Source organism: Faecalispora anaeroviscerum, from assembly GCF_947568225.1.
GTDB lineage: Bacteria > Bacillota > Clostridia > Oscillospirales > Acutalibacteraceae > Faecalispora > Faecalispora anaeroviscerum.
Genome location: NZ_CANOOQ010000001.1, coordinates 171,809 through 287,151, shown reverse-complemented (window position 1 = coordinate 287,151; position 115,343 = coordinate 171,809). Strand labels below are relative to the sequence as shown.

Here is a 115,343-nt window from a genome sequence, read left to right as displayed (position 1 = left end):
TCAACCATAAATTACAAGACCCCTGCAGAAATTATTTCGTCACCTTAGGCGAAAGCAGGCCCTGACGGTACGCGTTGAGCAGCATGGTCAGATCGTAAATCTGGTTGCTGATATCGTTTCCGTTATCGGTATCCATAACCATCATACGGGCAAAATGAGTTTCAAAAACATCAGAGCGGGACTGAATGTCCTTGTTCTCCTCCAGCGCGCTGCGCACCCCGCCGAACGGCTGGTGCGACTTAATGCGCATTCCATGCGAATTGTAGATCAGGGTGTATCCGGCAATCCCCGTGGCATGGTGGTATGCCTCACAGAAGCCGCCGTCGATTACAATCAGCTTTCCGCCCGCTTTGATTGGGCTTTCCCCATCGCCCGCGCGCACCGGCACATGGCCGTTGATGATATGGCAGAACGGCGTGTTCAGGCCGAATTCCCTCAGCAGCATTTCGCAGACTTCCTCTTGATTGTACCATTTATAATACGGATTCTTACTCTCCACCCAAGAGCTTTTGTCATCGATAAACATGCGCTCAAACGTCGTCATCTTCTCACGCCCGAACAGTGGGGAATCCTTGCCGCTCCACAAATACCACATATAATCCAGGCAGAACGGCTTATCTGCCGCAGTGGGGGGAGCAAAATAGGCCCTGCGCACAATTTTGTCCGAAAGATCCATCAGTTCTTTGCCCTTCACCGTTCGCCCGCCCACATTCACACTGGTCAGTTTACCGTCAGCCGTCATAGGGATGCATCCATGGAACAGCAGGTTCTGGTTAAAGCATTGATACATGCTGCCCTTTGCGTACAAAAATCGCATATGGCGGTGCAGTCGTTCACTTTCCTTGAAATCCTCCATCAGCCCATGCAGAATGCTCTTCTCTTCTTCCGTCAGCTCGTAAGGAGTTTCGCGGCTAACAGTCGGGAACACCGTTGTATTGAGCGTGTAGGTCTTCCCTTCAATTTCAATGGTTCCCTTTTCATAATTAATCTGATGCAGCAGCATCCGGTGCTCCATTTGGAATTCTGGGTGACGGCGGATCAGCTGGCCCTCGAGCTTAAACAAGATAATCGAAATCGCCTTGCGGATGGCATGGTTTAAATCCTCGCATTCCGGGTACTGCTCTTTCGCAAACATGGCAAGCTCGCGCATACTGATCCCGTAGCCGCTCTCCAGTGTGGCAAGATTCCCGCCGGCAACGGTGTTGCGCACTACCGCTGCAGCGCACGCCTCACTGCCGGAGGCCGCGCCCATCCACAGAATGTCGTGGTTGCCCCACTCCACATCCACTGCGTGATGCTTCATCAAAAGATCCATAATACGGTCCGCGCCGGGGCCACGGTCGAAAATATCGCCCACAATATGCAGGTGATCCACCGCAAGGCGCTTGATCAGCGAGCAGAGCGCCGTTATAAACTCATCCGCATTGTTGATGCCGATGATCGTATCGATGATCTTTGCGTGGTACACCTGCTGGTTGCTGTCTTCGCCAGACTGCGCATGCAGAAGCTCGTCGATGATGTAGCTGAACTCGGGAGGCAAGGCCTTTCTGACCTTCGACCGCGTATATTTAGACGCCGTAACGCGGCAGACGCTGATGAGCTGATGCAGCGTTTTCTGGTACCAAGCGTCCAGATTAGATTCCGACTGCTTAATGTAGCGAAGCTTTTGCTCCGGGTAATAAATCAGGGTGCAGATTTCGGAGCGTTCCTGATCGGACAGCGTCTTCCCAAATACCAGATCTACCTTTTCGCGGATAACGCCGGAGCAGTTATTCACAATGTGGTAAAAGGCATCGTACTCACCGTGCAAATCGCTCATAAAATGCTCTGTACCCTTGGGCAGATTTAAAATGGCCTGAAGGTTGATAATTTCCGTGCAGACCGCCTGAATGGTCGGATAGTTATCCGCCAATAGCCTTAGATATTTCAGTTCATGGTTTGACAGGTGATATTCTGTGCTGCGCATGACTTACATCCCCCTTTTCATCAGATAAAATCATACAGACCCTTCATAAAAACAGTGAATCATGCTTGGTGTCTTGCCCTCGCCTCTAGCGAAAGAGACACCCATTCTTTCACTTTTTAGTCACAGGCTAGTATTAGTCCTACCGGACAGTGATCGCTGCCCTGCACCTCTGAATAAATCAGGCTGTCGCTCAGCTTTTCGCGCAGCCGTTCGGAAATCAAAAAATAATCAATGCGCCAGCCCGCGTTGTTCTGGCGTGCCTTGAACATATAAGACCACCACGTGTAGGCGCCGGTTTGATCCGGGTATAGCTCACGGAAGCTGTCCAGAAATCCGCTGGCCAGAAGCTCGGTCAGCTTGCCGCGCTCCTCGTAAGAAAAGCCTGCATTGCCCATGTTGCTCTTGGCGTTCTTCAGGTCAATCTCCTGATGCGCCACATTCAGATCGCCGCAGATGATGACCGGCTTTTTCTCGTCCAGCGCCGTTACGTACTCACGGAACGCATTTTCCCATTCCATCCGATAAGACAAACGCACAAGCTCGCGCTGGGAGTTGGGGGTGTACACATTCACAAGGTAGAACGACTCAAACTCCAGCGTAACGGCCCGGCCTTCCCCGGTATGCTCCGGATTCCGAATATCATAACAAACGGAAAGCGGCTCTTTTCGGGTGAACACCGCCGTTCCGGAATACCCCTTTTTTTCAGCGGAATTCCAGTATTGCCGGTAACCTGGCAAATCCAGCTCCACCTGCCCCTCCTGCATTTTTGTTTCCTGCAGGCAGAAAATATCTGCGTCCGCCTCCCGGAAGAAATCGAGAAAGCCCTTATTCAGGCAGGCCCGAATTCCGTTAACATTCCAAGACACCAATTTCATGCTGTTTCTCCTTTTTGCTGTCCGGCAGACCCGTCCGCCGGGAAATAGAACCAATTTTGTTGTAAAAACCTGTATTGCCTTGCTGAAATCGATTTTTCAGTTTATAATATAGGAAAAGGTTATGATCTCTTTCCCCGCCTTTGGCGGTAGAAAAAATCGCCACCTTCACGTAAAGTCACATTTCAAGTGATTCACGACCATAAGCATTAAAATAATGGAGGAATTTTAAATGAATCCTGTTGTAACGATCGAAACCGCCGAGGGCGTTATTAAAGTAGAACTGTACCCTGAGGTTGCACCGAATACCGTGCGCAATTTTCTGTCTTTGGTAAAGAAGGGGTTTTATGACGGTACTATCTTTCACCGCGTGATTCCCGGATTTATGATTCAGGGCGGCGACCCGGAGGGCACCGGCATGGGCGACCCCGGTTACCATATTCGCGGAGAATTTGCCAAGAATGGCTTTCAGAATGATTTAAAGCACACCAAGGGCGTGATTTCCATGGCCCGTGCCTCTCATCCTGACAGCGTCGGTTCCCAGTTTTTCCTCATGGCTGGCGATGCTCCGTACCTGGATGGAAACTATACCGCTTTTGGCAAGGTCATTGAAGGGTTGGAGGAAGTAGACCGCATTGTTTGGGCGGCTCGCGATGCTAAAGACCGCCCGAGAGAAGATCAGGTTATGAAAAAGGTAACCGCTGAAACCTTTGGCGTGGAGTACGAAGAGCCCGAGATTCTTCCGCTCTGATTTTCCTTTTATTTGTTAATGGGCGTCTCCAGCCGGGAATCCAGCGGGGACGCTTTGTATTCTTCAAAGAACATTGATGAAAACAACCATATTTACTCTTAAATAGTATAACATTTTTCATAAAAAGTAAAGGATCGATAAAAAAGCAACGCTCTTTTTTATTGATCTTTTTCTATAGCTTTTTCTAAAAAAATTGAATTCTAAAAATAGAAGGAGAGAAAGAACCCAGTTGTTCTTTCTCTCCTTCTGCATGGAAAATGAGCAAAAATCGTATCTTAAACTCTTATTGAAACAGTGAAAGCAGGATGCCTGCCGCAACGGCCGAACCGATGACTCCGGCTACATTCGGGCCCATGGCGTGCATGAGCAAATAGTTGCCGGGGTTCGCCTTCTGCCCCTCCACCTGAGAGACTCTGGCGGCCATGGGAACTGCCGAAACGCCGGCAGAACCAATGAGCGGATTGATTTTTCCACCTGACAAAAAGCACATCAGCTTGCCGAGCAAAAGGCCGCCGATGGTGCTGAAGCAGAAAGCCATCAGTCCAAGAAAAATGATTTTCAAAGTAGAAGGACTGAGGAACTGTTCCGCCGTTGCGGTGGCCCCAACCGTTACCCCGAGGAAAATCGTAACGACATTGATCAGCCCGTTCTGGGCGGTATTCGAAAGACGCTCTGTAACGCCGGATTCTTTAAACAGATTGCCCAGCATCAGCATACCGATCAGCGGTGCAACAGAGGGCAGCAGCAAAATGCAAAGGATCGTTACCATAATGGGGAAGCATACCTTCTCCAGCTTCGAAACATTGCGCAGCTGGGTCATTTTGATCTCGCGCTCTTTTTTTGTCGTCAGCGCACGCATAATCGGGGGCTGAATCAGCGGGATCAGCGCCATATACGAATACGCCGCAATCGCGATGGACGGCAGAAGATCTGGCGCAAGCTTCGAGGTGAGATAAATGGCCGTGGGGCCGTCAGCACCACCAATAATTCCAATCGATGCTGCTTCCTGCGGAGTAAAGCCCAGAGCAATCGCCACAACAAAAGCGATCACAATGCCGAACTGTGCACCCGCGCCCAAAAACAGGCTGCTTGGCCGGGCGATCAACGGGCCGAAATCCGTCATCGTGCCAATCCCTAAAAAGATTAATGACGGGTAGATTCCAAGCTTCACACCTTGATATAAGTAGTAGAGCAATCCGCCAGCATGTCCATCTACCGGGGTGTCCATCAGTCCGGTAATGGGCAGATTGATGAGCAGCATCCCGAATGCAATGGGCAGAAGGAGCAACGGCTCAAATTTTCTAACGATCGCGAAATAAATTAATACTAACGCCAGCACAATCATGACAACGCTTTGCCAGGTAAGGGCCGCAAAGCCGGAACTCTGAACCAAAGTCTGAATTGCTTCAATAAACAATGTCCTTCCCCCTATCTTTGATCTGATTTTTCTGTATGTTTGTTTTCAAATTTGCGGATTCCAACGGTAAAAATGCGAATTAAAAAGTACAGTACCGCCAGAATTGCAAAGACAAGAGACATACAGAAAACACCAACCAATACCGCTTCCGACACAGTCATTTCAATCCTCCCTTTCTCTTAACGCCATACCCGGCGGGTCAGATTGCCAAAAGGAGACGGTATGCTCTGCAAGAAGCAAAGGAAAAAAGACGACAAAAAAGGCGGAGAGCTTCTCACAGAAGCTTCCCACCCTTAAAGCTAAAATCTTGAAAACAGAAATTCATAAACGAATGCCTGTCCAACCGGTATTTTGTATTTCAATTTGTACTTATTATACTCACGTTTCGAGCGGAAGTCAAGCATACCACCCTAATCAATTTTCCGGCACACTACAAAGAGAGCGTAAAGCCCACACCGACTTCCTTGACAGGAATTTTCTGATGGATCTCCGCGCGAACGGCAAACGATGTGCAGTGGCAGGGATACAGGCGGCGGATTCCCGATTCCTCGAAATACCGGATGGTAGCCTCTACCCTTTCACTCACCTTGAACAAGTGAAAACCGCCAATCACGCCCGTCACCGTTTCGGAATTGCACACCTTCTTCGCCTGCTCTATAATATTGCAGATTCCGCTGTGCGAGCAGCCGGTAATGACAAAAACGCCGTCATCCCCGCAGTAGGCCAGAGCAGTATCATCCATCACATAATCGTCACAGAAGTCTTCGTCTGCTTTTTGTTCGCCTAAAGCCACACGGGGCTCAAAATCGCAAACCGTTGGAATTTCGCCGAGAAAGAAGAGGCGCTCGCTAAGCCGCAGCGGCTCCTTGGTCAGATGCAGCCGGCCAATTCCCTCAATTTCCTGTTCGGAAAAACACGCGCCGATGCTTTCTGTTCCAAACCGTTTTGCTTTCCAGGCATCCGGGTGCGAAATAATCTCTACATTTGATAAATCATATTCATCTTTTAAATACTGCAATCCACCCGTGTGGTCGTTATGGCCATGGGAAAAGACAATCTTCGTCAGCCCGCTCAGATCGATCCCCATTTTGCGGGCATTTTCCCCGGCAATGTCGGAATAGCCGGTATCGAGTAAAATTTTCTCGCCGCCGTCCTCAATATAATAGCAAGCGCCTGGCTCTCCCAGGTAATACTGATTAATATAGGTGTTATTGTCGACCAAAACCGTCAGTTTCAATGACACGCCTCCTTTGTGAATCATCTTCATCAGGCTGTCTAATGACCAGCGCCTGATAGAACAAAAGGCACCTTACTAAGAGGTAAGATGCCTTTCCTTCGCAGCAGCAGAAAACACCCCGCCGGCTGGGCAACAGCCCTAAGCGGACTTTTCTTGCTGCAATTCGAAACAAAATAAGGAAACAGAGGCTGAATTACAGTTCTGTTTTCCACAGGCCGTGCAAATTGCAGTATTCATAAACCGCAACCGGCTTTTCATCGTCTTGCAATGTAAAGACGGCTTTCGGAGCCTCTCCGGGCTGAAGAGCCGTACGGTGGCCGCCCGTGGTGGTCAGCAGATAAATCCACTGAATAAAATGCTCCGGCAGCATGGGATGCTCTACGCTGCCAACAACGACGTGAACGGTATTCCCTTCCACGGTGACAACGGGAACGTGCTTCTCGGTAGCAGCATCAGTAGTATTCGCAACCAGCTCGGTCATCTTCTCCCCACAACACATCATAGGTGCGCCGGAACTCACGATCATTCCAACCAAATTGCCGCAATGCTTACAGATAAAGAATTTTTGTTCCTTGTTCATTTTTCTGCTCCTTTCCATTTGTCCTAAAATCGAAACGGCGATTGCCGTTACTTTAATTATATCGTAATATTATGGTAAAATCTACACTTATTCGCAAAATTCCTTAAAAAATCGCGAATTATTCTTAATTATTTTAGAGCTGCGGTTTTTACCTGCTTTGCAACCAGAAGCAAACGCCCGTCCTCTTTGGAATACTCACAGGTAGACAGCAGCAGCAGTCGATCCCCGAACGACGTGCCTACGCCGGTTTTATACAGCTCGCTCTTTTCGCACGCAGTGACAAATTTCTGAAATTCCGTTTCATTGGAAGGAAAGGCAGCCTTTGTATAATCGAAGGCATTGGGGTCATCCAGCAGCGCGGTAGTTTTGACAACCATTACAATTTGATAAACCCCATACTGCTCCAGCGTATCAAAGAAAATCATTGGATGCTCTTTGTAATAGGACTGCTTTTCGTAATCCACAAGCACCCCAAACATTCCTTTGTTTTTGGTGTGATGCCCATAAATCAGCACGTTGCCGCCCGACAAATCGCTGCGGGAATCCGCATACGGAACTCCATAAGGGCTGTATTTGCGCTGAAAATCGTGATTGAGGTAATAGTCCGGGGTTTTGGGAGTCTGCATTACCGGATAATTGATCGAGGTTCCCTCAATCTGAATCCATCCGGCGAAATCTGAATTTTGTTTGGCAAGCTCACCATATCGTTCCGCGGGCGTTTTGGGAAGAACCGCCGGGAAGGAGGACTCCCCGGCGGTCGATAAGCCATCAGCAGATATGGTTACGCGCAAATCTTCAAATTCTTTGTCAGCCGTGCTCTGGCGCTGATCATCCAGAAGCAGCACGGCTCCGGAAATCAAAGCCAGAGCGCCGAACAGGATGCATCCGACTACGGCCAGACGATGCTTTACCGTCTGCTTATTTGTGGGCATGGCGTCCCTGTTTTTTAGAAACCAGCAGGGAAATAACGGAATACCCGAGGCCTGCCAGAGAGAGGCCCAGCATCAGCGACCATAACGGAGATGCACCGGTATAGCCGGTTTTCGGCCCGAAGGTTTCTTTGCCTCCCTTCGGAACATCATCATCGGGAATCACCTCCGTCGGGGGCGTTGGTTCCGTTCCTCCGCCCAAAGGCACCTCTTCAGGCGGAATGAATTCTTCAAGCAGCTTGTTTTTGAAGCTGACCTTCGTGCCCACTCCGGAAAGACGCACTGTCTGCGCCTTCGGAAGCTCGTATCGATCCGTCACTCCTTCTACCGCAACTTCATGAATCGTATACGTTCCTTTTGGCAGCTCACCGGTCATGATACGTCCATCCGCGTCCGTCACAAAACGTTCGGTATAAGTCTTGCCGTCTGTAATCTCAAAGGTAAAGCCGGAGAGCACTCCGTCCTCGGAGGACTTCTCAATGACAATGTAGCCGGAAGTACTGCCTCCCCCGGGATTGCCGCCACCGCCGGGATTGCCGCCACCGCCGGTGGGTTTCTTGGTATTGGCAATGGTGATTGCATTATTATTAACGTCTTTATCTACGGTAACATTTGTACCTGCGGGCACTGTTACGGTATACACGGTACCCTGATTCAGCAAATAACCGGGGGGAGGCGTAATCTCCACAATTTTATATGTGCCGGAAGCAGCCGTAAAGTGAAATGCCCCGGTCGTATTATCGCTGACATAGGTCTGTAACGCCTCGGCACTGGTATACACTGTTTCGCTCTCCGGGAACAGACCGATTACCGCACCGGGCAAAGCCCCGCCCGAGGTATTTGTCTTCTTGCCCTGAATCGTACCGGACTGCTGACTGTTCGTAAACGGCAGCATATAAGATGAGGTGCTGGCATCCACAGCTGTTGTACCCGCCGGATAGTCACCTGCAACGGTATCTTTCAGGAAAACAAAATACCGCGGCCTGCTGTCTGGCATATAACCGCTGGGGGCAGCTGACTCAACCACCTTATACAGAACATCCCTTTTCAGGAACAGGAAGTTCGCATAACCGGTCGAAGAAACAGTGGTTTTTGATTTCTGCGAAATGGAAGTATCCTGTATCCACATGGTGCCGCTTTTCTTCAAAGCGCTAAGAACAAAATCAGCACCGCCAAGTGCCGTGTGGCTATTGGCATCGGTTTTCTGCACTTGCAGCAAGGGGATTTTTGCCGCTGTCGCGTAGCTGGCCGCAAAGAAATCCTTAGCGCCGTTCGCGTTTGTATTCCCTGAATCGGTTTCGTCACCGCCTTTCCATTTCAAGGATACAGAGTTGATCATGTTATTCGCCGAAACGTCATCGATCACTCTCGTATCAAACGTAATGATAAGAGGCTTTTTTGCATACGCGGCGGGAATGTCAAACGCAAAGCCGCCGTCTGTAACGGTAAGGCCATCGGTAATTTTTGTACTGTTCAGCGGGGTAATGTCCTTCCCATCTGAGGTTACCATTCCTTCCACAATCGCAACCGATTCCGGAATCATCTGGAACCAGGTCTTGAGCTGGTCTTCCAGGCGCGCTCCGGTCATATCCACCTGGTCACGATTCAGCTTGATCGTCCAGTGTGCGTAAGAGATGGTTCCGTAACTCGGGTAATCCTTCAGCTCAAAATAATCGCCGCTCTTTGTAACAGAAGGGATGTTAACGTTATGCGTTGCGTCATCACTGGCGTTAATCGCTGCGTTTTTTACCCCTGTTGGATCAACAAGCTCACCGGCCAGCGCAACATTATTCTGAAAGGAATACTGCTTGAGCTTCTTGGCGATCTCTTCACGGTATTCCTCTTTTACGGTTGTGGTAAAGACCAGCTCATACTTGTCGTTAAACGCCTTGCTGAACTCAAACTGCACGATCTGGCGCCCATCCTTGTCTACGCCATCATCCTTCAACGTAATGACCTGATGGTCATCCATTGTTACGGAACCATCCGCCGCCGTATTTAGGTCGGCTTTTGTTTCCGACGTTCCGCTTAAGGGTGTCCGTGTCACTTTCAGCAGCTTACCGAAATCCGTGTGCAGAGGCACGGTATCCGTCAAAACCGCTCCGTCTTTTATATTGGCTTTATTCTGATTGATTGTAACCCGCCAATACAGCTGATGGGTATCTAAATCGTAGTAATTGCCCCCATTACTATTTTTATCAATATTGTCTTTGACAAGAATGGTGTTCGCAACATCCAAGGAGGCGTCATCCGTCTGTTTTTCTTCTTTACCGAAGATTTCACCCTTAATTTCAGCCGAATTCGATAATGTACCGGCTTTCGAAGCATTTTTGCTTAAAATCTCCGGGTCAACCACAGTAGTTTTCAGTTCCAGCTGATAAACAACATTTTCCGGTACATCACCCAGTGATATTTCCAGTGTTGTTTCATGCGTGGTGGGATTTTGGGTTAGTGTGTAATGCGGACTCCCTGTGTCTTTCCCCATAGCAGCCCAGCCGCTGGGGGTTTCTTTATTGGAAGAATCTCTGGTAATCGTTTGATAACGCAGACTCTTAAACTGCTGAAGAGAATCTTTCAGGACATCGGTAACAATCGCGCTTTTAATCTCTCGGCCGCTGTAGTTTACATTGAAGTTCCAAATCATTTCACGGGTAGACGGAGTATATTTACCGGCCTCTTTGGTTAAAAGGGCGTAGTTCATATTAACATCTTTGCTCACGTTGAACGAAAATGAAGGTAAGCTGCCTCCACCGCCGGAACCACCGGAGCCGCCGCCAGGATTATACTCCGCATCGCCGGGTCCCCAAAACATAGTAACGGCATTTTTCAATGCCTTCGTTGTATACGTCCCGCTCGAAGTCGCGATTGCCTTCGTCTGATACGTAACTGTCAGCGGCTTATTCAGGTCACTTGCCGCAAGCGGGATGACCAAAACAGCTTCGCTGCCATTGATATAATAAACCGCATTTGCACCTGAAGAAGTCAGTGTGTCGAGCCAGTTTTTCTTCTCATCAGCGGTTTTAGCGGAGCCTGACAAGTCAGCATAAGTATATGGTGACGAAGTAGTTGCCTGGGCTGCGCTTCTGGGAGCAGTTTCCTCATTAACCGTAAACTCCACCTGATCAGAAGCATTCAGAGCGTACATATGGGTATCTGTGATTCCTTGAATGGAATCAATCAGGTACACAGTACCGCTTGTTCCGGTAAAGTAGGTATTCGCGGTGATCTTCCAGTCCCAGAAGGGGCTGTTCAGGCCAACGCGCTTCCCGTCCTTTGCCATAAAGCTGCCCTCGAGTGTAGAGGTTACTTCATTGCTGACAACTTTGGGGTCTGTGGCATCCTTTTCATATAGGGAAGCCTTATTTTTAAAGGTAAGATTCGGATTTCCTGTCTGAATCTTCATGTACTTCTGGTAATTGTCTGATGTCATCATGGTGGTAACTGAAAGTGCAATTTCGGTTACATCTGGTGAATCCGGAATGGTATAAGTAAGCTTACCACTTGTATCAACAAAATACTTTCCCGCCTCAGCCTGATCTGCAGACTCAACATCGCCTGTAATTGAACTGGGTGTGCTGCTTGCTACCGCTACCTTTGTTACCGTGAGTCCTTCAGGAATCGGGTCGACAACACTCATGCTGTTCAGTGTTTTGCCAGCCGGTGCTTTTGCGGTAATGGTATAGGTCAAAAAGCTTTTTGAATCCGCTTGGGTAATGTCTGACGCTGTCTTTTCTATTGTATAGGGCTTATCGTCCCCGCCGCCCGGAGTACTGCCCCCGGAAAAGGAAACCGAAACATTAACAATCCCATCCTTCAGCTCCAGATTCGGCGTAACATCTTTTCCTTCGTCATTTTTTATGGACATCTTTGCCGACCCACCCGCGGTTACACCTTTGCCCGCGGTTTCTCCGGTGCGGTTATAAACAAATTTATCAAGACTACCACTCAGCGTGAACACTCCTGTGCCGTCGTCCTTCGTAATGGTGTATTCGCCGATTTTAACGTTTGCTTTTGTTTTCAGGTCATTTTTTGCATTTAAATAGGTGTCAGGGAACGAGAGAGAAGAATCTCCCAGCTTGAAGGAAAACTCAAAGTTGAGACCAGGCAGGTCCTTATAAAGCTGACTGGACGAATCAGCAAGCTCCGTGTCTAAGTTGCCAGTAGGATTTGCCGATGACCAATCCTCAATTGTATCAATAATACTTTTCAGCGCTGGGGGTATGTCTGCGGGATCGCCGGCCATCAAATCGGGGATGGAAACCATTTCCATATCAAAAGCCAGCGACAGCTCGTTCTTACCCGACGTTGCGGTTACTCCAAACGAATTGAACATGTCTTTGGGCGTACAGGCCCCCGTTACATCCAACAGATTCACTGTTGCTGTACCTGCGCCTGCATCCGCATTTGCCACAAACGGCAGAGCCTGCAGAGAAACCAAAAGACACATGATGACCGCAGCAGCTTTTTTCCCCATCCATTTTTTCATGTTATAACCTCCTCAAATATGCTCCGCCTGAACTAAAAGACAGGATAAATACAATATAAAAAATACCTTCTCAGCATTCTTTCATCCATTTTACTGAATCAAAAATGAAAATACAATAATAATTTACATTTTCGCTTTTATGCCAACTTGTATGGTCACAAATTGGAAATTATAGGTATTTTATTTCACGAATTGTCTAATTTACATTCCACTTTGTTAGCTTTTTCAAATAATTTTGCGGTGTATTCCTCTGATTTCCCTACTGGCAGCGATAACAGATGTGATTGCTCCGCGTGCCCTCCTTCGGTTTGTGGCATCCTAATATTTCATAAATTTTCTTGCATTCTGGCCGGGATGGAAATACACTATAAGGAACAACAAAGCTTCTGTTTTTCCACAGCTTCCAGAAATTCGTTTGAAAGAAAGCAGCCTGCACCTGTCTCGCGGGTTTACAGAGAAGGAATGAAAGATACCATGTCTCATAAAAACCAAATCAAAACCGTTCTTCTGCATTTATTTATTGTGCTTGTTCTTCTGCTATCAGCGGCAGGAATCGGATACCTGCTGCGCGATTTTGGACTGCCCGAAGCCAATATCGTGATTGTTTTCTTTTTAGCTGTTCTATTGACCTCACTCCTGATTTCAAGCTATGTCGTGGCCATTTTCACCTCAGTGCTTGCAGCATTTCTGTTTAATTTTTTGTTTACCGAACCTTATTTCAGCTTTTCGTTGAACGCACCCAGCTATATTACCACCCTATTCTTCATGAGTATTGCGGCTTTGCTGACCAGCATGGTAACGTTCCATGCCAAGCAGAACGAAAGAAACGCGAAGGAACGGGAGCTGGAATCTCGCGCTCTTTACGCTCTGACCAACCTGCTGACAGATGCAAAAACCTTTCCCGAAATTGCTGAGCTGGCAGCGGATACCATCAGCAAATCGGTATGCGCAGGTGCAGCCTGTTTGTGTTTTGATGAAAACGGTGAACCGGAAGATTTTTATGTTCAATGCATGCCGGGCCATCCAATACGACGCCGCACAGAGGACGTACCGCGCATACTGCAAAGTCTTTCTGACCTAGACGCCGGCTACGTGGCTGGACCCGTATTTTACGACTGGCCGATTTATGCAAAGGACTCGATTTTGGGGCTGATCCGACTGCCGAGGGAGAAAGCGCAGCGCCTGTCTCCGGCGCAGATTCGGATTCTTCGCTCCATGATCGAAAGCACCGCCCTCGCGATGGATCGCTTTTTGTCTTCTCAGCAGCGAATCCGCCTGCATGAAGAAACCGTACAGGAGCGCTACCGGGTCAACCTGCTGCGGGCGATCTCTCATGATCTGCGCACCCCTTTGGCGGGAATGATGGGAACGTCGGAAATGCTGCTGGGGATGACCGACAGCGCTGACCCCCGCCGCCCTCTGATGGAAGGCATCTATAAGGACGCCGGCTGGCTGCATTCTCTGGTGGAGAACATTCTCAGCCTAACCCGCCTGCAGGACGGCATGCTCGCCATCAGCAAGCAAATGGAGGCCGCCGAAGAAATTCTGGGCGGAGCCGCCCGTTATGTGATGCGTCACCACCCTGGATACGATATTGAGGTTCACGCGCCGGATGAGCTGTTTCTTGTTCCGATGGATGCGAAGCTGATCAGCCAGGTGCTGATCAACCTGCTGGAAAATGCGGTAAAGCATACCGACTCACCCGGTGAAATTTGCGTTTCCGTCGAAGAAGACAAGGAAAATCAAAAAGCGGTTTTCTCGGTACGTGACCGCGGCAGCGGAATCGGGAATTCGGATCTTCCCCATATTTTCGAGCTGTTCTATACATCCCACGCAAAGGAATCGGATTCCCGCAAGGGAGTCGGCCTTGGCCTGGCCATTTGTGACACGATCGTAAAGGCCCACGGCGGAAGCATCTGGGCGCACAACCGTACTGACGGCTCCGGTGCGGAATTTGTGTTCAACCTACCGTTGGAGGTGAAAGACCATGAGTGAAGCCACTCATAAAATTCTGGTTGTAGAGGACGACAGACAAATTCAAAGCTTCATCAGCTATGCGCTCGAGCAGGATGGTTTTTCTTACCTGAGTGCAAACACCGGACACGGCGCCATGAGCCTATTGATTTCGGAACCGATCGAGCTTTTGCTGCTCGATCTGGGTCTGCCGGACTGCGACGGCATGGAAATCATCAAAAAGGTGCGCGAATGGTCGGACATGCCCATCATAGTCGTCTCCGCCCGGGATCAGGACAGAGAAAAGGCTGCGGCGCTCGATGCCGGCGCGGACGATTACCTGACAAAACCGTTTTCCGCTACTGAGCTTTTGGCGCGTATCCGTGTTGCTATCCGGCATCTGCGCAGGCAGAACGCTGAAAAGCCCCAGGCAGTCTATCAGGTGGGAGAGCTGAAAATTGATATGGAGCGACGCCTGACCTACCTTAGCGGAGAAGAGCTTCACCTGACCCCCATGGAATACAGTCTGCTGGCTTTGCTGTTCAAAAACTGCGGCAAGGTGCTGACAACCAGATACATTATTCGTGAGGTATGGGGAGTCGGTTACGGCAACGACACCCAAGCCCTGCGCGCGCTGATGGCTGCGCTGCGCCGCAAAGTGGAAACAAACCCGGCAAAGCCGCGCTACATCGTAACCGAAATTGGGGTAGGATACCGGCTGGTGGATGAATAGTCCCCTATTTTCAAAAGTGTAAAAGTTTTACTGGAAAAACATTATTTTTACATGAAAAAAGCCTGATGCGGAAGAATATCCGTATCAGGCTCTTTTTGCTGCTTCAATCGGTCTGCACCTGAAGCCAACAAACGAACAAATTCCAATTCTCACAGCATTCTCACACCATTGTCTGCCTTTTCACACCCATCTCACAGACTCTTCGCTAGAATAAGAACGGAAATCAAGAAAGGCTGACAGGTAAGGTGTTACAGTATGAAATCTGCGGCTACTATTCAAGAAGAGAAATTGACCGAGCTTTGCAGAGTCGCGAGGCTGCTGATTCACGAACAAAAATACGAAGAATGTGAACGATTGATTTCAAACGCCATGGGGACTTTTCCCCATGCACCGCATCCCCACAACCTCATGGGGATTCTTCTGGAGCAGGAAAGCAACACCTTGGGAGCGATGCGGCATTTTCGGTGCGCGTGGGCGCTCGATCCAACCTATCTGCCGGCCCGATACAATTTAAACCGGCTTGGCAGCCTGACTCCCGACGGTGAATGCGCCTATGAAGAATCAGACTGCGGCGCAACGCCTCATCTCGCGTTTTGTACCCGGCGGGATCCAAATGGAATTATACATGTTATGGAACGGAGAGCAGAACGATGAAAGAATTAAAATCGCAAACCACTACTCAACAGCCGGCTGCACCGCCGGTCAATGATTTACCCCGTAAAATCCGTCAGTTGCCCGTCTCGGAAGTATACGGAGCGCTGGATACCTCGGCACAGGGCATTTCTGCCGCAGAGGCGCAGACGCGCCTGAAGAAGTACGGCAAAAATACGATTCAGGAAAAAAAGGGACAGCCTCTGATCTGGAAGTTCCTCTCCAACTTTACCCACCTGATGGCTATTCTGCTTTGGATCGCCGGTATTGTCGCACTCATCGCAGGAATGCCGGAGCTTGCTATCGCGGTCTGGATGGTCAACGTCATTAATGGCGTGTTCAGCTTCTGGCAGGAGTTCCGCGCCGGAAAAGCGACTGAGGCCCTCAAAAAGCTGCTGCCAGATTACGTCCGCGTGCTGCGCGGCGGCGAGGAGCTTCGCCTTTTGGCTGAGGATCTCGTTCCCGGCGACATCATGCTGCTGTCGGAAGGCGACATGATCTCAGCAGACGCACGCCTTGTGGAAGACAACGACTTGCGCGTGAACCAGTCTACCCTGACCGGAGAATCGAACCCCGTGCATAAGGGACGCGACCAGGTGCTTCGAACCGACATTTCCACTGTGGAGTCGCCTAACCTTGTTTTTGCCGGAACAACGGTTTCCTCCGGTACCGGCAAGGCCATTGTCTGCTCCACCGGAATGGACACTGAATTCGGCCGCATCGCCGGGCTGACCCAGAGCCTGAAGGATGAGTCCAGTCCTCTGCAAAAGGAAATGGGCAATCTAACGAAAAAAGTTTCGGCTATTGCTGTTTCGATCGGCGTCGTATTCTTTATTCTGGCAATCTTTCTTGCAAAATCCGAACCCGTAGCGGCATTTATCTTTGCTCTGGGCATGATTGTGGCGTTTATCCCGGAGGGGCTTCTCCCCACCGTTACGCTGTCACTCGCTATGGGCGTGCAGCGCATGGCAAAGCGCAACGCGCTGATTAAGCGCCTGTCTGCTGTGGAAACGCTCGGCTGCACCACGGTAATTTGCACCGATAAAACCGGCACCCTGACCCAGAACGAAATGACCGTCAGCAACATCTGGTTCGACGGTCGAAACCTGGAAGTAACCGGAGTAGGCTACAATGCCGAGGGCGGGCAGATTCTGGAAGAGAACGGACAGCCCACCGACAAGGACAATGCCGACCTGTGCCAGCTGCTGACCGGTGCGGGGCTGTGCTGCGACGCCAGACTGCTGCCCCCCAATGAAGAAAACAATCACTTTACTGTTCTAGGCGATCCCACCGAAGCCGCGCTGTTGGTTGTGGCGCAGAAAAACGGATTGGATTTGGATCAACTCAGCACAGTGATTCCCCGTTTGCGTGAGCTGCCCTTCGATTCGAGCCGAAAGCGCATGAGCACCATTCACCAGCCCAGAGGCGTCAACCGCCTGGCCTATGTGAAGGGCGCGCCGAAAGAGGTTCTCGACCTGTGTACCCGTCAGCGCAGAAACGGTCTGGTTTCCGGAATGAGCGACGAGGAACGCCAACAGATTATGACAATCAATGACGAATACGCCAAAAAAGGCCTGCGCGTACTGGCAGTTGCCTGCCGCGAGCTGACCGGAGAAATCGCTCTGCCGACCAGCCTGAGCGAATACACCCCCGAGCTGATTGAGCAGGATTTAACCTTCCTAGGCCTGATCGCCATGGTCGACCCACCCCGCCCGGAGGTTGCCGCCGCCGTGAAAAAGTGCCACAAGGCCGGCATTCGCATCATTATGATCACCGGCGACTACGGCCTGACCGCGGAGAGCATCGCCCGCCGCATCGGGATTGTTTCCGGCAGTCATCCCCGCATCATCACAGGCCTGGAGCTGGAAACCATGAGCCAGCAGGACCTGGAGAAAGCGCTGAAAGATGAAGTGATCTTCGCGCGCGTCGCCCCGGAGCAGAAGCTTCAGGTAGTAAGCGCACTGCAGGATATGAAGCAGATTGTTGCCGTAACAGGCGACGGAGTCAACGACTCCCCCGCACTGAAAAAGGCAGACATCGGCGTTGCGATGGGCCGTTCTGGAACGGACGTGGCCAAGGAAGCCGCCGACATGATTCTGACCGACGACAACTTTGCCTCCATCGTCAACGCCATTGAGGAAGGCCGCGCGGTATACAGCAACATCCGCAGGTTTGTGCTTTATATTTTCACCAGTAATATGTCTTGTGCCGTGCCGATGGTTCTGTACCTGTTCTCCGGCGGACTGATTCCGCTGCCCCTGACAATTATGCAGGTGCTGGCGATCGACCTTGGCACCGACATGGTGCCCGCTATGGGCCTTGGCTGTGAAGCTCCGGAGGAGGGCGTGATGGATGCGCCCCCGCGTTCCAGAAAAGATGTTTTGCTCAATCGCCCCTTGATTTTCAGGGCTTTTCTGTGGTACGGTATGCTTGAAGCAGCGTTCGGTATTGCTGCATACTTCTTCCTGAACTTCCTGATGGGCTGGCCCGCAGTTCCCCTGGCTTGCGATGGTATCGCATACCGGATGACCACTTCCATTACCTTTGCCGCCATCGTGCTGTCACAGATGGGCGCGGTATTCGCCTGCCGCACAGACCGTACGTCTATCTTCAAGATCGGTTTGTTCAGCAATCGCCTGATTCTGGTCGGTATCGCAGTAGAATTTACGCTCCTTGCGTGCCTTGTCTTCCTGCCGCTCCCCTTCCTGCACAACCTGTTCAACACAGCTCCTCTGCCGCTGAATCACCTGGGGATGCTGCTGTTCATCCCATTCGCTATGCTGCTGCTGGATGAAGCGCGCAAATGGTTCCTGCGCCGGTCGGACCGCAGAAGGAAGAAAAATAACGACCAACCCCATACTAATAATCCCAATGACGCAAAAAGGGAGGCTATCTGATGAAAATCATTATTGTAGGGTGCGGGCGCAACGGCTCCGGCCTTGCGCAGGCCATGAGTAAAGCCGGTCACGCCGTTACCGTTATTGACTCTGACCCCGCAGCGTTTCTCCAGCTCGGTAAAAACTTTCAAGGAAAAACGGTAGAAGGCATCGGCTTTGACAAGGACGTTCTGCATCAGGCGCAAATTGAACGCACCGATGCGCTGGCGGCTTTTACCTCCAGCGATGAATCGAACGCCGTAATTGCCCGCATCGCCAAAGAGATTTACCATGTTCCGAAAGTGGTCGCACGCCTGTACGACCGCGAAAAGGCAGAAATTTACAAGCGCCTTGGGGTACAGACCCTCTCCACCACCACGTGGGGCATTAAGCGCGCTTCGGATTTGCTGTCGTATTCCACGCTGAATCAGGTTTACAGCTTTGGTAGCGGCGAGGCGGAGCTGGTACGCGTAGAGCTGCCGTCCCTTTTAGTCGGGCACCGGGTGAACGAGCTGACGGTGGTAGGCGATATTCACGTTGTTGCGATTGAGCGCGACAACAAGACCCTGCTGCCAACCACCGGAACGGTATTTCAAAAGGGCGACGTTGTCTACATCGCAGAAATCTCCGCTTCCGGCGGTCAGCTGCGCAGACTGCTCGGCAAAACGATGTGAGGGGGATGAAATCATGAAGGTTATTATTGTCGGCGGCGGCCAGGTAGGCTGCTACCTTGCATCGCTTCTGATTGAACGCGGGCACAAGATCACCATTATTGAAGCAAAGGACAACCGGATTGAGGTTCTTCGAAAAGCTCTGCCGCACGATGCCATTCTGCAGGGAAACGGTGCAGAGCCTAAGGTGTTAGAGGACGCAGGCATCCGCCAGGCGGATGTTGTGGCCGCCGTGACCGGCTCAGATGAAAACAATCTGGTAATCGGCACACTGGCCCGCCTGGAATACGGCGTGCGCAGGGTGATCGGCCGTGTCAACAATCCGAAAAACGCATGGCTCTTCACTCCCATGATGGGCATTGACGCCGCTCTGAATCAGGCCGATCTGATGGCCCGCCTCGTAGCGGAAGAAATGTCGATGGGTGACATGATGACGCTGCTCAAGCTCCACGGCGGCAAGTATTCGCTGGTTGAGCGCATGGTCGAGCCAAACTCCCCCGTACAGGGCAAGCTGCTGCGCGATATTCAGCTGCCCACCGAATGCGTGCTTGTTGCCATTATCCGTAATTCCGATCTGTTGATTCCCCGCGGCGAAACCATGCTGCAGGGCGGCGACAAGGTCGTATCCATTGTCGATATGGATCAGCTGCAGAATATGGAAAAGATTTTGGGCGCAGGAATGTAATCCGTCCAAGCCATAAAACGAGGTTATCCCCCGCCAAAGGCGGGGGATAACCTCGTTTATATCTTACTTTAATAGGGCAGCTTCTTCCTTTTGTTTTGCCACCAGCTCGTTCATCAGAGACAAAATATTTTTGGAAGACTGTGATTTATCGAAGCTCTGGCAGGACTGCCGCATCTTTTCAAGCCTTTCACGGTTGCGCAGCAGCTCGGAAATTGTGGCCGCACAATCGTCTCCCTTGCGAATACGCACCGCCATATCGTGGCTCATCAGGAAATTTGCGTTATCCTCCTCCTGGCCGGGAATCGCGTCGAACACGGCCAGCGGCACATTGCAAGCCAATGCCTCGGATACTGTCAGTCCGCCGGGCTTTGTAATAATCAGGTCGGACGCATGCATATACTTTTCCACTTCATTTGTAAAAAAGACCAAGCGAGTGTGCTTGCAGCCCCTCTGTGGGCTCAGGCGGCACTCTTCGATTTTGTCCTCAAACGCCTGGAAGAGTTTTTCGTTCCGGCCGGTAATGACGATGATCTGAAATGGGAGATCCAGGCACACAATGTCCTCATAAATCTGGAGAATGTTTGAAACACCGAAGCTGCCTGCCATAATTAAAATGGTAAGCAGATCTCGCTTCATTCCAAGCTCTTCAAGTAAGGCAGCCTTATCGGTCTTGTCAAAAAACACATTGTACACCGGGATGCCGAACGGGTACACAATTTCTCGCCGAACACCCATGGCCTCCATTTCCGGCACCATGTCTTCGCTCGACACCACATAAGCGTCCACATTATCCGAAATCCAGGCCTTATGAGGGCCGTAGTCTGTCATAATACAGATCAGCGGCACCTTGACCTGCCCTTTTTCTTTGAGATGGGAAACCATCTCTGTTACAAAAGGGTGTGTGGCGATGATCACATCGGGCTGGTATTCCTCGAACAGGGGCAGCAGCCGCTGACCAAACAGACTGTTAAATTTGGGCACCATCTGGGCCAGAGGATTTTCTTCGTTTGACTTTTGGTACAGCAGACCAAACATTTTCGGGGTCTTGGTGGCCAAAAAATGGTATCCCTCGCAAATTGTTTTATCTAAGATCGGGTGAATTGTTTTTAACGCATCAACCACTTTTACTTCTACATCTGAAGTGTTCTCTAAAAGGTACGACTCAATTGCATGGGATGCCCGTAAATGGCCGCCTCCAGTCGCCGCAGATAGAATAAGAATTTTCACCTGAAGGTTCCTCCTGTCAGAGCGGAACAGCTCCGTTCTGCGTATTTTCAAAATACAGTACCGGCCCAGAGTGCAGAAATGAAAAAATCCGCATTTCTTGCTACAAGGCCGCGTATTTATACAATATAGTATTTCCCACTAAGTTTCAAGCCTTGAACTGTAAATATTTTACGGAAAATAAGGGCTTTCGAAACTTATGTAAAAGATGTAACTTTACATTTATTTGAAAAGGCGATAAAATAGACTCGCGAAAAGCCTTATCATTCTTATTTTTCTGCGTTCTCAGCCTTTTTCCAGGAATCGCGCAGAACAAATTTAGTTTCAGGAAGGAAGGATCACAACATGAATCAACTGACTTATCCCCATCAGGAAGAATCCCTGACGGATTTGTATTCTTCTTCCCCGAAACACAGCAAAAACGGCTCAGGCCGGTGGAAAAAGATTGCGGCCGCCGCAGTCGGTGTCCTGGTTTTGGGCGCGGCTGTGTTTGCGGGTGTCTCTTACTACCAGCAGCAGGAGCAGAGCAAAAATGAGGCCAATCTTTTACAGGCCGATACCTACTACGCCGGAACGGTGGTAGAAGGAATTGATCTGGGCGGAAAAACAAAGGAAGAAGCCAAGCAGCTTCTGGAAAAAGCCCAGCCCGGTCTTCTGCCGAAAATCGATATTCAGCTAACTCACGGCGAAAAAAGCTGGGCCATTTCCGCTGAAGATCTGGGGTACAGCTTCAACACACAGGAGGTTTTGGACGAAGCCTATGCCTATGCCCGCACCGGAAGCGACGAGGAACGCCTGAAGCTGATCGATGAGCTGAAAACGACCCCGAAAACATACAAACTGGCGGCAACACATGACGATACCGTATTAAAGCAGAAGTTAACTGAAATTGGGCAGGCTGTTAATGTTTCGCCAGTCAATGCCACCGTGGCCTCTTTCGATTCCGCCACGGCTACATTTCAATATAAAGATGGAAAAGACGGCCTTGCTGTGGACAACGACTCGCTGCTTTCTCAGGTGAACGCCATGATCAACAGCAGTGGTACGGGAACGATTGAGATTCCTGTTAAAACGGTTCCATTTGATGTGACTCAGGCACTCCTGAAAAGCCATATGCAGAAGCTTGGCACCTACACAACCACCTCTACCAATACCGCGGACGGCAACCACAACATGAAGGTCGCCTCGGCAGCCATTAACGGTAAGGTAATCGAACCCGGCGCTGTGTTCTCATTCAATAACGCTACGGGCGACTCCAACCTGCCGGAAAACGGCTACCGCAAGGCCGTGGCGATTTCCGGAGGAAAAAAAGTGCTGGAGTACGGCGGCGGCGTATGCCAGGTATCCTCCACATTATATGGTGCGGCCATCCGCTCCAATATGGAGATCACCAGCCGTGCCAATCATATGTGGCAGTCCTCTTATGTTCCACTGGGTCTCGACGCGACTGTCAGCTATCCATATCTGGATTTTCAATTTAAAAATCCTACCGAATATCCCGTATACATTGTAGCCGGCATGTCCGGCACGAAGGTGACAGTAACGCTTTACGGTTACCAGTCCCCCGATTATGATAACATTGAGGTCGTATCGCAGAAGACCAGTACCGTGGCTCAGCCGCAGGATCAGCTTGTGGTGGATTCCACACTGAAAAAAGGCCAGAAGGTTCTTGACCGCAAGGGCAACGCCGGGACTCGCGCGTCGGCACAACGAATTTTTTACCTGAACGGCAAGGTCGTAAAGACCGAAGCCCTGCCGAGCAGCTATTACCGCGCGATTGCGAACATTTATAAGGTAGGCCCCGGGACGGAAGGAACCACTTCCTCCACACCGGCCTCTTCCACGCCTACCTCCTCGAAGCCGGTGTCGAGCACGCCGTCCTCCTCTGCGCCGACGTCAAGCGCATCGCCTTCTTCGGCTCCTTCCTCCTCACAGGCTTCCTCTTCTTCCCACTCGTCATTTCAGCAGAACACGGAATTTTCCAGTTCATCCGGACAAACGGAATCAAGCCGATAATGACCCGCAAGGGGCAACTCCCGCGCCCGGCATGTATCAATTTCACCGAAAAGCGGGATACTAGTTTCGAATGAAAGGAGAAATGAGCTTTGCCGAATCAAACAACACTCAAAGACCCCAAAATCAGCGTGATAATTCCCGTCTACAATGTGGAGCCTTTCGTCGGCAAGTGTCTTTCCACTCTGGTACACCAAACGTTTCAGGATTTTGAAATCATCGCCGTCAATGATGGCTCAAAAGACGGTTCCCTTGCCATTCTTCGCGAATTCGAGCGGAATTATATCAATATGCTCGTGATCGATCAGCCCAATGCCGGCATGTCCATGGCGCGCAACCGCGGAATGGAGGAGGCCCGGGGCGAATACCTCTGTTTTGTGGACAGCGACGACTATGTGTCCCCTTATTTTCTGGAGGAGCTGTACCGCACGGCCACCGAAAACGGAGCCGACATTGCCTGCTGCTACTATTATTACCACTTTGTCCGCTCAGATGTATTGTACAAGTACCCGTTCCGTTGCCACGGCGTTTTCAGCCGTGATGTAGCCATGAACAAGCTGTTGCACGACACCCAGATTCAGAGCCTGGTATGGAATAAAATCTATAAAAGAAGCCTGTTTACCGATTACGGCATCACCTTCCCCACCATGGCGTTTGAGGATTTGGCCACCGCAAACCGCCTGTTCTCTCACGCAAACAAGGTTGCAGTAATTGACAAGGCATTGTATTATTATAATCAACAGAGCACCAGCACGCTGGCTACGATTAATGCGGACAAGATCAACGACTTCATCCGCGCCACGGCCATGGTGCGCGCCACCCTGGAACATGTGGGTGTTTATTCCGATTATGAAAAAGCTTACCGCGCTCTTTGCCGTAAAACAGGCTTTTGCTGTCTTTATTATGTGCTGAAAATGCACCTGAGGGAACGAAAGGGCGCTAACTGTCTGAGCAATCTGAACAGGGTGCGCCGGGGCATCCATTACTGCGGCAGCAAACAGTTCGCATTTGAAAATCTGCGCCGCCACATGCCGGATGTTACTGTCTGTCCCCCTTCACTCAAAGAAAATTATTCCACCCGCTAACGAGGGCGCGCCAAATGCGCGCCCTTCCGCTGTATACACGGTAACAAACCGTATCTGCCCGAAGCCATTCTTTCACTGCCTGGCTCGGGGCCGCCAACCATTACACTACGATCAGAAAAATGAAAGCAACAGGGCCGGCAACGCAAACCGGCCGCTGATGTATTCCAAATGGAGGAGCATTTCTATGAAGGACGGATTTTTCAGAATTGCCGCCGCTACCCCGGTGATTCGGGTAGCGGACTGCCAGCACAACGGATCCGCCGTGATTGACCTGATGCGTCAGGCAGAACAACAACAGGTGGGTGCGGTGGTGTTCCCCGAGCTGTGCCTGACCGGTTACACCTGCGGCGACTTATTTCGCGACAGCACCCTGATTGGCGGCGCGGAGGCCGCTTTATCGCGCATCCTGAACGAAACGCGCAACATGCGCATTATCGCAGTGATCGGCGTTCCTGTTGCGCTGAACGCCGAGCTGTACAACACTGCCGCCGTGATTCATCAGGGCCGGATTCTGGGACTGGCCGCCAAACGCAGCATTCCGAATTATTCAGAATTCTACGAAGCGCGCCATTTTTCTCCTGCTCCCGCCACCCACGAAATTACCTTCTGCGGACAAAACGTTTTCATCGGTGGCGATCTGATCTTCCGCTGCCTTTCCGTTCCGGATCTAGTTCTGGGTGTGGAAATCTGTGAGGATTTGTGGATGCCGGAGCCGCCCTCGGCCAATCTGGCTTCCTGCGGGGCAACGATCCTGCTGAATCCCTCCGCCAGCGACGAAGTGATCGGCAAGGCTTCGTACCGCCGCGCGCTGGTCACCGGGCAATCGGCACGGCTGCTTTCCGCCTATGCCTATGCGGATGCGGGAGAAGGGGAATCCTCCACCGACATGGTATTTTCCGGACATAACCTCATTGCCGAAAACGGCACCATTCTGGCGGAAGCACCGCTGTTTACCACCGGCCTGACCAGCGCGGACATCGACCTGCAGCGACTGATACAGGAACGCCGCCGCATGTCCACCTGGCAAAGTGGATGCTGCTGCACAACAATCCCGTTTGATCTTACGCCAATTCCACTGGAGCTTCAGCGCTCTTTCCCCCGCCTGCCGTTTGTACCGTCCAATTCCTCCGATCTGTATGACCGCTGCGAGCTGATTTTGACGATGCAGGCCGAGGGCCTCAAGACCCGCCTGCGCCATACCGGGGGCAGTTCTGCCGTAATCGGTCTTTCCGGTGGATTGGATTCCACTCTAGCGCTGCTGGTAACGGTACGTGCCTTTGACTCTATGCACCTTCCTCGTACTGGAATTACAGCGGTTTCGATGCCGGGCTTCGGCACCACCAGCCGCACCAAAAACAACGCTTCGGGCCTCGCGGCGAGCTTGGGGGTTCATTTCCGCGAAATCTCCATCGCCGCTGCGGTCGATCAGCATTTTAAAGACATCGGTCATGATCCTCAGCTTCACGACGTGACCTACGAAAACTCGCAGGCGCGCGAGCGCACCCAGGTTTTGATGGATATTGCCAACCAAACTGCGGGCATCGTCATCGGCACAGGCGATCTTTCAGAGCTTGCGCTTGGCTGGGCGACCTACAACGGCGACCACATGTCGATGTACGGGGTGAACGCATCCATCCCCAAAACGCTGGTGCGCCACTTGGTGCGCCACGCAGCGGAGAACAGCCAGCCCGAGGTGCGAGAGCTGCTGCTCGATATTTTAGATACCCCTGTCAGCCCTGAGCTATTGCCGCCGGTCAACGGCGAAATTTCTCAGAAAACGGAAGATTTGGTCGGCCCGTATGAGCTGCACGACTTCTTCCTGTTCTATATGCTGCGCTTTGGCTTCCGCCCGAAGAAAATCTACCGCATGGCGCGTTTGGCCTTTGCCGGCACCTACGACGGGGAAACCATTCAAAAGTGGCTGCTGATCTTCTACCGCCGCTTCTTTGCCCAGCAGTTCAAGCGCTCCTGCCTGCCGGACGGCCCCAAGGTGGGTACTGTAACGCTGTCGCCCCGCGGCGACTTCCGCATGCCGAGCGACGCAAGCGCTCATTTGTGGCTGGAAGAAATCGCGGCCTTGTCCTAAAAATGCGCCTCTGAATACACCTGTAAAAACAAAATTAGCTCTCCTCCGCCTATGGCGGGGGAGAACTTCTACTTTATAAAGATACTCGTGAATGAAAAAAAGTGTCTCTTAATGCACCTGTGAAAACATAATTAGCTCTCCTCCGCCTACGGCGGGGGGAGAACTTCTACTTTATAAAGATACTCGTGAATGAAAAAAAGCGTCTCTGAATACACCTGTAAAAACAAAATTAGCTCTCCTCCGCCTATGGCGGGGGGAGAACTTCTACTATATTAAATAATACGCGCGAATGAAAAAAAGCGTCTCTGAATACACCTGTTAGTACAGGTTGTAGGAGGAGGCGCTTTTTTTGAAAATGACTGCGGTGATTCAGCAGCTAAATGATGTTCTGCATCCCCTGCTGTGGGGATGGCCCGTTCTGGCTGCTATTCTTCTGGCGGGAGCTAATTTCACCTTCCGTTTGGGCTTTTTTCAATTTACTTACTGTAAATTATGGATTGAAAATACTTTTGGTAAACTTTTTAGTCCTCGTTCCCGCAGCCGCGAAGGAATTTCTCCCTTTCAGGCGGTTTCCACTGCGCTGGCTGGTTCTATCGGCACCGGCAACATTGTGGGCGTTGCCACCGCTATTACACTGGGCGGCGCGGGTGCGATCTTCTGGATGTGGATTTCCGCCCTTTTAGGAATGATGACGATTTTCTCCGAAAACGTACTGGGGATGAAATACCGGATTAAAAATTCAGACGGCACCTGGCTGGGCGGCGCGATGTATTACCTGGAGCGCGGTATTCACAGCAAAGCTTTGGCGGTACTGTTTTCCGTCGGTTGTGTTCTGGCCTCGTTCGGTATGGGGAACATGGCGCAATCGAATTCCATCGCGGGCGCACTGCAAGACAGCTTCGGTATTGCTCTGCCTGTTACTGGGCTAGTACTGGCTGCTCTTCTGGTGGTAATGACCTTCGGAGGCATTCGCCGCATTGCCCGTGTGACGGAAAATCTCGTCCCCTTTATGGCGATCGGCTATCTGCTTGCAGCCGGAATCGTACTGTACTGCCACCGCCAGGCACTGCCGGAGGTGTTTCGGCAGATTATTGAGGAAGCCTTTGGCCTGCGTCAGGCCGCGGGCGGAATTGGCGGCGCGGCCATGATCAACGCGATGAAAACCGGCGTTTCACGCGGGGTGTTCACCAATGAGGCCGGCCTTGGCAGCTCGGTCATGGCGCATTCGGGGAGTACATTAAAGGAGCCTGTTGAGCAGGGAATGTGGGGGATTTTCCAGGTGTTTCTGGACACGATTATCATGTGTACGGTGACGGCGCTCGTCATTTTATGCAGCGGTACGCTTTCAAGCGGGAAGGACGGGGTTGCCCTTTCGGCAGCGGCCTTTTCCTCGGTATTTGGGGCATATGGCGGCGCGCTGATTTCTGTGTGCATCTCGCTGTTTGCGTTTGCGACTCTTTTGGGGTGGTCTTATTACGGTGAATGCGGGGTACGCTACCTTGCGGGCAACCGGATTGTACCGGCTTACCGGATTCTGTTTGCCCTTTCGGCCATTGCGGGCTGTACGCTCGACCTGCATCTCGTTTGGGGAATCAGCGACATCTTCAACAGCCTGATGGCGTTCCCAAACCTGATCGCTCTGTTCCTGCTCAGCGGCGAAGTGATTGACGAAACCGCCAATTACCTTGCCAAGTGCCGCCAGAGAAAAAAAGCGGAGGGAAAGCGCCGCTTTTCCACGCGAATCCGCCACGGTTATCTCTCGCGCGTAAAAAAATACGAGAGCAATAAATTTTAGCTATAGCTTTAAATAGATAAACCCTATATGCTTTATATGATTTTTTCGTTGACAAACAATGGTACGCTCTCTATAATGATTGTAATCCCCCAAGAAAAGGAGCTGATTCTAGGATACGGGCCGGCGAAAACCGCAGAAAACCAGGAGGCAAATTAAGCAAGGGAAAGAACAAGCTGATCCTGAATATGGTTCCATTCTACAAGTACGACGGGAGCAGTAAGCCATATTTGCGGTGATACGATTTTACGGCGATTTGTTCGATTCCTTTTTCACAAAACCCGGTTCATTTGCGCGATTCTTACCATTTACTATCTGCGCATTTTGGTATATACTAAAAGGGTTATTGTAGAAAAGGAGGGAATTTTGTGGCATCTCAAACGTTGATTGAGATTCAGAATTTGGAAAAGACATTCCAAACAAAAAACGGCACTGTTCACGCCTTAAAAGATATTAATCTGCAAATTCAGCAAGGGGATATTTTTGGAATTATCGGCATGAGCGGCGCCGGAAAAAGCACTTTGGTACGCTGCATGAACCTGTTGGAGCGCCCGACGGCGGGGCACGTTTTGTTCGACGGCAAGGACATTGCAAAGCTGAATGATCTGGAACTGCGCACGGTACGCCGTTCGATGGGAATGATCTTTCAGCAGTTCAACCTGCTGATGCAGCGCACCGCAGAGAGCAATATCTGTTTCCCGCTGGAAATTGCCGGAGCGGACACAAAAACCGCGAAGGCACGAGCCAAAGAGCTGCTGGAGCTTGTCGGCCTTTCTGACCGCGCAAAATCGTACCCGTCGCAGCTTTCAGGCGGGCAGAAGCAGCGCGTCGCGATTGCCCGGGCCCTGGCTCCAAACCCGAAGGTGCTGTTGTGTGACGAAGCCACCAGCGCACTCGACCCCACCACAACCGCTTCGATTCTGTCTTTGCTGAAGGACATCAATCGGAGGTTGGGCATTACCATTATCATCATTACCCACGAAATGAGCGTCATCGAACAAATCTGCAACCGGGTGGCCATCATTGACCAGAGTCATATTGCCGAGGTTGGCAGCGTGGAGGAAATCTTCTTCCGCCCCAAAACCGCCGCAGCCCAGAAGCTCGTTTACCCTGACGGCCGCAAGAGCGAACCATTCTCAACGCAGGATGCGGGTGCTACCTGTTACCGGATCGTATTCGACGGCCACTCTTCGTTTGAGCCCGTGATTGCGGACATGGTTCTGGAATTCAAAATTCCCGTGAATATCATCTATGCGGATACCAAAAATATAGATGGCAAGGCATTCGGCCAGATTGTCATTCAGGTTCCTCAGCAGGAAGCCCTGCGGGAAAACATGCTACGCTATTTGCAGCGGCGCGGGCTGACAGTAGAGGAGGTGAACGGCTATGTGGGATAACGCCACGATGCAAATGCTGCTGGTAGGCATTGGAGAATCCTTATACATGACGGTGTTTTCCGCTTTGTTTGGCTATGTGATCGGCCTGCCGCTCGGCATTCTGCTGGTCATCAGCGCAAAGGACGGAATTCGCCCCAACGCTCCGCTTTATAAGGTACTGGACGTGATTGTCAATATTACGCGGTCCATCCCCTTCCTGATTCTGATGGTTATGGTGATTCCTCTGACCCGGTTGATCGTCGGTACCTCACTCGGCTCTACCGCGGCCATTGTTCCGCTGACACTGTCGGCCGCGCCGTTTATTGCGCGCATGGTCGAGTCCTCTTTAATGGAGGTCGACAAGGGTGTGATCGAAGCCGCTCACTCGATGGGCGCATCTGACAAGCAGATCGTTTTTAAGGTACTGCTGCCGGAGGCTGTTCCTGCTCTGATCAACGGGGCAACCATTGCAATCGCCACGATTCTGGGGTATTCTGCAACGGCCGGCTTTGTTGGCGGCGGCGGCCTCGGCGCGATTGCGGTGAACTACGGTTACTATCGCTATCAAACCGGTATCATGCTCGTCACGGTAATTCTTCTGGTGGTTGTGGTGCAGATTTTTCAGGAAATCGGTATGCGCTCTGCCGGGCGGAGTGACAAGCGTAAGTCTTAAATAAATCGGTACGAAAATTATTTGGAGGTATATTGAAAATGAAAAAAATTCTTTCTGTTTTGTTGGTTGCAGCCCTTTCTGTTTCTGCTCTGGCAGGCTGCTCCAACGGTTCTTCTGCCAGCAGTGCGGCTGCTGCTTCTGAGTCCACTTCTTCCACCGCGGCATTGCAGACCATTAAGATTGGTGCATCCCCCACGCCCCACGCAGATATTCTGAAGAAGGCTAACGAACTGCTCAAGGCCAAGGGTTACCAGCTCGATATTCAGGAATTCAACGACTACGTGCAGCCCAACTTGGCACTGGAGAACAAAGAGCTGGACGCCAACTACTTCCAGCACATCACCTACCTGAATGACTTCAATAAGGAAAAAGGCACTCACCTTGTTTCCGCAGGAGATATTCACTATGAGCCCTTCGGCATTTATGCCGGCAAAACCAAGTCTTTGGATGCACTGAAGGATGGCGCCACCGTTGCTGTGCCGAACGATACCACCAATGAAGCCCGCGCACTCCTGCTTCTGCAGGATCAGGGTCTGATTAAGCTCAAGGACGGTGCAGGAATCACTGCTACTAAAAATGATATTACCGAGAACAAAAAGAACCTGAAAATTCAGGAAATCGAAGCAGCGCAGACTGCCCGCTCTCTGCCCGATGTTGACTTTGCCGTCATCAACGGCAACTATGCCATCGCCGGCGGCCTGAAGGTTTCTGACGCGCTTGCCTCCGAATCCAACACCTCTCTGGCCGCTACCGCTTACGTAAATGTGATTGCGGTACGCGAGGGTGAAGAGAACAATGAGGGCATTAAAGCTCTGGTAGCCGTTCTGAGAAGCGATGACATTAAGAAATATATCAATGACACCTACGCAGGCGCTGTTGTTCCTGCCAAATAAACATCGCTTAATAAACAGTTTTAACCCAGCGGCGTTGCCATAAAGAACAGGAAAACGCCATACGAATTCAATGTTTTTTGGCAACAGCAAATACCACTTCACAAAAAAGAATGGCAAATTGGAACAGGGACACTATTTGAAATAGTGTCCCTGTTTTTGTCGGCAAAGAGGTAATTTCTCATCTTCTATTAAGTTATGAGCAAATTCGTCGATAATAAGTATAAGAATGAGAAATAAATGAGACAGGGTGGAGGGCTTCGATGCCTACTTTTGGAGTGAATCGACTATCAAAAATTAGCATAAACGATTCGCAAGCTTCATTAAAAACAGGACTTCCGGATTGGAACAACATTCCTCACAGGGGAATGGAACGACCAACAGAAGCAGAATTTGATGCGACCATCGACGACTTAGCCAAATCATTAGCCGAAGCGCGTTATCAAAAAGAGGACAGTAAATACAATCGTTTCTGGTCGATTGCAGAAAAAACAAGGGCACAATACATTTCTGCTGTGTCACCTGACCGAAAATCGTTAGCCAAAGATGCCCAGCAGTTGGTCAACAAGTCCTCTTCCGCATCTAATCCGTCTACGGACGAGCACAGAACAATTATTGACTACCTGAACCAGCAGGACGGACTGATACAGCCAACAAAGGAAGGCTGTTACAGCGTAACACTAAACTCCGGCACCATGGTCGTAACCGGCTCAGATTTGCAGCCTGATACGTTTGATTTAAAATGCAGTGCTTTGGGGCAAACCGTTATGAGTTACAGCCCGAACGGGTGGACCTGGACCGCGACACCACAAGAGCAAATCATGAGCAGCAGCTTTCTTAATCGCTTGAATTCGGCAGAAGATATGTATTACAGCCAATTTTCAGCCTTCGATAAAAACTCAAGCTTTGAAAGCACCGGCTGCATGCTAGATATGAAAGCATAATCACCAACGGAGGTACTGTATTTTAGTACCCCCGTTTTTAATTGCTTTATCCAAAAAGACGATAGATACCGAGCAAAAGGTACCGGACACTACATCGTTTCGGCTCACCCCTGCCTTGGGTGAGAGATGAATTGAACGGCTTTTTGATCAGGGCAGGTTAATACGAATAAAAAAAGAAAAAATACCTATTGACCCTGACGCAGCGTCATGGCTTATGATACTCTTTGAAAGGAGGAATCCCCCATGAACACAAACGAGGTTGCAAATCTGACCGGCCTGAGTGTGCGCACGCTTCATCATTACGATGCAATCGGTCTGCTTTGTCCAGAGCGAAATCCTGAAAACAGCTACCGGGAGTATTCCGAAGAGAATTTAGATCATCTGCAGCAAATCCTGTTCTTCAAGGAATGCGGGTTTCCCCTTTCTGTCATCCGCGAACTGCTGGAAAATCCCAAATTTGACCGGGAGCAGGCATTTCAGGTGCAGCAAGCTTATTTGCTGCACGAAAAACAGCGGATCGACACCATGCTGAATACCTTACTCAAAACACGCAAAACATGGAAAGGGGAAATCACCATGACACCGAAAGAAAAATTTGAGGGCTTCGACTTCTCGAAGAATCCCTACGAAGAAGAGGCACGGCGCCGGTGGGGCGACAAAGCGGTGCAACAATACAACGATGCGCTTTCCGCTCTGGGAAAAGAGGGACAGGAAAAGCTTTCACACCAGATGGAAGAAATCTTCCGAATGCTTGCAGAATACCGCCAGCTTCCGCCGGACTCTCCCGAGGTACTGGAGCAAATCGGATTGTTCTATTGTTTTCTGAACGACAATTTTGGCTATCACTACTCGCCGGAGGCCTTTGCGGGACTGGGACAAATGTATGTGGATGACCTGCGCTTTACCCAAAATATTGACCAATACGGCGAGGGTCTTGCCGCGTTTCTGGCACAGGCCATGAAACACTATGCAGGCACTTTGAAATAACAGCGCCAAGTGATGACAGGGAAAGAATTTTCTTTATAAATCCGGCTAAATAAAGCGGGAGCGTGCCCCTGACATGGGTCCGCTCCCGTTTTCTCTATCAAAAGAAATCAATCTTTTATGAAGGTACCTTGTTCCAGTTCCAGAAAAGCCTGCTGCAGCTCCTGGCGGGTGTTCATCACGATCGGACCGCCCCAGGCAATCGGTTCCTTCAGCGGAGGGCCGCTAAACACCAGAAAACGCACTCCCTTCGCTCCTGCCGTAATGGAAAGCTCATCTCCCTCACCGAACAGAACCGCGTGCTTTTCCCTGATCTCTCCGTTTTGCTCCGCAAAGCTCCCTTCGCCGCGCACCACATAAGCAAACACCGTATCCGTCGCAGGACTCGTCCAATTCCATTCACAGCCGGGATTCAGGGCGACATCCAGCATCGTCATCGGGACGAATTCACCTTTCCCGGGGCCGGCCGTACCCTGGTAGCTGCCGGCAATCACACGGGTGACGCCCGACTCGGTTTTAACCGCCGGCACCTGCTCCGCACGAATATCATGATAGGTCGGCGCCGTCATTTTATCCTTGGCCGGCAGGTTCAGCCAAAGCTGCACCCCCAGCATGCGGGTGCTTTCCTTTGGCATTTCCTGGTGCAGAATTCCACCGCCCGCCGTCATCCACTGACAGCAGCCGTTATCGATGCTTCCTTGATTGCCGAGACTGTCGCCGTGCTCGATCTTGCCCTCGATCAGATAAGTGACCGTCTCAATCCCCCGGTGCGGATGCCACGGAAATCCCTTTACATAATCAGCCGGATCGGTGGAATCGAATGCGTCCAGCATCAGAAACGGGTCAAAATCCTCTACGTCCGGTCGGCTGATCACGCGTACTAAACGCACCCCTGCACCGTCATACTGTGTACTTCCGGTAACTGTTTTACGAATTGTTCTTCTCATGCTGTGTTCCCCTTTCCTTCTTTTGGTCGCTCTGCTAAATTTAATAATTATTATTATATTTAGAGTATAGCACATTGTTCCGGATTTTACCAGACCTTATTTTTCACCGCAGGAAGGTGACTTTTCTCTGCTTTTGCGGTATAATATCCTTATCACAGTGTGAATTGAACCTGTGATAATATGGAAGCAGAAAGGATTTGTGCTGATGGAAAAGATGATACCGCGAGAAAAAATGAGCAAGTCTCAGCGCAGGAAGCTGGATCTGCAAAAGCGCTCCGGCTGGGGCGGCCTGAATCCCGTAACCAGAAAAACGCCGAACACCAAGGCATATAATCGTAAAAAGATTCAAAAGGGAGTGGATGAGGATGTCCGCCATTTTGAATCTTTTTCTTTTTTTATTTTAGCAAGGCCTGCTCCCATTCTTTTTCATGAAAACCGACCAGCACTGTGTTTCCGTCTGTCAGAATCGGCCGCTTGACCAGCATTCCATCTGTGGAAAGGAGCGCCAGCTGTTCCTCTTCGCTCATGCCCGGCAGCTTTTTTGAAAGCTCCATTTCACGGTAAACCATTCCACTGGTATTGAAGAATTTTTTCAAAGGTAGACCCGAAGCGCGGAACCACCGCGTCAGCTCCTCCTGTGACGGGTTTTGCTCCTTAATATTCCGCATCTCGGCGGCGATCCCGTGCTCTTTGAGCCAGCGCTCGGCCTTTTGGCAGGTTGTGCATTTAGGGTAGCATACGAATAAACGGTCCATTACGCTTCCTCCTTCTCTTCTATCACCTGCTGTACCCGTCCGACAATACCGGATTCCAGCATTACTTTGATGCCATGGGGATGGCTCGGGCTTTTTGTCAGCAGGCGCGCAACCTGCCCACGAGTAAGCCGACCCGTTCGCTGATCCTGCTTTTGGACAACGTCCACCCATGCCCCAATCACAATATTTTTTCTTTGCGTTCCATCCATGAATTTGGTACTCCTTTGCTTTCACTTGCGGCGTGAGGTTATGATATCATCCCTCTCTTATGCCTGCTCATGCAGAGCCAGATCAGGTCAGATTCCTCAATGCCGGATAATTCAATGTTCTCTCAGCCGCCCGAAGCTCGGCTTCGGCTTGCGGCGTGAGGTTATTATAACACAAATACATCCCCTTCCGGAACCGTTCCTCCGCAAAACCGCTCCCGATTTTTCAGGTACGAAACTCAACCGATTGATCAGCCAGAGGAAACTCTGCTAATGTTTCGGCAAAAAGTTTTTTAAGTGCGCAAAATAATTTACTATAAAAATCTCAGAAAGGGAATATTGCCAGAAAAAGCTCCCTTTTTCTTTGTCTTTTGGGGGCGTTATCCCGTGACAAACCGTTGTTTTCGTTGTATAGTAATACACATTAACAGATTTCTTCATTCCGCACCATTTTGGTGCTTATTTCTGAAACCTTTGACCGGCGCTTTGCATCCCAGTTAAAATGGACAACGGCCCTTCTTCCGCCCGTGTGGCTTTATGCCGCACCTTGCCCAAATACAGCTTTAAAGGAATTGGTGTGATTTTGTTGCACAGCAAAACGCTTATCATCATAAAACAGCAGCTCTCTTGCCTGATGGAAAAGCATCTTTCTGGAAAGAGCATTCACTCCCAACAGGTTCTGGCACTGGCTCTGCCTATCTTTCTGGAGCAGGCTTTTATTCTTGGCATCAACTTTTTCAACACGGCCCTCATTAGCACCGCAGGCGTGGCTGCCATTAGTGCCGTAAACATGGTAGATTCGCTGAACCTACTGATGACGACGGTTCTGGTGGCGGTAGCCACGGGCGGCACGGTAGTGGTAGCGCAGTACCAGGGCAGCCATAATCAAGAGATGGTATCGCGCTCCACTGAACAAACGGTAGCTGCGGTTCCTCTTTTGGCGCTTGGCCTGGCTCTGGTGCTGATTGTACTTCGCGACCCGATTTTGTGGCTGCTGTTCGGCAGCGCCGAAGCAGACGTTTTTTCAAACGCACGGCTGTATCTCATGGGCAGTGTTCTTTCTTACCCTGCATTTGGCCTATACCAGGGCTGCGTCTGCTGCCTGCGCGGCGTGGGACGTACCCGCCCCGCCCTAGCGCTGACTTTAATTAACAATGTATCGTATATTATTGTAAACACTCTTCTTATTTCCGTATTTCACTGGGGTGTCGTCGGCATTGCGGTAGGACTGAATGTTGCGCGCGGCCTTGGCGCGGTTTGTTCGCTTTTCTTCCTCACCCGCCTGGACGACACACTTCATTTTCAGTATAAGGGCGCTTTACGCCTAAATAAGGATATTTTAAGACGGATCATGTATATCGGTCTTCCCTTTGCCGCGGAGCAGGTGTTTTTTAACGGAGGCAAGCTGCTAACTCAAACATATATTGTCGCTCTGGGCACTCTGGCGATTACCTCGAATGCCATCTGCTGGTCGATCATCATGGTTTTACAAATTCCCAGTAACACCATCAGCCAAGTTGCGGTAACGGTCATCGGCCAGTGTATGGGTCAGCGCCAGGTAGATGATTCCCGCAAATTTATACGGACTTTTTTGGTGCTCTCGAGCGTATGCTACGTGATTATGCTGCTGATCATACAGCCGCTTTTGCCCGGCCTAATCGGTATTTTCAATCCGCCAGAACAAATCATTGCAGAAATCCAGCGCATTGTGATGGTAACTGCGATCGCCATGCCCTTTGTGTGGTCGCCCAGCTTTATCATTCCGGCTTCCATCCGCGCAGCGGGTGATGCCAAATTCAGCTCGGTTGTTTCCCTGTTCTGTATGTGGGGACTGCGCGTGGCAGGCGGTGGGCTGCTGGCGCTCCCGCTTGGTTTCGGGCTGATCGGCATTTATCTTGCAATGATTGTGGAGTGGGCGATCCGTGCCGGGATTTTCCTGTTCCGAGTAAAAGGCAACAAATGGTACGCACATCACTTGATTGATTAAACTCTCCCCTGTGACAGGAAAGGGACACCTTATGAAACCGGAATACACCCTGATCCGCTCCAGCCGCAAGACGCTTTCGCTGGAGATTACACGTGACGCCGCGGTGGTGGTACGCGCCCCCAAACGCTGCCCGCAGAGTGAAATCGACCTGTTTGTAACGCAGCGGGAGGACTGGATTCATTCTGCGTTGAAACGGCAGCGCTGCCGCATGGAGCAGCACCCGGAACCGAGTGCCGCGGAGCGCGAACAGCTGATTTGCCGCGCGAAAGAAATCCTGCCGGAACGGGTAGCCTATTATGCCAACCTGATGGAGCTTCACCCTACCGGTCTTACCATCACCGGGGCCGTTTCCCGCTTTGGCAGCTGCAGCCCTAAAAACCGGCTCTGCTTTTCCTGGCGGCTGATGCAATACCCCATGCCGGCTGTAGATTACGTAGTGGTTCACGAGCTGGCACATATTCGCCATAAAAACCATGGAAAGGATTTTTATGCACTGGTACAATCCGTACTGCCGGATTATCGGGAGCGCTGGCAGCTGCTCAAGAAATAGAGTATTTTTGAAGGGTAAAATGCTTAAATTAGTCATTTTTTTGCCTGGTTTTGAGGAAAATCCATTGACATAGCACACAACTTGTGGTATCATAACTTTCGCACCTTGTGTTGGAGGGGTGTCCGAGTGGTTTAAGGAGCTAGTCTTGAAAACTAGTGATCCCGCAAGGGACCAAGAGTTCGAATCTCTTCCCCTCCGCCATTCATATTTTGATAAGCTTTCAATAAAATAGATTCGGAGAAATACCCAAGTGGTGAAGGGGCTCCCCTGCTAAGGGAGTAGGTCGGGTAACCGGCGCAAGGGTTCAAATCCCTTTTTCTCCGCCAAAGTCCGCATTAACGCTAAGTTTTTGCGGGCTTTATTTTTTTATTTAAATGGCACTTGGTGGCAGCTAGTAATATAAAAAGTCTTGTTATTCCCACTTCTATTCCCACCCGAATTTGATAAAATAACTCCGCCAGCCCAAAGCCAGCGGAGTAAGCAATAGAAAAGCCCGCCGGACTAATCTCCGCGGGCTTTCTGTTTTATTCTCTATGAGGAGGTTATCTATTGATTGGTTGATCGACATGATCGTGTTTTGTTTTCTGAAAGAGATTAATAATTAACAACAAAATGATTGATCCTATTGTTGCTACAACTAAGCTCCAAATATTAAATCCGGTAAATCCTACACCGGTAATCATGTTAAATATGAACCCTCCTATAAACGCACCGGCAACACCGATGCACACATTTGCAAATGCCCCCATTTCTGAATTTTTACCAACTATCATACTTGCTATCCATCCTGCTAATGCACCTAATACAATCCATGTAATAATGCCCATATCATTTCATCTACTTTCATAATTTAATTTTTGTTTAATGACATTATATAGCATAGAATGTCCCATAAATAAAATATTATGTGTTTTTGTAGCTTTTACAGCCATTTTTTCTTTCGAAAAAATAGGAGCATTACGATGCTGACGGCAACCATGACTACCCAAATGGCGGGATACCCCCACGGCTGGTTCAGTTCGGGCATATATTTAAAATTCATTCCATACACGCCCACGATAAAAGTGAGCGGGATAAAGATAGTGGAGATGATCGTCAGCACCTTCATGATTTCATTCATCCGGTAGCTGATATTTGAAAAGTGCAGGTCAGCAAGGCCGGAAAGCAGATCACGGTAAGTTTCCGTAGAATCGATGGCCTGCACAATATGATTGTAAACATCCCGCAGATACGGTTCCGTTTCAGGATGAATCAGCTCACTCGATTCCTTATCCATGAGGGAGGCCACGTTGCGCAGCGGCCAGATATGCCGGTTGACCCGCAGAAGGTCTTTCTTGATTGTGCGGATTTGCAGCAAATGCTGTTTCGTGGTTTTTTCCATAATACTGTCTTCCAGGTCGTCGATCTGCCCGCCGATCGTTTCGAGCGCATCGAAATAACCGTCGACGATAGCATCCAGCAGCAAATAGGCCAAATGATCGGCCCCCGCAGAGCGCACACGCATATCGGCCTGAATGCGCCTGCGGATATTTTCGAACACATCCCCCTTAGTATCCCCAAAAGTAAGAACATAATTGTGACCAAGCAGAATATTGGTGTGTTCTACCGTCAGGATGTCATCTGTAAAATAAATCATCTTGGTTACGATGGAAAGGAATCCATCGTATTCTTCTACTTTGGCTCGCTGGAATTGATTGCGAAGATTGTGGATCGCCAGCGGATGAATGTGAAAAACACTGCCGATCTCATTTAAAAGCCCCTCGCTGCATGGGCCGTCCACATTAATCCATCGCACATGCCCGTCTGCAATATCAGCCAGAGAATTCAGCCGAGGCGAGGACAAAAAATCCCAAAAGAAAATATTGCATGTGTCCACACTGTAATCAAAAATCTCGATCGACGGCCACTCTTCGGAAATTCCAGATGTTTTTTCCTGTTTCATCGGCATCGTTTCCTCCCGTTACTTTTCTTTAGATGATTCTATAGCTCACAGCCGCCTGAAGCTCTGCTTCGTATTATAACACTCTTTCTTTTCTTTGGCGCATTCTTTTTATTCTTTCCGTATTTACAGACAACTTCGAATACAGTATGATTTTTTCATATAGGGAGAAAATATCTTCGGACTATCTGGTAAATCTCACACCCCTGCTGTAAAATAAAGGAAACCTGGTATTTATTCAGCGCTAAATGGAAAGAATTTCAATTGATGTCACAAAAAGAAAGGATGTTTTTATGCAAGCAAAGCTCGACAGATCGGGTTGTATTTCCTGCGGTCTCTGCGCAGAGACCTGTCCTGAAGTGTTTCGTATGGCAGATGACGGCGTAGCGGAGGTTTATCAGGAGGATGTTCCGGAGAACGCGGAGGCTACTGCCGTGGAAGCACAAGAAGGGTGTCCGGTTTCCGTTATCACGGTAGAATAATTTCTGAAAAAGCTGTGGCGGCCATCCAGGAGGCCGCCACAGCTTTTTGTATAAATTTACTTCCACCAAAATCTGGTAGTCTATCTCCTGACGATTGCCGTAAGTATGATAACGACCACCAACCAGCAACACGGCTTACGAGCTTCTCCGGACAACCATGTAGCATCCCTAGCGCTTGGGTCACCGGCTGGTCCTCACGCTCCCGGTGCTTTCCCTTTATCAAAAATTTTTGCAGCGGACTTAACCGGCCTGCTCCTGCACTGTTTTCCGAATCAACTCCAGATTGGATTTCAGCCGTTCATCCGCCGGGCGCATTTGGAAGGCCGTTTCCGCATAATCCTCCGCTTTTTGATACAGGCCCAAATAATAGGCGGAGACAGCTCCCAGATCATACAGCTCTGCACCCCAGCACTCCGGCTCCATCAGGTAGCTTCCGCTTTTCTTTGTAATCGCCAGCCCTAACTTCACCATAGCATATACCATCGGCCAATTTTGTTCCCCATAAGCCAATCTGGCAAACCCCAGATAAGGCTCGCGCACTGCAGGGCATTCCTCCATCGCGCGGAACAGCCATGTTGCGGCGGCCTTGCCATCCTGTAATTGTTCATAGCTCTGCGCAATAAAACGCATGGCGGCACTTCTCTCTTCGTTCCACCTTGCCGTAGGGAGCTTTAAATATTCTTTCAGCGTTTCAACTGCAGAATTGTATTTTTGGTAATACAGGTATTCCCGGCCAAGCCAGAACATAGCTCTGTCGTCAGATGGGTTCTCTTTTACCGAAAGTTCCAGCAAGGGCAAGTATAGGCTTCTGGGCTTTGTAACATCCGGGTAATGGTGAAGAACGAGTTCCTCGATCCACACCTCGTTTTCTCCGCCTTCTCCGGTGAATTCCAAAATCTCATGTACAGGGTGTATCCAGTGAAAATTATGCCGCCGGTGAATCTTTTCTCTCTGGTATTTTTGATCGGGCATACCGTCGGAACGATGACTCCAGATATACGGGTATTTTGCGCGGGTATACTCCGGACTCCAGGCGGATTCCAAGACCTCTCTCCACCCAGGTTCGTGGATTTCATCCAAGTCAATCGACACACAGATGTCTACGTCCTCGGGAACATAGCGAAGCGCAAGGTTTCGCGCTTCGTCAAACCGCCAGGGAATGATTTGCTCTTCATAGACTGTCGCTCCGCGCTCTCGAAGCTGTTTAACTGTGTTATCTGCCGAGCCGGTATCGACCACAATAACCAGATCAGCTTCACTGACAGAATCCATCCAGCGGTCGACAAACTGCTCCTCATTTTTACTGATCGCATACACACAAACTTTATATTGACCCAATCGCATTCTCCCCCTTGTTGAAATCAGCTTCTTCTGACAGTATATGACCCGGACCAAGGCGGAGTGCTAATCCGGGTGGTCAGCCGCCCGGCGATTGAGAGGGCGAAAACCGCCTCTAGCAAATAGCTCTCTTCGTCTTGTTCATAAAGCAACTCATTGCGCATCGGCACAGCTGTCTGAATTCTAATTTTGTCTGTCAATTAGTTGACAATCTGCCCGATTCTCTTTATAATAAGGCCAAACCCGCCATTTCCGTCAAGAATTTTTTTGCGGATGTGCCGGATCGAATCCCACAGAAAACGAATCTGACGGAAAAGCATCGCTGATCTGAAAGAAACGGATTGATAGCCCTCTTTTTTGAACGGGCCGTCTGTTTTGTTGCGCTTTGATCAGACCCAGAAGCCTTTCCGATTTTTCGGAAAGGCTTTTTTCATTGTGGAACGACAAGATTCCGAAGTATCCGTTCGCCGTGTTTGATGGCGGCAACGGGTCAAAATTTTACAGGAGGAATGTGCTATGAACCGCGTCGCCGTGATCAGCGCCATTTTGGAGCAGCCAAATCTTTGCCAGCAGGAATTTAATCAGGTGATCTCTTCTTTTCAGGGCATCGTTAAGGGCCGCATGGGAATCCCCATGCCGGAGGAGAACATGGCCGTGATTTCTCTGGTGGTCATCAGCAGCACTGACGAGATCAACAGTCTGACAGGACGCCTCGGCAGACTGGAGCATGTGACCGTTAAGACTTCAATTTCGAAAAAGGAGGTTTCCTGAATGGAGCAAACTCAGGCCCCACGATCCGTGAGCACCCATATTGCACTGTTTGGCAGGAGAAATGCCGGAAAATCCAGCCTGATCAACGCGCTCACCGGCCAAAACACCGCCATTGTGTCTGACCAGCGTGGCACGACGACTGACCCCGTGTATAAAAGCATTGAGCTGTTCCCGCTGGGGCCATGTGTACTGATCGACACCGCCGGGCTCGACGACACCGGTGAGCTGGGCGCGCTGCGGCGCGAAAAATCCTTGGAGGTGCTGGGCAGAACGGACATCGCCGTATATGTGGCGGACGCCGAGAGCGGCCTTGACACCGAGGAGGAAGATTTTCTACGGCAGCTCCGACAGCGCGGCCTTCCGGTGATTCTCGTGTGGAACAAAAGCGATTTAAACTCTCTTCCCGCGCCGGAAGGCGCAATTGCGGTTTCTGCTCAAACCGGGCTGGGGATGGAACAGCTGATTCAGGTTTTGTCGAATGCAAAGCCGCAGCAGAAAGCCCCGGGCCTGCTGGACGGTCTTATTTCCCCCGGTGAGCTTGTACTGCTGGTAACGCCGATTGACTCCTCCGCGCCCAAAGGGCGGCTGATTTTGCCCCAGCAGCAGGTGCTGCGTGCTTTGCTCGAGCTGGGCGTGCCCGCTCTGGTCGTGCAGCCGGAGGAAATCCCCGCAGCGCTTGCCGCGCTCTCGGCTCCGCCCGCTCTGGTGATTACCGATTCACAGGCCTTTGCCCATGTGGCGGAGCTTCTGCCACCGGACATGCCGCTGACCTCGTTCTCCATTCTATTTGCCCGCGCCAAGGGCGATCTTTCAGAGCTTGCAGCAGGTGCGAGAGCGATTGCCGCACTGCAAGACGGTGACCGTATCCTGATTGCCGAGGCTTGCACGCACCACCGGCAGGAGGATGATATTGGCAAGGTGAAAATTCCGCGCTGGCTGCGGCAGAAAACCGGAAAAGAGCTGCACTTCGATTTTTCTTCCGGCCTCGGCTACACCAAGCAGCTGCCGGAATACGCGCTCGTTGTACACTGCGGCGCGTGCATGATCAACCGTTCCGAAATGCTCAGCCGCATCCGTCAGGCGCGGGAGGCCGAGGTGCCGATCGTGAACTACGGCGTCCTGATTGCCTATGTGACCGGTATTCTTGACCGCGTGCTTCAACCAATCCCCGAAACTCACATAAAGGAGGGAAGCTATGCGTAACCTTTCCCGTATGACCCGCGCGGAGCTGGCGGAATTCATCCGCGACGGCGGAGGAACCGACTATGCAGAACTGATGCGGGAGGCCGACCGCCTTCGCCGCCTTTCTTACGACAACGAGGTTTACACCCGCGGCCTGATCGAATTCACCAACTACTGCAAGAATGACTGCCTGTACTGCGGCATTCGCCACAGCAACCCATACGCACAGCGTTACCGCCTGACCGAGCGCCAGATACTGGACTGCTGTTCACTGGGCTGGGAGCTTGGCTACCGCACCTTTGTGCTGCAGGGCGGCGAAGACCCTTACTTTACCGACGATCGAATGGAACACATGGTGTATTCCATTCGCACCACACACCCAGACTGTGCCGTGACCCTTTCCATCGGCGAGCGCAGCCGCGAATCGTACCAGCGCTTTTACAACGCGGGCGCACAGCGCTACCTGCTGCGCCACGAAACCGCAAATGACGAGCATTACCGAAAGCTGCACCCGTCCGCCATGTCCCCCGAGAACCGCAAGCGATGTCTTTGGGATCTGCGCGACATCGGCTATCAGGTAGGGGCGGGATTCATGGTGGGCTCTCCATTTCAGACTCCGGAATACCTCGCGGACGACCTGCGGTTTTTGCAGGAACTGCAGCCGCATATGGTGGGTATCGGGCCGTTTATTCCACAAACGGATACGCCATTCGGCACGTTCCCTTCCGGCACGGTGGAACAGACCCTTTTGATGCTCGCAATGCTGCGGGTACTGCTGCCCACAGCGCTCCTACCCGCCACCACGGCGGTGGGCACACTCGACCCGCTCGGGCGGGAAAAGGCGCTGAAGGCAGGCGCGAATGTGGTAATGCCGAATCTATCCCCTACGGATGTTCGAAAAAAATATTTGCTGTATGACAATAAAATTTGTACCGGCGACGAAGCGGCGGAGTGCCGCTTCTGCATTCAGGGCCGCGTGGAGCGGGCCGGATTCCGCCTTACGGTGAGCCGGGGTGACCATAAAGAATGGAGGACGCAGCATGATGCAGTTGGATCATGACCTAATCTATCAATTACTGGAGCAGGCAAAAAGCAGTACCCATGAACAGCGCGAAGCCGCCGTTTGCCGTGCGGAAAACGGAGAAACCTTGGATTATCTGGATATCGCGCTGCTGCTTGAAATCACCGAGCCGGAGCTTTTAGAGCGGATTTATCGCACCGCCGGGGACATCAAGAAAAAAATCTACGGCAACCGGGTGGTACTGTTTGCACCGCTGTATGTTTCGAATTACTGTGTGAATAACTGCGTTTACTGCGGCTTTCAGCGCTGCAACGAGATGCCGCGCCGCCGCCTGACCCGCGAGGAAATTCAGCAGGAGGTTCGCGTACTGGAGCGCATGGGCCACAAGCGCCTTGCTCTTGAGGCTGGAGAAGACCCTCAAAACTGTGATCTTCAGTACATTCTGGACGCGCTCGACGCCATCTACGACACGAAGCTCGACAACGGCAGCATCCGCCGCGTCAACGTCAATATTGCCGCCACCACGGTGGAGGAATACCGGATGCTCCACGAAAAGGGCATCGGCACTTACATTCTGTTCCAGGAAACCTACCATAAGCCCACCTATGAGGCAATGCATCCCCACTGTCGCAAGAGCAATTACGACTACCACCTGACCGCGTTCGACCGCGCGATGGAAGCGGGGATTGAGGATGTGGGCGCGGGCGTGCTGTTCGGCCTGTATGACCCCAAATTTGAGGTGCTCGGCCTGATGATGCACAACGCACATTTGGAAGAACGCTTCGGCGTGGGCTTCCACACGATCTCCATGCCTCGCTTAAAGCAGGCCGAGGGCATGAGCCTGAAGGATTTTCCGCATCTGGTGGATGATGATACCTTTAAGCATCTGGTAGCTATTCTGCGGATCGCCGTGCCCTACACCGGCATTATCATGTCTACACGCGAATCGGCAGAAATGCGTGACGAGGTGCTGCGCTACGGGGTGTCGCAGATCAGCGCCGGTTCCAACACCGAAATCGGCGGGTACAAGCAGGAAGAGGATTCCCCGCACGAGGCGGTATCAGGCCAGTTCCAGCTTTCGGATGAGCGCCGCCCGCTCGAGGTGATTAAGACCCTGATTGAAAACGGGTATATTCCCAGTTATTGTACCGCCTGCTACCGGCAGGGCCGCACCGGCGACCGCTTTATGCAGCTGGCGAAAAGCGGAACCATTCAGAACACCTGTACTCCCAACGCGCTGATGACGCTGTTGGAGTACATGCTCGATTACGGCGACCCGGAGCTGACCGAAATGGGAGGGCATCTGCTGGAGAACGAGCTGAACAAAATCGAAAACCCGAATGTGCAGAGAATCGTACGCCGGAACATTGAGCGCATGCGTGCCGGGGAACGGGACCTGTTCCTGTAAGCTGTTCATTTAACCAAACACACACACAGAGGCGGTATCTGCAAAATGCTTGCATCATGCTGTCTCTTCCCGTTAAATTCGACAAAGGATAATTGATCAGTTGTGACCTGTTGTCAGCCAGCTATGGTTGAATTTCCCTTTTGAGTCTGATACAATAGCAATCATAAGATTTTGTTATGCAGCGGACAAAGAGACATGAATTTGTGAGGTGATCAGATGAATAAGGTTATTCGCAGTAATGTTGTGCATCTGCCTTACAGTTTGCATGATAGAACGGTGATTGGTTTTGAGGTGGCAAACGATATCCTTCGAATGCAGTTCCAAGACGGATTTGTAAAAACGATAGAACCTTTTGAACAAATAGACGGCAGCATTGAGTTTGAGAAAATAGATTGGGATTTCAGTTTTGTGTATCTGCTGGAATATCAGAATGTTTTATGCGGTAATGTGGGTTGCTTTACCGGTAGTAAAATGAATTTAAAAGATTTTATAAATCGTTATAACGAATTTACCTTCGAGGTCGTAGACGAAACTTACGGCTTTAATACCTCCAAATTTGACGGATATTTTTCAGGTAAAGATGAGATAAAAGAATGTATGATAGAAATATATCATCTAGGTGATATGAGCTATATCGTTAAAGAATAATTTCCGGTTTATAGTTATTTAAAAACGGGCTGCCTGAAGGCAGCCCGTTTTTAATAGTCTAAATCATTTTTTCTGCTTCTCACCAAACAAGGGAGATTTACAGGCCGCTCCACATGGCTCCACCTGAGAAAAGGTGTATGAATCCAGCTGCTTGCGCACCGACTCCGAAATTTCGGCATAGATGCGGTGATACCGGCAGGCCAGATGCGTGCAGGCATATTCATCCTGCTGGCACCGGCTGATCATGTAAGGGCCTTCCACCGACTCAATCACTTCGCGCAGGGTAATCTGACTGCCGGGACGGGCCAGCGTATACCCGCCGTGCGCTCCTTTATAGGACTGAACGATCCCGTCGGAAACCAGCTTACGCAGAATCTTCAGCGCGAATCTAGGCGGAACACACGTCCCCTCCGAAATGCTGCGTGCATCGGCCTTTTGATTGGATGCCGCCAGAAAATCCACAATTCTAACCGCATAGTCCGTTTCTAATGTCATGTGCATGACGAGGCTCCTTCCATTAATCCAGGAAGTCCTTCAGCTTCTTGCTGCGGCTGGGATGACGGAGCTTGCGCAGCGCCTTAGCCTCGATCTGGCGAATGCGCTCACGGGTCACGTTAAACTCCTTTCCCACTTCCTCCAGCGTGCGGGAACGGCCGTCTTCCAGGCCAAACCGCAGACGAAGCACCTTTTCTTCTCTGGGGGTGAGGGTGTCGAGCACCTCGCCCAGCTGCTCACGCAGCAGCGTGTGAGAGGCGGCATCCGCCGGAGCGGGAGCTTCATCGTCGGGGATGAAGTCGCCGAGATGGCTGTCTTCTTCCTCACCGATCGGGGTTTCGAGCGAAACCGGCTCCTGTGCCACCCGCATGATTTCGCGAACCTTATCCACCGGCATGTCCAGCTCGAGAGAAACCTCGTCTGCAGTCGGCTCGTGGCCGTTGCTGTGCAGAAGCTGACTCGATACCTTTTTCACTTTATTGATCGTTTCGACCATATGAACCGGGATACGGATGGTTCGCGCCTGATCGGCGATTGCGCGGGTAATGGCCTGACGAATCCACCAGGTTGCATAGGTAGAAAATTTAAAGCCCTTGGTATAATCGAATTTTTCCACTGCCTTGATGAGGCCGAGGTTTCCCTCCTGAATCAAGTCGAGGAACTGCATTCCGCGGCCAAGGTAACGCTTGGCAATGCTGACCACCAGACGAAGGTTCGCTTCGGACAGACGCTTCTTTGCCGCTTCGTCTCCGTTTGAAATACGGATAGCCAGGTCGATCTCCTCTTCGGGGGAGAGGAGCGGAACGCGGCCAATCTCTTTGAGGTACACCTTCACCGGGTCGTCGATGGCGATTCCCTCTGTGACCAAAGCCGACTCCACATCTTCGCTGTCACTGCTCGAGGGAATCTCGAGCCCCTCGAGCGGGATGTTGGCAAAATCCTCTATGATCTCGACGCCCTGGCTTTCAAGCGTATCGTAAAACTTTTCTATTTGCTCCGGATCAAAATCAAGCTCACCGAGAGCATCCAGAATTTCTTTGGTTGAAAGCTGTCCCTTGCTTTTCCCCAGCTCGATCAGATCTCTGATGACTGTTTTCTTATCAGGCGTTTCCATATGCGTAGTTCCCCCTATTTTTTCTGCTCCCTTAATCTTTGCAGATAGTCCCGAATGTCTTGCGGAGCCGCCGAACCAACGTCCTGCGGATCCAGCTTTGTGCGCTCCTGTAAAATCACATTCCGGTACTCCTTTGCGTCCTGAGCAGTCACATTGACCTGATGGTAATCTGCCAGCATTTTCGCAACAGAAGAAATCTCTTCCACAGAGAATTCTCCCGCAAGGTCTGTAAGGCCGCATGCCTTGCCATCCTTAATCTTCCCCAGAATGACCGTATATAATCGACGATTGAACATGGTAACGAAATTTTCGGGCGGCAGAGCCGCTTCCAGCGTTTTTGCCGCGTCCGGATGCTGCATCAGATAGACGATCAACGCTTCCTCCGCGTTGGCCGCACGCAAATGCCGGCTTTTTTCCGGATTCACGGTGTCGCGGATTCCCGCCGTCTGCTGTTGAAACGCCCGGAACTGCCGCCGGTCCTTGTCTTTTCGTCGCTTTTTTGTATTTTTTTCCACCTGCATCAGAATGGACGATCGCTCGATCCCGATTTCCTCCGCCAGGCGGCCTGCGTAAATCTCCTGTTCCATGCGGCTGTCGAGCGTAGCCAGAAGCTCTGCCGCACCGGTCAGGTAAGCCACCTTTCCGTCAGACGTTTGCAGGTTATGTCCCGCTCGCAGCTTTTGCAAGCGATACTCCACATCGTTTCCGCTGCTTTCCATCAGCTGGCGGAACCGCGCCGGCCCCTGCTCACCGTAGGAACGCATGAATTCGTCCGGGTCTTTGCCCGAAGAAAGGCTGAGTACCCGCACCGTCAACCCCGCTTCCCGCAAAAGCGGAATCGCGCGTGAGCTGGCCTTCTGGCCGGCTTCGTCCGAATCGTAGCACAGAAAGACCTCTCCCGTGTAGCGCGCCAAAAGCCGCGCCTGCTCCGTCGTCAGCGCTGTGCCAAGCGTGGCAATCGCATTCTGAAAGCCAGCCTGATGCAGCGCGATCACGTCCATGTAGCCCTCGGCCAAAATCAGGCCGTCCTTCGCGTTGTTCTTTGCGAAATTCATCGCGAACAGCCCGGTGCTTTTGTGGAAAACGAGCGTATCAGACGTGTTGAGATATTTCGGCTTTCCATCCCCCAGTATTCGCCCGCCAAACGCAATTACGTTCCCGCGCAGGTCGATGATCGGGTACATCACCCGGGCAAAGAAACGATCCATCACCCTGCCTGTGGAGGCCCGAATAGCGACATTGGCTTGTAACAGCTCTTCGGGCGTATAGCCCTTGCCGCTCAGGGTATTAACCAGCGCAAAGCGCGAATCCGGCGCATACCCAAGCCCGAAATGGCGGATGGTCTGCGGGGTCAAGCTGCGCCCCAGCAAATAATCCCGCCCCGACGCGCCCTGCTCGCTCAGCAGCTGGGAATGGTAAAACCGCGCGGTCTCACGGTTGATCTCGAGAATGCGGCCCCTGGCTCTGGCCAACCCCTGATCCGCTTCGCTTTCCGGCACGGAAATGCCGGCCCGCTGCGCCAGAAGCCGAACCGCTTCCATGTAATCCAGATTTTCAATTTGGCGGATAAACGTGATCACATCTCCGCCCGCACCGCACCCGAAGCAGTAAAACGAACCGTTTTCGGGGTAAACGTGAAACGACGGTGTCTTTTCGCTGTGAAATGGGCAAAGCCCGGAAAGGGTTCTGCCGCTGTGCCGCAGGCTGACATAGGATGAAACCACGTCGGCAATATCGCTGCGGCTTTTCAGCTCCTGTAAAAAATCATCCGGCAGTGCCAACTGATCCCCCTCCTATCCCCGGCGCTTAATGGTCCCAGGATTTTGGAACGCTGATGTCCTGAAACAGCACCACGGCATACCGGTCGGTCATGCCCGCAATAAAATCCGCAGCGGCCCGTTCGGTTCCCTCCAGCTCCGCTGTTTCGCGCAGATCCTGCGGCAAATGCGCGGGGTTCTTTGCGTATTCAAACAGCGTCGTGATTAGAAAAGGAACCTTTTCCTCTTCCTTTTTGGCATAAGGATTGAAATAGACCTGTTCAAACATAAACTTGCGCAGCTCCAGAAACAGCGGGAGGATCTCTTCCTCCATGCGAATATCTGCTCCTTCGCTCGCTCGGATCACCGACTTGACCAACGTGCCAATGCGCACCGATTTTCGGGTACCCAGCACACTGGTAATATGTCCGGGAATATCCTCCTCGGTCAAAACGCCCGCGCGCACCGCGTCGTCAATATCGTGGTTGATGTAGGCGATTTGGTCCGCCAGACGGACAATGCGCCCCTCCGGTGTTTGCGCCTGTGTACCGCTGGTATGGCACAGAATCCCGTCGCGCACTTCTTTGGTGAGGTTCAGGCCCCGGCCCTCGTTTTCGAGCTTCTCCACAACACGCACGCTCTGCTCATTATGACGGAAGCCCTGCTCACACAGCTGATCCAGCACCCGTTCACCCGCATGACCGAACGGAGTATGTCCCAGATCGTGCCCGAGAGAAATCGCTTCGGTCAGATCTTCATTGAGCAGCAGCCCCCGTGCAATGGTGCGCGCAATCTGCGAAACCTCAAGCGTATGGGTCAGCCGGGTGCGGTAATGGTCGCCCTCCGGCGACAAAAACACCTGCGTTTTGTGCTTTAGCCGGCGAAACGCCTTGCAGTGAATGATGCGGTCGCGGTCACGCTGAAATGGCGTGCGCATCTCGCATTCCTCTTCGGGCCGGTCGCGGCCCTGTGTTTTTTTCGATAATGTCGCATAAGGCGACAAAATTTGCTCTTCTAGCAGCTCGGTTCTCTCTCTAACGGTCATAGTGATCACCCGCAATCCTCTCATAAGGATATACGCAAAGAGAGCCTAAATCTCCTGCTTCCACTCAAAATATTTTTCTCCTGTTTGTTCCGCCTCTACCGTTCCGCCGGTGGCATCTGCCAACCGCTTTCGGAAGAAGGGCACATCATCCTGCGCCATGTGGAAACGAAGCGTGACAATCTCGGTAAAATCCGATTCGTCAACCACCCCTGCGCACTCCGGGATCAGTGCCGCCAAAATTCCGTACTGGGAATAGTCGCACTGAAGCCGAAGCAGCCAGCAAAGGCGCATAACAATGGGCTTTGCCGCCTGAATGCCAAGCGAGGCCGCGTGGGAATACGCACGCACCAGACCGCCCGCTCCCAGCAGCACACCGCCAAAGTAACGGGTTACCACAACGGCTGCATCAACAACGCCGGGCTTTTGCAGAACCTCCAGCACCGGCATCCCGGCCGTTCCCTGTGGCTCGCCGTCGTCAGAATAGCGGCGCAGCTGGCCGCCGCGCAGCGAATACGCATACACGTTATGGGACGCGTCCCAATGCTTCTGGCGGATTTCGTTCAGGAAAGAAATTGCGTCCTCCTCGGTGGAAACCGGCCTTGCATAGCCGATAAACCGGGAACGACGCTCCGTAAATTCCGCACAGGCATTTTGGCTGACGGTTTTGTATTCTGTCATAAACCTGTCCCGCCTTTTTCATAGAATGATAAAAAGACGGGCGGCGCATCGCGCCGCCCCCCATAATTCCAGACTAAAACTTCCGCAGGATGCTTCAGGACGATTATTTCTCCTGAAGACCGTAACGCTTTTTAAATGTGTCTACGCGACCGCTTGTATCAATCAGCTTCTGTTTGCCGGTGAAGAACGGATGGCACTTGGAGCATATTTCAACGCGGATATTGTCTTTGGTAGACCGTGTCTCGATCTCATTTCCGCAAGCGCATTTAATGGTCGTCTTCTGGTACTTCGGATGGATTGCTTCCTTCATTCCTGTCACCTCTTTCAACGAAAGTACAACTTATCAATATAAGTATAACAAAGGAATTTTAGCACAAAGATATTAAAAAAGCAAGTACTATTCCTTCAAAATCTTTATTTTTTCGATTGTTTGGCAAGATAAGACACATATTCCTCTAAACAAAAGCCCATTTGGCGCATGCGCTGGGCGTTTTCCTGCCCCACATAACGAAAATGCTGCGGCTCCGCGCCTCGCTGCGTAACGCTTGTTTTGTTTTCGGGATACCGCAAAACAAAACCATATTGCGGGCTGTTGACCAAAAGCCATTTAGATTCCGCTCCGCCAGCTCCTCCGGTCAATTCAAAATCCACCGCAAGGCCGGTCTGGTATTCACTGTGGCCTCCTCGCTCCACCATCGACTGCGCCGTATCCTCAGCGCGCACCTGCGTGTAGCCCGAAGCCACCAGCTCCTGCACCTTCTGTTTATACAGCTCCTCCTGCTGCTCCGCCGTGACATAGCCCCGTGTAATGTTCAGCGTAACGCCGTCCTCCGCCGCGGAGCGCTTCATCTCTTCATACGCCGCGGCCAGGCGCTTATCCACCTCCACGCCGTCTTCCTTTGTCAAATCAGGCACAACGCTCTGCGCAAGACTGCGGTCACTGTTGACGAGAATCAGAAGCTCCGGCGCGCTGCTGGCTACCGACGACTGCGCCGGCTCAGAGTATTCCGGCGCCGAGGAAGCAAAAAGCTCCTTTTCCAAAGACGGATGCAATTGATGCCAGACAAGCAGCAACCCCGCCGTTACTGAAATCAGAATGACCACCGCGACAACGGTCATCAGGATTCGAAGCCGCCGTACCTGGTTCACACTGCGCCAGCCGGGCTGGCTTTTGAGCACCTTGTTTCCACGACTGCCGGATCGTCCATCTCTTTTCCATAGTCCCACGCCGCGCACTCCTCTCTCTATGGCAACGCACTGCTTCCTTGCAGCCATGTGCCCTTTGCGTTTTCTTCTTTATTGTATATGTTATCATAAAATTTTTCAATATCTGTTTGTAATCCAGAGAAGTAAACTATTTTCTTTTTCCTCATTAACATTTGTTTGATTTTTGACAAAATATGATGTAGTATTAGCGTGGAGAAAATCAGGATTTGCGCCGTAACGCTTAACTATGAAACCCGTCGTTCGAATGGAGGAATTACCGTGAGAAAAACCAAAATCATCTGTACGCTTGGCCCCTCAACCGATAAAGAAGCTGTTCTTCGTCAGCTGATGCTGTCTGGCATGGATGTTGCCCGCCTGAACTTTTCCCACCAATCCCATGCAGAGCAGAAGGTGCGCGCAGATATGGTGAAAAAGCTGCGTCAGGAGCTGGATCTTCCCGTAGCACTGCTGCTTGACACAAAAGGCCCCGAGGTACGCATTAAAACATTTTCCACCCCGCAGGTTACACTGGTGCAGGGCCAGGAATTCACCCTGACCACACGGCAGGTGGACGGAACCGATCAGATCGTCAGCGTCACCTTTGCCAATTTGCCGAAGGATGTATCCCACGGATCTCAGATTCTGATCGACGATGGGTTGATAGAGCTGAGAGTGGAATCCTGTACCGATACCGATGTTTTGTGTACCGTGGTAAACGGCGGCACACTTTCTGCAAACAAGGGCGTGAATGTGCCCGGGATTCAGCTTTCTCTACCGTTTATTGGCGAGCAGGATCAGAAGGACATCTCCTTTGCCGTGCAGGAGGATTTTGATTTTATCGCCGCGTCCTTCACACGCAGCGCCCGCGACATTCTCGAGCTGCGCAGCGAGCTGGAAAAACTAAACTGCCACAGCATGCGCATCATCGCTAAAATTGAAAACCGCGAAGGTGTTAATAATATTGATGAGATCATCCGCGTAGCCGACGGTATTATGATTGCCCGCGGCGATTTGGGGGTAGAGATTCCTCTCGAAGAAATCCCCGTGGTGCAGAAGCGCCTAATCAAAAAAGGCTATAACGGCGGCATGCAGGTCATCACTGCCACCCAGATGCTGGATTCGATGATGAAGAATCCCCGCCCCACCCGTGCGGAAGCCACCGACGTAGCCAATGCCATTTATGACGGCACCAGCGCAATTATGCTTTCGGGTGAAACGGCTGCCGGCAAGTACCCCATTGAATCCTTGAAAACAATGTCTACGATCGCCGAACGCACCGAACGCGATATCAATTATAAATCCCGCCTGGCACAGCTGGTTGGCAAGGAATCCCCGAACGTTACCTCCGCAATCTCCCATGCCACCTGCACCACAGCGCATGATCTCGGCGCCGTAGCGATCATCACGGTTTCGAAATCCGGCAGAACCGCCCGTATGGTTTCGAAATACCGCCCCGCCTGCCCGATTATTTCCGGCACCACCAGTGAAACAGTACGCCGCCAAATGAACCTTTCCTGGGGTGTGATCCCGATTATGGTGGAGGAGCAGGTCAACACCGACAAGCTGTTTGACCATGTGGTGAAGGTTTCGAGAGACCGCGGTCTGGTAAAGGACGGTGACGTTGTCGTAATCACCGCTGGTGTACCCGTAGGCTTTTCCGGCACCACCAATCTGCTGAAGGTGCAGATGGTAGGCGACATCCTTGTTTCGGGGCGCGGAGTCAACCAGGGGTATGCCTGCGGCAACCTGTGTGTGTGCCAGACAGAGGAAGAAGCCTGGCAGCGCTTTAAGCCTGGTGATGTTCTGGTGCTGCCCCGCTCCACCAACAAGCTGATGGAGCTGATTCGTCTGAGCTCCGCGATCATTACCGAGCAGGACGGCCTCAATTCCCACGCGGCGATTGCAGGGATGGCCCTGAACAAGCCAGTAATCGTTAACGCGGAAAATGCCACACAGCTGCTGAAGAGCGGGACCACCGTAACAGTAGATGCCATGCGCGGAATCGTATACAGCGGCATTCACAAGCAGGAAAAACATTAACGAAAGAAGGGCCGCCGCTTTTTTTTGAAATTGGAGGCCCTTTTTAAAATATTTTTTTGTATAGGCGCTTGATTTTTATTTAAATATAGTTTATAATAAGCCACATTGTTCTTGCCGGTGTGGTGAAATTGGCAGACGCGCTGGACTCAAAATCCAGTCCTGGCGACAGGGTATCGGTTCAAGTCCGATCACCGGCACCAAACGCACATAACCCGAACATTCACTTTATCGGTGAAGCGTTCGGGTTTGTGTTTTTATTGAACTGAAACAAAATGAGGGATAGCCTTTTTATAGGTTATCCCTCGTTTGTTGTTCCGCTAATAAATTAACTTTGATTTTTCGCTGCTTTTTCCTTTTGTTACTCCTGCATGTCTTAAACCCTGCTGCTTGTCCCTATTCGTTTTCAAAAAATACCGAATGGCGGAATAGAGTGTTTCAGCAAGAACTTCAAGATTGTGCTTGGAGAACATCAAGAGCAGACTATGCGTGTCTAAAAACACAAGCCCGAATCTATGAACTACTCTATAGGATGGAAAACGCTGCTTAACCCGAAAATTTCCATAATCTACATAAACTTAATTGCATTGTTAGCCAATACGATATATAATATATACAATAATTAATTCGGAAAAGGATAGTTTAATGGATTATATGACAGCGAAAGAAACAGCGGAAAAATGGACAATTACTCCACGCCGGGTGCTGTTCGGTTTGGGGTTAATTGGGCGATACCTAAGGGATGTGATGAAACCTAAAGATGGTAGATACAAAGATATTAATAAATGATTGGAGAGGTAATTGTGATAAACTTACAAAAAGAATTTTTGGATTTTCATGAAAAAATAAAGTTATCTGATGAGAATGCAATACTTCGAGAAAAAAGAGAAATTTTACTTAATAAATTGTCAGATAATATTAGTGATGAAGCTGCTACATACACAACTTTTAATCAGGGTAGTTATGCTATGGGGACAGGCATTAAGCCGGAAGATGACGATTATGATATTGACGTTGGAGTTAAATTCAACATCAATAAAGATGATTATACCGATCCAATAAAAGTAAAAAAATGGGTACGAGATGCATTGGATGGTCACACAAAAAGTGTTGAGATTCGCCGGTCTTGTGTTACTGTAACATATCAAAAAGATGATGAGCCAATATATCATGTGGATTTTGCTATTTATGCTGCATTAAATGATGATAGCAAAATGTATATTGCCAAAGGTAAAGAGTTTTCTACTGAAGAAAACCGAAAATGGGAAGTATCTGATCCTCAAGGATTGATTACGACTATAAAGGATAAACACAAAGATGACGATGCAAAACAATTTCGCAGAGTTATCCGTTATCTAAAAAAATGGAGAACCCACAATTTTTCATCTGATGGAAATGAAGCTCCTACTGGAATTAGCCTTACAATACTTGCGTATAACTACTTTTCAGTTTCCAAAGCATATGATTGGGCTAAACAAAAAGAAGTTTACGATGATTTCACTGCCCTATACAATTTAGCAGTAAGTATTAAGAACTCTTTTTCTTACAAATGGAATGAATCAGATACTCAATGGTATTACACAATTTCGATCAATTTACCTGTGGAACCGAATAACAATCTTTTTGAAAAAATGACAGATAAGCAATTAAATAGCTTCTATGATAAAGTAGTTGCATTAGTGACCAAACTAGATGAAGTTAAAGGCAAAGATAAACGTTCAGATGCTTGCGCTATTTTGATTAAAGTTTTCGGTGATGATTTTCCGTCAACTGTAGATAAAAGTATGGTCGGCACTTCGGAATCGGCGTCCCTATAGGATAAATTATGAGTCTTGAGGAAATTGCAGACATTGTTAACAAACTCAATCTAAAGCGTAATGTTAATTTTGAACTTTGTGATTCTACCAGACCAAAGTATCTTTGTGAATACTCTGGTCTGGTTAAGCTTGCAACCAATGAGAATCTTCATCTTAGGATTTCTTTTTCTGAATATTTTCCTTTATCCCTTCCAGAAATATATGTTGATGATACTTCAATATTTCGTGCTCATGTTGGGATATCAGGAAAATTGTGCCTATTTGATTCTAGTGCAATTCTAGTTAAACAAAATATGGAAGGTCAAATTCTTATAGACTGCTTTGATCAAGCTATGACAATATTGAATATTGTCCCCGGTAGCAAAAAATATAACGATGAAGTTTGCCGAGAATTTGATTCCTATTGGATGGCTGTAAGAACAAAAAAGACATACTCATGTCTTAATACCGGTGATATTCTATTTGGAGAATATCCAATGGTAATTTCTAAGGGAATCAGTGTTGTTGCTAATACAAAAAATGAAGCTGAAGCTATACTTCAAAATAATTTCGAGCTTACCATAGATCAGGATACTTTCGAAAGAACATGTATAGTTGTAAGAATTCGAAATTCAAGTAGTATGATACCGCTAGCTAAACAGTATAAGTGGAGCACTATTCGTAGATATATTACTGAAAATACTTCATCTTCCGTAAAGCGTCAATTTCGTAAGTTCATTAATAAGAAAGTCAAGCATTTTATTCGCTATTTACTCTTAATATATCCTGCAAAAGATGGGGAAATATTATTTGGTTTTCGTTTAGAGTTTAATAACAGCAGATTTAGTAAAATTGAAAATTCGTTAAGCTGTAAGGTTGAAAACACCTTCTGTGAAAGACTTGACTATAACTATTTACTATCGAGAGGGGGAGCAGCATCTTCGCTCAAAAATAAAAGTGTGTTGCTTTTAGGTTGTGGTTCAGTAGGCGGATATATAGCCAATGATTTATGTCAAGTTGGCATAACCAATCTTGATATTTTAGATGACGATTTTTTTCAAGCGGAAAATATTCATCGGCATCTACTGGGGTTTGACTCTTTACAGCCAAATCAGTATAAATACAAATCAGATTTAGTAAAAAAGGAGTTGGAGTCAAAATTCCTTTATGCCGATATTGATTCTATGAATTTTGCAGATAGATCGGTACAAGCGTTTATTCAAGAACCTCTTCGATTATCTCACTATGATTTGATAATATCTGCTTTAGGGGAACCGACCTTAAACTTAGAAATAAACAAGATATTGGTAAGTCATAATATAGACACACCGTTTTTGTGTTGCTTTAATGAACCATATGGTATTGGAGGACATGTAATTATTTCGAATATAGATAAACATTCATGTATGCAATGTTTATATACTGACCCTATATCAAGTGAACTTGTTCCTTTTAGGGGAAGTTTAGTAGCACCAGATCAAATTTTCAAAAAAAATCTTTCGGGTTGCAGCAGTTCTTTTGTACCTTATAGTTGTCTGGATTCACAACAAACAGCTATTTATGCCAGTAGGAAATCTATTGAAATCTTAACCGGTAAACTAATGCATAACCAAATAATAACTTGGTTTGGTAATGCTGACGAATTTTTGTCGAAAGGATTTGCTGTGTCAGAATTTTATACAAATAATCATCAGAAGAAATATTTTGAATCTGCAATAAATACAAGCAAAAATTGTCCTGTTTGTACAAAAACTTTTGAGGGGTAAGTTGATGATATTTTATTATGAAGAGTTAATTACTTTAGAAATAGAAGAACTGGCACAGTGTAAGTTTGATAACTATATAAAAAATAATAAATTCAAATTTGAATCAGGAGGAATATTAATAGGGACCTTAAATCATGCGGTGAACAAAATTATGATTACAGATATTACCGAACCTCAACACGAAGATCGCCAATCAAGATTTATGTTTACAAGACGTGAAAAAGGGCATCAAGATATCATGGATACACTTTGGGAAAACTCACATTATACAAAAACTTATTTAGGAGAATGGCATACACATAATGAACCCTCGCCTACCCCTTCATTTGTCGATAAACGTAATTGGATAAAGATATCTGAAAGAGATAAGAACTCACAATGGTTATTTTTTATTATTGTAGGAACCTATGAGATTAGGGCTTGGACAGTAAGTCAAGGTCAAATTATTGCTTTAAATAAAAAATCTTAGAATAGGAGATTAGGCCATTGGTAAAACAATTTTTCAATGCTTTAAAAAGTATTCCAAATAGATTTCTAAAATGGAGTTTTGCAATAGACACTCCAGTCTTTATAGTTACTGTATTTGGAAAACCTGTTTTAGATAATATTAAAATCGGCTCATATGGTAAAATGTATGATACTTTGTGCGCCTTTCTTCCTTGGTTGAATGCCTTTTTATCTTCTAGTATTGCTAAGTTTATTGTAATAACATATACTGTTTTTTGCATTCTTATTCTACTCACAAAAAAGCTATATAGACCTTTGGCTGTATTGATTAAGCATTCATCTTTGGGATACACAATAGGTGATATTGATGAGACATTTAAACAAAAATTCTGGTTTAAATATATTAATATTGATATTTCAAATCTGATAGAAACAAATATTCCGGAAGCGATAAGATTTCAAGATGCAAAACTTCAAGAAATCAAAGCCATAAGACGAAGAAAGTGTTTTTATTATGGGATAGCACACACTCCGCTCATATTTAGACTTGGTTATCAGGTTGGTTTAAAGGATATGAATTTTTTACATAGTTATCAAAGAGGCTCAGGTAATAAAAAATTCAGAGAGCTATGTGAATACGATTTGGATAAATATGACTTTTCTAGGTTTGACCAAGAAAATCTAGAATCTAAATCTCAGGAGTTATTAGTTACAATTGCTACAACATATCCAATAAGTAAGGTAGACTTAGCATGCTTTAATTTGACAGAAATGCATACATTAGAGATAGAAGCTTCAGATATAAATATGGGAACTGATTTTTTTAGCTCTTATCGAAAAATAATCTCATACTGTACTGCAATTACGGATGAATTAAGAAAAATATGCAAGCAGTATAACATCAAAAAAATCCATATAGTCCTATCAACATCGGTGAACTTTACTTTTGTGTTGGGACAATATTTAAACAATAACCAGATTCCTGAAACAATTGTCTATCACTATAAAAAGGGAGAAGAACCTTGCTATCCTTGGGGAATTAGCATTCAAAAGGATTGGGATAGTGCATACATTAATATGAAAGCGGCTGATATAATCTCTCAGAAATAAAATATTGTAAATGAGAGTTCACTTACAAATAACCCGAACATTCACTTTATCGGTGAATTGTTCGACTATGTGTTTTCATAGAGCTAAAGCGAAAGAGGGATAGTCGTTAGGCTATCTCTCTTTCATTTCATGAGCATATTAAACTTGCTTGTGCACTGTTTTCCCCGTTTGCTGCTCCTGCCATGCCTTAAATTCCGCTTGCCCCTGTTTGCTTTCAAAAAATTCCCGAATGGAGGGATAGAGCGTTTCGGCGAGAGCTTCCAGCTCGTGCTTAGGGATGGCTGTTCCCTGATTTTTTGCTTTTGCCATTAGGAACACCCCCTATTGGCTTGGATTCTTTGCAATTATCTGTATCAAAGGGTAAATCACCCTTATCTTTGATTTCCGTCCAGCCCTCTAGTGCTTTTTGACGCGGCGAAAAATATTCCTTCGTGGTCATTTCGTCATACTGATTTTCGCCAGTAAAATGTACAACTTTGTGAATACGGCGTATAAAAGCATTCCAGATTGTAGGAGTTTCCACACGTACATTTGCATATTGGTATTCCAACGGAATGTTGCTGATAATGTACGCCTTTGTATAACACGCCACACGGTTTGCATACCGGCAGGGCAGCATCAGCGGGTATCCGTCCAGAAGGTTGTTCATGTCTTGAATTTTCAGACCGGATGAAAATTCATCAAAAACAATCACATCCTCACTTTGGTATTTATCAAAGCAACCATGCTGATAGCCGGTTATCTGACATACATTTTCATAGCCGTATCGTTCCATGACTAGCTTTGTTTTGCCAAGCCCCGTTGCACCGTATATGTAGGTCGTTTCCAGTATGCGAAAGGTATCGCGGAATTGCTCCGCAATTAGTTCCTGACGGACTTGCTCCAAAGTGGTGCGGTAACGCATTAAATGGGTTTGTGAACGGATAACATCCATTGCGCTGTGACCGTCCTCAAGCATAGCCAGCGCAATATCCCAATCGGTACGCTGACCGGGGCTTTCTGTCGGCAGCACTCCCCATTCCTCAAATGTGCCGGGGATACTGGTGTCGGCTTTTTCATCCTCTGCCCATTTCCCGGACTTTTGAACATAAGCCTGGTTTTCTTCGGAAGTGCCGCAAACCGGGTCAATATGGGCGGTCGGAAAACAGCCCTTGATGGTAGAAAAGCGAATTGGACTGTTAGCGACAAAGAACACATGAGTATGCGGGGTCTGTTCCTGCAAGCCCCGTTCGTCAGCTAAACACCAGTATTTTAGCTGCATTTTATCAAGCACCGCACGAGTTTTTTCATGCGACCAATCCTCACCGGGATTATTGATTGTAAGCAGATATTTTCTGTGCCGTGTATCTTTTTTCAAAGGTTCTCACTTCCTTTGCGAGATAATTTTCGCTGTGATGGTACAGAGGTGTCTGGGTAATACTAGCCAGACACCCGCGCTCGCCCGCCTTACGCTTCGCGCGGCGGGCGGCGCGGGTGGTTGCTATGATAAGGCCTTTACGCATATCTGCCGCATCCGTTCGGAATTCTGTACCGTTCCCACCTTAATAAAATGCAACTGCGAGCCTTGCAGTAACGCAACACCCTCACCTTGCCCGAACATACGGCCTTTGACTTGCTCCATGAAATCAGGCAGCAGCATTTCATAAATGCTCTTGATTGCCGCTCCAAGGACGATTACAACGCCATAGTTTAGGCGTGAGCCAGAGGGAAAAGCAATTGCATCCGGGCGCTGCATGGCGGTAATCAAGCGCACAGACAGGGAGCGCCCAAGCAGTAAAATTTCGCTCACTTTGTTCATCACCACCGCCGCCGCTTTTTTATCCTCATTTACAAGGGACAAGACATTTGCCATGTATTCATCCCAGATCAGCGTAATGGGATGGCTGCTTTCGTCCTCTCCCGACTGTCGGGCGTTCAGGCGGGCATATACGGCATCTAACGCTTCTAGCGAGTACTTGTAGGCATAGTAACGCGGGCAACCACGCAAATACGCAAAGTTGTTATCCCCCTTGTAATCTGCGAAATGGTATTCACCGCCCGATTCTGCCATAATGAGCTTTGCAAACAGGGTGTTTTCAAAATAACTTTTTCCGCTGCCGCTCATGCCGCAAATGAGAATATGACTGTTTGCAGCCGGGGAAATGTCGGTGGTTATGGGGATTTTAGCCCCATAACCGTTCCATGCGTCCAAGTCATATCCCAATGCCAACAGCTTCGGCGCGTCAGACTTCATCATACAGCACATCTTCTCTGCGGATTTCGGCTCCCGGCACAGCGGTAATGATGATCATATTGCGGTTACGTCCGTTCCTGCCGCCATACTTGATAGGTTCCACAAAATGGATATTGAGCGCATCCTGTATTTCCGCGCGGTGCGTTTCCCATGTTTCCATAGCCACACCAAGTGAATAGAATGCCATCACGCTGACCTGTGTATTTTTGATACGCTTGCATGAAATCAACGCCGGGGCATATCCGTAGCGGTTGGCAAGACCGATTTGCAGCAGGCTGCTTTCAACCGCATTTGCCCGGAACGGCGTTCCTAAGAAAAGCAGCAGCCGAACCAAAAACAGCAGGAACAGTAGCGGGATGAAAACGGCGATAATATAACCCCAAACAGTAATCAGCAGCGATATATCGCTGTGAAAAGGTACTAACGTATCACGGATATTCCAAAGTAAAATAAAAGCGGCACACAGCAGCAGAATTGAAATTCCCTTCCACGTTTTAACCGCTTCTTTTATCCCTGACCATAGGCGCAGCCGCAGGATAGTACGGTTACGCCGTCTTTGCGCCAGAACTTTTTTCTGATGAGAAATATTCTTTGAATCCATATTATTTCCTCCACATAAAGCGCAGTTGCACCGCCGGGAGGAATCCCCCCAAGCGGTACACGCTGTGCGGTTTAAGATTTACTTGCCAACGAGTGTAATCGTTTCGGGCTTGCCCTTGCGGTTGAATGTGATGTCGAGCATATCGCCCGGCTTGCAAGCGGGCAGAGCAAAGCCGTCACGCAGGAAGAGCTTGTCTGTCATTTCGCCGACAACACTTTCGTCGGGAAAGCTAATATACAACTGGATTCCCTTTACCGCCGTACCGTCACCGCTCTGAAAATTCAATTCACGAGCGCCAAGAAGTTTTGCTTTCATGTGAATATCTCCTTAATTTGTATTGAAAAGCGCTTTTCTAATTTTTATAATAGCGCATTTGAAAGCCTATTGACCTTACTGTTTTTTGCTATTATAATTAAGATTGAAATTGAAACTTTTGAGGATGGCCTTATGGAAAAAAATAATTATACAGTTAAACTTCTGCGCACTACAGATAAGTTGTTAGGCGTTTTAGAAGAAAGGCGGGATAACGGTTTAATTGTCAATTCATCTGAATTTGATCCGTCTACCATACTATGCGACTTGCTGTATACGATAGAGTTAACTAATCCTCAAAAAAAACATAGTAACGATATACCGGATTTTTCTTTTAAGGATAATCATCAGGAACACCCATTCTGTTTTAAGCAAAGGACTGTTTATAGTTCCAAAACACAAATGTATTTCGATCTTAAAAGATACTTTCTTATGTTAGATGAATTAAGTAAAATAATTACCAACAACATACATTTAACAATGATTGATTTCGAAGTGCTAAAGCAGTTCTTTGGTTTGGAATTTACTTATCAGATAGAATTTAAACAGCAGAATCCAGAATACTTTGAATTAAAAAAATATGATAAAGAGAAATATCAATATATTCCCCTAGAATATAATTACGACTACGATTTTGAAACAATGTTGGCTCACAATGAAAACTTGGAACACAGATTTGTTTATACCTGCCATTCAACCTTGGATATAGTTTTTTCTGTGTTACACTATCTTTTTTTTAATAAATTTCAATTTAGGAAGTGTGAACACTGCGAAAAAACTTTTGCAACACAAACACTTAAACAAAAATATTGCTCTAGAAAAAGTCCATGTAAAGAATATACGCATTTGGATTGTGGTGCTGCCGTAGACCATTTTATGAAAAAAATCAAGAAGCGCAGAAAGCTGATTATGACTTGCTTAAATAATTTCTATCCCTTAGCCTATAACAAATTTATGGTCGAATATGATGCACACAATTTAGTAGCTGATAAGCAAACAACAAGAAGTTGGAAAACCCTTGAAAAACTCGATTTCATCACCAGTAAAGAATATGTTAAAAATAAATGGTACAGAGCGGAGTATAAATGAAACAGCCATTGCGGCATATAAAACCACAATAGCTGTTTACTTAACTTATTTATTTGTCGGTTAGATTATCTAAGCATACCTCTAAACTAAAAACAACGCCCATGATACTTCTAATCAGTATCTTAGGCGTTGTTTTCTTTTTTAGGGTCTGGCAAAATTTCTATAATATCGGTAATGCGGCAACTGAATATCTGGCAGAGAGCGTCAAGTGTATTGGTTGATACAGATTCGTCATTCATTAGCCTTTGGATAGTCTTGCTGTCCAAATTGTATATACCACATTTGGTTCTCAGAAAATAAGTGCTGATTTTTCTATATTCCATCAGCTTTCTAAGCGGCTCAAAAGAAACCATTGGCGCGCCCTCCCCTCTTGACTTTATATTCATTATCACATATAATGACGATAAACGAATATGAGGAATATTCCTCATATAAAATGGGATGATTGGGAGGGGGAAAGCATAAAAAAACTGATATGGATTATTGGAACCGGAGCAGCGTGTATAATTTACTCTTTTCTGGTCGCGGTCATAGCAATGACGGGACAAATCATTACAAGTATAGGAACACACTCCGAAATACAATCAGTCAATCAGGATTTATTTAATCCCGTAATGGTATTTGGATGGGCTGTTTTGATTATTTTATCTATTTGGATGTGGAAACGGTGGAACGCCAAATGCCACGCCTGTAAACGCTGGAACGCTTTGAAGCTGCAAAAAACAGAAGTTCTAAAGCAAGAGAAAATTTCTGTTCTTGTGGAACTGGAACAAAAAAACTTGAATCGGGAAGTTACCGGCACTCACGACCAATACATTCCCGGCAAACGAAAAACATATCAGGATACATACCAATGCAAATACTGTGGCAATCTGGAAATCCTCACACATACCGAGGATAGTGCGAGTGTATAAAGTTACAGATTGTTTGACTTTATGAGCCATTCTTTTTACAATAAAAGAAATGAAAATGAACTATATGTAACCCATAAGGATATATTTGGAGGAACTTATGATGAAAAAGCGTATTTTATCCCTCACGCTAACGCTGATAATGTGTTTAGGTCTTGCTATTCCAGCTTCAGCGCATGACATGAGCAAGACAGGACAGGCGAATATCGTCAGTGCGGGAATTCACCATACCGGATTGATAGATACCAATGGTTCCCTATGGATGTGGGGCGTTAACTATGAGGGACAATTAGGTAACGGCGGCGGTGGGAACGGTCAAGACGGCATCGGAAAATATCAAACCGTCCCGGTCAAGGTACTGGACAATGTAGTCTCTGTCAGTTGCGGCGAAAATCATACTGCCGCCATCAAAACGGACGGTTCTCTATGGACGTGGGGTGGAAACTACGACGGACAGTTAGGCAACAACTCCACAAAAGATTCTTTAGTCCCTGTCAAAGTATTGGATAACGTAGTTGCTGTCAGTTGTGGGAATGGCTATACTGCCGCCATCAAGAAAGATGGTTCCCTGTGGATGTGGGGAAATAACAACTACGGACAGTTAGGCAAGGGTGTCCCCGGAAATTCTGCAATTCCGGTAAAAGTGCTGGACAACGTATCTGCTGTTAGTTGCGGCCGCTGGGCGCATACCGCCGCTATCAAGACGGACGGTTCCCTGTGGATGTGGGGATACAACAAAAACGGGGAACTCGGTAACGGAGGAAAGGGCAATCAGGAAGCATACAGTCCAGATGGGTCTATTGCTGTGCAGGATGTTCCCGTCAAGGTCATGGATAACGTAACCGCTGTCAGCCTCGGCATGATGTATACGGCTACGGTCAAAACGGATGGTTCGCTGTGGGCGTGGGGAGGTAACGAGTATGGACAATTGGGTAACGGCTCAAGAAAAACCTCAACAGTCCCGGTAAAGGTGATGGATAATGTCGCTGCTGTTAGCTGTGGCAGTAGCTATACCGCCGCTATCAAGAGCGACGGCTCTCTATGGATGTGGGGAGATAATGGTCAAGGGGCGTTGGGTAATGGTTACGTCGGAAATGAGAAGATAAATCAAGGCCGTGGGGACTTCCCTGTGCAAACCCTTCCTGTCAAATTAATGGATGGTGTGGCAGCCGTCAGCGGTGGCACGCTCCATACCATTATCGTTAAAACGGACAGTTCCGTATGGGCATGTGGACGCAGTGGCGAATTGGGGAACGGCAACACAAGCAACAGTACGGATATATATGGATATGCTATGCAGACCACCCCGGTGAAAATTTCCACTCTGACAGCCAAGTTGAAATAAGTTTTCCGAAAACATAAAACCCCATTACATGAAATCGACAGGGCAATTAAGGTGTTGACTTTAATTGCCCTGTGTTTTTATGCAATTATCGTGTTGACAATTCAACTCATATATTGTATTATCACATTATAAGAAAGGGGCGTTGACTATGCAAGAGGTAGCGCAACGGTTAAAGGGCTTGCGGGAGAGTGTGAACCTATCACAAGCTAAAATAGCCGCACTGATGGGAGCGACACAAGCAAGCGTTAATAGATATGAAAACGGACAGACTTCCCCGCCACTAAAACTGCTGCTTTGGTATGCTGATTTTTTTGACGTTTCTATGGACTATATATTTGCTCGAACAGAGCAGCCAGAGGGCAAGCTATACGAGCATAAGCCAAAAGTCGTTGAAGCCATTACACGGGACAACAAGGAATTACGGCAGTTTGTGGATATGTGTTTTGACCCCTCGTCCCCTGTCAGCGAGAGATTGCGGGATATGCTAACACAGATGTTAAACGAACAAAGGAAATAAGGCGGGGCGTTTCCCCTTGCGGATGTTATTCAAAAAGTCCCCGCCAGTCAAGGCTAAAATGAACTGATTTACAATCAGACCTTGACAGGAGGGAATTTTTGAATCAGCGACAAATAAGGGGAACGCCCCCTGTGTGGCGGGTTTGTGAAAACCGCCCATAAAGTTACGAAAGGTTGTGAATGGAATGAATGCTGTTATTTATGCCCGTTATTCCTCGGATAATCAGCGGGAAGAAAGTATTGAGGGACAGCTTCGGGAATGTAAGGCATACGCCGAAAAGAACGGAATCACCGTTTTAAGCACTTACATAGACCGGGCTTTATCAGCAAAAACTGACCACCGCCCGGAGTTTCAGCACATGGTAAAGGATAGCGCAAAGGGTTTGTTTGATATAGTGCTTGTGTGGAAGTTAGACCGCTTCTCCCGAAACCGCTATGACAGCGCACATTATAAAACTGTCTTGCGGAAAAATGGTGCAAAGGTGGTTTCTGCCACCGAAAGCATATCCGAGGACAGCACCGGCATTTTGCTTGAAAGTCTGTTAGAGGGGTATGCAGAGTTTTACAGTGCCGAGTTATCGGAAAAGGTAATAAGAGGACTAACGGAAAACGCCCTCAAATGCAAATACAACGGTGGGGGCTTGCCGATTGGCTACACTATTGACAACGAACAGAATTTTCAAATTGACCCTTTAACCGCTCCAATCGTGCTTGAAGCTTTTCAGCGTTACGCCAAAGGGGCAACGGTAAAGCAGCTTGTTGACTTTCTCAACAGCAAGGGCATACAGACCTACCGTAACAAACCGCTTAGAATTGACTGCGTGAAGCGGCTGCTAAAAAATCGCCGCTATATCGGTGAATATAAATACCGCAATACCGTCACACCGAACGGTGTTCCCGCCATTATTCCGCAGGATTTATTTGACCGGGTAGGAGAACGGCTGGAGAAAAACAAAAAGGCTCCTGCGAGGGCAAAAGCCAAAGAGGAAATGTATCTGCTGACAACAAAGCTGTTTTGCGGGTGCTGCGGTGCGTATATGTGCGGTGAAAGCGGAACAAGCCGCAATTCGACCATTCACCAATATTATAAATGCGTGACCGCCAAATATAAAAAAGCCTGCCACAAAAAGACAGTGAAAAAGGATTGGATTGAAAATCTTGTCATTGAGCATATTGTAAAGCTGTTGTTTGATGATGCATTGATGAACGACCTTACTGACACATTAGTTGCTTTTCAAAAGCGGGAAAATACCACGCTACCAATGCTCAAACAGCGGCTAATCGAAACGGAAAAAGGCATTGAAAATATTCTCAACGCCATTCAGCAAGGCATACTTACTCAATCCACCAAGCAGCGGCTTGACGAGCTGGAGGAAACAAGAAGCAGCTTAGAAGTTTCCATTATCCAAGAGGAAATGCAAAAGCCACTTTTGACGAAAGAGCAATTATTATTTTGGCTACACCGCTTTCGCGCCTTGGATGTTACCAACCCCGCCCACAGGCAAAGGCTGGTTGACAGCTTCGTAAATGCAATTTATCTTTATGATGATAAAATAGTGCTGATGTTCAACTACAAAGAGGGAAGCAAAACCATCAATTTTTCTGATATAGAGTGTTCGAGTTTGAGTGCGGGTGCTGCACCAAAAGGCCCACGAAGCTTAATTGTTTCGTGGGCCTTTTTTCTGTTGCAACTATGTTTCAGGCGCATCAGGGCATGCAAGCTAGCCTGAGATCGGCTGCGGGAAAGGCCGCCAATGCAGGATTGCGGGACGCGAGGCGGGTTCTTGGGAGGCATTTGCCAGCTTTTTAAAGTCGGGACGGGCCGCAGAATTCTCAATAAAATAAGCCGACTGGGTTGCGTCCTCTATCCGGTTGGCATTGAGCATGCGGATGATACGGTCAGCACTGGTGATCCCGACACCGTGCCCGTAGTACAATTCATCTGGCAGAACGATGACGTTTTCGCCCTGCAATTCGGAGACTTTCGGATCTACCTCGGGGTTTTTAAAATATCCCCGGTCCCCCAGCAAGATATCCGTGACTGTTTCGGGCGCCCCGGCCTCTCGGAGCAGAGGGTCCAACTTGTGCCAATTCATTAGATAAATCGAGGGAAACAAGCTGTTGAACTTTTCCTCCGGAAGAACCTCCAACAGAGCTTTGTAATACAAAATCACCATCGCGGTTGCGCATTCTGTGGCGTATTTTCGACCGTTTGTAAAAATGTCCCGGATGGCATCGCTGGGCTTCACTCCGCTTTTGAGAAGGAAACCGCCGTTGCTCGTTCTCTCCCAATAGTCCGGGTTACATTCCGACTTGTGAAAAACGGCGAATTTTAGCCCGCTGCGATTCAGCTTCTTTGCTGCTTCAACGATTTCCCTGCGCATGGCAAGCTCAAATTTGAGCTGCTCCAGAGTATCGTACCGGTAAGTTTCCGTGCTTTTTGACATCTGCTCCAAAAGCTGTCTTTCCACGCTGTTTTCGGAGTAGTCTCCAATGATTTCAGAGATTTGAAAGGGAGAGCCGGATATTGTGATCATTTGTCTCCCTCCGATCCGGCTTTCGCGGCTCTAATCTGTTCTCTGACAGGCGCGTGTAGCCATTCCTTCCATGCCGGCACACTCTTGCTGCAAATTTTCTGCGAATACTCCGATAAGGCTTTCTGCTCCTCGACGCTCACTTGTTTAAAAGCAGCAATGCTTTTATTTTCTTCGTCATTGAACGAATCAATTGGCTGTTTTTCGTAGGAGGAAAAGCCTTTCTGCAAGTATTTTCGTTCCAGATCCACAGCACAGAACATCGGCTTACTGCTATACTGAAAGCTTTCCTCCGTAAAGTACAGGTATGGCTGATTTTCCTCGAGCCAGTGAAGATAACCCTCGTACCTTCCTTCCCCATCGCCTTTCGCGGCCGGGACACCTGTTTTGTCGATATTCAACAGCTCGGCGGCCAGGTCCGCGTCTTTCGGGTCGGAAGAGCGCAGACGCTGAGCGATCAGCTTCAATACCTCGGGATCATGAAAACGGAAAAGCGCCCAAACCAGGTCATGGATATAGCGCCCATTTCTGTTGCGTTTAAAAATCAGATCTACCACCAGCGGCAATATGTCTGCGTCATGATAAATATTGATTAATACCGATACGGCCACGTCGAGTATTTCCTCATAATCATCCTCTGGAATTTCCTCGGCAAAGCCGGTTTCCAAGATCCATTTGAGAACAGGATAGACTGAATTCTGCTTGGAGGACAGATAATCGGTTCCGGACGCTTTCGAGTCTCTGATTTGATTGGTAATCTGCAAGGCAGTCATATTGCGCGTGTTTAAATATCGTTGGGTGCGCTGCCGCAGGATTGGTTCATGCAGTATGTATAGGCAGGGAAACATCAGCCGATTGTCGTTGAGCAGGGTAACTGCGCGCCGGATATCTTTTTGAAAAAGCTCGTTCAAAGTACTCTTGCATTGATCAGCTCCCTCGTTGATCCGAATCTGATCCAGATAACTATACTCATTGAAATCATCTGCATTCATAAAATCAACTCCATCTTCTTTGATTCCCGCCCGCAACCGGGTTGACGGGAAGATACAGGACTTCAGTGCCTTATTCCATGATATTAAGGCAGGGCGTTCTTGATTCTTAAAAAGGCGGAAAACGCAAAAATAAATTGAACTACACCGTTTTCAAACTACCGGAACCCAAAGCACAAACCGCATGGATGCTGAAAATTTCAGTACCATGCGGTTTTTTGATTTTCTCAAATTGTGGATTTGACTCTGGCCTAACGCTTCGCCAGCTTCAAAATCTGTTCGCAAACCTCTTCCTCTTTTTGCTGTACGCGCCCAAAGTCCATATGTGGGATGTAATACCCTTCCAACTCATCGTGCAGTTCTTTCGTCTGAGCCAGTGCGCTTATCGCTTCTTCCAGCAACCGGTGGAATGTGCCGGCGCTGAACTCCGTCGCATCCTTGTACGGTGCGGTTTGCCTGAGGTCTGTGTACTGCGTCATGTCCAGTATTGTCTGCTTACGGCCTTTCATCTCGAAACCGTCCTTCTCTGAGATGAATGCCAGCTTCAGCTCCGGAATCAGCATATGCTCAATGCGCGTCTCAGGCGCGAGCGGGCAGTAATACAGCTCGACATCCAGGCCGCGGAAGACCGCCTCGGCTGCTACCCTCTCCAGCATCTCGTGTACGCCAACGCCCCACCGGCTCACGATGGAATACACCTTGCCCGCACCGTCCACCAGCGACTCCGGATGGTTTACGATCCCCGCCGGAGTAATGGCACTGGCAAACAAACGGCGTGTTTTGCCCAGCCTGCCGTTTACCGGCACCTGAGCCAGCTCCCTGTCAATGATGTACTGCGCCTGCAGCAGCGAACCGGCTTTGTCTGTCGCGGCTTCGTACGTCTCTAAAACATCATCCATCAGGCACTTGGCAGCCGCAAGGTATTTGTACGCGCGTTTATATTGCCGCTTGATTTCCCCGTTGATGCGCACAATTTCGCCGCGATTGCTGCGGATGGCCTCCTCATCCCAGTACTCCCCCAGATTGATGATCTCGTCCACTGCGGCAGGGTACACCGGGTCGGTTACATGCGGAGCCGTGCCGTCGACAAGTGCAACACCCAGCTTTGGGATCACCAGGCCATCCAGCGAATCCGGATCCGATGCGCAGTGCAGGTACTCCAGATCAAAGCCTTCCAGCGCCATCCGCTCGCCGATGCGCTTTAAAAATGTAGATTTGCCCACACCGGGGCCGCCTTTCAGGCAGTAGATACTCTTTGCCTGCGGCTGCGGCAGTATATAAGCAAAATAAGAGAAAAAGCCTTGGCTGGTATTGTTTCCCGGGAACATGTGACGAACCATACTATTTGCCATAGTAGCACCTCGCAATACTCACAATATGTGTATTTCTTTTACCATACTATGCGCGGGCTGTATTCCCAGTGCCTTTGTTCTGAAAAATAAAAATCCTGACGGAACGGATTGTGAGCCTATCACAGTTCCTTTGAAACTGCACTATAAAAGAACCCGCCGCTTTTCTAAAAGCGGCGGGTTCTTTTATAGTGTTTATTGTTTCATGTTGTACTGATCGGATTTTTTCAAAAAAGTTTGGATATTTTTCTCTTCAAGCCGCCGGTCGGCCCCTTTTCTACCCAATCTGTCGCAAAGCCCCAACAAAGCGACCTCCCGAATATCTGTATCCCGCTTCATTCCCTCCACATCAGCAAAGGGCAAATCCTTTACCACAAACAAAATCTGCATGTGGTACCGAACCAGCCGGGCCACCCGCTCAATAAATTGGGTGTCTGCTGTAAAAACGCTCAGAAATTCCTTTGTGAGCTGCGCGCCCACCTTGTCATGGTCATAGGATGTGATTTTGCTTTTTCTGCGCATGGTTGTGGAGGGCTTGCCGATGTCGTGTAACAGCGCAGCCCAAAGAAAAGCGCGGGAATCGCTGCATTTTTCTCTCACCTTTGCGGCTTCGTCCACCACCAATAAAGTATGATTCCATACGCTGCCTTCCGGATGGTGCTCAGGGGATTGCGGCGTGTTTTGCAGCCGTTCCAGCATATTGAGCGGATACTCGCTGAGAGCAGAGGTACTGGTAAGACTCGATAAGAAATGGGACGGCTTTTCGTCAAAAAGCAGATGCCGTTCTATTTCTTCAAATAAGGTACTGCCTCTTGCCAAATCATCACCCCGGATTTAGTGTTTGTTTTCGATCTGGAATCATGCTCTGCCCACAGCAAATCCCGTAATTTTACTTTTCCTGTTCTGATTCCTCCAGCGCCTGCTCAATGTCTTGAATTTCCTTTTCAATGCCTGCAATCCCGTGCTGGCGCCGTATATTTTTTTGGGCGAGCTTTTCTTTTTGTGCGTCTGAGGGGGTTTCGGCGAGGATCTCTGAAGAAACCTCCATATTGTACTTGGTGATATTGAGTTTTTTCCGGAGTTTTCCGATTCTCTCACGCCCCTGCTCCTCGTGCATTTTTTTGATGGCCTCAGCGTCGTTATCCATTCTCTCCACCTCCTATTACATTAGGACTGTCGGCGTCCAGTTCCTCCCGAGCTTGCTCCTCCTTCATTTCGCGAATCATCTGAGGGATTGCCTCAGCCCGGCGTTCGTTTTCCACTTTTAAATCCTGTAATTTTTTGTTGTCCTGCTCCGAAGCAATGATTTCCTCCGCGATTTCCATATTGTGCAGCGTAGATTCAATGACGTTTTGAATTCGCTGGGCTTTTGTTGTGTGGTTGGCAATCTGCTCCACTACCTGAAGGCCGGAAATGCAGTCGTCGTACTTTCCGGCCGAAATATCACGAATCGCCTTTTCTAAAGTCCGTTCATAATACGCCTCGGGCGACATGCCGCTGTAAGACCGACCCGTGATATGCTCACGGCTTTCCAGCTCCGCCAAGCGCGCATATTCACTCTTTACCTGCTGAATTAATACATCCCTGTTCACAAAGAGACCCTCCTGCATCGTGTGTTTTTTATTAGTATGCGGTGCAGGGGCGCGGTTTATCACGGTTCCTCCCTGATAATTTCAAACCAAATAAACCCGGAGACTGACCCGTATTTTCCCATCGTCATCGGATGCGGCGTTAGGCAGAATTCGATCCGCTCGCTTTCCTCACACGAAGAGTGATTCAGCGATAATCCGTATCCTGTAAAAGTTAAGTCTTGTGTCTGATCAAAAATCCGAGTATAATTATTTTTTATGCCATAAAAACGAAAGGATGAACGTAATGGACGAAATTAAGCAAATTTATTGCGGAGATAACTATTCTGATTTTCTTCGTTATTGCGAACTGCATAGCTATAAATGGATGCGCGACCTTGTAAACTGCCGGTTTGAAGAGCTGCCGGAATTAATACAGATCTCTCCCTCATTGCTCAGCCGTATCAAAGCCGTGTATGTTCTGTATTTGAAGAAGCACCCGGAGTGTCTGGTCGGTGTGAAGCCGGTCAAAGCAAAAACAGCGTCAGCTATGGATGATTTAAAAGACCGGCTGCTTGTCGTGTTTCAGCAGAACGCAAATAAACTGATTCGTATTACCGACATCACCAAGGCGATTGGCAAGGGGGCAAAGCGCGGCGATATCATCCATGTACTGGAGCATCAGAAATGGTGCCGCATCGTAGACAATACCACCTTCTTTTATACCCCGCTGGACTGATTGCCTACGCAGGAGAGAGCGCTATGCTCTCTTTTTTTATTTTCCTCGTTTGAGTCGATGGCAGAAGAGAATCGGATCGTTAGCTTTTTTCATTCTCCGCTGATATTTTAAACCCGGTAGCTTCTCCACATAGATATAGGCGCGAATCTGTGTTATAATTAAGAATATATGACAACGAAAAGGAGCAATCCATGCTATTATCCGCAGAAAAAATTTCTAAAAATTATGGGATGAAGCAGCTGCTGCAAGACGTTTCGCTGTACCTGAACGAGGGGAACCGGGTCGGAATCATCGGGCTTAACGGTACCGGAAAAAGCACCCTGCTGAAAATTCTGGCTGGAGTGGAGCCGCCGGATGAAGGTTTGATTTCTACGAACCCCAACGTCCAGCTGTCTTATCTTCCCCAGAATCCGCCCATTCAAGACGACTACACCGTGCTGGAGCAGGTGTTTGCAGAGTTCCCCGCACAGTTCCGTGACCTTAAGGAGTACGAGGCAAAATCCATGCTGACGCGCCTTGGGATTACGGACTATGACGCGAAAATGGGAACGTTATCAGGCGGGCAGCGAAAACGAGTGGCTCTGGCCACCGCGCTGATTCACCCTGCCGACATTCTGATTCTGGACGAGCCAACCAACCATTTGGACAGTGAAATGGTCACATGGCTCGAGCAGCGGCTGACCCGCTTTAGCGGCGGGCTGATCATGGTCACCCATGACCGGTATTTTCTGGAAAGAGTCGTCACCCACATTGTAGAGCTTTCTCACAGCAAGCTCTACACCTATGAAGCAAATTATTCGAAGTATCTGGAGCTGAAGGCTCAGCGGTCTGAAATGGATGCGGCCAGCGAGCGGAAGCGGCAGGCAATTCTGCGCAAGGAATACCAGTGGATCATGCGGGGAGCGAAGGCTCGCAGCACAAAAAGCCGCGGCCGAATTGACCGGTATGAAGCACTCAAGGAGCAGGCCGCGCCGGAAACAGACGATACGGTTCAGCTCTCTCAATTCTCCAGCCGCCTGGGCAAAAAGATTATTGAGCTGTCACACGTTACCAAGGCCTTCGGCGAGCGCACGGTGCTTCAGGATTTCTCTTATCTGATGGAACGAAATGACCGGATTGGCATCGTCGGCAAAAACGGCGCCGGTAAATCCACACTGCTGAACCTGATCGCGGGGCAGCTCGTGCCGGATGAGGGGACGGTGGAGGTCGGCTCCACTGTGAAAATCGGATATTTTTCGCAGGAGTGCCGGGAACTGGACCCAAACCAAAGAGCGTACGACTTTATCTGCGAGGTTTCGAATGAGATCAAAACTTCGGAGGGTACCTTCTCCGCGTCGCAGATGCTGGAGCGCTTTCTGTTTTCGCCGGATCTGCAATATTCCCTAATCGGCAGATTAAGCGGCGGTGAGCGCAGACGCCTGTATCTTTTAAGTATTTTGATGGCGGCCCCAAACATTCTGCTGTTGGACGAGCCCACCAATGATCTGGACATTGAAACCCTGACGATTCTGGAGGATTATCTCGAATCCTTCTCCGGCCCCGTACTCGCGGTATCTCATGACCGCTATTTTCTGGATAAGGTTGCAACGACCATTTTCGAAGTGAACGACGGCGGCGATATTCTCCGGTACCCGGGGAATTACTCCGACTACGATGAAAACCGGAAGGAGCTGCAGCAGTCAGCCGCTAAAAAAGAAGCCCCCGCCCCAAAAGAGCTGCCCAAAAGGGCGCAAAAGCTGAAATTCTCTTTTAAAGAGCAGCGGGAATTTGAAACCATTGAGGACGACATTGCGGCACTGGAAGCCAAAATTTCCGAATGCGAAGCGGAAATTAGCCAATCCGCCAGTGATTACGTTCGCCTGCAAACGCTCATGGATCAAAAGGCGGAACTGGAAGCAAATCTGGAAGCAAAAACAGAACGCTGGCTTTACCTGACGGAGTTAGCGGAGAAAATTGCCGCACAAAAATAGCTGCGGAGGAGCCACCGCATGGAAGCTGAGAAACCCACGAAATACTACACCTATATGCTGCGCTGCGCCGACGGCACCCTGTACAGCGGCTACACGACCGACCCGTTCCGCCGCGCAGCCCTGCACAACAGCGGGAAGGGCGCAAAATACACTCGTTCCCGCAGGCCAGTAGAGCTGGTTTTTGTGGAAGGTCACGCTACAAAAAGCGAAGCGTTACGGCGCGAGGCAGCGCTGAAAAGGCTCAGCCGGGCGCAAAAGCTGCTGTTGATTGAGCAGACCAGCATTGAAACAGAATGAGTCAGTTGTAAAGTACAGGGACGATCATCAAAAGCAAGGCGGCGAATGCAGAAATGGAATTGCTGGATATTGTAGATGAAAACGGAATCCCCACCGGGGAAACCGTGGAACGGGAAACGGCACACCGCAGCGGAATCCGCCACCGCACCTCCCATGTGTGGATTTTACGGAAACGGGATGGAAAGGTACAGGTGCTTTTGCAGAAGAGAAGCCTCAATAAAGATTCCCACCCGGGGTGCTATGACATATCGAGCGCCGGTCATATCCCCTATGGGGAGGATTTTTCAGAGTCTGCCCTGAGAGAATTAAAGGAAGAGCTTGGCGTGACCGCCGCCGCGGAGGAACTGGTTTTCTGCGGATGCTGCCGCTCGGAATACCATGGAGTATTCCATGGGCAGAAATTCTGGGATCATCAGGTCAGCAATGTATATATCCTCTGGAGAGATATGGAAGAAGCCGAATTCACCTTGCAGGAATCAGAAGTGGATTCTGTTCTATGGATGGACTGGGACAAGTGCCTTACCATGGTTCGACAGCAACAGGCGCCGAACTGCATTCGAACCCATGAGCTGGAAATGGTTTTTTCCGCTGTTCAACTTCTGAATGAGGGCAGCCTGCCGCCCGTTTCCCCGATTCAGGAGCATTGATTTCACCAAAGCTTTCGCTCACACATTATCTATCGGAATGGTGGCTTGCTGAATCCCGTAACAAAATCTTGCAGAATCGGCCGCTGCTTTTTTCAGGCAGCGGCCGACCCCGCATTGAATGAATTTAGTTTTTATTGTTCTTCTAATTTGTCATTTAGTAATAAAAAATATTTATTTTGTTGAAATTGGTAATATTTGGTATTATAATAATAATCACTCTAAAGAAATAACAAAGGATTCAGAATTAATACTGAATTGTAGCAAAAAGCTGGCCAACCATTTGCTCCATATGAACTGAAAGCTGGAGTTCATTTCATTTGTTCATTCGGGGTCGTGCAGTTTCCTGCAAAGAAGCATAGTCAAAACGTTATTTTTGCTTGTATAGGAGATTTGTTCCTGACGTGAGGAGGCAATTATGGACGCGATACGAAACCAGAAGGAACCCCTCAAAACCTCTCAGTACATTCAAACCATGGAAAGACTGTTGCACGTTGTCCAGGAATTATCCGCTGCACGCAATCTGGAGACCGTGATGGACATTGTGCGTCATTCGGTGCGAGATTTGACCGGGTCTGACGGCGCGACTTTTGTTTTGCGCGACCATGACTTTTGCTATTATGCGGAGGAAGACTCCATCTCTCCGTTATGGAAGGGCAACCGCTTCCCCATGCAGGTATGTATCAGCGGGTGGGTCATGCTGAACCGGATTCCCGCAATTATTGAGGACATCTATACGGACCCCCGCATTCCGATCGACGTATATCAAAAGACTTACGTAAAAAGTCTTGCGATGGTTCCGATTAAAACGAACGATCCGATCGGAGCCATCGGTTGCTATTGGGCCAAAAAACACAACGCGATGCCTGAGCAGATCAAGGTGCTGCAGGTGCTGGCCGACACAGCCGCGATCGCCATGGACAACATTCATTATCAGAATATCATCGCAGCGAAAGCCCATCAACTGGAAAAGGCAATCGACGGCACACTGCTGGCCATTGCCAATATGGTGGAGCAGAAGGATTTATACACCGCGGGGCACCAGAAGCGGGTTGCCCTGATTGGGCTGGCTATTGCGCAGGAACTGGGCTGGAGCCGGGAACGCTGTGAAAAGGTGTTTCGCGCGGGAGTCGTTCACGACATCGGAAAAATCGGAATTCCCAGCGAGCTGCTGGCGAAACCCGCCAAACTGACCGAAATTGAATACGCCCTGATCAAAACTCATTCCGAAGCAGGGTATACCATCCTGAAGGATGTGCCGCTGCTCTCTATGACAGCGCAGATCATTTTGCAGCATCATGAGCGCTATAACGGCAGCGGGTATCCATATGGACTGAAAAAGGACGAGATTCTTCCTGAAGCTCAAATTCTGATTGTGGCGGATGTGTTCGAATCCATGATGTCGCACAGGCCTTACCGGCCGGCGCTGGGTGTTGACGCGGCCATTGACGAACTGGTCCTGAACAAAGGGATTCTGTATCACCCGGATATTGTGGACGCCATTGTGCATCTTGTGAAAGACAAAGGCTACCAGATTCCGGAGTAATCAATTAATCCACATCGTTGTTTTGCGGGGGATCGTCTGGTAAAACCATTGGGCCTCGGCAACCGCAATCCGCACGCAGCCGTGCGACGCACGCTTGCCAACGGTGTAATCAGAAACCTTGTTATGTAAATACGGCAAAGAATGAATCATATAATCACCGGAATAGGACACATAGTATTTTGCGCCCTCGCGACTATAGGAACCGAAGGATTTTCCGTAGCTGGCTGGGGTAAACGTGCCACGCAGCGTTGGGGTCACGTTTTTGCCTGAAGCACAGGAAACAGATTTGACGAGCTTCCAGTTTTCCTGGCTGCCGGTGAACACATTGAGCAACTGGCGGTCGATGTCTACCCAAACAAAGTAGCTCGAGCCGCTCGAAAAGCCCATGTGATTTATATAATACACCAGTTCCTCCTCAGTAAGCCTGTCCGCATTCGTTTCCGGGTCCGGCGGAATCGAAAGCGCTGTTCCCTTAACCCACGCTGTCCGTTTCCCAATCTTCACCAAATATTTTTGTCCGCCATTGATATCCCGAAGAATCTCAACCTGTGCTCCGGCCCAGACCTCGTTATCATTTGTTTTCATCGTTCCATATAGAATTGATGGTTTCACCAGCGACATGACGTCACGCGTTGGAACAAAATCGTTTTTCGCTTCGGCAGCACCGGAAAATGGAGCGATTAGAATGGCAAACAGAACGATTACCGTACCAAGGAACACCTCTTTTTTTCCTCTATGTTTCATAAAATCCCCTCTTCTTTATAACAAGCGCTAGGCCGGGTAATCGGGAGCCGCTACCACGCGGGGCGCTTTTTTCTTATTATTTTCATTTTATCGAAAAAAACAATCAAAGTAAAGATGGGAAATCCCACAGATTAAAACCATGCGGGATATTCTGAAATTTCAAGTATTTTTCTAAAAAAAGAGATGGAAGAAACGAGTATGCTTTTTTTCAAATGTCCGAAAAACGCAGAAAGAGCCGATCAAAAGATCGGCTCTTTCTTATGTTACCTGCACCCCGATGCTGGCACAGTATTTATCCGTTGGGTCTACCGCATAAATGATTGCTGTTCCTTGGCCGACCGCAATGATTTCGCCTGTGTTGCTGGTCACCTGCGCAACTGCTTCATTGGAGGAAACCCACAGCAGCGTATTGGCCGCGATTGAAATACCGTTCTTTTGAATTCCTGCTACGGAACTCGTCATTCCCTTCTGAATCGAAAGCGGAACCGTACTGGTAAAGGTCAGGCCAATTTTCGACGCGTCAATGCTTGCAGAGGTCTGCGACTGGCCCGAAACCGTAATCGGGACCGACACGCTGATCCAGCCGGACTCCACGCTGGTCTGGTACCAGTAGCTGACCGTAGTATCCCCTTCGGAAATAGCCGAGATCACCACGCGGTTCTGGCTGTCGATGGAAGCAACCGCAATGGTTTCATCGTCGCTTTTCAGGCGGAGAATGCCCGAATAAATGTCACTGATGTAGCTCGTGTTTTCCGGCAGAGTAACTCTGGCCAGGGTCTTTACAGCCGACGCCTGCTCTGAGTTGGCCAGAGCGGGAGACGAAATGCCGACCGCCAACAGTATAGCGCCTACCAGGCACAAAAGGTTTTTCCAATGGAATTTCTTGCTTTTCATCTGATTCTCCTTTCTGAACAGGTTCCTCGGCGGGGAGTGCTTTTGTTTCCGCCTGTTTTTCCTGCCCGTCTTCATACAATTCTCCGTCAATGATATGAACGATTCGTTTGGCATGCTGCGCAACACTCAGATCGTGCGTAATCATTACAATGGTGTTTCCCATCGAATTTAGCTCGCTGAACAGCTTTAAAACCTCCTGCCCGGTCGTCCGGTCCAGCGCACCGGTGGGCTCGTCGGCCAGAAGAAGCTCTGGGGTTCCCACCAGCGCACGGGCAATCGCGGCACGCTGCTGCTGCCCACCCGAAAGCTCGTTTGGCTTATGATCTACCCTCTCGCTCATCCCCAGCATCGTGAGCTTCTCCATCGACAGCTCCTCTGCCTTTTTGCGGGGAATGCCACGAATCAGAAGGGGCATCATGGTATTGAGCAGAACCGAGTATTTTTGAATGAGGTGGTATTTCTGAAAGATGAATCCAATCTTCTCATTACGCAGCCTGGTCAGCTGAGCATCGTTCAGCTGGCCAACCGCGCACCCCGTCAGGCAATACCCCCCCTCCTGAAAACGATCCATGCAGCCGATCACATTCATTAGGGTGCTTTTTCCGGAACCGGACGGACCCAGAATGGCCAGATAATCCCCGTTCATAACTTCCAGGGAAATATTCTTAAGCACCTTCAGCTCACTTTCTCCCTGATGATAGCTTTTACTCAAATTTTCGATTTTTATAATTGGCTCCAAACCATCACCCCCGGTTGTCTGTTATTGAGAGAGCACCCGAACCGCGGTAATGGTCTGCATACCGTCGCTCTCAGTTTTTTCTGTAATTTGCAAAATCATTCCAACCGTAATGCTGGAATAGTCTTTACCAGAACCGGTTTTGCTCGCCGACTGAGTCGTGTTCCCTTGCTTTGTGCCGGAGAAAGCCTGCTTGTTCTGCGCCGCACCACTTTGCGCCGGCATTCCTCCACCATTTCCACCGTTACCGCCATTTCCGCCGGGCATCCCGCCACCCTCTGGCATTCCTCCGCTCATGCCGGAACCGGTAAGCGTAAGGCCAACCGGAATCAGAACGGTTTTGCTTTCTCCCGTGAGGGTGATCGAAACCTCGCCGCTGCTCTTTTTTTCTTCAGAAGCAGACTGTGATACTCCCGAAGCAGTTCCAGATTCGGCAGGCGGTGGCATCATACCGGAGGCAGAGCCTGATTCCGTGGGGCCACCGTGTTCCGACCGGCTGCCAGACGGAGCCGTACCGGTTTTGGAAGCATTCTCATCTCGCTGCGGAGGCTCCCCTCCACCGGAAGGCATTCCCCCTTGATCGCCGCCTTCTACTGTGCCAAGCTCCAATGTAACCTGATTGCCCGTAATCGCCGTCACCTTACCGGCATAAATTGTTTCCCCACTGGAAGAGGAAGAGGTCCCAGACTCACCGGATGACGCCTTTCCCTCTGAACTGCCGCTCTTCCCTGCGCACCCCGCCAGAGAGGCAGCAAACACGGCAAGGGCGAGAGCGCCCGCAAAAAAGGCTTTTGATTGTTTTACCATGATAAATCTCCTCCTGTTATTCCTGAGAAAGCGCTTCAATTGGCATTAAGGAAGCAGCCTTCCACGCCGGATAAAATCCGAAAACTGTTCCTGTAACAACCGCAAACAGCATGGAGTACATCCCGCTGACGGCCAAAGGTTCGACAGTCATTCCCGTCAGGCGCAGCAAAGGAACCATTAAAAATCCCAGTACAACGCCAATTACCCCGCCAAACACACTGATGAAATTTGCCTCGGAAAGAAACTGGAGTAAAATTTCACGTTTAGAGCATCCCAAGGCTTTCAAAATTCCGATTTCTTGTGTTCGCTCCTTCACCGATACGAACAATACGTTCATAATACCGATACCGCCGACTAAAAACACGATGCAAGCAACCGCAACCAACAGCATAGACAGCGTATTCGCGGAAGCCGTAGCGGCCTCCATGCTGCTGCCGGCATCGGTAATTTTGAAGCTCGCATTTTCGTGGTTCTCTTCCAGAACAGTATTGATATTTGTTATGACATCTGAAACGTCGTTTACGTCCTCTGCAATCGCGGTGATTTCCGGGCTAGCGTCTTTTCCGAATACATATTTCACCGCAGTGGAATAGGGAATAAAAATAGAGTCATCTGGACTTGTGCCGGACGAAACGCTGCCCATCAAGCTAAGCACGCCGATGATTTCATACGTCTTCCCCTCTAAAGAGATGCTCTCGCCATAGGCGGCATAAGCGCTGCCGTAAATCTCCTGAGCCTTGGTATAGCCGATTACGGCTACCTTGGATTTATCCGTTTCATCATCGTTTGAAAGGAAACTGCCCTGCAGCAACTCCAGATTGGTAATTTCCTGATAATTGGAAAGAACGCCGACAACGGTTTCATCGGTTTCTTCGGTGAGGTTTCCTCCCTCGGCGGACGCTGTGCCGCTGGCGGAAATCGTGATCATGGAAATCCCCGGAACCAGATCAGAAATGTTCTGCATGTCTTCTTCCGTCAACGTTACACTCTGGCCACCTACACCGGGCATTCCCCCGGGCATTCCACCGGGCATTCCACCACCGGGCATTCCTCCGCCTCCGGTACGGGCACCTCCACCACCGCCAGGCATTCCTCCTCCACCAGGCATCCCACCTTCACCGGGCATTCCGCCACCACCACCGGGCATTCCGCCACCCATCATCTGATCCTGCATATCGGCCTCTGTGCTGACAGCAACATTAATGGAGCCTGCATTTAGGTTCTTAAACTGGTTCTGAACATCTACTTCGCCGCCATGGCCAATGGCGATTACCAGCACAATCGTGGCAGAACCGACAATGATTCCCAGTGAGGTGAGCATTACCTTAAACTTGCTTTCCATAATATTGATCCACACCAGGCGGATAATTTCTGAAAAGTGCATTCCACCCTTCGCTATTTCACGGCTCATTTTGCCGTCACCGCACTTTCCGTCAAAACGGTTTCGCCTTCCTCCAGGCCATCCGTGACGGCAACGCTCGTTCCGTTGCTGAAACCGGTAACAATTGTGCGTTTTTCCGGATTCCCGTCGCTGCCCTTCACCAGAACGCTGGAAACGCCGTTTTCAAACGTGACCGCCCGGTTCGGAATATACAGAACGTCCTTCGCGCGTTTTTGGATCAGCGTGGCTTCACCGCTCATTCCCGTGTAAATTTTGCCCGAGATCGTATTGCTTCCCGTCATTCGAACGGTGACCGTATAGCTGACGGAGGAGGAACCGCTGCGGGCCGGTTCTGCCGTAATGCTCTCTACCAGAGCGTCAAAGGACTGATCGTCGTAGGCGGAAAGCTCAATGGAAGCCTCCTGCCCAACCTCTACACTGGTGATGTCGTCCTCAGACACCGAAACGGAGAGGGAAACGGAATCGGACCGTGAAATAGTCATCATTGCCTGATCGGCCGTAACGCTGGCTCCGTCTGTGTAGGTTACTGTGGCTACAATTCCGTCGCAGGGGCTGGTAATAATTCCAACGTTGTTCATCGCGCTGGTAATATTATCGATTTTATTTTGCAGCGTATCGCAGCTTTCCTGCTGCGTCGTTACCGCCTGCCCCAGCTGACTGACCGTAAGGTCATAGGTGCTGCCGGCGTTGGACGCCGTATTCAGATCGGTTTTTTCCTGAGTCAGTGCGTCGAGAGAAGAAATTTGAGCCGTTTTCTGCGCTTTTTTCAGGTTATATTCCGCGGTTTTTACGCTGCTCTGCAGTTCAGTGACCTTATCGGCCAGTTCTTTGGCAGAAACACTCTCATCGTCATTACTGCTAACATGATATTTTTCGTTAAAGGTATCTTTAAAATTATTGTAGGCTGTCGTATAGTTGGTATATTCGGCAGTGTGTTGCGCTACCTGTTTTTTCAGAGTAGTCTGCTGGCTAATAACGCTGCCTGCTACTTTGTTGTAATAAATCTCTGCTGTCTCTTCCGCCTCATCATACCCGTCTTTGAGATCATCCTCATCGTCACTTTCCGCATACTTGGCCTGCAGCCATTCCGTCTTTGCTGTTTCTGCTGCGGATACCAATGAATCATAGCGGTCAATTACCGTCTTGTGATCTTCTGTGTATTCTTCAAGTTGGGTTTCATAGCTGGTTTTAGCTGTTTTGGCATCGTCCATCCATTTTTCCAGCTGATTCAGCTTTGTGTAATCCGCTGAAAATGATTTTTGCAGGGTCTGATATTCTTCCAGAGATTCCTTGGCTTCTTTTAATGTCAATTCTGCGGTAGCAATATTATTTTGCAGCTGCTCTTCCGTCAGCTGCCGGGTAACCGACGCTGTTTGAGATAAATACTGACTGGATTCATACGTGATTTTCGCTTCCTCCAGCTTTACTGTTTGATCACTCAGGGCCTTCTGCAAAGAAAGCTTCGCAGCTTCCAGTTTTTGGCGGGTTTCGAGGCTTCCCTCCGAAACGCTGTTCAGATCCAGTTGAATCAGCGCATCTCCTTTTTTGACGGTGGTGCCCGATTTGACCAGCACCTTTGCAATATCACTGTCTACCGGGAAGCTGATCGACTCCGAATCGAGCGAAACAGTACCTGATTCCGAAACTCCTACGGTAACATCTCCTTTTGTGACGGTGGATTCCCGGTAAGAAACCGTCTGCTGTGCGGATTGGGCACTTCGCCAGACAGTAAACCAAACCGCTCCGCCGGTAACAACCACCACCCCTAAACAAACGATGATTGCCATTTTTTTATGCGCCGCGGCAAACTGACCAATGGACTTCAGCTTTTCTACCATGGTAATCCTCCCAAATAATCAAAGTAAATGCGCTGAAAAAGAAAATGCAATCTTTCCCAGAAAATGAAGCAAATTTATCCTACCGAAAGAATGTGAGAAAACAATAGCCTCCAAATTAGAATCACATGAAAAAGCCTCTCCAAAATTGGAGAGGCTCAAAATTGCTGTATTTTTCTAGCTTTTCTTCCTGCCTGTACACAGAGATTTCAAAAGGGAAGACAGGGCTGCCGGCCGATCAGAATATGGATTTCTGTTCCATTGTCTGGGATGCTGCTGACCTCAATCGTTCCGCCATGGAGCTCTACAATCCATTTGACAATGGAGAGGCCCAGGCCGGTCCCCCCCACCTGGCGGGAACGGGCTTCGTCAGCCTTATAAAAGCGGTCGAAAATATAGGGAATATCTTTTCCCTCAATACCAATTCCCGTATCTGCAACGGACAGGTGTACCTGCGCACCCTCGGCTCGGCAGGCCAATGTGATTGTACCGCCCGGCGGCGTATATTTCATGCTGTTTTCCACAATGGCACGCACCGCCTGCAAAATCAGCGCACGGTCGGCCATCAGCTGCACTTCGGGCTCAATCTGTTCGCATAGCGTGTGGCTGTCGTCAATCAGGCGGGTTTCCTTTGCAATCTGGCTCATCAGCTCACTGGCATCGAACAGCTCGGGGGCCGTTTGCTGCGTCTGCTGATCCACCCGGGCCAAAAACAGCAGGCGCTCCACGAGCTGCTGCATGTTATCCGTTTCTTCAATAATTTTCGTTACGGATTCTTCGAGTATGGCGGGGTCCTCGCTGCCCCAGCGGCGCAGCAGATTCGCATAGCCGGAAATAACGGAAAGAGGCGTGCGCAGCTCATGCGAAGCATCTGAAACAAAGCGGTTTTGTTTGCGGTAGGCCTCTTCCAGACGATCAAGCATCTCGTTGAAAGTTCTGGCCAGCTCATCAAGCTCATCGTTCGAGTTTCCACCGTCGATTCGCACACTCAGATCGTTCGCGGTAATGGAGCGAGCGGTTTGGGTCATTACATATACGGGATGAAGCAGCTTCTTCGTGCTGAGAGAGCCAAGCAGAACCGCCGCAATCAGCAGGCCGGCTAGGGCAAACGCATACGCAACGCCTACTCCGCCCTCAAACGGCGTGTTGACATATTCCGTGCTTACCACCTTAATCATCAAGTGACGGTCCGGGCGGTCCACCCGCCGCACCGTCTGCATTTTTTCGCGTACATTCTGAATTTCTTCGCCGAAGCGTACCACTTCGCGTGTGCGAACGTCTGAAATTTCAATCATGGTCTTGCTGAACTGTGCAAACTCTTCAAAGTCAAACTGCTTATCCTGAGGAACCTCCAGCCTGCTGACCACAAAGGACATTGTCCGCTCCAGCTCTTCAGAATGCGCGGAATACGATACAAAGGCAGCACTCATAACAGAGGCAGCAATGACCAGAACAATTCCGAATATGATAATATAGACCATCGCCGTTTTAAAAACGATAGACTCTTTCCATTTTTTCAGTAAAGATAAACAAGAGCAGACCGATTTCTTTACACCTCGGAAAGCAATCTTCCGCTTATTAAAAGGCAAATCGTCTTTTTTCATAGCCGTATAATATACCCCACCCCACGAATCGTATGGATAAACTCCTTATGGAAGCGATAATCAATTTTGGTGCGCAGATATCGGATATAAACATCCACCAAATTGGTCTGACCCCGAAAATCGTATCCCCACACCTGCTCCATCAGCAAATCGCGCGAACACACCATATTTCGGTGTTCCACCAGGTAAGCCAGTAAATCAAATTCCCGCCGGGTGAGGGAAACAGGCTCGCCGCAACAAAATACCTCGCGACTATTTTTGTTGATGATCAGGCTTTCAGTTTCAACCACTGCCTCGCTTTTCTGTAAGGCCATCGGTCGAAGCACCGCCCGCATACGGGCCAGCAGTTCCTCAATTGCGAAGGGCTTTGTCACATAGTCCGCCGCTCCTTCGTCAAGCCCGTGTACCTTGTCCATCACCGAATCCCGCGCGGTCAACAGGATCACCGGCGTCTGGCATTCCGGGCGCAGCTGCCGCAGAACCTCCAGTCCGTTGATCGCCGGAATCATAATGTCCAGCAAGATCAAATCGAACAATTCATTTTTTGCCCGTCGCAGGCCAAACAGCCCATCGTATTCCTTTTCCACCAGATACCCTTCATGCCGAAGTTCAAGCTCCAGAAATCGGACAATATTTGGGTCATCCTCAATAATCAAAACCCTTTGCTTTGACATACTCTTCCCCGTCCTATCTCATAATAATTCCAATTTTATCCTATCGTGAACTTATGAGAAAAATATAGCAGAATCATGAATATATGATGAGAAAGGCTCTCCAATGGCAGCCTATCCTTCTAAGAAAAATCCAGACGAGCCAGGGAGGATACGGTGTTCCAAAAAGCCACCGTTACTTTTTATTCCGCTTGGGATTACGCGGAGCCCAGCCTTTTTCCACTCTTTTTTCCTGTTCAAAAAGCTCTTTGACACTCCAAAAGCAGCAAAAGCCCGCCACACCCAAAATGGATGAAACAAAATGGCTTCCCACAAAATATGCACCCACAAGACAAAGGACTCCCGCCAGAAGGAACGCCGGGAAAATACGTTTGGTAAAATGGTACTCCGTCATTCTGACAATCGGGTGAAAAATCCCGATCAAAAGGAAGGAGCAAAAGCCGACTAAAATCCCTTGCATGATAACCATCCTTTCTATCAGTAAGGCAGACTGACATTCGAGCATCCGCGTTCGGCCCGAACAGATTTCAGGCCTTGACCGGTCATTCTATCTTCCGTAAAACAGATAGGTGAATTATACCATAAATTTTGAAATATGCATACAAAGGTGCGATCAGTAACCCCAATACCACAATGCTGCTGACCCAATGCGTTTTTCCCTAAAAACGGACAGGCTAAAAAAACGAGAGCGGAACTATTTTACAGTCTGCCCGGAACGGTGTATAATTGTCCCCGTGTGAGGTGATAAAATGGATTTACCAGGGCTGTTATATTATCAAAACGGCGGGGTATACAAGGGCAGCGCAGGCAACGCGCGGTACAAAATCGAGCCTGCGGGAGATACGCTGATGACCTATGTGTGGTATGGCCCGTATTGCTTTGAAAAATCAGAGATCGAGGAGCAGTCTGAATTTGAGCTGAGCGAAGACGGACGAACGGCAATGATCAACTGGCTTACCGAGAAGATTAAAACGATGAATCAATAAAAAGCCACCCTCGTCGGCTGTTCCGGCAAGGGTGGCTTTTTGCATGAAGCAAACTGCTGATTCGATTTTTCACTCTATTTCGTAATCATCATTTGCTTTACTTCATGCGCTTGTTATGACTCCACCGGAAGGTTTGCCCTCATTCGCTATCCTTCGGCGTGGTATCGTCCCAGTTGTCTACCGGCTGCTCCACTGCAGCCTCCGGCGGCAACGGTTCCTGCGGCACGGGCTGCTGTACCGGTATTTCCCCGGTAGGCTCCAGCTTGGGGCGAATGGAAGGTGTTTTAACGTGAAATACCGCCTGAACGATAAACAGTGCTAGAGAGACCAGGCAGATCATCCAGAGATAGCTTGACCAATGATAAATATCGGGGGCGCCATTATCCGCTAAAACACCTTGAAACATCAGACCCAGCACCAGAGAGATACCGCACAGCATACTAATGAGAAGATCCATTCTGCCACGTTTCGGGTATAGCGGCCGGCTTTTGCTCCTTAAAAAGAAATACACGCTGCGGGCCGCATTCAGAAAAATGATCGCCATCGCAAATAAATACGCACTGAAGCTCCAAAGGTAGTAATTCATAATATCCTGCAAGGGATTGACTGTCATAAAATTTCCCCCTCTGCTTGTTTCCCTTATTTTACCTACATTTGTTGTATTTTGCAAGTGATTCCTGCGGAATTCATGCAGTGGCGATGCAGACGGCAACAAAACGGAGCGTGTTCTTGATCGGAACGCGCTCCATATGCACTCTCTTTCCAAAACCAGCTCGAGGAAGAAACCCCCGGTGGAGGTTCTTACTTTGACGATTCTACCGTCACCAGATCCTGAAGCTTTTGGAACGTCTTTTCTCCAATCCCGTCCACCTGCATCAGTTCCTCCGTATTCCGAAACTTTCCGACGGACTCACGGTATGCGATAATCTTCTGCGCTGTCACCGGGCCAATCCCAGGGAGCGTTTCCAGCTCTTCAGCGCCTGCGGTGTTCAGATTGACCAGCGCAGTTCGCTCCACCGGCTCCGGTTCGTAGGCCTCGGGCTGAGAAGCGTCGTCTTGCGTGGAGGAAAGGGGTATTTTCGACTGAACCACGGAAGATACAGCGTCCGTTTTCACCACTGTAGTCAACGTCACCTGTGGCACAAACAGCACGTTATACCCAATCATCAAAGCACAAAGAACCGCCGCCGTGGCCAGCAGCCAGCGAACCTGACGGGCGTCCTCATTCATTCTCCCACCGCCATTCCTTACTCCGCGCGCTCCAGATATTCAATCAGGTCAGCCACCGCGCCATCGCGGCAGTCGCCCACCACCAGATCCGCCATCTGCTGAATATCCGCCGGCGCATTGGAGGGTACCGCCGCAAAGCCTGCGGCACGCAGCATCTCTACGTCGTTATAGTAGTCGCCAATCGCCACCAGATTTTCTCGCGTCATACCGGTCTGGCGCAGAATTTCTATAAGGCCGCTGCCTTTATCGACTCCTTCGGGCAGCATTTCCAAAAAGCAAGCGTCGCTCTGTACAAAGCGGACTCCGGGATGCGCAAAGGACTCGGTAAAAGCGTGCATACGCAGCTTTGTTGCGGGGTCGGCAGCAAACAGCACCTTGCACCAGCCATCGGTAATTATGCTTTCGTCCACCTGAGCGCAAGGCAGGCTTTCATGCCCCAGATGCGCCTTAATATATGGATTGGCGCGCAGTACAAAAAACTCGCGCTGTGTAAACACCTCATAGCCCATCTCGGGAAAATGCTCTGCTAATTGGCGGGCATATTCCTTTGCTCTGGGTGGCAGAAAGAACGCCTTCGCGATCTCGTCCCTCTCATAATCATATAAGATCGAACCGTTCAGCATTACGCAAAGCCCCTTGGGCTGCACTTGGCGGTAATAGCGCGAGCCTGAATCCACAGAGCGCCCGGTGGCTACGGCAAAGTGGCCGCCCTGCTCCTGCAACCGCTGGATCGCCTCAATATTGCGCTGCGGTATTGTATGGTTTTCACCGATTAGGGTACCATCCAGATCAGACACCAAGAATATATCCTGAAGCTTCAACGGGAATCCTCCTTATACCGCAAATGGAAAACTATTCGTTTCTCCTCCGTCTTCGACAGGCGAGAAATAGCAGCTACCATTGAATGTTCTTATGTGAGATTAGTAGGATTGGTTGCGCAGACGTTCCAGAAAACCGGTAAAATACGGCGGCAGCGGGCTAGTCAGCTCGATATAGCGGCCATCGCGCGGGTGGCAAAAGCCGATCACTCTCGCGTGCAGGCACTGGCCTCCCAGGGAGGCGATCACTTTTTTCGGCCCGTATACCGGGTCACCCGCAACGGGGTGGCCGAGGTACGCCATATGCACCCGAATTTGATGGGTGCGGCCTGTTTCAAGCCGCAGACGAACATAGCTAAAGCCCGGCAGTTCCTCCAGCACCTGATATTGCGTGACCGCACGGCGGCTGTTTTTCTCCGTGACCGTCATTCTTTTTCGATCGTTTGGGTGGCGGCCGATGGGGGCATCCACCGTCCCACTTTGCTCGCGGAAGTGACCGTATACCACAGCCTCGTATTCGCGGGTAAAGGAATGCTCCTTAATCTGCGCGGCAAGGTTTTGGTGGGCAAAGTCATTTTTAGCAACAATTAAGAGGCCGCTGGTATCCTTATCAATGCGGTGCACAATGCCGGGGCGAATCACTCCGTTGATGCCGGACAAAGAATCACCGCAGTGGTACAGCAGCGCGTTGACGAGCGTTTTGTCGCGGTTGCCCGGCGCAGGGTGAACCACCATGCCCTTCGGCTTATTGACCACCAGCAGGTCGTCATCCTCATATACAATTTCGAGCGGGATGTTCTCGGGTTCGGCCTGTTCCAGCGGAACCGGGTCCGGCAGCAGCACCTCGATCGTCTGGCCTTCTTCCACCCGGTCATTTTTCAAAAGAGGGCGCCCGCCATGAAGCACCGCGCCCACAAGCATCAGCTTTTGCACGCTGGAGCGCGTCTGGCCCTCCAGCAGCTCGCTCACTGCCAAATCCGCCCGGGCACCCTGATGCTCCGCCCCGATTACCAGCAGCTTTTTCTGCACCTTAACCACCCATTCTGTGATTTCTGTCCCGATTATAGTGCGCGTATTGGGAATATCGTCCCGGCTGCTTGGGGCGACCCCTGTCGTCCGCAAAAATCAACAGGTAGATTACCAGCAGCGCACAGCCTACCGTGACGCAGATGTCTGCAAAATTAAACACCGGCGGGAAGAACTGAAAGTGAATATAATCCACCACATACTGGTAGCGCAGCCGGTCGATCATATTGCCGATTCCGCCAGCCAAAATCAGCGTGAGCGCCGTACGGGTGAGCGCGGTATGGCCCCGGTAGAAAATCAGCGCCGCCACGATTACCGCGCAGACAATCGCTGTAACGGCAATAAACAGCCACTGGTAATTCGCCAGTATGCCAAAAGCCGCGCCGCGATTTTCCACATAGGTAAGGTGGAAAAAACCCGGGATCAGCTCAATCTGACCCAAGGGCTTTAACTGCTCCAGCACCAGAATTTTCAGGGTTTGATCGACGGCAACCCCTGCCGCTACGGCGACAAAGGAAAGAAACACTGCAATATAAGGCAAAAGAAACTCCCTCTCTTTCAGGAAAAAAGGGCGGATCACTCCGTCCTTCCTCCATCTGTGAAATACTCCGGCCCCGGGTATCGGGTCATGTACTTATTGTTCTCCGGATTCATCCACTTCATCAAATTTTAAAACGTCATAGCGCAGGTCATGATTCGGGGATTCCGTATCAAACACTGCGGCATCGACAGAAAAATCGTCTTTCTCCGCTTCCGGGATATATTCCGGCTCCGGCTCTGCGGGTACGGGGGAACTCTCCGGCATATAGTGAAGCGGCTCCGCATACTGCTCCGGCTCGGCGGCGGCAGGATTCTCCTCTTTCTCCATATCTTCCTTGCGACTGGGGATCGCATCGATCATCGTGAGATGCTCCTTGTAAATCGCCAGCAGCTTGGTGCGGAAATCGACGACCTTCTTTTTCAGATCGTCCAGCTCGCGCTGCTGCTCGACCACGTCGGCCTTGGCGGTGCCAATCACGCGCTCAGCCTTCAGGTTCGCGTCCTTTAAGATGATTTCTGCCTTGTGGCGTGCCTCGCGTACCGAAGATTCGCCCAACTTTTGAGCGCTGACCAGAGCGTTTTTAATTTCACTCTCTTCCTGCCGGTAATCCTCAATTTTTTCCACCAGGACCGAGAGCTTTTTCTCCAGCTCTTTCTTTTCGTTTGCCAGCGTTTCGTACGCTTCGGCCTGCTCCATCGTCTTTTTCAGCAACTGATCGTAGGAATCCTTCACCTGATCGATAAAGCTGTCTACATCCTCGGTACGATAACCGGAAAAATTCGATTTGCGGAAGCTGACATTGATAATATCATTGAGAGTAAGCACGACAAAAACCTCCTGTTATCTGTATTTTCTTCCACTCAAGTTCACACGGCCTTTTTTGGTTTCGGGGCCGACCTGATCCAGAATAAACCGACCCTTTCCGCGTACGGAGAGGCGGTCGCCGTCTTTGACCGCAGCAGAAAGGGACAAAATCTGCACCCCACCCAGCAGAACGCCGCCCGATTCCACCAGGCGCGCCGCTTTTTCACGGCTGGTGCGCAGCGCCGCCGCCACGACACAATCCAGCCTGGGCGAAGCAATCACCGCAGAAAACGGCTCAAAACCCAAGCCGCCCGGCAAAGGCTCGGTAAAGCCGGGGGTAAGCCGCACCCCCACCCGGCCAATCTTCTCCACCTGCGTCTGCACGTAGCCGGCCATTTCTTCGCGCAGGAATAAAACACTCCGGCCAGGTTCGATCAGAAGATCGCCTACCGTATCGCGGGTAATGCCAAGCCCCATCAGCGCACCGAGGAAATCCCGGTGCGTGAGCTTATCGCAATCACGGAACGAGGCTGTAACTGCAGAAAGGGGGAACAAAGTGGACTCCGGCTCAAGGTAATCGGGAAATGCGCCAAACATCACGCGCTCCGCCCCTTCGAAGCCACCCCAGAATAAATAGTGGAAAAAGCCCTCCCGGCGCAGAATATCCTGTGCCAAGAAAGCTTCCGCTTCTGACAGAAAGCCCACAAATACCGGCTGACACCGCCGGGAACAAAGGCGGACCGCATCCAGGAGTCTTGCCTCCAGTATGGCGTTATCCCCTTGGGAGGCTTGTTTCATCAGAAATAAACGCCGTTATTTTCCAGTTCATCAAGCACGTCGTCACCGGTCAGTTCCACATTATATGGAGTGATGATGAAGGTGCTTGCCGCAACACGCTTGATTTTGCCCCCGTTGGCATACGCCACACCGCTGAGGAAATCGATAATGCGGCGGCTGATGTCTTTATTGGTGTTTTCGAGGTTGAGCACCACGGTGTGCATTTTCAGCAGCTCATCTGCCACGGCGCGGGTTTCCTCCCCAAAGCGCTCGGGCTTGAAGAGTACGACCTGCAGCTGTGTGGTGGCATGAATATTCACAACCTTATTACTGCCGCCGGCGGGACTGCCACCGCGTCTTACCGTTTCGCGCTCGCGAATCGTATCCGCATGATTTTCGGGCCCAGAGATGATCTCATCTGCGCGATCATCCACATATTCCTCATCCTCATACTCATCTTCAGGGGCGCCCAACATATCTTTAAATTTTTGAACCAATCCGGCCATTCTGATGCCTCCCTATTTTCGTTCTAAAGGATTTGATATTTCCTTGGTCCGAAGAGAGCCGAGCCCACCCGAACCATATTCGCTCCGCATAGGATTGCCTGTGCATAATCCGATGACATACCCATGGATAAGAAATCCATGAGAATATTATCCATTCTTTTCGTCTTGATGTCAACATAATATTCGTGCATACGAGAAAAATATGGCATCGCGTCCTCCGGTTTTTCGCAGACGGGTGGGATTGCCATGAGGCCCCGCACCGAAACGCCCGGTAAACAGGAAACTTTTTCCAGAAGATGCGGCAGCTCCTCTGGCAGTACGCCGGACTTATTTTCTTCACGCCCGATATTCACTTCGATCAAAACGTTCGTGGTGATATTGTTCTGTACAGACAGGCGCGAAATCTCTTTCGCGAGCTTTTCGTTATCCACAGACTGGATCAGGCTGACCTGGCCGATCAGGAATTTCACTTTATTGCTTTGCAGGTGCCCGATAAACTGACGGTCACAAGGGGAAAGCAGCGGCAGCTTGTCGCATAGCTCCTGCACGCGGTTTTCGCCGATATGCGAAACCCCCAGCTCAACCGCACGATTGATCACCGGAACGGGGACTGTTTTGGTTGCCGCGAGAAGCGTAATCTCCCCGGTGCTTCTGCCGGATTTCACCGCTGCCTCTTCGATATTTGCTCGAACAACCTTAAGGTTTTCTTCCAGATCACGTATCCGTTCAACATATTCCCGCTCAGCTTCATTTAACGACTTTTCCGTCATAAAGATCCGTCCCTTCTATAATCACCTCATCGTATAAGCGAATGGAGGATTTGGTCATGAGTTCCTTCCACTCCGGGTCGGTGTCGCTCAGCTCCTTGCAGATCACATAGCTGCCGCTGCTCATCAGCGGAATCACCTGTACAAATTCGACGGAATTACCGTGCATGACATAAACGCCCTGCACCTCTTGTTCCACTTTTTTCTTCGTACCGTCTTTCTGCGTAAATTCCTTGGTCAGCTTCTCAAAATGGATGCTCTTCTGGCTGACCATGATTCCGGAGTAGGTTCCCGCCTGCACCTGCACCGTGGCGTCTCGTACCGAGGCGATGCCGGTATCCATATAAGAGCAGCGCAGAATCACCGCAGCGTCACCCTGATGGTTCGGCTGATTCACGGCGGCTACCACAGCCGGAACCGTCTTGCCCACCGCAAACGGGAAATTAATGCTGACCTTGTTTCCTTCCTTGAGCTTGAGCGCGTCGTCCTGCCCTACCACGGCGGCGAAATACCAGTCGAACTCCTCGCACACCTTGCCGACCACATCGCTGCCAAGGGTCTGCGGCTTCTTTTGCGCCTTCAGGTCGGTGACCGAAAGCTCCAGTACGGAGGCATAATTATACTGGGACTCATACCCGTCGGCCGTGCTGACAAAAAAGCCGGAGGCCGGCGATTTAATCTGCCCCATTTTTGTGCCGCCGGAAGTAGGGATCGCGCTCAGCTGGTTTTGCAGCTGAGTGATTCTGGCAGTGAAATCCTTAGAAGCGCCTGTGACCACCTGCTGCTCGTTCATCAGGTACAATAAGGAATCGCGCTGCGAGGAAAGCGTGCTGTAATCTCGGTTCTGCAGTGAGGTCAAAACGTCTTTCAGGCCCAGGTTAATCTGTTTGGTCAGCGAGCCGGGGTTCGCCGCATACGTGTCACCGGGATTGCTCAGGCTCTGCAGGCGTGCGATCTCCGCCGCAAGGTGCTCTGCCTGCTGCTGTTGGGTAGCGTCCTTGGCACTATCGTACACCTCCGCCACCACGCCTCCCTTGCCCACCTTGCCGCCCTCGCCGAGCGGATAGGTGAGAACGCCCTGCACACCCTGCTTGATCAGCTGTTCTTTGCGGATTACCGTACCGGTCATCTGAATCGTATCCTCGGCGTTGGCGTATACGGCGGTTTCCGCTTTCACTCCACTGTAACTGGCATTATAAATCTGGTTACCAATATAAAAAAGGAGAAGCAATCCAATCAGGCCAGAAACCAGGCGTTTTAAAACCGGATTATTCATACAGCTTCCCCCTTATGATTTCCTCGGCGGCATCGCGGAGCGCACCCCACTGCGGGTAATCATCCACAAACAACCAGTGTGCCTGCTCCTCCCGGCGGAACCAGGTGAGCTGACGCTTGGCATAGCGGCGGGTTTCGCGCTTGATGGTGTCCTGCGCTTCGGCGAGCGGAATCTCGCCGCGAAAAAACGGCAGCAGCTCCTTATAGCCGATTGCCTGCATCGCCGTGGCGCCGCTTGGTGTTTCGAGCAGCTCTCTCGCTTCCTCCACCAACCCCCGGCGGAACATTTCGTCAACCCGAAGGTCGATTCTTTCATACAGCTTTGCGCGGTCTCGAAAGCCAAGGCACAGAAAGCACACCCGGTACGGCGAAGGCTGCATACGCGACCGGCGCAGGTGCTCCGTCATTGTGACGCCTGTTACGCGGTACAGCTCAATCGCCCGGATCAGCCGCGGCAGATTGCGCGGCTCAATCCGCTCCGCGGATTCGGGGTCAAAGGAACGCAGCTCCTGCATCAGGCCATCGGTACCCTCCCGCTCGGCCCGCTCCAAAAGCGCAGCGCGCAGGGCAGGGTCGTTATCCGCCTCAGTAAATTGGGTGTTTGTAATCAGCGAGCGAATATAAAGTCCGGTTCCGCCGGCCAATACCGGCAGGTGCCCCCGGCTGTGGATGGCTTCGACTGTTTCTTTGGCCAAGGACACATAGTCCGCCACAGAAAAGGACTGCCCGGGCTCCACAAAACCCATCAGGTGATGAGGCACCCCCAGCGTTTCTTCGGGAGTTGGCTTTGCCGTGCCGATCTCCATTCCACGGTAAATCTGCATGGAATCGGCGGAAACTACCTCGCCGTGGTGGCGCAGAGCCACCTCCGCCGCTAAACGGGTTTTCCCGCTGGCCGTCGGCCCACCAACGACAAGCAGCGGTATTTTCTCTTCCGGCATAAGCCTTCCTCCTTTCCAAATTTTTATATTTAAGTTCCTTTTCTCCTACTTCAACGGGAACACAGAACTTTTTTGAATTATTATACCCGGCCGAACTGGCGCTCCAATTCCTTGCGGGTCAACACAATAGAAATCGGCCGCCCGTGCGGGCAATAGCGAAGCTGCGGATTTTCATCGAGCTGCCGCACAAGGGCGATCAACTCTTCCGGCGAACGGTCGTCGTGCGCCTTCATCGCCGCGCGGCAGGCAATGTTATGGTACAGCCAATCGAGATGCTCGGTCGTCACATCAGTGCGCGACTGTGCTAAGTAGCCCGCGATCTCCATCACGGCTTCCGGCACATCCTCGCCGGTCAGGGACAAGGGCGTGCTGCGCACCAGCACGGTGCCGCCGCCGAAATCGTCAATTTCAAAGCCAGCCGTTTCGCATAAATCCAACGAGGCCAATACAGCCGCGTATTCGTTCTTTTCGAGCAAAACCGGTACAGGAGCCAGCAGCATCTGCGAAAAGGCTGTGCCGCTCTGTTCCTTGAGCCGCTCGTACAGCAGCCGTTCATGTGCCGCGTGGCGGTCGATCAGCACCAGTTCTTCTCCGTCCGCGCCGCTGCGCTCGAGCAGGATGTACGTGCCGAACGCATGGCCGATGTAGCGAAAATCACCCGGAGCCTGCACGCCGGGCCGCGCTTCTGCCACATTCTCGGCGGGCGGCTGCTCTGCCGGATTCCTTTCCGGTACGGTGCTGGCCGCAACCGCCTCGCTGCCGGGAAAAACGTCCCATTCCTCCGGCTCCGATACGCGCTGAGTAGAGGAAAGCACTTTGTTGCCCCCCTGAACCGAAGCATCTGTTTGAGGCTGCACGGGCAAAGCAGGCCGCGCGTTCGGCCAACGCTCCAACGAAGCGCTGGTGAAATCCGCACGCTCCGTTTTATGGTACGCGGGCGTGGTTGGCACGGCGATCTCGACAGGGTCGTCGTTCACGGTGCTGTCGTTCAGAACCGGGGCGGCGGGCTTTGCGGCACCAAACACGCCGGGCATGGCAATTTGCTGGGGCTTCCCATCCGGCACATCGAATGGCAGCGGCATGGCGGCGGAGCGCTGTGCCGCCGGTTGCTCCGCTGTGCCGGGCAGCGTAATTTGATTCGGAGAATCACCCTTCGAAAGCGCGGTCTTGACCCCGTAATAGACGGCATCGAACACCGGGCGCTCGTTGATAAAGCGAACCTCAAGCTTGCCGGGGTGAACGTTCACATCCACCGCCTGCACCGGAATCTTCATATGCAGTACGCAGGCCGGGAATTTGCCGACCATCAGCGAGCCCTTGAACGCCTGCTCTAACGCCACCTGTGCAGTGCGGCTGCGGATCGTTCTCCCGTTGATGAAGAACTGCTGCATGCTGCGGTTGGGGCGGGCATGGGAGGGCTTGCTCACAAACCCGGTCACCCGCACTCCCTGCAATTCGTATTCCACCGGAATCAGCCCCTCGGTGAACTGACGACCAAACACCGCAAATACCGCGGATTTCAGCCGCCCATCACCCGGAGTGCGCAGGGTTTCTTTCCCGTCGCGCACAAAGCGCACGGCAAGCTCCGGGTGCGACAGGGCGATTTTATCCATCACGGCGGCAACCGCGTTCGATTCCACCGTATCTTTCTTTAAAAATTTCATACGGGCGGGAGTGTTGAAGAAAATATCGCGTACAGTAAGCACCGTGCCGCGCGCGCAGCCCGCATCCTCCAGCGCCTGCTCCTCGCCGCCCTCAATCACATAGTGAGTTCCGGCCAGCTCCTCCTCGGTGCGAGTGACCAGATCAACCCTCGCCACCGCTGCAACGGAGGCCAGCGCCTCGCCGCGAAAGCCCAGCGTACCGATGGATTCCAGATCCTCTTCATGGAGCACCTTGCTGGTGGCGTGGCGCAAAAACGCCGTAGGGACGTCCTCCCGCGCAATGCCGCTGCCGTTGTCGGTGACGCGCATCAACAGTGCGCCGCCGTTCTGAATTTCCACCGAAATGCTCGTTGCACCGGCATCGATCGAATTTTCGACCAGCTCCTTTATCACAGAGGCCGGGCGCTCCACCACCTCGCCGGCGGCGATCAGCTCCGCAACGTGCTTGTCGAGCAGATTGATTTTCCCCATTGCTTGCCTCCCTGCTTTCCTAACAGCCTCTCTAATCCTGCGCGAGCTTGCTCAGCTCAAACAGCGTATTCATACATTCGATCGGCGTGAGCGTGTTCACGTCCATCTGCCGCAGGCGTTCAAGTACCTCGGATTCCTTTGGCGGAACGAGAGAAAGCTGAGCCGGTTCTTCTTCACGCGGGCGCTTTCCGGCGCCCTTCGGTGTGACCGGCCTGCCGCTTTCCAACTCGCGCAGCACCTGCTTGGCCCGGTTCACCACCGGGTTCGGCACGCCCGCGAGCTTTGCAACCTCAATGCCGAAGCTGTCGTCGGCCCCGCCGCGCACAATACGCCGCAGAAAGGTAATGTCGTCACCGCGCTTTTTCACCGCGATATTATAGTTCTTCACACCGGAAACAAGCTCCTCCAGCACAGTCAATTCGTGGTAATGGGTAGCAAACAGCGCCTTCGCGCCGAGGGAACGCTTGTCCGCCACATGCTCAAGCACCGCGCGGGCAATGCTCATGCCGTCGAAGGTGGAGGTGCCGCGCCCGATCTCATCCAGAATCAAAAGGCTGCGGCTCGTGGCGTTCTTCAAAATATCCGCAACCTCGGTCATCTCCACCATAAAGGTGGACTGCCCGGAGGCCATGTCATCCGACGCGCCGACGCGCGTGAAGATCGCATCCACCACACCGATTTGCGCCGACTGCGCCGGCACAAAGCAGCCAATCTGCGCCATGAGAATGATCAAGGCAATCTGGCGCATATAGGTAGATTTACCGGCCATGTTTGGGCCAGTGATGATCGCCACGCGATTTTCGTCCTGATCAAGCTCCACATCATTCGGCACAAAAGGTGCGCCGTCGAGCAGCTGCTCCACCACGGGGTGGCGGCTCTCTTTCAGGATGATTTTTCCGCTGAGGTTTACCTCGGGGCGCTGGTAGCCGTTTGCTACCGATACCGCGGCGAACGAAGTGAGAACGTCGAGCTGCGCCACGGCTGCGGCCGTTACCTGCACCCGCTCGAGCTGGGCCGCCGCTTGGGCCAACACCTTCTCGAACAGCTGGGTTTCGAGCTGCACAGATTTTTCATGTGCGCCCAGGATACGTCCCTCGAGCTGTTTCAGATCGGGGGTGATAAATCGCTCGCAGTTGGTGAGGGTCTGCTTTCTTATGTACTCATCGGGCACCTTTTCCCGGTAAGAGTTCGAAATTTCAATATAATAACCGAATACCCGGTTGTAGCCTACTTTTAGTTTTGGGATTCCCGTTTTCTCTCGCTCCCGCGTTTCGAGCTGGGCAATGATCTCTTTGCCGCTGCCCATATCGGTTCGCAGCTCGTCAAGCTCCTTGTGGTAGCCGGGGCGAATCATGCCGCCCTCGCGGATTGAAAATGGCGGTTCATCGACGATGGCACTGTCGACCAAAACCGCTACGTCATCGAGCGGATCAATTTTGTCACGAAGCTCTTGGAGCAGATTCGAGGAAACACCCTCGAGCAGCTGCCTGAGAGCCGGTAGGCGCGAAAGCGCCGCGCACAGGGAGCGCAGCTCGCGCGCGTTGGCCGAGCCGTACACGATGCGGGTCATCAGGCGCTCCAGATCGTGAATGCCGGTCAGCTGTTCGGCGACAGCATCGCGGAACATGCCGTCCAACGTCAGCTCCTCCACCGCGTTCTGGCGGCGCAGAATCTGCGCGGGGTTCAGGAGCGGGCGTTCAATCCACACCCGGATGAGCCGTTTGCCCATCGCGGTTTTGGTTTTGTCCAGCACCCAGAGCAGAGAACCGCGCTTATTTTTGCCGCGCATGGTTTCGAGCAGCTCCAGATTGCGCCGGGCCGACAAATCCAGCCCCATAAATTGCGAGCCGGAATACATTTCAATCGTATCCATGCGTTCCAGGCCGGTGCGCTGGGTTTTTCGAAGGTACAGCAGTAGGCAACCGATTGCCTGCTCCGTTAAGGAATACGCGGAAACGCCGGCAGAATCGAGCCGCTCGGGTGAAAACTGCGCTTTGAGCAGTTGCTCCGCTCCCTTTGTCTCTTCCTGCGGCAGGCACTCAAGCGCCGCGCTGAGCTTTTCTTTGATAAATTTACCCAGGCCCGTCATTTGCAGGGTCTGGGGATTGATTAAAATCTCACGGGGAGAAAAGCGCGCCAGTTCGTTTTTGACCTGAGATTCCAGCTCCTGCAGAGAATCCGCAGTCAGCTCCGTGGCCCGCAGCTCACCGGTGGAAATATCGGCAAAGCAGACGCCCGCGGCACTTTCCCCCGCGAACACCGAGCAGATAAAGTTATTTTTCGATTCGTCGAGCATACTGCTCTCCATCACCGTGCCGGGCGTAATCACACGGATTACCGCGCGCTTTACAAGCCCCTTGGCCAAGGCCGGGTCCTCCATCTGCTCGCAGATTGCCACCTTGTAGCCCTTCGCCACCAAACGCGCGATGTAGCCCTCAGCGCTGTGGAACGGCACGCCGCACATGGGCGCACGCTCCTCCTGCCCGCAGTCGCGCCCGGTCAGGGTCAGCTCCAGCTCACGGGAAGCCAGCTTCGCATCATCAAAAAACATCTCATAAAAATCGCCCAGCCGGAAAAACAGCAGAGTATCCGGATTCTGTTCCTTGATCTCAAAATATTGCTTCATCATGGGCGAAAGGTCCGCCATTTCTCCATCCCCCGTCTGTTTGCTTCGTTCTGTCTTTCGCTTATAAAGCCGCTAAATTCTTCCCCCGCCAAAGACGGAGGAAGAATTGCTGCTTTTACATCTATCCAATCATCAGTGGCAGCCAGAGCAGCTGGAGCATCCGCCCGAACCGCAGCCGCCGGCCTGGTAATCCGCCAGATCGGGGTCTTCGCCATCGGCGGAGGCGTTGATAATCGCGCTGATGCGCTGAAGCATCGTGTCCATATCTTCCTTTGCAAGGTTAAAGTCCGTCATCGCCGGGTGGTTCATCACCTTGTCGTAGGAATCGCGCAGATCTTCATTGAGCTGCTGCATTTTATCCTCGTCGCGCTCGGCCTTGCCGCCCTCCTGGCTGATCTCAATTCTCTTGAGGTTAAAATCCGCAATCAATTCCTGCAGTTCCTTGTTCTCTTCGCTCTCTTTTCGTGCCTTCTGAAAATCGAGGTATCTTTCGTCTTTTTGAATCTCTTTGCCGAGCTGGCGGGCCATCTCAATAACATCCATGGTTTCTGCCTCCTACTTTATCTTTTTTAATTTATCTATGCGCCGCCGGAAGAGCGACTGTATCCAAATCGAAACCGCTTTTCCCGGGCGCGCTGTGATTAGCATGCCCGCAAAAAGCGCTATCGCTGAATCGTTACACTAATTCTCCGTTTAAAACCCAGATTCGGGCCGTCGTAACCCGAACCTGACAGAATTGACCGATTAGTTCGTCGCCGCCGGCGAATTCCACAATAATGTTGCCGCCGGAGCGCCCAGCCAAAAGGCCGGTTTTTGCGTTTCTTTCTTCGGCCAGCACCCGCTGCACCGTACCGACCATCTCCGCGCAGCGCTTTGACGCGACCTCTTCCTGCACCGCGAGCAGCTCACGAAACCAGCGCGACTTTTCCTCAGCCGGAACCGGGTCCGGCAATTCAGCCGCCCGGGTGCCGACACGAGGCGAATAAATGAACGTAAACAAAGAGGTAAACTCCACTTCTTTGATCAAGCTGACCGTTTCGGAAAACTCCTTGTACGTTTCGCCCGGGAAGCCCACAATAATGTCGGACGTCAGCGACAAATCCGGTATTTTCTTCTTGGCATAGGCGACCAGGTCGAGGTATTTCTCCCTCGTATAGCTGCGGTTCATCGCCTTTAAAATTTGGTTGCTGCCGGACTGGAACGGCAGATGCAGGTGATGCGAGATGTGCCGGCTTTGGGCAATGGTATCCATCAGCTCGTGGGTTGCATCCTTCGGGTGCGAGGTCATAAAGCGCAGCTGAAAATCCCCGTCGATCGCGTCGAGCTGCCGCAGAAGCTCCGCAAAGCTGACGGCGGGAGTCAGCTCTTTGCCATAGGAGTTGACATTCTGCCCCAAAAGAGTAATATCGCGGTAGCCTGCACTTACTAAGGATTGCACCTCTTCGAGGATTGCCTCCGGCTTTCTGCTGCGTTCCCGCCCGCGCACATAGGGAACAATGCAGTAGGAACAGAAATTGTTGCAGCCGTACATCACGGTCACCCATGCCTTAAACGCGCCGTCGCGCCGGATGGGCAGGCCCTCCACAATTGTTTTGTCCTCGCTGTCGTCGCCGCGCTCAAACACGCGCCGGCCGTCAGTCAGCGTGCGGAACATCAGCTCCGGGAGCTTGTGAATCACATGGGTTCCGAACACCAGATTCACAAAAGGAAAGCTTTTTTTCATGCGCTCAGCCACATGCTCCTGCTCCATCATGCAGCCGCACACGGCCACGATCAAGGAAGGGTTGCGGCGCTTGACGTTCTTGAGCGCTCCCACGTTGCCGAACACACGGTCCTCCGCGTGCTCACGGATGGCACAGGTGTTAAACAGAATCAGGTCCGCCTCATCCTCATCCTCGGTGAAAGAGAAGCCCATCTGCTCTAATTGCCCTTTGATCTTTTCTCCGTCCGCCACATTCTGCTGGCAGCCGTAGGTGCGCACACACGCCACCGGCCCTGCGCCCCGGGCGCGGATGGACATGATCTGCGCCACTTCTTCAATATATTCCTCGCGGGTCAATTCCCGCGTGGCTTGTTCCAGCTTCTCTGTCAAAAAGAGCGACCTCCTATGCTACGGTATCAGCAAATTATATCATGTTTTAGCTCTTGCGGCAAGTGTAACCCTTAGAGAAACAGTGCCCTAAGGAGCGAAAAAATCGACAAGGCCGCCCGGTACAGCGTGGGGTAATCACCCCACGCCGGCCCGGTCGGCCCACTCTATTTTTTATTTGTCATCACTGCGGGCGGTAAACCCACGGAATCAGCTGCCACAGACGGATTCGGCTCCGCAGGGCGCGACCGCTTCGTTTCCCCAGTGTCAGCAGGCGGTCGTACCCCTCAACCCGCAGATACCCGCGCACGGTATTGTAACCGAGCCCCCCGCGTAAAAGCACATCAACACAGTTCATCACCGTTTCAGGCAGCTTTCGCTCCTCAAAGCTTTCACACAGCTCCTGATTGTCCGGGCAGCGATTTTCAATCACAGCCTGAACCCGCAGCATGGCCTCAATCGCCTGAAAAATCTCGCGGCCCGCCGGGGCGGCCTTCGCCCGAAAAAGCTCCAGCTCGCGGCGGCGCTCCAACACTATAGGCGCTCTCGCAACCTTCGCGCCGGAAAGCAAGCAGCAGTAAATGAACTCCTCGCTGTACCCATGGCTGCAGTCCTCCTGAAAATACAGCTTTTGTGTCTGCAAAAAGCTTTTGCGCAGCAGCAGCGCGGCAATATCGACGCGCAGACGGCCCTGCACCATCTGCTGCACATACCAGGGGCCGTCGCCCCCCGCCGTCTTTCCCTTCGGCTGCTCCGAATTCGCATCCAGACCACCAAACACGAAATCCGCCTGAGCTGCCCGCGCCGCTTCCAGGTAGGTGGAAAGATAGCCGCCATACAGCCGCCTAGCAAATACGAAGGAAAGATACTCCCCCGCCGCCTTCTGCATTCCGGTGTTCAGCGCGGCAGAGACGCTTCCCTTCCCGTTCTGAATCACAAAGCCATGCAGCTTTTCTTCCTTAATGTACTGCACCGCGCGCAGCACGGTCTGATCCTCAGAGCCCATATCGACAATGATCCACTCCGCAGCAGTACCAACCTGCTCCTTTACGGAGCGCAGGATTCCGGGCAATTCTATTTCAATATCCCGCACAGGCAGGATCAGGGAAATCTCGGGTGTCTGCATCTCCAACATACACTCCTGTCCAAGCATCTTAAGAGAATATTTGTACGGCGGAACGCCTTTGTTCCGGCCGCGTATTTCCGATGTTCAGTATACCATATTTTCGCCGGGAATAAAGATGTAAAAGTAACAGAAGCTTCGCGCCTGCATAAAATCTTTTGTGCCTTTTTTCTGTTTACTTTCCCGCCTTGATTTCCCAGTAAGCGCCGGGTGACAAGGCGAGCTTTGTTGTGCTATAATCATTTTAATTACGCAATGCCGTTGGCTTATCTCTTAACTCGCATTGAGGCGGCGTCTACTCTATAACTCCATAAAAGCATATCCTTTCCGTTATGGGAAGAGCCTAAGGGCAATCGTAAGAGAGCTGTAAGAAAACTGCCTTAATTTTGTCAGGTTTTTATATTATGATAAAAAAAGGAACCTGTGTCCCTTCAAAACCGAGTCAGGTTTCTGAAACAACAGACTGATCACATGTTACAATCCGGGAGAATGAAGCTTGTTTGGTCCATGTTTTATTCGTAAGTTTGGAGGAAAATCGGAGATGGAAAAACAGTGTATTCTGGTCGTGGACGACGACAAGGAAATCGTTCGGGCCATTTCGATTTATCTGGAAAAGGAAGGCTATGACGTGCTTTGCGCGTATGACGGCGTACAGGCTGTCGACCTGGCGATGAGCCGTAACATCCACCTGATTCTGATCGACGTGATGATGCCGCGGCAGAACGGGCTGGCGGCCATCCTGAAAATCCGCGAAACCCGCAATCTGCCGATTATTGTGCTTTCCGCCAAATCGGAGGACAGCGACAAGATTCTCGGCCTTTCCATGGGAGCCGACGATTATATTGCAAAGCCCTTTAACCCGCAAGAGCTGGTGGCCCGGGTTAAGTCGCAGCTGCGGCGCTACACCACTCTGGGGGATATTCACGCCACAGCGCAAAATCTGATCACCATCGGCCGCCTGACGTTTGATACGGACAACCATACACTCACAGCCGACGGCGAGCCGGTACGGCTGACCGCAACAGAAACGAAAATCGTAGAGCTGCTCATGAAAAACACCGGCCGGATTTTCCCCGCGGAGGAAATTTACCGGCGCGTTTGGAACGAACCGGCCTTCTCCGCCGAAAACACCGTGATGGTACATATTCGGCGCATCCGCGAGAAAATTGAAATTAACCCGAAGGAACCCGAGTATTTAAAGGTGGTGTGGGGGATTGGATACAAAATCGACAAACCGGAAAAACGGTAACCTGCTCAGCTGGCTGTGCTTTGTTCTGAGTGTGAGCATTCTGTTCACGGTGGCCTCGGCCGCGCTGCAAACATTCTTTTCCGGCGGAAACGCGGTAGCGCAGGCCAAGCAGTCTTTACAGACCGCACTGGACAACAACCCGCAGGAAACTGCCGCGTTCCGCGAGGATGTCAGCCAGATCGCTTACGCCGCCTTGATGGACTTGGCGGACGACGAACTCAGAGGAAGCTTTTCGAAAACCTACCCTAATTTAAAGTGGGAAACCGCGAACATCCTGATGTTTGCGCAGGAAGACTCGCGCGATACACTGAGCAACACCGGCTCCACCGACCCGGAAAGCGCCCGCAACGCCCGCCTGCTGCAAAGCTACCTGTCGGGCGCTCCGGAGGGCTACAATTACATGCTGCTGTTCGACGGTGACAGCCTCGTGATTGAACGCGACGGGGTGCGCGTGTACGACACTGACGCGATGATTGATTCGGACGGCTACCGCACCTATTTTTCGCAGCTGGCCGACAAAGACGGGGATTTTTGGGAAAGCTACCCCAAGCTCTCCGATCTTTCCCTGGTGATGGTCATCTCACCGAATCTGCACACCGATCGAGATTCCGCCGTACTGTCAGACGCGACTGACGAGCTGTTTTCTTTGCAGGTGCTCTGGTTCGGCGGTGCGGCGGCTCTGGTGCTCGCTCTCCTGATGTTCTTATTCTACCTGTTTTCCCGCGGCAGAAAGGCGGAGGTTGACCAACAGCTTGCGCAGATCAGCGGAGAAATCTGGTTTGAAATTAAACTGGTGTTCCTGGGCTGGGCCGCATGGTTCTGCGCACAGCCGTTTCTGGAGAAGGGTAGCATCAAGGAAACACTCTTCCCCTTGCTGCTATTATTTTGGACGCTGTTGTTCCTCCTGAATGACCTCCGCTATAACCCCCATGTTTATTTGCATAACAGCTACCGCAGTACGAAGAACTGGTACTTATCTCACCAGATGAAAAAGCGGTTCCAGCAGCGCATGACGAGTGGTTTCGGTCTGTTTGCCGTAACCGAGGGGATTTTGTTCTGGATTTTCCGGGCGGTTCCTTCCTCACTCGCGGCGTGGATTACCGCGGCGGCTGCCGCGGCGGTTCTGCTGCTGTACGCCCGGTATTTCATCAGAATGCTGATGGATTTTGCAAGGCTGACAGACCGGATTTCGGAAATAAAATCCGGCGCCGAAACTCCCCCGCTTGCACTCCACGCGGAATCAGCCTTCGCCCCGGCCGCTGAGGACCTCAACAGCATTCAGTCCGGTATCAGCCACGCGGTGGAGGATCAGGTACGGGCGGAACGCATGAAGGTGGAACTGATCACAAACGTTTCGCACGACATCAAAACGCCGCTGACCTCGATCATCAACTACATTGGTCTGCTGCGGCAGGAAAAAGATTTGCCCGAATATGTGCAGGATTATATTGAGATTCTGGCCGGTAAGGCAGATCGCCTAAAAAAAATGGTGCAGGATATTTTTGAGGTTTCAAAGGCAAGTACCGGCAACATTGAGCTGCACCCTGAACCGCTGATTTTACAGAAGCTGATTCAGCAGACCTTGGCTGATATGGAAGAAACCATAACAACCTCTGGGCTTGCACTGCGGCTGGATTTGCCGCAGGAGCCGGTTTATATTTTGACCGACGGAAACCGGATGTACCGCGTCTTCCAGAATCTGTTCCGCAACGCGCTGCAATATTCGCTGGAGGGCTCGCGCGTGTTTATCCAGCTTACCGTGCAGGAGGGTACCGCCTTTACGCAGGTAAAAAACACCTCCCGCTTTGCCCTCGACAACCTGCCGGACGTCACCGAGCGCTTTGTGCGGGGTGATGAATCCCGCAGCACCGACGGCTCCGGCCTGGGACTTTCCATCGCCAAAAGCTTTACCGAAGCCTGCGGCGGCAGCTTCTCCGTCACCACAGACGCCGACTTGTTCTGCGCCACCGTTTCGTTCCCGGTAATTCCCGCGCCGCAGCCGGGGGAGCCAGCGGTTTCGCCCCAAGACGCGGATCAAAACGATTCGGAGGAGTTTTTGCGGAGTGCCGTGCCGGATTTTGCTTCGGAACAGGCCGTGCAAACGGAGAAACCGTTTGAAAATTTGCAGGAAAAAGAAAAGCAGAATCCTTCCGAGCCAGAAAATTTCATTTAACATTAAGTAAAATGACTAGCCTACGATATATACTACGGGCGGCGCCAAACAAGGCGCCGCCTGTTTTAATTTCCAAAACACGATCCAAATCAGTCACCCCGGCAGAGAGTTGAATCCTATGGACATTGGCGTGATTTACGCCACCGCCAAAACAAATTTCGGCCCCGATTTCTACCCTAACGGAGATCTGCGTACCAGAATAAAATATACTTTATGTAATAAATCGGGCGCATTTTCCACTTGGTAAACACGCCCGCTTTACAATGTGTATTATGATCTCTATTCTTTGCTCCGCAGCGCCATGGCCACCCAGCCTTTTTCCTCGCGGCGCTGGAGGATTTCAAACTTCTTCTCCACCACCGAAAGAACATCCTGCTCGCGTGTATCAATAATTCCGCTGATGAGATACACCGCACCCGGCTTTAAGAACTGACGAATTTCGCCGGTCAGCAGGATAATAATATCTGCCACGATGTTCGCGGCAACCACATCGAACGTGCCATGCACCTTGTCCGTCAGGTCGCCGTGAATCCCGGTAAAGCGGTCGGCCATGCCGTTAATGCGCGCGTTCTCCACCGCGGTGCGAACGCCCGCTTCGTCTATATCCACTCCAATGGCAGTACCGGCGCCAAGCAGCAGCGCGGCGATGGAAAGAATTCCGCTTCCACAGCCCACGTCGAGCATCTCACAGCCGGGCGTTACATAGTCCTCGAGCAGCTCCATGCACAGGCGGGTCGTTTCGTGTGTACCGGTACCGAACGCCACGCCCGGCTCCAAATGAAGCACGGCGCGGTCGCCCGCGTCGTATTCATCCTCCCACGTAGGGCGAATCAAAAGTTTTTTTCCAACCGGCATCGGCTTAAAATACTGTTTCCAGTTATTGATCCAGTCCTCCTCCAGGCAGGCTCCGGTATTAATGGTAAAGGGAATCCCCTCTGCGCGATAGCGCTCGCTCAAAAACGCAATCGCCTCCGACGGGTTCTCCTTCGGGTCGATATACACATGCACCAGCGCTTTGGTGCGGTCCTTTTTCAGCAGGTCCTCATCGATCAGATCGATGTGGGCAATCTCCCAAGCCTCCTGCTCCAGATTCGAGTAATCTTCAATATAAATACCGTAGGGCACCACCATCTGAGCGATGTCTCCCGCCAAATCCACCGACTCGGCCGGCACGGTAATTGTCACTTCTGTCCATTCCATCTTGTTTCGGCTCCCCTTTCTGTTCTGCACCTTATTGTACACGATTGCGCAGAAATTGTATAGTAATACCACTTTAAAAAAGCAATTCGATTCATCCCCCACCTTTGGTGGGGGATGAATCTTTTGTTTGTATCTGTGCCTCCACTTGAAAGTAAATTGGCTATACATATTTTTCCCCGGCGAACGAATACATTTGACCATACGCCCATGGAATGATATGGAACAGGAATGGTGCTTTGCCTTATGAATAAACGTGTTTTTCTGATCAACACACTGATTCTGACCGCTGGTTCGCTTTTCATGCGGATGCTGAACATCGGCTTCCGGGTCTTTATTTCAGACCGTATCGGGGCGGCCGGGCTGGGGCTTTACCAGCTGATTTTTTCTGTCTTCATCCTGGCGATCACGATTTCCACCTCGGGCATCAGTCTGGCTGTCACGCGGCTGGTGGCCGAGGCCATGGCCAAGGACGACCCGGGCTACGCCAAGGGCGCGGTGCGAAAGGGAATCGCCTGCTCCCTTACACTGAGCCTTGCCGCCATGGCGGCGCTGATTTTTCTCGCACAGCCGATTGCGGAGGTACTGCTGAACGAGCCGGCTGCCGCCCGCCCGCTGCAGATGCTCGCGCCCGGGCTGCCCTTTATGGCGATTTCGGCCAGCCTGCGCGGTTACTTTATCGCGATGCGCAAGGCCCTGCGCCCCGCCACGGCAGAAATACTGGAGCAGCTCGCGACCATCGGCATTACGGTGGCGCTGTTTGCCATGCTGGCCCCGCAGACGCTGGAGGGTGCGTGCCTGATTCTGATGCTGGGCTCCACCGCGGGAGAAATGGCCTCCTGCCTTTACAACTGCATTCTTTACCTGTGGGATGTACGCCGCCTGCGCCGCCACCACTCGCGCGGCAAGGGGGCTCTGTGGGGGATTCTGCGCATTGCCCTGCCCTCAATGACGGGCTATACTGCGCGGAATATTTTAAGCGCTGTGGAAAATCTGCTCATTCCCACCGGACTGCGGAAAAACGGCTCGGACGCGCTCAGCGCCATGGCGCAATACGGCGTGATTCAGGGAATGGTGATGCCGGTACTGTTTTTTCCAGCGGCACTGCTCTCCGCACTGGCGGCGCTTTTAGTGCCGGAAATGGCGGAGGCGAACGCCTCGGGGAAAAGCCGCACCATCGCCCGCGCCACAGGCCGCGCCATGCAAATGACCCTACTGTTCTCCTTTTTGATCATGGGGATTTTCCTCGGCTTTTCCCGGGACATCGGGCTGACCTTCTACAAAAACGAGCAGACGGGCATCCTGCTGCGCATTCTCGCGCCGCTGGTGCCTTTGATGTATTTGGACGGGATTGTGGACAGCATCCTCAAGGGGCTCGACCAGCAAATGAGCTCCCTGAAATACAACCTCTCCGATTCCACACTGCGCGTGGTGCTGATTTACTCGCTGATTCCCGTTTGGGGGCTAAAGGGCTATGTAGCCGTGGTGTTTTTCAGCACCATCTTTAACGCAAGCCTGAGCATTCACCGCCTAATTAAGGTGGCGCAGGTGCCGATTCAGATGATCGACTGGGTGTTAAAGCCCCTCTTATGCACAGCGCTTTCCGTTTTACTCGTCACTCTGCTGCTGCGGGTTTCTCCCCTGTCTTTACTTGTGCCGTACCAATGCGTCATCCTGCAGGTCTGCGTGACCCCACCGCTGTATGCCGCATTCCTGTTTTTGTGCGGCAGCCTTGGTCGTGAAGACATTCGCTGGGTACAGTCGCTGACCGGCCGGCACTCGGTCGCAGCCCCGGCCGCCGCAAATGCCGATTGACAAATTCTGCACAACTCCCTAAACTGAAAGGCAGAAACTTTTGTTTCTCAATATTAGTAGGAAGAGGGCTTTCTATGCAGACCTTTGTCACCCTGACACTTCTTTTTTCCGCATATAGCATGATCGGCTGGCTGTGCGAGAGTATTTATTGCTCCATCCCACAAAAACGCTGGATTAACCGGGGCTTTTTAAACGGCCCATTCTGTCCCATATACGGTTTTGGCGCGCTGCTGATTCTGGCCGCGCTTTCTCCTCTTCTGGGGGTTTTCGAGTTCCCATGGGAACTCATTATCCTGTTTTTCGCCGCAATGCTGCTGACCTCGCTGTTGGAGTATGCCACCAGCGTCCTTCTGGAGCGGTTGTTCCACACCTCATGGTGGGATTACTCGAACCACAAATACCAGATTCACGGCCGGGTCTGCCTGACCAATTCGCTGCTGTTCGGGGTGATGTCTACCTTTGTACTTGAGGTGCTGCACCCGCTGGTCAGTTTGCTTTTGGGCGCGATTCCGCGCATTGTCTCCTTCCCACTGGCCGGCGGGCTGTTCGTTTACTTTCTCTTAGACGGCACCGCCACTACCATCGGCATTCTGCGCATGAACGGAAGACTGGCCCAGCTGCAAACGATACTGGATGAGATCCGCGAGCGCACCACTACCGCGGCCGAAACCAACCTGGCCGGGCTGGAGCATTCGCTGGACGGGCTGCGCGACAAGGCAGATGAATTTAAATCCGAAACACTGCTCAGTTTGCGCCAGACTCTGGAAGAGCTGCGCGAGAAAACGGACGATGCCCGCGCGGAAAGCATAGAGCGCCTGCGCAATTCAATCCTGGATTTTGTCAACGACGAAAATCGGGTTCGCCTGCGCATTCTGCGGGACAAGCAGGAATACCTGGAATCGCAAACTCACCCCATGCACCGCAGAATTATGGAGGCTTTTCCCCATATGCGTTCGATTCAAAGCCCGGAATCGCTGCAGCGTTTTCGCCAGGTCGCCGCAGCCGCCGGCAAAAAAATGCGCGGCTCCAACAACGAACCCAACAATGAAAAAGAAGAAATACAAAATTTTTCAGAAAAGCATTGACATTTGTTTCCTCGGACAGTATACTAAAAGCGCAATAACATATTAATTATATATGTTTAGTTTAATATATGAAAGGGGCTGTCCGCTGTGAAAGTTCATTTCTCTGATTTATTCCAACCTGTTCATTGTCGAATGTGCGGCTGTTCCATTACGACATACAACAACCATAAATCAAAGAAAAGAGGATCAATCCAATGAGCAACGAGAAAAAACATGAATGGAAATTTGAAACAATTCAGCTACATGCCGGTCAGGAGCAGCCTGACCCCGCTTCTGACGCAAGAGCCGTGCCAATTTATCAAACAACCTCTTACGTATTCAGAAACAGCAAGCATGCCGCAGATCGATTTGGATTGGCGGATGCCGGAAATATTTACGGCCGCCTGACAAACAGCACACAGGATGTGTTTGAGAAAAGAATTGCCGCATTGGAAGGCGGTATTGGCGCGCTGGCTTTGTCGTCCGGTGCGGCGGCGATCACCTACTCGATTCTGAATCTTGCCCAGGCGGGCGATCATATTGTTTCGGCCAAAACCATTTACGGCGGTACTTACAATCTGCTGGCCCACACCCTGCCGCAGTACGGCATTACCACCACCTTTGTAGACCCGGATGTGGAAGGCAGCTTTGAGGCGGCCATTCAGGACAACACCAAGGCACTGTTTATCGAAAGCCTTGGCAATCCCAACTCCAACATCATCCATGTGGAAGAAGTCGCCGAAATCGCCCATAAACACGGCATTCCGCTCCTGATTGACAGCACCTTTACCCCGCCCAGCCAGTTCCGCCCCATTGAGCATGGCGCAGACATTGTAATTCACTCCGCCACCAAATTTATCGGCGGGCACGGCACTACACTCGGCGGTGTGATTGTGGATTCCGGCAAATTCGATTGGGCGGCCTCCGGGAAATTCCCGGGACTGACCGAACCGACCCCCAGCTACCATGGCCTGAGCTTTGCACGCGATGTGGGAGCCGCCGCCTTCATTCTGAGGGCACGCGCGATTCTTCTGCGCGACACTGGAGCCAGCATCTCCCCATTCAACGCCTTCCTGCTGCTGCAGGGTCTTGAAACCCTCTCCTTGCGCGTCGAGCGCCATGTGGAGAACGCCTTGAAGGTTGTGGATTTTCTGAGCAAGCACCCCAAAGTAGAACACATCAACCATCCCTCTCTGCCCGACAGCCCATACCATACGCTGTATGAGCAGTATTTTCCGAACGGTGCCGGCTCTATTTTCACCTTTGAAGTGAAGGGCGGCCAGGAAGAGGCGCAGAAATTCATTGATAATCTCCAAATTTTTTCTTTGCTGGCCAATGTGGCAGACGTGAAGTCACTGGTCATCCACCCGGCTTCGACCACCCACTCACAGCTTTCGGCGGAAGAGCTGCTGGATCAGGGGATCAAGCCCAACACCGTTCGCCTCTCAATCGGCACCGAGCATATCGACGATATTATTTACGATTTGCAGCAGGCCTTTGACGCGATCTAACGATTTCATTTCCTCCTTTTCCTTTTTCATCGATTTCTTCCAAAACCTATTCCCCCAAAAAACCTCCATAATATATAAAATAGACAGAACCGGCGTTCCCTGCCATTAGGGAACGCCGGTTCTGTCTTGCTCCGGAATCCTTTTTACTTATAGTACAAGCCCGCCAGCTTCATGTCCTTTGTAAAAGAAATGGTATAGATAAAGGCCTTCTTCTCGTACTGCGCTCTGGCCACGGCCACCGCGTACTCCACCTTGGTGTCTTTATCCGTAGCACCGGCAATATTGACATCCTTAATCTCCTGAAACGCGCCGCCCTCACCAATCGTCTTGTATACCGCGGCGAGCGCGTCATCCGTCAGCGCGGACTTCATCGTGTCGTCGCTGATCTTCCGCAGGGCATCTCCGTCCTGCTCATTGACCGCGGTGATCACCTTTGAGGCGGCTTCCTTGACTTTATCCTGATCAAAATCGGTAGAGAGCTTTTTCTGCCCGGCATTGCATGCGGTGAGAAGTGCCAGGCACAACACAAGCATGGTTCCCAAAGCAAAAATCTTTTTAAAGTACCTCGTTTTTTTCTTCATTCTCTGTTCCTCCTTGCAAATAAAGCCGTCGGGAAGCAATCGCGTAGGCACCCACGCATAAGACCATTCCGGCAAAGATCAGTTCTACAAACGCCACCTGCATGCCGCGCTGTGCGAGCAGCGGCAGAACGGAATCCACCAGGCCGTGCAGAACAATGGCGGCCGCCAGATAACGGAACCGACGCCCTGTCTGAAAGCCGTTCCATACAACCACTGTCAGCGAAAGGTGCAGCAGCATCGCCAGCGCACGTTCCATCAGCGCCATCTGCAACTCCCAGAAGGCGTACCCCTGTAAAAGCAGGGGGATCAGGATCAGGCAGGCTTCTGTGCCGCCGTGCCCAAGACCAAACAGCAGCGGCTGCACCATGGTGCATTTTGCCGGGCGCAGTAAAAAGCGCTTACACAAAAAGCGAAAGCCCTCTTCAAATACCCCGGCGGAAAGGCCGATGGCAACCACGGCCGGCACCGGGTGCAGCATACTGAACATGGTAAACCATACGCTGTGATTCACCAGCCCCAGCAACGGAATGCGCAATAGCGGCTGTGATAGAGAAAAGCAGGCGGCGCCCAACAGAAACCACCACAGGTATTTTCTGAATGTACGGCCGCTTTGCATGGTCGGTGAATCCGGCATGGCGCTCCCTCCTTCTTTGTTCCATAAAAAACGCCGAGCAGCGCCTGATACGCCGGCCAGCCCCGCAAAAGCGGGACGCCGACGCCAGCGCCGATCGGCGAAAAAAACGTCTGGTATCTCTCGTGAATCCCGGCGGCACCCGACAGCCGGACACATCTATTGTGAAAGCTTTCCCGAATCGAATCCACTACTGGAATTCTCCGAAGGATCATCCACGTTTTTTATTTGCAAAAATTTTCTACGTAGCTGTCCAACGCAACCTGAATAATCCGCAGGGCTTCTTCGCGGCCGCTGACTTCTTTAACGGCGGTCTCTTTGTTTTCAAGCTCTTTATAAACCCGGAAGAAATGAGACATCTCGTCAAAAATATGGGTCGGCAGGTCGTTAATGTCCTGATACTGATTGTAGGTCGGATCATTGAACGGAATTGCAATAATCTTTTCGTCATTGCGGCCGCCGTCGAGCATCGAGATCACGCCGATGGGAAAGCAGCGTACCAGAGTATGGGGCTCCAGCGGTTCAGAGCAAAGCACCAGAACGTCCAGCGGGTCAAGGTCATCGCCATAGGTTCTGGGGATAA

At 50.5% G+C, this 115,343-nt stretch carries 109 protein-coding genes, 3 tRNA genes and 1 other annotated feature (1 of these 113 cut by a window edge); of the genes, 49 read left to right on the top strand and 63 right to left on the bottom strand.

Annotated features, from left to right (window positions below; translation table 11 throughout):
• Positions 1–31 precede the first annotated feature (31 nt).
• Both QOS46_RS01445 and QOS46_RS01440 read right to left on the bottom strand, forming a co-directional pair.
• Positions 32–1,966: a fructose-1,6-bisphosphatase gene (locus QOS46_RS01445; RefSeq protein ID WP_283606738.1), complete on the bottom strand. Its 1,935-nt coding sequence runs from the start codon at positions 1,964–1,966 to the stop codon at positions 32–34.
• A gap of 116 nt (positions 1,967–2,082) precedes the next feature.
• Positions 2,083–2,841 carry an exodeoxyribonuclease III gene (locus tag QOS46_RS01440; RefSeq protein WP_283606735.1) on the bottom strand — a complete coding sequence of 253 codons (759 nt, stop codon included), beginning with the start codon at positions 2,839–2,841 and terminating at the stop codon, positions 2,083–2,085.
• Between the two features lie 229 nt (positions 2,842–3,070).
• Here QOS46_RS01440 and QOS46_RS01435 point away from each other — a divergent pair, with 229 nt between their 5' ends.
• Complete coding sequence (locus QOS46_RS01435; RefSeq protein WP_283606734.1) at positions 3,071–3,589, top strand: peptidylprolyl isomerase; 519 nt, start codon at positions 3,071–3,073, stop codon at positions 3,587–3,589.
• Positions 3,590–3,872: 283 nt separating this feature from the next.
• Here the strand turns inward: QOS46_RS01435 and QOS46_RS01430 are convergent, their stop codons facing one another.
• The 6 genes from QOS46_RS01430 to QOS46_RS14255 form a co-directional block, all read right to left on the bottom strand.
• Entirely contained in the window at positions 3,873–5,006 is a 1,134-nt protein-coding gene (locus QOS46_RS01430; RefSeq protein ID WP_283606732.1) for a sodium ion-translocating decarboxylase subunit beta, read from the bottom strand.
• Positions 5,007–5,017: 11 nt separating this feature from the next.
• Positions 5,018–5,167, bottom strand: a complete 150-nt coding sequence (locus QOS46_RS01425; protein WP_283606731.1) for an OadG family protein — start codon at positions 5,165–5,167, stop codon at positions 5,018–5,020.
• A 120-nt stretch (positions 5,168–5,287) separates the two neighbouring features.
• Positions 5,288–5,351 (bottom strand) — a sequence feature (sodium ion sensor (DUF1646 type); this cis-regulatory element may regulate processes involved in with the transportation of sodium ions).
• Positions 5,352–5,436: 85 nt separating this feature from the next.
• Positions 5,437–6,243, bottom strand: a complete 807-nt coding sequence (locus tag QOS46_RS01420) for an MBL fold metallo-hydrolase (protein WP_283606730.1) — start codon at positions 6,241–6,243, stop codon at positions 5,437–5,439.
• A gap of 193 nt (positions 6,244–6,436) precedes the next feature.
• Positions 6,437–6,823 carry a desulfoferrodoxin family protein gene (locus QOS46_RS01415; RefSeq protein WP_283606728.1) on the bottom strand — a complete coding sequence of 129 codons (387 nt, stop codon included), beginning with the start codon at positions 6,821–6,823 and terminating at the stop codon, positions 6,437–6,439.
• A gap of 128 nt (positions 6,824–6,951) precedes the next feature.
• Entirely contained in the window at positions 6,952–7,668 is a 717-nt protein-coding gene (locus QOS46_RS01410; RefSeq protein ID WP_408611468.1) for a class B sortase, read from the bottom strand.
• Between the two features lie 73 nt (positions 7,669–7,741).
• On the bottom strand, positions 7,742–9,091 hold the full coding sequence (locus QOS46_RS14255) for an MSCRAMM family protein (RefSeq protein ID WP_408611467.1): 1,350 nt from the start codon (positions 9,089–9,091) through the stop codon (positions 7,742–7,744).
• A gap of 3,621 nt (positions 9,092–12,712) precedes the next feature.
• Here QOS46_RS14255 and QOS46_RS01400 point away from each other — a divergent pair.
• The 6 genes from QOS46_RS01400 (at position 12,713) to QOS46_RS01375 (ending at position 19,807) form a co-directional block, all read left to right on the top strand.
• Positions 12,713–14,233 (top strand): ATP-binding protein, encoded by a 1,521-nt coding sequence (locus tag QOS46_RS01400; RefSeq protein ID WP_283606723.1) that lies wholly within the window; start codon positions 12,713–12,715, stop codon positions 14,231–14,233.
• Entirely contained in the window at positions 14,226–14,924 is a 699-nt protein-coding gene (locus QOS46_RS01395) for a response regulator (protein ID WP_283606721.1), read from the top strand. The genes QOS46_RS01400 and QOS46_RS01395 overlap by 8 nt, the downstream gene beginning before the upstream one ends.
• 255 nt (positions 14,925–15,179) lie before the next feature.
• On the top strand, positions 15,180–15,578 hold the full coding sequence (locus QOS46_RS01390; RefSeq protein WP_283606720.1) for a hypothetical protein: 399 nt from the start codon (positions 15,180–15,182) through the stop codon (positions 15,576–15,578).
• Entirely contained in the window at positions 15,575–18,472 is a 2,898-nt protein-coding gene (locus QOS46_RS01385; RefSeq protein ID WP_283606719.1) for a cation-translocating P-type ATPase, read from the top strand. The genes QOS46_RS01390 and QOS46_RS01385 overlap by 4 nt, the downstream gene beginning before the upstream one ends.
• Positions 18,472–19,125 (top strand): potassium channel family protein, encoded by a 654-nt coding sequence (locus QOS46_RS01380; RefSeq protein WP_283606717.1) that lies wholly within the window; start codon positions 18,472–18,474, stop codon positions 19,123–19,125. The genes QOS46_RS01385 and QOS46_RS01380 overlap by 1 nt, the downstream gene beginning before the upstream one ends.
• A 13-nt stretch (positions 19,126–19,138) precedes the next feature.
• Positions 19,139–19,807: a potassium channel family protein gene (locus QOS46_RS01375; RefSeq protein ID WP_283606716.1), complete on the top strand. Its 669-nt coding sequence runs from the start codon at positions 19,139–19,141 to the stop codon at positions 19,805–19,807.
• Positions 19,808–19,870: 63 nt separating this feature from the next.
• Here QOS46_RS01375 and QOS46_RS01370 read toward each other — a convergent pair whose 3' ends face one another.
• Positions 19,871–21,034 carry an MGDG synthase family glycosyltransferase gene (locus tag QOS46_RS01370; RefSeq protein ID WP_283606715.1) on the bottom strand — a complete coding sequence of 388 codons (1,164 nt, stop codon included), beginning with the start codon at positions 21,032–21,034 and terminating at the stop codon, positions 19,871–19,873.
• Positions 21,035–21,376: 342 nt separating this feature from the next.
• Here QOS46_RS01370 and QOS46_RS01365 point away from each other — a divergent pair, with 342 nt between their 5' ends.
• The 9 genes from QOS46_RS01365 to QOS46_RS01325 all read left to right on the top strand — a co-directional run bounded on the left by QOS46_RS01365 (position 21,377) and on the right by QOS46_RS01325 (position 32,877).
• On the top strand, positions 21,377–23,047 hold the full coding sequence (locus QOS46_RS01365) for a VanW family protein (RefSeq protein ID WP_283606713.1): 1,671 nt from the start codon (positions 21,377–21,379) through the stop codon (positions 23,045–23,047).
• 89 nt (positions 23,048–23,136) lie between these two features.
• Entirely contained in the window at positions 23,137–24,129 is a 993-nt protein-coding gene (locus QOS46_RS01360) for a glycosyltransferase (protein ID WP_283606712.1), read from the top strand.
• A gap of 184 nt (positions 24,130–24,313) precedes the next feature.
• The gene (locus tag QOS46_RS01355) at positions 24,314–26,215 is read left to right on the top strand and encodes an NAD(+) synthase (RefSeq protein WP_283606711.1); all 1,902 of its coding nucleotides are present in this window, start codon (positions 24,314–24,316) and stop codon (positions 26,213–26,215) included.
• A gap of 355 nt (positions 26,216–26,570) precedes the next feature.
• Positions 26,571–28,010, top strand: a complete 1,440-nt coding sequence (locus QOS46_RS01350) for an alanine/glycine:cation symporter family protein (protein WP_333782981.1) — start codon at positions 26,571–26,573, stop codon at positions 28,008–28,010.
• 365 nt (positions 28,011–28,375) lie between these two features.
• Positions 28,376–29,404 carry a methionine ABC transporter ATP-binding protein gene (locus QOS46_RS01345; RefSeq protein WP_283606707.1) on the top strand — a complete coding sequence of 343 codons (1,029 nt, stop codon included), beginning with the start codon at positions 28,376–28,378 and terminating at the stop codon, positions 29,402–29,404.
• Positions 29,394–30,056 (top strand): methionine ABC transporter permease, encoded by a 663-nt coding sequence (locus QOS46_RS01340; RefSeq protein ID WP_283606706.1) that lies wholly within the window; start codon positions 29,394–29,396, stop codon positions 30,054–30,056. The genes QOS46_RS01345 and QOS46_RS01340 overlap by 11 nt, the downstream gene beginning before the upstream one ends.
• Positions 30,057–30,094: 38 nt before the next feature.
• Positions 30,095–30,949, top strand: a complete 855-nt coding sequence (locus tag QOS46_RS01335; protein ID WP_283606705.1) for a MetQ/NlpA family ABC transporter substrate-binding protein — start codon at positions 30,095–30,097, stop codon at positions 30,947–30,949.
• A 260-nt stretch (positions 30,950–31,209) separates the two neighbouring features.
• Complete coding sequence (locus tag QOS46_RS01330; RefSeq protein ID WP_283606703.1) at positions 31,210–31,890, top strand: hypothetical protein; 681 nt, start codon at positions 31,210–31,212, stop codon at positions 31,888–31,890.
• A 243-nt stretch (positions 31,891–32,133) separates the two neighbouring features.
• Complete coding sequence (locus tag QOS46_RS01325) at positions 32,134–32,877, top strand: MerR family transcriptional regulator (protein WP_283606701.1); 744 nt, start codon at positions 32,134–32,136, stop codon at positions 32,875–32,877.
• A gap of 107 nt (positions 32,878–32,984) precedes the next feature.
• Here the strand turns inward: QOS46_RS01325 and QOS46_RS01320 are convergent, their stop codons facing one another.
• The 3 genes from QOS46_RS01320 to QOS46_RS01310 form a co-directional block, all read right to left on the bottom strand.
• Positions 32,985–33,821 carry a pirin family protein gene (locus tag QOS46_RS01320; protein WP_283606700.1) on the bottom strand — a complete coding sequence of 279 codons (837 nt, stop codon included), beginning with the start codon at positions 33,819–33,821 and terminating at the stop codon, positions 32,985–32,987.
• 395 nt (positions 33,822–34,216) lie between these two features.
• On the bottom strand, positions 34,217–34,576 hold the full coding sequence (locus QOS46_RS01315) for an arsenate reductase family protein (RefSeq protein ID WP_283606698.1): 360 nt from the start codon (positions 34,574–34,576) through the stop codon (positions 34,217–34,219).
• Complete coding sequence (locus QOS46_RS01310) at positions 34,576–34,785, bottom strand: YwbE family protein (protein ID WP_283606696.1); 210 nt, start codon at positions 34,783–34,785, stop codon at positions 34,576–34,578. The genes QOS46_RS01315 and QOS46_RS01310 overlap by 1 nt, the downstream gene beginning before the upstream one ends.
• 574 nt (positions 34,786–35,359) lie before the next feature.
• Between QOS46_RS01310 and QOS46_RS01305 the strand changes: the two genes are divergently transcribed.
• The 4 genes from QOS46_RS01305 (at position 35,360) to QOS46_RS01290 (ending at position 37,645) form a co-directional block, all read left to right on the top strand.
• Positions 35,360–36,769: an MATE family efflux transporter gene (locus QOS46_RS01305; RefSeq protein ID WP_283610749.1), complete on the top strand. Its 1,410-nt coding sequence runs from the start codon at positions 35,360–35,362 to the stop codon at positions 36,767–36,769.
• A gap of 31 nt (positions 36,770–36,800) precedes the next feature.
• Positions 36,801–37,319, top strand: coding sequence for a M48 family metallopeptidase (locus QOS46_RS01300; protein WP_283606695.1), 519 nt, complete (start codon positions 36,801–36,803; stop codon positions 37,317–37,319).
• Between the two features lie 112 nt (positions 37,320–37,431).
• Positions 37,432–37,520: transfer RNA gene (locus tag QOS46_RS01295), tRNA-Ser, on the top strand.
• Between the two features lie 35 nt (positions 37,521–37,555).
• Positions 37,556–37,645, top strand: a tRNA-Ser gene (locus QOS46_RS01290).
• 216 nt (positions 37,646–37,861) lie between these two features.
• Here QOS46_RS01290 and QOS46_RS01285 read toward each other — a convergent pair.
• Positions 37,862–38,146 carry a GlsB/YeaQ/YmgE family stress response membrane protein gene (locus QOS46_RS01285; RefSeq protein ID WP_283606694.1) on the bottom strand — a complete coding sequence of 95 codons (285 nt, stop codon included), beginning with the start codon at positions 38,144–38,146 and terminating at the stop codon, positions 37,862–37,864.
• A 95-nt stretch (positions 38,147–38,241) separates the two neighbouring features.
• Positions 38,242–39,261 carry a magnesium/cobalt transporter CorA gene (corA, locus tag QOS46_RS01280; protein WP_283606692.1) on the bottom strand — a complete coding sequence of 340 codons (1,020 nt, stop codon included), beginning with the start codon at positions 39,259–39,261 and terminating at the stop codon, positions 38,242–38,244.
• 290 nt (positions 39,262–39,551) lie between these two features.
• Here corA and QOS46_RS01275 point away from each other — a divergent pair, with 290 nt between their 5' ends.
• On the top strand, positions 39,552–39,740 hold the full coding sequence (locus QOS46_RS01275; RefSeq protein WP_283606691.1) for a ferredoxin: 189 nt from the start codon (positions 39,552–39,554) through the stop codon (positions 39,738–39,740).
• Between the two features lie 240 nt (positions 39,741–39,980).
• Here QOS46_RS01275 and QOS46_RS01270 read toward each other — a convergent pair whose 3' ends face one another.
• Positions 39,981–41,078: a tetratricopeptide repeat-containing glycosyltransferase gene (locus tag QOS46_RS01270; RefSeq protein WP_283606689.1), complete on the bottom strand. Its 1,098-nt coding sequence runs from the start codon at positions 41,076–41,078 to the stop codon at positions 39,981–39,983.
• Positions 41,079–41,594: 516 nt separating this feature from the next.
• Between QOS46_RS01270 and QOS46_RS01265 the strand changes: the two genes are divergently transcribed.
• From QOS46_RS01265 to QOS46_RS01245, 5 genes are all read left to right on the top strand, one after another.
• Entirely contained in the window at positions 41,595–41,849 is a 255-nt protein-coding gene (locus QOS46_RS01265; RefSeq protein WP_020072265.1) for a TM1266 family iron-only hydrogenase system putative regulator, read from the top strand.
• Positions 41,850–43,052 (top strand): [FeFe] hydrogenase H-cluster maturation GTPase HydF, encoded by a 1,203-nt coding sequence (hydF, locus tag QOS46_RS01260; RefSeq protein WP_283606685.1) that lies wholly within the window; start codon positions 41,850–41,852, stop codon positions 43,050–43,052.
• Positions 43,045–44,091: a [FeFe] hydrogenase H-cluster radical SAM maturase HydE gene (hydE, locus tag QOS46_RS01255; protein WP_283606683.1), complete on the top strand. Its 1,047-nt coding sequence runs from the start codon at positions 43,045–43,047 to the stop codon at positions 44,089–44,091. Before hydF ends, hydE begins: the two co-directional genes overlap by 8 nt.
• The gene (hydG, locus tag QOS46_RS01250; RefSeq protein ID WP_283610747.1) at positions 44,075–45,460 is read left to right on the top strand and encodes a [FeFe] hydrogenase H-cluster radical SAM maturase HydG; all 1,386 of its coding nucleotides are present in this window, start codon (positions 44,075–44,077) and stop codon (positions 45,458–45,460) included. Before hydE ends, hydG begins: the two co-directional genes overlap by 17 nt.
• A gap of 216 nt (positions 45,461–45,676) precedes the next feature.
• Positions 45,677–46,108, top strand: a complete 432-nt coding sequence (locus QOS46_RS01245) for a hypothetical protein (protein WP_283606681.1) — start codon at positions 45,677–45,679, stop codon at positions 46,106–46,108.
• 63 nt (positions 46,109–46,171) lie between these two features.
• Here QOS46_RS01245 and QOS46_RS01240 read toward each other — a convergent pair whose 3' ends face one another.
• The 7 genes from QOS46_RS01240 to QOS46_RS01210 all read right to left on the bottom strand — a co-directional run bounded on the left by QOS46_RS01240 (position 46,172) and on the right by QOS46_RS01210 (position 52,424).
• Positions 46,172–46,609, bottom strand: coding sequence for an RrF2 family transcriptional regulator (locus QOS46_RS01240; protein ID WP_283606679.1), 438 nt, complete (start codon positions 46,607–46,609; stop codon positions 46,172–46,174).
• A 16-nt stretch (positions 46,610–46,625) separates the two neighbouring features.
• Entirely contained in the window at positions 46,626–47,717 is a 1,092-nt protein-coding gene (gene rpoD / locus QOS46_RS01235; RefSeq protein ID WP_283606677.1) for an RNA polymerase sigma factor RpoD, read from the bottom strand.
• 14 nt (positions 47,718–47,731) lie between these two features.
• Positions 47,732–49,498, bottom strand: coding sequence for a DNA primase (dnaG, locus tag QOS46_RS01230; RefSeq protein WP_283606676.1), 1,767 nt, complete (start codon positions 49,496–49,498; stop codon positions 47,732–47,734).
• Positions 49,499–49,523: 25 nt separating this feature from the next.
• Entirely contained in the window at positions 49,524–50,519 is a 996-nt protein-coding gene (locus tag QOS46_RS01225) for a deoxyguanosinetriphosphate triphosphohydrolase (protein WP_283610746.1), read from the bottom strand.
• 45 nt (positions 50,520–50,564) lie between these two features.
• Complete coding sequence (locus tag QOS46_RS01220; protein WP_283606675.1) at positions 50,565–51,197, bottom strand: IMPACT family protein; 633 nt, start codon at positions 51,195–51,197, stop codon at positions 50,565–50,567.
• 103 nt (positions 51,198–51,300) lie between these two features.
• The gene (rpmE, locus tag QOS46_RS01215; RefSeq protein WP_283606674.1) at positions 51,301–51,507 is read right to left on the bottom strand and encodes a 50S ribosomal protein L31; all 207 of its coding nucleotides are present in this window, start codon (positions 51,505–51,507) and stop codon (positions 51,301–51,303) included.
• A 104-nt stretch (positions 51,508–51,611) separates the two neighbouring features.
• Positions 51,612–52,424, bottom strand: coding sequence for a M15 family metallopeptidase (locus QOS46_RS01210; RefSeq protein ID WP_283606672.1), 813 nt, complete (start codon positions 52,422–52,424; stop codon positions 51,612–51,614).
• A 258-nt stretch (positions 52,425–52,682) separates the two neighbouring features.
• Between QOS46_RS01210 and pyk the strand changes: the two genes are divergently transcribed.
• The 7 genes from pyk to QOS46_RS01175 all read left to right on the top strand — a co-directional run bounded on the left by pyk (position 52,683) and on the right by QOS46_RS01175 (position 59,559).
• On the top strand, positions 52,683–54,443 hold the full coding sequence (pyk, locus tag QOS46_RS01205) for a pyruvate kinase (RefSeq protein WP_283606671.1): 1,761 nt from the start codon (positions 52,683–52,685) through the stop codon (positions 54,441–54,443).
• A gap of 113 nt (positions 54,444–54,556) precedes the next feature.
• A tRNA-Leu gene (locus tag QOS46_RS01200) sits at positions 54,557–54,643 on the top strand.
• Between the two features lie 442 nt (positions 54,644–55,085).
• A complete protein-coding gene (locus tag QOS46_RS01195) occupies positions 55,086–55,229 on the top strand; it encodes a DNA-binding protein (protein WP_283606669.1) in 144 nt (47 codons plus the stop codon).
• Between the two features lie 14 nt (positions 55,230–55,243).
• Complete coding sequence (locus QOS46_RS01190; RefSeq protein ID WP_283606666.1) at positions 55,244–56,257, top strand: nucleotidyltransferase domain-containing protein; 1,014 nt, start codon at positions 55,244–55,246, stop codon at positions 56,255–56,257.
• An 8-nt stretch (positions 56,258–56,265) separates the two neighbouring features.
• The gene (locus tag QOS46_RS01185; protein WP_283606665.1) at positions 56,266–58,002 is read left to right on the top strand and encodes a ThiF family adenylyltransferase; all 1,737 of its coding nucleotides are present in this window, start codon (positions 56,266–56,268) and stop codon (positions 58,000–58,002) included.
• A 4-nt stretch (positions 58,003–58,006) separates the two neighbouring features.
• Complete coding sequence (locus QOS46_RS01180; RefSeq protein WP_283606661.1) at positions 58,007–58,471, top strand: Mov34/MPN/PAD-1 family protein; 465 nt, start codon at positions 58,007–58,009, stop codon at positions 58,469–58,471.
• Positions 58,472–58,488: 17 nt separating this feature from the next.
• Positions 58,489–59,559, top strand: coding sequence for an SAVED domain-containing protein (locus tag QOS46_RS01175; RefSeq protein ID WP_283606659.1), 1,071 nt, complete (start codon positions 58,489–58,491; stop codon positions 59,557–59,559).
• Positions 59,560–59,697: 138 nt separating this feature from the next.
• Here QOS46_RS01175 and QOS46_RS01170 read toward each other — a convergent pair whose 3' ends face one another.
• The 5 genes from QOS46_RS01170 to QOS46_RS01150 all read right to left on the bottom strand — a co-directional run bounded on the left by QOS46_RS01170 (position 59,698) and on the right by QOS46_RS01150 (position 62,708).
• Positions 59,698–59,868, bottom strand: coding sequence for a hypothetical protein (locus tag QOS46_RS01170; protein ID WP_283606657.1), 171 nt, complete (start codon positions 59,866–59,868; stop codon positions 59,698–59,700).
• Complete coding sequence (locus QOS46_RS01165; RefSeq protein ID WP_283606654.1) at positions 59,831–60,916, bottom strand: hypothetical protein; 1,086 nt, start codon at positions 60,914–60,916, stop codon at positions 59,831–59,833. Before QOS46_RS01165 ends, QOS46_RS01170 begins: the two co-directional genes overlap by 38 nt.
• A 123-nt stretch (positions 60,917–61,039) precedes the next feature.
• Positions 61,040–61,795: an FtsK/SpoIIIE domain-containing protein gene (locus QOS46_RS01160; RefSeq protein ID WP_283606652.1), complete on the bottom strand. Its 756-nt coding sequence runs from the start codon at positions 61,793–61,795 to the stop codon at positions 61,040–61,042.
• Complete coding sequence (locus QOS46_RS01155) at positions 61,782–62,393, bottom strand: hypothetical protein (protein ID WP_283606650.1); 612 nt, start codon at positions 62,391–62,393, stop codon at positions 61,782–61,784. The genes QOS46_RS01160 and QOS46_RS01155 overlap by 14 nt, the downstream gene beginning before the upstream one ends.
• Positions 62,394–62,471: 78 nt before the next feature.
• Positions 62,472–62,708: a hypothetical protein gene (locus tag QOS46_RS01150; RefSeq protein WP_283606648.1), complete on the bottom strand. Its 237-nt coding sequence runs from the start codon at positions 62,706–62,708 to the stop codon at positions 62,472–62,474.
• Positions 62,709–62,840: 132 nt separating this feature from the next.
• Between QOS46_RS01150 and QOS46_RS01145 the strand changes: the two genes are divergently transcribed.
• On the top strand, positions 62,841–63,794 hold the full coding sequence (locus QOS46_RS01145) for a hypothetical protein (protein ID WP_283606646.1): 954 nt from the start codon (positions 62,841–62,843) through the stop codon (positions 63,792–63,794).
• Positions 63,795–63,916: 122 nt separating this feature from the next.
• On the opposite strand, the gene QOS46_RS01140 is transcribed toward QOS46_RS01145, so the two are convergent.
• Positions 63,917–64,147: a helix-turn-helix domain-containing protein gene (locus tag QOS46_RS01140; RefSeq protein ID WP_283606643.1), complete on the bottom strand. Its 231-nt coding sequence runs from the start codon at positions 64,145–64,147 to the stop codon at positions 63,917–63,919.
• 60 nt (positions 64,148–64,207) lie between these two features.
• Between QOS46_RS01140 and QOS46_RS01135 the strand changes: the two genes are divergently transcribed.
• The 4 genes from QOS46_RS01135 (at position 64,208) to QOS46_RS01120 (ending at position 68,296) form a co-directional block, all read left to right on the top strand.
• Complete coding sequence (locus QOS46_RS01135; RefSeq protein WP_283606641.1) at positions 64,208–64,708, top strand: hypothetical protein; 501 nt, start codon at positions 64,208–64,210, stop codon at positions 64,706–64,708.
• Between the two features lie 97 nt (positions 64,709–64,805).
• Positions 64,806–66,050, top strand: a complete 1,245-nt coding sequence (locus QOS46_RS01130; protein ID WP_283606639.1) for an RCC1 domain-containing protein — start codon at positions 64,806–64,808, stop codon at positions 66,048–66,050.
• 148 nt (positions 66,051–66,198) lie between these two features.
• Positions 66,199–66,567, top strand: coding sequence for a helix-turn-helix domain-containing protein (locus QOS46_RS01125; RefSeq protein ID WP_283606637.1), 369 nt, complete (start codon positions 66,199–66,201; stop codon positions 66,565–66,567).
• 184 nt (positions 66,568–66,751) lie between these two features.
• Positions 66,752–68,296 carry a recombinase family protein gene (locus QOS46_RS01120; protein WP_283606635.1) on the top strand — a complete coding sequence of 515 codons (1,545 nt, stop codon included), beginning with the start codon at positions 66,752–66,754 and terminating at the stop codon, positions 68,294–68,296.
• On the opposite strand, the gene QOS46_RS01115 is transcribed toward QOS46_RS01120, so the two are convergent.
• The 6 genes from QOS46_RS01115 to QOS46_RS01090 form a co-directional block, all read right to left on the bottom strand.
• Positions 68,288–69,103: a protein-glutamine gamma-glutamyltransferase gene (locus QOS46_RS01115; RefSeq protein WP_283606633.1), complete on the bottom strand. Its 816-nt coding sequence runs from the start codon at positions 69,101–69,103 to the stop codon at positions 68,288–68,290. The genes QOS46_RS01120 and QOS46_RS01115 overlap by 9 nt on opposite strands.
• Positions 69,100–70,092, bottom strand: coding sequence for a hypothetical protein (locus QOS46_RS01110; RefSeq protein ID WP_283606632.1), 993 nt, complete (start codon positions 70,090–70,092; stop codon positions 69,100–69,102). Before QOS46_RS01110 ends, QOS46_RS01115 begins: the two co-directional genes overlap by 4 nt.
• 248 nt (positions 70,093–70,340) lie before the next feature.
• Positions 70,341–71,441 carry a PRK06851 family protein gene (locus QOS46_RS01105; RefSeq protein ID WP_283606630.1) on the bottom strand — a complete coding sequence of 367 codons (1,101 nt, stop codon included), beginning with the start codon at positions 71,439–71,441 and terminating at the stop codon, positions 70,341–70,343.
• A gap of 192 nt (positions 71,442–71,633) precedes the next feature.
• Positions 71,634–72,257, bottom strand: coding sequence for an HDIG domain-containing metalloprotein (locus QOS46_RS01100; RefSeq protein ID WP_283606628.1), 624 nt, complete (start codon positions 72,255–72,257; stop codon positions 71,634–71,636).
• 70 nt (positions 72,258–72,327) lie between these two features.
• Entirely contained in the window at positions 72,328–72,585 is a 258-nt protein-coding gene (locus QOS46_RS01095; protein WP_283606627.1) for a small, acid-soluble spore protein tlp, read from the bottom strand.
• The gene (locus QOS46_RS01090; RefSeq protein ID WP_283606626.1) at positions 72,578–73,030 is read right to left on the bottom strand and encodes a small, acid-soluble spore protein tlp; all 453 of its coding nucleotides are present in this window, start codon (positions 73,028–73,030) and stop codon (positions 72,578–72,580) included. The genes QOS46_RS01095 and QOS46_RS01090 overlap by 8 nt, the downstream gene beginning before the upstream one ends.
• A gap of 283 nt (positions 73,031–73,313) precedes the next feature.
• Between QOS46_RS01090 and QOS46_RS01085 the strand changes: the two genes are divergently transcribed.
• The 5 genes from QOS46_RS01085 (at position 73,314) to QOS46_RS01065 (ending at position 78,202) form a co-directional block, all read left to right on the top strand.
• The gene (locus tag QOS46_RS01085; RefSeq protein WP_283606624.1) at positions 73,314–73,745 is read left to right on the top strand and encodes a hypothetical protein; all 432 of its coding nucleotides are present in this window, start codon (positions 73,314–73,316) and stop codon (positions 73,743–73,745) included.
• Between the two features lie 191 nt (positions 73,746–73,936).
• Positions 73,937–75,715: an ABC-F family ATP-binding cassette domain-containing protein gene (locus QOS46_RS01080; protein WP_283606621.1), complete on the top strand. Its 1,779-nt coding sequence runs from the start codon at positions 73,937–73,939 to the stop codon at positions 75,713–75,715.
• A gap of 18 nt (positions 75,716–75,733) precedes the next feature.
• Complete coding sequence (locus QOS46_RS01075) at positions 75,734–76,012, top strand: GIY-YIG nuclease family protein (RefSeq protein ID WP_283606619.1); 279 nt, start codon at positions 75,734–75,736, stop codon at positions 76,010–76,012.
• Positions 76,013–76,065: 53 nt separating this feature from the next.
• Positions 76,066–76,659 (top strand): NUDIX hydrolase, encoded by a 594-nt coding sequence (locus tag QOS46_RS01070; protein WP_283606618.1) that lies wholly within the window; start codon positions 76,066–76,068, stop codon positions 76,657–76,659.
• Between the two features lie 415 nt (positions 76,660–77,074).
• Positions 77,075–78,202 (top strand): HD domain-containing phosphohydrolase, encoded by a 1,128-nt coding sequence (locus tag QOS46_RS01065; RefSeq protein WP_283606616.1) that lies wholly within the window; start codon positions 77,075–77,077, stop codon positions 78,200–78,202.
• Here the strand turns inward: QOS46_RS01065 and QOS46_RS01060 are convergent, their stop codons facing one another.
• From QOS46_RS01060 to QOS46_RS01020, 9 genes are all read right to left on the bottom strand, one after another.
• Complete coding sequence (locus tag QOS46_RS01060; protein WP_283606614.1) at positions 78,203–78,946, bottom strand: L,D-transpeptidase; 744 nt, start codon at positions 78,944–78,946, stop codon at positions 78,203–78,205.
• Positions 78,947–79,204: 258 nt separating this feature from the next.
• The gene (locus tag QOS46_RS01055; RefSeq protein ID WP_283606612.1) at positions 79,205–79,783 is read right to left on the bottom strand and encodes a hypothetical protein; all 579 of its coding nucleotides are present in this window, start codon (positions 79,781–79,783) and stop codon (positions 79,205–79,207) included.
• Positions 79,677–80,579 (bottom strand): ABC transporter ATP-binding protein, encoded by a 903-nt coding sequence (locus QOS46_RS01050; RefSeq protein WP_283606611.1) that lies wholly within the window; start codon positions 80,577–80,579, stop codon positions 79,677–79,679. Before QOS46_RS01050 ends, QOS46_RS01055 begins: the two co-directional genes overlap by 107 nt.
• Before the next feature lie 21 nt (positions 80,580–80,600).
• A complete protein-coding gene (locus QOS46_RS01045; RefSeq protein ID WP_283606610.1) occupies positions 80,601–81,383 on the bottom strand; it encodes a hypothetical protein in 783 nt (260 codons plus the stop codon).
• A gap of 16 nt (positions 81,384–81,399) precedes the next feature.
• On the bottom strand, positions 81,400–82,794 hold the full coding sequence (locus QOS46_RS01040) for an ABC transporter permease (RefSeq protein WP_326521337.1): 1,395 nt from the start codon (positions 82,792–82,794) through the stop codon (positions 81,400–81,402).
• Positions 82,791–84,623: an efflux RND transporter periplasmic adaptor subunit gene (locus QOS46_RS01035; protein WP_283606608.1), complete on the bottom strand. Its 1,833-nt coding sequence runs from the start codon at positions 84,621–84,623 to the stop codon at positions 82,791–82,793. Before QOS46_RS01035 ends, QOS46_RS01040 begins: the two co-directional genes overlap by 4 nt.
• A 206-nt stretch (positions 84,624–84,829) precedes the next feature.
• Positions 84,830–86,224, bottom strand: a complete 1,395-nt coding sequence (locus tag QOS46_RS01030) for a sensor histidine kinase (protein WP_283606606.1) — start codon at positions 86,222–86,224, stop codon at positions 84,830–84,832.
• Complete coding sequence (locus tag QOS46_RS01025; RefSeq protein ID WP_283606605.1) at positions 86,221–86,898, bottom strand: response regulator transcription factor; 678 nt, start codon at positions 86,896–86,898, stop codon at positions 86,221–86,223. The genes QOS46_RS01030 and QOS46_RS01025 overlap by 4 nt, the downstream gene beginning before the upstream one ends.
• A gap of 172 nt (positions 86,899–87,070) precedes the next feature.
• Positions 87,071–87,355, bottom strand: coding sequence for a DUF4491 family protein (locus tag QOS46_RS01020; protein WP_283606604.1), 285 nt, complete (start codon positions 87,353–87,355; stop codon positions 87,071–87,073).
• Positions 87,356–87,644: 289 nt separating this feature from the next.
• Between QOS46_RS01020 and QOS46_RS01015 the strand changes: the two genes are divergently transcribed.
• Positions 87,645–87,881: a hypothetical protein gene (locus tag QOS46_RS01015; RefSeq protein WP_283606603.1), complete on the top strand. Its 237-nt coding sequence runs from the start codon at positions 87,645–87,647 to the stop codon at positions 87,879–87,881.
• A gap of 139 nt (positions 87,882–88,020) precedes the next feature.
• Here QOS46_RS01015 and QOS46_RS01010 read toward each other — a convergent pair whose 3' ends face one another.
• The 16 genes from QOS46_RS01010 to QOS46_RS00935 all read right to left on the bottom strand — a co-directional run bounded on the left by QOS46_RS01010 (position 88,021) and on the right by QOS46_RS00935 (position 104,542).
• A complete protein-coding gene (locus QOS46_RS01010; protein WP_283606602.1) occupies positions 88,021–88,494 on the bottom strand; it encodes a hypothetical protein in 474 nt (157 codons plus the stop codon).
• A 188-nt stretch (positions 88,495–88,682) separates the two neighbouring features.
• A complete protein-coding gene (locus QOS46_RS01005; protein WP_283606600.1) occupies positions 88,683–89,111 on the bottom strand; it encodes a ComEA family DNA-binding protein in 429 nt (142 codons plus the stop codon).
• A gap of 17 nt (positions 89,112–89,128) precedes the next feature.
• Entirely contained in the window at positions 89,129–89,932 is an 804-nt protein-coding gene (locus tag QOS46_RS01000; protein WP_283606599.1) for a Cof-type HAD-IIB family hydrolase, read from the bottom strand.
• 99 nt (positions 89,933–90,031) lie between these two features.
• Positions 90,032–90,958: an RluA family pseudouridine synthase gene (locus tag QOS46_RS00995; RefSeq protein WP_283606596.1), complete on the bottom strand. Its 927-nt coding sequence runs from the start codon at positions 90,956–90,958 to the stop codon at positions 90,032–90,034.
• A 1-nt stretch (position 90,959) separates the two neighbouring features.
• On the bottom strand, positions 90,960–91,535 hold the full coding sequence (gene lspA / locus QOS46_RS00990) for a signal peptidase II (RefSeq protein ID WP_283606594.1): 576 nt from the start codon (positions 91,533–91,535) through the stop codon (positions 90,960–90,962).
• Between the two features lie 54 nt (positions 91,536–91,589).
• The gene (locus tag QOS46_RS00985) at positions 91,590–92,321 is read right to left on the bottom strand and encodes a DivIVA domain-containing protein (RefSeq protein ID WP_283606592.1); all 732 of its coding nucleotides are present in this window, start codon (positions 92,319–92,321) and stop codon (positions 91,590–91,592) included.
• 15 nt (positions 92,322–92,336) lie between these two features.
• Complete coding sequence (locus QOS46_RS00980) at positions 92,337–93,098, bottom strand: YlmH family RNA-binding protein (RefSeq protein ID WP_283606590.1); 762 nt, start codon at positions 93,096–93,098, stop codon at positions 92,337–92,339.
• Positions 93,098–93,583: a cell division protein SepF gene (locus QOS46_RS00975; RefSeq protein ID WP_283606588.1), complete on the bottom strand. Its 486-nt coding sequence runs from the start codon at positions 93,581–93,583 to the stop codon at positions 93,098–93,100. The genes QOS46_RS00980 and QOS46_RS00975 overlap by 1 nt, the downstream gene beginning before the upstream one ends.
• A gap of 23 nt (positions 93,584–93,606) precedes the next feature.
• Positions 93,607–94,353, bottom strand: coding sequence for a YggS family pyridoxal phosphate-dependent enzyme (locus QOS46_RS00970; RefSeq protein WP_283606586.1), 747 nt, complete (start codon positions 94,351–94,353; stop codon positions 93,607–93,609).
• Complete coding sequence (locus tag QOS46_RS00965) at positions 94,331–95,626, bottom strand: HlyD family efflux transporter periplasmic adaptor subunit (RefSeq protein ID WP_283606584.1); 1,296 nt, start codon at positions 95,624–95,626, stop codon at positions 94,331–94,333. Before QOS46_RS00965 ends, QOS46_RS00970 begins: the two co-directional genes overlap by 23 nt.
• The gene (gene miaA, locus QOS46_RS00960; protein ID WP_283606582.1) at positions 95,619–96,566 is read right to left on the bottom strand and encodes a tRNA (adenosine(37)-N6)-dimethylallyltransferase MiaA; all 948 of its coding nucleotides are present in this window, start codon (positions 96,564–96,566) and stop codon (positions 95,619–95,621) included. Before miaA ends, QOS46_RS00965 begins: the two co-directional genes overlap by 8 nt.
• Positions 96,567–96,646: 80 nt before the next feature.
• Positions 96,647–98,701 (bottom strand): DNA mismatch repair endonuclease MutL, encoded by a 2,055-nt coding sequence (gene mutL / locus QOS46_RS00955; RefSeq protein WP_283606581.1) that lies wholly within the window; start codon positions 98,699–98,701, stop codon positions 96,647–96,649.
• Positions 98,702–98,732: 31 nt separating this feature from the next.
• On the bottom strand, positions 98,733–101,348 hold the full coding sequence (mutS, locus tag QOS46_RS00950; protein ID WP_283606580.1) for a DNA mismatch repair protein MutS: 2,616 nt from the start codon (positions 101,346–101,348) through the stop codon (positions 98,733–98,735).
• Between the two features lie 111 nt (positions 101,349–101,459).
• Positions 101,460–101,870 carry a YlbF family regulator gene (locus QOS46_RS00945; protein WP_283606579.1) on the bottom strand — a complete coding sequence of 137 codons (411 nt, stop codon included), beginning with the start codon at positions 101,868–101,870 and terminating at the stop codon, positions 101,460–101,462.
• Positions 101,871–102,003: 133 nt separating this feature from the next.
• Positions 102,004–103,419 (bottom strand): tRNA (N6-isopentenyl adenosine(37)-C2)-methylthiotransferase MiaB, encoded by a 1,416-nt coding sequence (gene miaB, locus QOS46_RS00940; RefSeq protein WP_283606578.1) that lies wholly within the window; start codon positions 103,417–103,419, stop codon positions 102,004–102,006.
• Positions 103,420–103,600: 181 nt separating this feature from the next.
• Positions 103,601–104,542: a glycosyltransferase family 2 protein gene (locus tag QOS46_RS00935; protein WP_283606577.1), complete on the bottom strand. Its 942-nt coding sequence runs from the start codon at positions 104,540–104,542 to the stop codon at positions 103,601–103,603.
• 538 nt (positions 104,543–105,080) lie between these two features.
• Between QOS46_RS00935 and QOS46_RS00930 the strand changes: the two genes are divergently transcribed.
• Both QOS46_RS00930 and QOS46_RS00925 read left to right on the top strand, forming a co-directional pair.
• The gene (locus QOS46_RS00930; protein ID WP_283606576.1) at positions 105,081–105,788 is read left to right on the top strand and encodes a response regulator transcription factor; all 708 of its coding nucleotides are present in this window, start codon (positions 105,081–105,083) and stop codon (positions 105,786–105,788) included.
• On the top strand, positions 105,754–107,961 hold the full coding sequence (locus QOS46_RS00925; RefSeq protein ID WP_283606575.1) for a sensor histidine kinase: 2,208 nt from the start codon (positions 105,754–105,756) through the stop codon (positions 107,959–107,961). The genes QOS46_RS00930 and QOS46_RS00925 overlap by 35 nt, the downstream gene beginning before the upstream one ends.
• A gap of 279 nt (positions 107,962–108,240) precedes the next feature.
• Here QOS46_RS00925 and prmA read toward each other — a convergent pair whose 3' ends face one another.
• Entirely contained in the window at positions 108,241–109,161 is a 921-nt protein-coding gene (prmA, locus tag QOS46_RS00920) for a 50S ribosomal protein L11 methyltransferase (RefSeq protein WP_283606574.1), read from the bottom strand.
• A 243-nt stretch (positions 109,162–109,404) separates the two neighbouring features.
• Between prmA and QOS46_RS00915 the strand changes: the two genes are divergently transcribed.
• The 3 genes from QOS46_RS00915 to QOS46_RS00905 all read left to right on the top strand — a co-directional run bounded on the left by QOS46_RS00915 (position 109,405) and on the right by QOS46_RS00905 (position 113,548).
• Positions 109,405–110,973 (top strand): oligosaccharide flippase family protein, encoded by a 1,569-nt coding sequence (locus QOS46_RS00915; protein ID WP_283606573.1) that lies wholly within the window; start codon positions 109,405–109,407, stop codon positions 110,971–110,973.
• Positions 110,974–111,047: 74 nt separating this feature from the next.
• Positions 111,048–112,058: a putative ABC transporter permease gene (locus QOS46_RS00910; protein ID WP_283606572.1), complete on the top strand. Its 1,011-nt coding sequence runs from the start codon at positions 111,048–111,050 to the stop codon at positions 112,056–112,058.
• A gap of 194 nt (positions 112,059–112,252) precedes the next feature.
• Entirely contained in the window at positions 112,253–113,548 is a 1,296-nt protein-coding gene (locus QOS46_RS00905; protein ID WP_283606571.1) for an O-acetylhomoserine aminocarboxypropyltransferase/cysteine synthase family protein, read from the top strand.
• A 143-nt stretch (positions 113,549–113,691) separates the two neighbouring features.
• Here QOS46_RS00905 and QOS46_RS00900 read toward each other — a convergent pair whose 3' ends face one another.
• The 3 genes from QOS46_RS00900 to QOS46_RS00890 all read right to left on the bottom strand — a co-directional run.
• Entirely contained in the window at positions 113,692–114,129 is a 438-nt protein-coding gene (locus tag QOS46_RS00900) for a DUF3887 domain-containing protein (RefSeq protein WP_283606570.1), read from the bottom strand.
• Positions 114,104–114,763 carry a YhfC family glutamic-type intramembrane protease gene (locus QOS46_RS00895; RefSeq protein WP_283606569.1) on the bottom strand — a complete coding sequence of 220 codons (660 nt, stop codon included), beginning with the start codon at positions 114,761–114,763 and terminating at the stop codon, positions 114,104–114,106. Before QOS46_RS00895 ends, QOS46_RS00900 begins: the two co-directional genes overlap by 26 nt.
• Positions 114,764–114,984: 221 nt before the next feature.
• Positions 114,985–115,343, bottom strand: the 3' portion of a protein-coding gene (locus tag QOS46_RS00890; protein ID WP_283606568.1) for an inorganic diphosphatase. Its footprint extends 172 nt past the window's final position; 359 of the gene's 531 nt are visible here — the last part of the coding sequence; the start codon falls outside the window, past its right edge; it ends in the stop codon at positions 114,985–114,987.

Bases quoted from the DNA above. Each gene is read 5' to 3' on its own strand.
- QOS46_RS01445 (WP_283606738.1), bottom strand. From the start codon at position 1,966: ATGCGCAGCACAGAATATCACCTGTCAAACCATGAACTGAAATATCTA.
- QOS46_RS01440 (WP_283606735.1), bottom strand. From the start codon at position 2,841: ATGAAATTGGTGTCTTGGAATGTTAACGGAATTCGGGCCTGCCTGAAT.
- QOS46_RS01435 (WP_283606734.1), top strand. From the start codon at position 3,071: ATGAATCCTGTTGTAACGATCGAAACCGCCGAGGGCGTTATTAAAGTA.
- QOS46_RS01425 (WP_283606731.1), bottom strand. From the start codon at position 5,167: ATGACTGTGTCGGAAGCGGTATTGGTTGGTGTTTTCTGTATGTCTCTT.
- QOS46_RS01415 (WP_283606728.1), bottom strand. From the start codon at position 6,823: ATGAACAAGGAACAAAAATTCTTTATCTGTAAGCATTGCGGCAATTTG.
- QOS46_RS14255 (WP_408611467.1), bottom strand. From the start codon at position 9,091: ATGATCAACTCTGTATCCTTGAAATGGAAAGGCGGTGACGAAACCGAT.
- QOS46_RS01400 (WP_283606723.1), top strand. From the start codon at position 12,713: ATGTCTCATAAAAACCAAATCAAAACCGTTCTTCTGCATTTATTTATT.
- QOS46_RS01395 (WP_283606721.1), top strand. From the start codon at position 14,226: ATGAGTGAAGCCACTCATAAAATTCTGGTTGTAGAGGACGACAGACAA.
- QOS46_RS01390 (WP_283606720.1), top strand. From the start codon at position 15,180: ATGAAATCTGCGGCTACTATTCAAGAAGAGAAATTGACCGAGCTTTGC.
- QOS46_RS01385 (WP_283606719.1), top strand. From the start codon at position 15,575: ATGAAAGAATTAAAATCGCAAACCACTACTCAACAGCCGGCTGCACCG.
- QOS46_RS01380 (WP_283606717.1), top strand. From the start codon at position 18,472: ATGAAAATCATTATTGTAGGGTGCGGGCGCAACGGCTCCGGCCTTGCG.
- QOS46_RS01375 (WP_283606716.1), top strand. From the start codon at position 19,139: ATGAAGGTTATTATTGTCGGCGGCGGCCAGGTAGGCTGCTACCTTGCA.
- QOS46_RS01365 (WP_283606713.1), top strand. From the start codon at position 21,377: ATGAATCAACTGACTTATCCCCATCAGGAAGAATCCCTGACGGATTTG.
- QOS46_RS01355 (WP_283606711.1), top strand. From the start codon at position 24,314: ATGAAGGACGGATTTTTCAGAATTGCCGCCGCTACCCCGGTGATTCGG.
- QOS46_RS01350 (WP_333782981.1), top strand. From the start codon at position 26,571: ATGACTGCGGTGATTCAGCAGCTAAATGATGTTCTGCATCCCCTGCTG.
- QOS46_RS01340 (WP_283606706.1), top strand. From the start codon at position 29,394: ATGTGGGATAACGCCACGATGCAAATGCTGCTGGTAGGCATTGGAGAA.
- QOS46_RS01335 (WP_283606705.1), top strand. From the start codon at position 30,095: ATGAAAAAAATTCTTTCTGTTTTGTTGGTTGCAGCCCTTTCTGTTTCT.
- QOS46_RS01330 (WP_283606703.1), top strand. From the start codon at position 31,210: ATGCCTACTTTTGGAGTGAATCGACTATCAAAAATTAGCATAAACGAT.
- QOS46_RS01325 (WP_283606701.1), top strand. From the start codon at position 32,134: ATGAACACAAACGAGGTTGCAAATCTGACCGGCCTGAGTGTGCGCACG.
- QOS46_RS01320 (WP_283606700.1), bottom strand. From the start codon at position 33,821: ATGAGAAGAACAATTCGTAAAACAGTTACCGGAAGTACACAGTATGAC.
- QOS46_RS01315 (WP_283606698.1), bottom strand. From the start codon at position 34,576: ATGGACCGTTTATTCGTATGCTACCCTAAATGCACAACCTGCCAAAAG.
- QOS46_RS01310 (WP_283606696.1), bottom strand. From the start codon at position 34,785: ATGGATGGAACGCAAAGAAAAAATATTGTGATTGGGGCATGGGTGGAC.
- QOS46_RS01300 (WP_283606695.1), top strand. From the start codon at position 36,801: ATGAAACCGGAATACACCCTGATCCGCTCCAGCCGCAAGACGCTTTCG.
- QOS46_RS01285 (WP_283606694.1), bottom strand. From the start codon at position 38,146: ATGGGCATTATTACATGGATTGTATTAGGTGCATTAGCAGGATGGATA.
- corA (WP_283606692.1), bottom strand. From the start codon at position 39,261: ATGAAACAGGAAAAAACATCTGGAATTTCCGAAGAGTGGCCGTCGATC.
- QOS46_RS01275 (WP_283606691.1), top strand. From the start codon at position 39,552: ATGCAAGCAAAGCTCGACAGATCGGGTTGTATTTCCTGCGGTCTCTGC.
- QOS46_RS01265 (WP_020072265.1), top strand. From the start codon at position 41,595: ATGAACCGCGTCGCCGTGATCAGCGCCATTTTGGAGCAGCCAAATCTT.
- hydF (WP_283606685.1), top strand. From the start codon at position 41,850: ATGGAGCAAACTCAGGCCCCACGATCCGTGAGCACCCATATTGCACTG.
- hydE (WP_283606683.1), top strand. From the start codon at position 43,045: ATGCGTAACCTTTCCCGTATGACCCGCGCGGAGCTGGCGGAATTCATC.
- hydG (WP_283610747.1), top strand. From the start codon at position 44,075: ATGCAGTTGGATCATGACCTAATCTATCAATTACTGGAGCAGGCAAAA.
- QOS46_RS01245 (WP_283606681.1), top strand. From the start codon at position 45,677: ATGAATAAGGTTATTCGCAGTAATGTTGTGCATCTGCCTTACAGTTTG.
- QOS46_RS01240 (WP_283606679.1), bottom strand. From the start codon at position 46,609: ATGCACATGACATTAGAAACGGACTATGCGGTTAGAATTGTGGATTTT.
- rpoD (WP_283606677.1), bottom strand. From the start codon at position 47,717: ATGGAAACGCCTGATAAGAAAACAGTCATCAGAGATCTGATCGAGCTG.
- QOS46_RS01225 (WP_283610746.1), bottom strand. From the start codon at position 50,519: ATGACCGTTAGAGAGAGAACCGAGCTGCTAGAAGAGCAAATTTTGTCG.
- QOS46_RS01220 (WP_283606675.1), bottom strand. From the start codon at position 51,197: ATGACAGAATACAAAACCGTCAGCCAAAATGCCTGTGCGGAATTTACG.
- rpmE (WP_283606674.1), bottom strand. From the start codon at position 51,507: ATGAAGGAAGCAATCCATCCGAAGTACCAGAAGACGACCATTAAATGC.
- QOS46_RS01195 (WP_283606669.1), top strand. From the start codon at position 55,086: ATGGATTATATGACAGCGAAAGAAACAGCGGAAAAATGGACAATTACT.
- QOS46_RS01185 (WP_283606665.1), top strand. From the start codon at position 56,266: ATGAGTCTTGAGGAAATTGCAGACATTGTTAACAAACTCAATCTAAAG.
- QOS46_RS01180 (WP_283606661.1), top strand. From the start codon at position 58,007: ATGATATTTTATTATGAAGAGTTAATTACTTTAGAAATAGAAGAACTG.
- QOS46_RS01170 (WP_283606657.1), bottom strand. From the start codon at position 59,868: ATGGCAAAAGCAAAAAATCAGGGAACAGCCATCCCTAAGCACGAGCTG.
- QOS46_RS01160 (WP_283606652.1), bottom strand. From the start codon at position 61,795: ATGATGAAGTCTGACGCGCCGAAGCTGTTGGCATTGGGATATGACTTG.
- QOS46_RS01155 (WP_283606650.1), bottom strand. From the start codon at position 62,393: ATGGATTCAAAGAATATTTCTCATCAGAAAAAAGTTCTGGCGCAAAGA.
- QOS46_RS01150 (WP_283606648.1), bottom strand. From the start codon at position 62,708: ATGAAAGCAAAACTTCTTGGCGCTCGTGAATTGAATTTTCAGAGCGGT.
- QOS46_RS01145 (WP_283606646.1), top strand. From the start codon at position 62,841: ATGGAAAAAAATAATTATACAGTTAAACTTCTGCGCACTACAGATAAG.
- QOS46_RS01140 (WP_283606643.1), bottom strand. From the start codon at position 64,147: ATGGTTTCTTTTGAGCCGCTTAGAAAGCTGATGGAATATAGAAAAATC.
- QOS46_RS01135 (WP_283606641.1), top strand. From the start codon at position 64,208: ATGAGGAATATTCCTCATATAAAATGGGATGATTGGGAGGGGGAAAGC.
- QOS46_RS01130 (WP_283606639.1), top strand. From the start codon at position 64,806: ATGATGAAAAAGCGTATTTTATCCCTCACGCTAACGCTGATAATGTGT.
- QOS46_RS01125 (WP_283606637.1), top strand. From the start codon at position 66,199: ATGCAAGAGGTAGCGCAACGGTTAAAGGGCTTGCGGGAGAGTGTGAAC.
- QOS46_RS01120 (WP_283606635.1), top strand. From the start codon at position 66,752: ATGAATGCTGTTATTTATGCCCGTTATTCCTCGGATAATCAGCGGGAA.
- QOS46_RS01115 (WP_283606633.1), bottom strand. From the start codon at position 69,103: ATGATCACAATATCCGGCTCTCCCTTTCAAATCTCTGAAATCATTGGA.
- QOS46_RS01110 (WP_283606632.1), bottom strand. From the start codon at position 70,092: ATGAATGCAGATGATTTCAATGAGTATAGTTATCTGGATCAGATTCGG.
- QOS46_RS01105 (WP_283606630.1), bottom strand. From the start codon at position 71,441: ATGGCAAATAGTATGGTTCGTCACATGTTCCCGGGAAACAATACCAGC.
- QOS46_RS01095 (WP_283606627.1), bottom strand. From the start codon at position 72,585: ATGGATAACGACGCTGAGGCCATCAAAAAAATGCACGAGGAGCAGGGG.
- QOS46_RS01085 (WP_283606624.1), top strand. From the start codon at position 73,314: ATGGACGAAATTAAGCAAATTTATTGCGGAGATAACTATTCTGATTTT.
- QOS46_RS01080 (WP_283606621.1), top strand. From the start codon at position 73,937: ATGCTATTATCCGCAGAAAAAATTTCTAAAAATTATGGGATGAAGCAG.
- QOS46_RS01075 (WP_283606619.1), top strand. From the start codon at position 75,734: ATGGAAGCTGAGAAACCCACGAAATACTACACCTATATGCTGCGCTGC.
- QOS46_RS01070 (WP_283606618.1), top strand. From the start codon at position 76,066: ATGGAATTGCTGGATATTGTAGATGAAAACGGAATCCCCACCGGGGAA.
- QOS46_RS01065 (WP_283606616.1), top strand. From the start codon at position 77,075: ATGGACGCGATACGAAACCAGAAGGAACCCCTCAAAACCTCTCAGTAC.
- QOS46_RS01060 (WP_283606614.1), bottom strand. From the start codon at position 78,946: ATGAAACATAGAGGAAAAAAAGAGGTGTTCCTTGGTACGGTAATCGTT.
- QOS46_RS01045 (WP_283606610.1), bottom strand. From the start codon at position 81,383: ATGGTAAAACAATCAAAAGCCTTTTTTGCGGGCGCTCTCGCCCTTGCC.
- QOS46_RS01040 (WP_326521337.1), bottom strand. From the start codon at position 82,794: ATGAGCCGTGAAATAGCGAAGGGTGGAATGCACTTTTCAGAAATTATC.
- QOS46_RS01035 (WP_283606608.1), bottom strand. From the start codon at position 84,623: ATGGTAGAAAAGCTGAAGTCCATTGGTCAGTTTGCCGCGGCGCATAAA.
- QOS46_RS01030 (WP_283606606.1), bottom strand. From the start codon at position 86,224: ATGAAAAAAGACGATTTGCCTTTTAATAAGCGGAAGATTGCTTTCCGA.
- QOS46_RS01025 (WP_283606605.1), bottom strand. From the start codon at position 86,898: ATGTCAAAGCAAAGGGTTTTGATTATTGAGGATGACCCAAATATTGTC.
- QOS46_RS01020 (WP_283606604.1), bottom strand. From the start codon at position 87,355: ATGCAAGGGATTTTAGTCGGCTTTTGCTCCTTCCTTTTGATCGGGATT.
- QOS46_RS01015 (WP_283606603.1), top strand. From the start codon at position 87,645: ATGGATTTACCAGGGCTGTTATATTATCAAAACGGCGGGGTATACAAG.
- QOS46_RS01010 (WP_283606602.1), bottom strand. From the start codon at position 88,494: ATGACAGTCAATCCCTTGCAGGATATTATGAATTACTACCTTTGGAGC.
- QOS46_RS01005 (WP_283606600.1), bottom strand. From the start codon at position 89,111: ATGAATGAGGACGCCCGTCAGGTTCGCTGGCTGCTGGCCACGGCGGCG.
- QOS46_RS00980 (WP_283606590.1), bottom strand. From the start codon at position 93,098: ATGAAACAAGCCTCCCAAGGGGATAACGCCATACTGGAGGCAAGACTC.
- QOS46_RS00975 (WP_283606588.1), bottom strand. From the start codon at position 93,583: ATGGCCGGATTGGTTCAAAAATTTAAAGATATGTTGGGCGCCCCTGAA.
- QOS46_RS00970 (WP_283606586.1), bottom strand. From the start codon at position 94,353: ATGACGGAAAAGTCGTTAAATGAAGCTGAGCGGGAATATGTTGAACGG.
- QOS46_RS00965 (WP_283606584.1), bottom strand. From the start codon at position 95,626: ATGAATAATCCGGTTTTAAAACGCCTGGTTTCTGGCCTGATTGGATTG.
- miaA (WP_283606582.1), bottom strand. From the start codon at position 96,566: ATGCCGGAAGAGAAAATACCGCTGCTTGTCGTTGGTGGGCCGACGGCC.
- mutL (WP_283606581.1), bottom strand. From the start codon at position 98,701: ATGGGGAAAATCAATCTGCTCGACAAGCACGTTGCGGAGCTGATCGCC.
- mutS (WP_283606580.1), bottom strand. From the start codon at position 101,348: ATGGCGGACCTTTCGCCCATGATGAAGCAATATTTTGAGATCAAGGAA.
- QOS46_RS00945 (WP_283606579.1), bottom strand. From the start codon at position 101,870: ATGGATGTTATTGAGATGGCCCGCCAGCTCGGCAAAGAGATTCAAAAA.
- QOS46_RS00935 (WP_283606577.1), bottom strand. From the start codon at position 104,542: ATGCAGACACCCGAGATTTCCCTGATCCTGCCTGTGCGGGATATTGAA.
- QOS46_RS00930 (WP_283606576.1), top strand. From the start codon at position 105,081: ATGGAAAAACAGTGTATTCTGGTCGTGGACGACGACAAGGAAATCGTT.
- prmA (WP_283606574.1), bottom strand. From the start codon at position 109,161: ATGGAATGGACAGAAGTGACAATTACCGTGCCGGCCGAGTCGGTGGAT.
- QOS46_RS00915 (WP_283606573.1), top strand. From the start codon at position 109,405: ATGAATAAACGTGTTTTTCTGATCAACACACTGATTCTGACCGCTGGT.
- QOS46_RS00910 (WP_283606572.1), top strand. From the start codon at position 111,048: ATGCAGACCTTTGTCACCCTGACACTTCTTTTTTCCGCATATAGCATG.
- QOS46_RS00905 (WP_283606571.1), top strand. From the start codon at position 112,253: ATGAGCAACGAGAAAAAACATGAATGGAAATTTGAAACAATTCAGCTA.
- QOS46_RS00900 (WP_283606570.1), bottom strand. From the start codon at position 114,129: ATGAAGAAAAAAACGAGGTACTTTAAAAAGATTTTTGCTTTGGGAACC.
- QOS46_RS00895 (WP_283606569.1), bottom strand. From the start codon at position 114,763: ATGCCGGATTCACCGACCATGCAAAGCGGCCGTACATTCAGAAAATAC.